Origin of the sequence: Curtobacterium sp. 24E2 (assembly GCF_016925595.1) — a bacterium.
Classification (GTDB): domain Bacteria; phylum Actinomycetota; class Actinomycetes; order Actinomycetales; family Microbacteriaceae; genus Curtobacterium.
In genome coordinates, this window is the sequence record NZ_CP068987.1 from 2097593 (window position 1) to 2212935 (window position 115343).

The following is a 115343-nucleotide window of genomic DNA, read 5'->3' on the forward strand; positions in this document are numbered from 1 at the left end:
ACGCCTGCTCGAGACCGACGAACTCGTGTTCGCCGTCCTCGAGAGCGTCCGCGCCACCGAGCCGTCCCCGGTCCGCCCCGAGCGCGACCTCGAGCCGCTGCCCACCCCGGCGCCCGGCCCGGAGCTCGACGGCCCCCGTCTGAGCGCCGACGCGGTCGGCACGCTCAAGAGCCTCGCCGGACGCCGGTGGAACCCGACGCTCCTCCGCACCGCGGCGGGCCGCGAACTCATCGAAGCGGGCCTCGTCGGCCGACTCGGCACGCTGCCCGAGTCGACCCAGACCCTGCTCGAGCCGTGGCAGGGCGATGCCCAACCGGTCACGCTCGAACAGCACCTCCCCGACGGTGGCGAGTCGCGCCTCCAGGCCTGGTCGCAGACCGTCGTGGACGGGACCGCTGAGGCGGGCGCGGTGGTCGCCTCCGTCACGCCGGACCGCGCGGTCGCGCTGACTGCCGGGAGGCTCGGCATCGGCCCGACGTGGACCTTCCCGTTCCGCACGGGGGTGCTCCCAGGGCACCTGCTCGGCCGCCGGCTGGCCGGCGGCTCCGACGCGCCGGACCTGCCGGAGGCCCTCGTCGAGGCGGACGCGCGGCTCGCGCGCTTCTGGGCCGCGCCGTGGACGGTGTCGTACCTGCGTCGGCCGGGCAAGCCGAAGCCCGTGACGATCGTGCGCGCCGAGGGGATCGGCTTCGCCCGCGTGGGCAAGACGGAAGCCGGGGAGACCGTCTTCCAGACGGACTCCCCGGCCAACGTGTACCGGTCGGTGGTGCGGGCGCTGCTTCCTTCCGCCTAGGCGGCCGGGCCGGCGGTCAGGGTGACGGTGACGGTCTTGGCGGCGCCCGTGCTGTCGGTGTAGCCGACCACGACCTTGTCGCCGACGGAGTGCGACTGCACGGCGGCGGTGAGCTCGTCCGAGGTCGTGACCGTGGTCCCGCCCAGGCTCGTGATCGTGTCGCCCTCGGCCAGACCGGCGCTCGCTGCACCGGAACCCTCGACCGTGCCGGCGACGGCGACGCCGCCCGTGGTGCCCGCGGTGCTGCTGACCTGGACCCCGAGGAACGCGGGCAGGCCGATGGTGATCGTGCTCGAGGACTCGCCGGCCAGGATCTTCTCGGCGATCGCCTTCGCGGTGGTGATCGGGATGGCGTAGCCGGTGACGTCCGCGGTGCCCGAGGACGCCGCGGTCGCCATGCCGACGACCTCGCCCTCGCTGTCGACCACGGGGCCGCCGGAGTCGCCGGAGACGATGTTCGCCGCGATCTCGATCAGACCGGACAGGGACTCGGTCCCGGTGCCGGACTCGCTCTGCACCTGGATGTCCTGGTCGGTGGCCGTGACGGTGCCCTCGGCCGCGACGAGGTTGCCCGTGCCCTCGGCGTTGCCGACGTCGGTGACGGTGTCACCCGTGCTCGGCTCGCCGTCGTCGTCGAGTGTGACGGTGGACAGGCCGGAGGCGTCCTCGAGCTTCCAGGACGGCGACGTCGTTCGTGGCGTCGGTGCCGACCACGTCAGCCTTGTACTCCTTGCCGGTGGTCTCGTCGGTGACGGTGATGCTCGTGGCGCCCTGGATGACGTGGTTGTTCGTCAGGACCGTGCCGTTCGAGCTGAGGATCATGCCGGTGCCGGCCGCCTGCGAGGACTCGTCGTAGTTCAGGACGGTGTTGATCGTCACGACGCCCTTCTTCTGGGCGGCGGTCGCTGCGGTGGCGGCGGACTCGGTGCTCGTGCCGGTGCTGCCGCTGTCGGTCCCGTTGCCGGTGCCGTCGGTGCCGCTGCCGGTGCCGTCTCCGGGGACGGTGAAGCCGTTCGTGCCGCCGCTCGTCCCGCTGTCGGGCAGCGTCGTGGTGCCCTGCGACTGGCTCGACGTCGTGGTCGTGCTCTGCGAGGAGAGACCGAGGGCCGTGCCTCCGGCGGCACCGACGATGGCGAGGGCCGCGATGCCGGAGCCGATCATCAGCCCGAGGCGGCGCGGGCGCTTCGTGCCCGCCCCCGGGTGGTTCGCCGTCGCCGCGGTGTGCGCCCAGGCGTGGTGGGTGCCGGTGAGCGCCGGGCTGCCGATCAGGTACGGGCCGCGGCCGTCGGGGGAGTAGGCGTAGGGGCCGGAGCCGTCCGGTCCGTACAGGTACGGGCCGGAGCCGTCGAAGGCGTAGGCCGGACGGAGGGTGGCGGGGTCGGCATGGGGTGCCTCCCAGCGCATCCCGTACGCCTGCTGCTGGTTCTGCTGCTGCGCGCCGTCGGTCCGGGCGGTGCCCTGCTCGTCGTACTCGCGGTCGGCGTCGGCGGCGGGGTTCGGGGTCTCGTTCATCGGTGCTCTCCGGTCGTCCCTCGACGACCCGGGCGGGTGTCGATGGAGACCAGTACAGACGGCGATCCAATGACGAGCCTATGAACGGACCCAGTGACTGCTCCGGGCTTGCTCGGGGGACGCCGAGTGGGCTGCCGGTTCGGTCGCCCAGGGTCCGTTAGGGTTGCCTTACTTCCCATGCGCTCCTCCACGTCCGCGCCACCGGCGCTCGCCTCCGTCTCCCGCCTGGTCGGGGCGACCGTGCTGGCCGTCGTCGTCCTCGCCGTGGCGTGCGCGCTGTCGATCGCCTACGGATCCCGGCCGATCCCGCTCCACACCGTGCTCGACACCGTCCTGCACCCGGGGCGGAACGACGAGATCGGGCTCATCGTGCTCGGCAACCGCGTCCCGCGCACCGTCGTCGGGCTCCTCGCGGGTGCCGCCCTCGGTGTCGCCGGCGCGGTGATGCAGGGGGTCACCCGCAACCCGCTCGCCGACCCGAGCGTCCTCGGCATCAACTCCGGGGCGGCCCTCGCCGTGGTCGCCGGCATCGCGCTCTTCGGGGTGAGCGGCACGGCCGCCTACCTGCCGTTCGCCTTCGCCGGTGCTGCCCTCGCGGCACTGCTCGTCTACGGGATCGCCGCGGTCGCACGGCGTGGGCTGTCACCGGTCGGCCTCGCGCTGTCCGGTGCCGTCGTCGCCGCCGCGCTGTCGTCGATCACGACGGCGGTGCTCGTCACGAACGCGAGCCTGCTCGACCAGCTGCGGTTCTGGCAGGTGGGCGCCCTCGCCGGCAAGGACCTCGGCACCGCCGGCATCATCACGGCGCCGGTGCTGATCGGTCTCGCGATCGCGTTCGGCCTGGGCCGGTCGCTCAACACCCTGGCCCTCGGCGACGAGCTCGCGGCGTCGCTCGGGCAACGCGTCGTGCTCGTCCGGGCCGTCGGCGGACTCGTGACCGTCCTGCTCGCCGGCTCGGCCGTTGCCGCCGCCGGGCCGATCGCCTTCGTCGGGCTCGCCGTGCCGCACGCCGTCCGCCGGCTGAGCGGCCCCGACCACCGGTGGACCATCCTGCTGTCCGCGATCGTCGCGCCGGCGCTGCTGCTGGTTGCCGACGTCATCGGGCGCGTGGTGGCGTACCCGGGGAGCTGCAGGTCGGCATCGTCACGGCCCTCATCGGTGCGCCGGTGTTCATCGCGCTCGTGCGGTCGAGGGCGGTGCGGGGCCTGTGACGGCGTCGACGTCCCTCCGGGGTGCGCTCGTCGGTGTCCGGCGCGAGCTCGTGGTCCTGGCGGTCGTCGTCGTCGTGCTCGTCGCGCTGGTGCTCGTCGGACTCGGGGTCGGCTCGATCCCGCTCACCCCGGCGCAGGTGGTCGGCGCGCTGTTCGGCCAGGGCGACCGCATCTCGGACTTCGTCATCGGACAGCTGCGCGGCCCCCGGGTGCTCGGTGCGGTCCTGGTCGGCGCCAGCCTGGGGGTCGCGGGCGCCATCGTGCAGAGCGTCGTCCGCAACCCGATCGCGAGCCCGGACGTCATCGGCATCACCTCGGGTGCCAGTGCTGCGGGTCTCACCGCGATCGTGCTGTTCGGGGCTTCCGGCGGCACCCTGTTCTCGGTCGTGCTCGTCGGCGCGGTCGTCGTCTCGGTCGTGATCGCCGGACTGGCCTGGCGGCGCGGGATCACCGGCAACCGGGTCGTGCTCGTCGGGATCGGCGTCTCGGCGATCTGCCTGAGCATCACGGGGTGGATGCTCACCAGCGGCACCGTCACCCAGGCCGGCACCGCGCTGCTGTGGTTGTCCGGCAGCCTGAACGCCGTCGACCGGAACCTGGTCGGCGTGCTCGGCGTCGCGTTCGTCGTGTTGTTCGTGCTGGCCCTGCTGCAGTCGTCGCGCCTGACCGTCCTGACGCTCGGCGACGAGGTCTCGGCGGCCCTCGGGCTCCGGCCGGACCGTGCGAAGGTGCTGCTGCTCCTCACCGCAGTGTGTCTGACCGCCGCTGCGGTCGCCACCGCCGGGCCGGTGTCGTTCGTCGCGCTGATGGCGGCACCGATCGCCCGTCGGCTCGTCGGCGGAGGCCGCGTCGCACTCGGGCCGGCCGCCGCGGTGGGAGCGGCGATCACCCTCGGCAGCGACCTCATCGCCCAGTTCGCGATCCCCGGCAACGCCCTGCCCGTCGGCGTCGTGACGGGTGTCGTCGGCGCCCCGTACCTGCTCTGGTTGCTCGCGCGCGGTCGCTGAACCCGGACCGCGCGTTCGCGCACCGCGGACGATCGTCCACAGGCCCAGTTCGGGGCTGCCGCTGGAGCCCTCCTTTCCGATACGCTGGTGGGCCAAGAGGAGGAGGTCCACCGATGCCAGATCCAGTGGTCCCGCAGCCCGACGGTCAGAAGACCCCGGAGCAGCGGCTGGTCGACACCACGCTGACCTTCAGCATGGACATGGGCGCGGCGCTCACCGCCGAATCCGGTGTCTCAGCCGAAGAGCGCGAGGCGGTCAACGCCCTACCGTCCGGATCGGCGCTGCTCGTCGTACGCCGCGGTCCGAACGTGGGTGCGCGGTTCCTCCTCGACTCCGACGTCACGACGGCCGGTCGACACCCCGACGCCGACATCTTCCTCGACGACGTCACGGTGTCCCGCAAGCACGCGCAGTTCCTGCGGCAGGGCACGGCCTTCACGGTGAAGGACAACGGCTCCCTGAACGGCACGTACTTCGACGGTGCACGCATCGACCAAGCGCCGCTCACCGACGGGGCTGAGGTCCAGGTCGGCAAGTTCCGTCTGACGTTCTACGCGTCCCGGGTCGACCTGGCGCGCCTGGCGAACGCGTAGTGGCCGCACGGTCCGCTGCGGCCCGGGCGGGGTCAGCGGCACCGGACCTGCTCACGATCGGGCAGGTCCTCGCTCGCCTCAAGCCCGAGTTTGCGGACCTCTCGAGTTCCAAGCTGCGCTTCCTCGAAGAGCGTGAGCTCGTCACGCCGATCCGCACGGCCAGCGGGTACCGCAAGTTCTCGGCTGCCGACGTCGACCGCCTCCGGGTGATCCTCGGCCTGCAGCGCGACCACTACCTGCCGCTCAAGGTCATCAAGGACTACCTCGCCGACCTCGACGCAGGGCGAGAGCCCGTGCTGCCTGGTGGTGGGGACGCCCCGCGCCCCTCGATCCTCGGGCGCGAGCGCCGGTACACCCGCGACGAGACGGCCCGAGCGGCCGGCGCGTCCCCGATGCTCCTGGCCGACGCGGTCTCCGCATCACTGCTCCCCGCTTCCGAGACCTACGGCGAGGACAGCGTGTCCGTCCTCAAGGCACTCGTCGAGCTGCAGCGGACCGGCATCGAGCCGCGGCACCTGCGCACGCTCCGCAGCACCGCCGAGCGCGAGGTCGGACTCATCGAATCCGCCCTCATGCCCGTGTCCCGCCGCGGCGATGCGACGTCGCGGGCGAAGGCCACGGAACTCGCACGCGAGATCGCCGTCCAGCTCGAGGTCATCCGCTCGAGCCTCATCCGCGCGGCGATCGGTCGTCTCGACGCATGATCCGTTCCGGTGCTCCGCGGGGGCTTGTGCGTCAGTGGGTGGGGCGTATCCTCGACACGCCGGACGCGCCGAGTCGGATGTCCCGCGCGGGAGCGGTCGGAGTCGCTACCGTTGACCTCGGAACAACTCTCAACCCGTCGTTGAACCTTCGGGTGGGAGCTCGATCGTCGTGGAAGGCAAGCGCATGAGTGGGAACGACACCCCAGGCACCGAGTCGGACACGACGCGGTACGACCTCGGGCTGCTCTTCACCGACGGCCTCCCAGAACACGACGAGCAGAACGGCTACCGCGGAACCGTCGCCGCACGTGCAGCCGGCATCTCGTACCGTCAGCTCGACTACTGGGCACGCACCGAACTCGTGCAGCCCACCATCCGCGGCGCTGCCGGCTCCGGGTCGCAGCGCCTGTACGGCTTCCGCGACATCCTCGTGCTCAAGCTCGTCAAGCGCCTGCTCGACACCGGCATCTCGCTGCAGCAGATCCGCACCGCTGTGAACCAGCTCCGCGAGTCGGGCGTGTCCGACCTCGCCCAGACCACTCTGATGTCCGACGGCGCCTCGGTGTACCTGTGCACCTCGGACGACGAGGTCATCGACCTGGTGTCCCGCGGCCAGGGTGTCTTCGGCATCGCGGTCGGCAAGGTCCTGCGAGAGGTCGAGACCTCCTTGGTCGAGCTCGACGCCACCGCGGCGGCCGACCCGTCCGACGAGCTCGCCGCGCGTCGGGCTTCCCGCGCTTCCTGACCCGCGCTTTCCGCTCGGGTCGTCTCATCGGACTGCGCGGCTCTGATCGGTCGCGAACTGTCGCCTGCGCGACGCCGACTGTCGCAACTTGTCGCCTGCGACGTTGCTGGCCGACGGTTGGTGACCTGTCGCTGGACGTGGGCGGGATGTCGTGGCCGCTGGGCGTGCCGGGGCCGGGCGTGTCGGCGTGCTTGCGCCTCCCGGCGGTCGTGGACTGGTCGCGACTTGTCGCCTGCGCGACGCCGAGTGGTCGCGACTTGTCGCCTGCGACGCTGCTGGGCGACGGTTGCTGACCTCTCGCCGGAACTGAGCGGCATGTCGTGCCCTCCCGCGCCGCAAGTGGATCGTGCGAACTCGGCTGTCAGCGCGGCAGCAGCCCGAGGCTACGCGCCAGCAGCACCCGAGCCGTCGGCGTAGGGCCCGATCTTGCCGGTCCGCATGATGCGCTCGAGCAGCTGGTCGAAGTTGCGCGCCATCTCCTGCGCGGACTCGCCGGGCCACACGTGCAGGGGCTTCGCGGCACCCTGTGCCTGCTGCAGCGACGTGCGCTCGGGCAGCTGCGGCGACAGGACGAGCGGGCCGAACATGTCGCGGAGTTCCTTGATGCGGAACTGGTGTTCGAGCGACTGGACGCGAGCACGGTTCACGATGATGCCGAGCGGCTGCAGGCGGGGAGAGACCGCGGCGGATCTCCTCGATGGCCCGGAGCGCGCGGTCGGCGGCGGCGACGGAGAACAGGCCGGGCTCGGTGACGACCGTGACGCGGTCGGACGCCGCCCACGCGGTGCGCGTGAGCGCGTTCAGCGACGGCGCGCAGTCGATGAGCACGAGCTCGTAGTCCTGCTCGACGTTGGCCAGGGCCTCTTCGAGCTTCCAGATGTCGCGGATGGAGGGTGCGGCCCGTCGAAGTTGATCGCGGACGGCGACCCGACCATGACGTCGATCTTGCCCTGCGAGCCCTTCGTCCACCCGGACGGGGCGATCGCCTGACGGACGATCTTCTCCTTCGGGTTCTCGAGGACGTCGGCCACGTTGAGGTGTCCGGCGAGGTTGATGTCGAGGCCGGTCGAGACGTCGGACTGCGGGTCGAGATCCACCACCAGCGTGCGCAGTCCCTTGGCGAAGGCGGCCGAAGTCAGGCCGAGCGTCACCGTCGTCTTGCCGACACCGCCCTTGAGGGAGCTCACGCTGAGTACATGCACGATCAGCAACGTTACCGCCACTAGGGTTGTCTCACCTCAACCCGGGCTGAAAGGGACGTCGTGTTCAGCAAGATCCTCGTGGCGAACCGTGGTGAGATCGCCATCCGCGCGTTCCGTGCCGCGTACGAACTGGGGGCGCGCACCGTCGCCGTCTACCCCTACGAAGACCGCAACTCCCTGCACCGCCTGAAGGCCGACGAGGCCTACCTGATCGGAGAGCGGGGCCACCCGGTCCGGGCGTACCTGGACGTCTCCGAGATCATCCGCGTGGCGCGCGCGTCGGGCGCCGACGCGATCTACCCGGGGTACGGCTTCCTGTCCGAGAACCCGGAGCTCGCCGCCGCGGCCGCCGCAGCCGGCATCACCTTCATCGGTCCGGGCGAACACGTGCTCGAGATGGCCGGCAACAAGGTGACCGCGAAGGAGCACGCGATCGCGGCCGGCGTCCCGGTGCTCGCGAGCACCCCGGCGAGTCGCGACATCGAGGAGCTCATCGCCGGCTCCGACGCCATCGGGTTCCCGGTGTTCGCCAAGGCCGTCGCCGGTGGTGGCGGTCGTGGCATGCGTCGGGTCGAGACCAAGCCCGAGCTCCGCGCGGCACTCGAGGCAGCGATGCGCGAGGCCGACAGTGCGTTCGGCGACCCGACCATGTTCCTCGAGCAGGCGGTGATCCGGCCGCGGCACATCGAGGTGCAGATCCTCGCCGACGCGACGGGCACCGAGGCGGGCACGATCCACCTGTTCGAGCGGGACTGCTCCGTGCAGCGTCGCAACCAGAAGGTCGTCGAGATCGCCCCGGCGCCGAACCTCGACCCCGCCGTCGCCCGTGCGCTGCACCGCGACGCGGTCGCCTTCGCCCGCTCGATCGGCTACGTCAACGCCGGCACCGTCGAGTTCCTCCTCGACACGGAAGGTGAGAAGAGCGGGCAGCACGTCTTCATCGAGATGAACCCGCGCATCCAGGTCGAGCACACCGTCACCGAAGAGGTCACCGACGTCGACCTGGTGCAGTCGCAGATGCGGATCGCCTCGGGCGAGTCGCTCGCCGACCTCGGCCTGTCACAGGACACCGTCTCCGTGCACGGGGCCGCGCTGCAGACCCGCATCACGACCGAGGACCCGACGCAGGGCTTCCGGCCGGACACCGGCCGCATCACCACGTACCGCAGCCCCGGCGGCGCCGGTGTGCGCCTGGACGGCGGCACGGTCGCCACCGGCGCGCAGATCAGCCCGCACTTCGACTCGATGCTCGCCAAGATGACGTGCCGCGGACGCGACTTCCCGACGGCCGTCGCCCGTGCGAAGCGGGCCCTCGCCGAGTTCCGCATCCGCGGCGTCAGCACGAACATCCCGTTCCTGCAGGCCGTGCTCGAGGACCCGGACTTCGCCCGCGGCGACGTCTCGACGAAGTTCATCGAGGAGCGTCCGCAGCTGTTCAGCGGCCACGTGTCGAAGGACCGCGGCACCAAGGTCCTGAACTGGCTGGCCGACGTCACGGTGAACAAGCCGAATGGTGAGCGGTCTCCGCTGGTCACCGACCCGAGCGCCAAGCTCCCCGCCCTCGACCTCAGCGCCCCGGTGCCCGAGGGCCAGCGCGACCGGCTGCTGGCGCAGGGTCCGGCCGAGTGGGCGAAGGCGCTCCGTGCTCAGACTCGGCTCGCCGTGACGGAGACGACGATGCGGGACGCGCACCAGTCGCTGCTCGCCACCCGCGTCCGCACGAAGGACCTCGTCGCCGTCGCACCGTACGTCGCGCGGCTGACGCCGCAGCTGCTGAGCGTCGAGGCATGGGGCGGTGCGACGTACGACGTCGCCCTCCGGTTCCTCGGCGAGGACCCGTGGGAGCGCCTGGCCTCGCTGCGCGAGGCGATGCCGAACATCCCGATCCAGATGCTGCTGCGCGGCCGCAACACGGTCGGCTACACCCCGTACCCGACCGAGGTGACGGACGCGTTCGTCGCCGAGGCCGCCGCCACGGGCGTCGACGTCTTCCGCGTGTTCGATGCGCTCAACGACGTCAGCCAGTTGCGACCGGCCCTGGAGGCAGTGCTCGCGACCGGCACGGCCGTCGCCGAAGCGGCGCTCTGCTACACCGCCGACCTCCTCGATCCTGCCGAGGACCTGTACACGTTGGACTACTACCTCCGCCTGGCGGAGCAGATGGTCGAGGCCGGCGCGCACGTCATCGGCATCAAGGACATGGCCGGCCTGCTCCGCGCTGGCGCCGCCGAGAAGCTCGTCGGCGCCCTGCGCGAACGCTTCGACCAGCCCGTGCACGTGCACACGCACGACACCGCCGGTGGGCAGCTCGCGACGCTCCTCGCCGCAGCGCGTGCCGGTGCGGACGCGGTGGACGTCGCCTCGGCGCCGATGGCCGGGACGACGAGCCAGCCGAGCATGTCCGCGCTGGTCGCCGCCCTGGCCCACACGGAGCGCGACACCGGACTGTCCCTCGACGCGGTCGGCGACCTCGAGCCCTACTGGGAGGCGGTCCGTCGGGCCTACGCCCCGTTCGAGTCCGGGCTGCCCGGTCCGACGGGTCGGGTCTACAAGCACGAGATCCCCGGTGGTCAGCTGTCGAACCTCCGCCAGCAGGCGATCGCGCTCGGCCTGGGCGACCGGTTCGAGCAGGTCGAGGACTGGTACGCCGAGGCGAACCGGATCCTCGGACGCCCGACCAAGGTCACGCCGTCGTCGAAGGTGGTCGGTGACCTCGCGCTGCAGCTCGCCGCGGTGAACGCCGACCCGGCCGACTTCGAGCAGAACCCGGACAAGTACGACATCCCGGACTCCGTCGTCGGGTTCATGGCCGGCGAGCTCGGTGACCTGCCGGGTGGCTGGCCGGAGCCGTTCCGGACGAAGGTCCTGGCGGGCCGCGACGTCCGCCTCGAGATCACCCCGGTGCCGGACGCCGAGCGCGCGCACCTCGACGCCGCCGGGCCCGAGCGCCAGCAGGCGTTGAACCGGCTGCTGTTCTTGCAGCCCACGGCGCAGTTCGAGCGGGTGCGCGAGCAGTACGGCGACCTGTCCGTGGTACCGACCGTCGACTACCTGTACGGGCTGCGCCCCGGGCAGGAGCACGTCGTGCCGCTCGGCAAGGGCGTCGACCTGTTCGTCGGGCTCGAAGCGATCGGCGAGGTCGACGACAAGGGCATCCGCACGGTCATGGCCACGATGAACGGGCAGCTCCGTCCGGTCTCGGTCCGCGACCGGTCGATCGAGGTCGAGACGAAGGTCGCCGAGCAGGCCGACAAGTCCGACCCGAAGCACGTCGCCGCGCCGTTCTCCGGTGTGGTGACGCTCAAGGTCGCCGTCGGTGACGTCGTCGAGGCCGGAGCGGCCGTGGCGAGCATCGAGGCGATGAAGATGGAAGCGGCCATCACGGCGCCCGTGGCGGGCACCGTCGGCCGTCTCGCGATCCCGGCGACCCAGCAGGTGGACGCCGGCGACCTCCTGGTGGTGCTGCAGTAAATTGACCGTCCGTCCCATCCGCCTGTTCGGCGACCCCGTCCTCCGTTCGCCTGCGGACCCGATCGCTCCGGCGGCACTCGGGTCGAGCGGGGTCCGCGACCTCGTGCAGGACCTGATCGACACCGTCAAGGAGCCCGGCCGCGCCGGTGTGGCCGCGCCGCAGATCGGTGTCGGACTCCGCGCGTTCTCGTACAACGTCGACGGCGAGGTCGGGTACGTCCTGAACCCTGAGATCGTCGAGGTCTCGGGGAGCCCGAACTCATGGAGGAAGGGTGCCTTTCCGTCCCGGGGCTCGGCTACCCGACCCGGCGGCACCCGTACGCCAAGGTCCGCGGCGTCGACGTCGACGGCGCCGAGGTGGTGCTCGAAGGCACCGGGCTGATGGCCGAGGCGCTGCAGCACGAGGTCGACCACCTGGACGGAACCGTCTACGTGATGACGCTCGAACCCGAGGTCCGACGGCAGGCGCTGCGGGACATCCGGGCGCAGGAGTGGTTCCACTGATCCGCTGGTCATGAGTGCCTGCTCATGACACCCCCACGGGGGATTGTCGCTTTGTCCTGACGAAGAGGTACCGTATCGGCGTCGGCCTCCCACCGGCAGCCCATCCCACCCCCAGGACTCCCGCATGACCATCCAGAACGACGAGCTCAGCTCGCACCGCACCCGCACCAACCGTCGCCCGGCCGACACCACCGTCGCCACCGGTTCGACCGCCGTCCTCGACGCCCCCGCGACGGAGCAGTCCCCGGAGGCCTGAGCCCCGCGAGCGCCTGAGCCCCGCGAGCGCCTGCCCCCGCGCGCACCTGCACTCACGCGCACCCGGCGGAATCGGGCCTACCTGGTCGGAAGAAACGACCCGGTACGCCCGAAACGACCCGGTACGCCCGAATCGACGGGGCGCTACGCGCGGCGCCCGCGTCGCTCCTCGATGACGGGCGTCGCGGTCGTCTGCACCTTCGACCCCGAGTAGATGTGGTCGATGTCCGCCGCGAAGTCGCGCAGGATCACCGACCGCTTGATCGTCAGCTTCGGCGTCAGGTGTCCGGAGCCCTCCGTCAGCTCGGTGTCCAGGATCGTGAACGACCGGACCGACTCGGCTCGTGAGACCCGGCCGTTCTCGGTGTCGATCGCCTCTTGCACGGCGGTGAGCACGCGTTCGTCGTACGCGGCCTCGTGCGCGGAGAGCGCCGGGGTGATCCCGCGACTCTCGCACCACCCGGGGAGCATCTCGCGGTCGAGCGTGACGAGGGCGGCGATGAAGGGCTTGCCCTCGCCGACGACCACGACCTGCCCGATGAGCGGGTGCTCGCGAACGCCGTCCTCGAGCGGTGCCGGTGCGACGTTCTTGCCGCTCGCGGTGACGATGAGCTCCTTGGCGCGTCCGGTCACCGTCAGGATGCCGTCGTCGTCGAGCCGTCCGAGGTCGCCGGTGCGGAACCAGCCGTCGTCGGTGAAGGCCTGCTCGGTGGCCTCGTCGTTCCGCCAGTAGCGGTCGAACACGTCGACGCCGCGGATCAGGATCTCCTGGTCGTCGGCGATCCGGATCTCGACCCCGGGCAGTGCCGGTCCGACCGTCCCGATGCGCAGGTCCGCCGCGCGGTTCACGGTGGCGGGCGCGGTCGTCTCGGTGAGCCCGTAGCCCTCGAGGATGAGCACCCCGATCGACCGGAAGAAGTGCGACAGCCGCGGTGAGAGCGGCGCCGAACCACTGACCGCGTACTCGGTGCGGCCACCGAGGGCGTTCCGGAGCTTCGCGTAGACGAGCTTGTCGAACAGCTTGAACTTCAGGCCGAGCACGAGCGGGACCCGACCGGCGGCCAAGGCCTCGGAGTGGGCGACCGCGGTGTCCGCAGCGGCCCGGAAGACCTTCCCCTTGCCACCGAGGTCGGCCTTCTGCTCGGAGGCGTTGTAGATCTTCTCGAACACCCGGGGGACCGCCAGCAGGAAGGACGGCTTGAACGACGACACGGCCTGCATGAGGTCCTTCGTGTCCGGCTCGTGGCCGACCAGGACCCCGGCGGACACGGACATCGCCGCGATGAACCGGGCGAACACGTGGGCCATCGGGATGAAGAGCAGGGTCGAGGCGCCGTCCGCGACGACCTCGGGCATCGCGACGCTGGCGTTCTCGACCGTCGCCGTGAAGTTGTCGTGTCGCAGGACGCACCCCTTCGGGCGTCCGGTCGACCCGGAGGTGTAGATGATCGTCGCGTCGTCGTGGCCGTGGACCGATGCCGTCCGCGCGTCGAGTTCGTCGTCGGTGACGTCCTCGCCGAGCCGGGTCAGGTCGTCGAGCCCGCCGCCGTCGATCGTCCAGTGCTGCCCGAGGTGCGGCAGGTCCGGGGCGATCGAGGCGACCCGACGCGCGTGTTCCTCCTGCTCGACGACGATCGCGACGGCCTCGGAGTCCGAGAGGATCCACCGGACCTGGTCGGGGAGCTCGTCTCGTAGACGGGCACGGAGACCAGGCCTGCCGTCCACACCGCGAAGTCGACGAGGGTCCACTCCAGTCGGGTGCGGGACAGGATCGCGACGTGGGCGCCGGGCTCGAGGCCGGCGGCGACGAAGCCCTTCGCGATGCCGCGGACCCGTGCCAACACCTCGCCGGCGGTGATCGTCGTCCACGTGTCGCCGTGGCGCTGGGCCAGGATCGGACGCGACGGCGTCAGTCGGGCGCGGTCACCGAGCAGCCGCGCTGCCGAGCCGTGGTCAGGAGCGACGGGGCCGCTCGTCGGACGCGAGGCGTGCCTCCCGGTCGGATCGCCGACGCTGTCGGTGACCGCCCCGTCCGGACGTGCGAAGTCGGTGACCGCGCTGTCGGCGAGAGCACCGTCGGTGGTGACGCTGGCGCGTTCGGGTCGCTGATCGTTCACGGTGACTCCCTTGTCTGCCGGTTCGATTCGAGTGCGCCCCATCCTGCGAGGCGACACAGTCAGCATAGGACGCGTCACCGGGCGTTCCGTGAGTTCGCGGTGAACCGGTAGGCTCTTGGACCGTGCACGCCATCGGAATCGACATCGGGGGCACCAAGATCGCGGGAGCGGTTGTGACGGAACTCGGCGAGATTATCGCCGAGGACCGCGTGGCCACCAACGCTGCGGACCCGAACGCCATGCTCGACGACGTCGTCTCGATGGTCGAGCGACTCAGCTCAGGGCACGAGGTCGGCGCGGTCGGCGTCGCGGCCCCGGGCTTCATCGACGCCTCGCAGTCGATCGTCTACTACACGCCGAACATCCGGTGGCGGAACGAGCCCCTGCGCCAGAAGCTGCAGCAGCGCCTCGGCGACCTGCACATCACGGTCGACAACGACGCCAACGCCGCCGGGTGGGCCGAGTTCCGCTTCGGGGCCGGCCGGCTCGTCTCCGACATGACGATGCTCACCATCGGTACCGGTGTGGGCGGCGCCATCGTGACCGAGGACCGCCTGTTCCGCGGCGGGTTCGGCACCGGCGGCGAGATCGGCCACCTGCGCATCGTGCCGAACGGTCTGCCGTGCGGCTGCGGTGCGCGTGGCTGCATCGAGCAGTACGGCTCGGGCCGCGCCCTGCAGCGGATGGCGAACGACGTCGCCGACGCCGGCGGCATCGGGTCTGCGCTGGCCGACGCGCGCGAAGCCAACGGCGGCGAGCTCGACGGACACATCGTGGGCGACCTGATCCTGGCCGACGACCCGGGTGCCCTCGCGGCGCTCCGTCGCCTCGGTCGCCACCTCGGTGAGGCCTGCGCCTCACTGTCCGCGGTGCTCGACCCGCAGCTGTTCGTGTTCGGCGGCGGGGTCGCCAGCGCGGGGGACCGCCTGCTCGACCCGATCAAGCAGGCGTACCTCAACAACCTGCCGGCGCGCGGCTACCACCCCGAGCCGGACTTCGTGATCGCCGAGCTGGTGAACGACGCCGGAGTCGTCGGTGCCGCCGACCTGGCCCGCATCCACGCCCGCACGGCGTGAGCGCGTGCGGGTCCGCACGGCGTAGGGTCACTCGAGCCCGCCCCACCACCTGGAGTCGTCGATGACCTACTGGCTGCTGAAGAACTTCCTGCTCGGCCCGCTCATCCTCACCCTGTTCCGACCGTGGGTGGTCGGTCGTGAGAACGTCCCCGCCAAGGGCCCGGTCATCTTCGCGTCCAACCACATCTCGTTCATCGACTCGGTGATCCTGCCTGCCGTGCTCGACCGGCGGCTGTCCTTCCTGGCGAAGAGCGACTACTTCACCGGGCGGGGACTCAAGGGCTGGGCGACGAAGACGTTCTTCAACGCCATCGGCCAGCTGCCGATCGACCGCTCCGGCGGCAAGGCGTCCGAGGCGTCGCTCCGCACCGGCCTGCAGGTCCTGGCCCGCGGCGAGCAGCTCGGCATCTACCCGGAGGGCACCCGCAGCCCCGACGGCAAGCTGTACCGCGGTCGCACCGGCATCGCGCGGATGATCCTCGAGGGCCGGGTCCTCGTCGTCCCCGTCGCCATGGTCGGCACGCGCGAGGTGCAGCAGATCGGGCAGCGCTTCCCGAAGATCAAGCGCGTCGGGGTGGTGTTCGGCAAGCCGCTCGACTTCTCGCGCTTCCAGGGCTTCGAGACCGACCGGTTCATCCTGCGCAGCGTCACCGACGAGGTCATGCACGAGCTCGCGGGGCTGAGCCGTCAGGAGTACGTCGACGTGTACGCGACGAGCGTCAAGGAACGCGCGAGCTCTGCACGCGAGGCAGTCATGCGGGAACGGAAGTCGTCGCCCGCACGTTAGGCTCTGATGGTCCCGGCACTCCGCCGGGACGCCCGTTCTGCCGTCTTCCGGCGGCCAGGCGGGCCGCCCGCACAGAACACCGAGGTAACGCCCTTGCCCGAGTCGACCGACTTCGTCGCCCTGCAGGATCCGGACGTCATCGAGGGTCTCGACTATTGGCGCACCCTCCCCATCAAGCAGCAGCCCACGTGGCCCGACACGAGCGCGGCCGAAGCCGCCTCGGCCGAGATCGCCACGCTGCCGCCCCTCGTCTTCGCGGGCGAGGTCGACAAGCTTCGCGAGCGACTCGCCGCCGCCGCACAGGGCAAGGCGTTCCTGCTGCAGGGCGGTGACTGCGCCGAGACGTTCGCCGGTGCGACTGCCGACTCCATCCGCGACCGCGTCAAGACGATCCTGCAGATGGCCGTCGTCCTGACCTACGGTGCGTCGATGCCCGTCATCAAGATGGGGCGCATGGCCGGGCAGTTCGCCAAGCCGCGCTCGAGCGACTTCGAGACCCGCGGCGACGTCACGCTGCCCGCCTACCGCGGCGACATCGTGAACGGGTACGACTTCACGCCGGAGAGCCGGACGGCCGACCCGCGCCGCCTCGTGCAGGGGTACCACACGGCCGCGTCGACCCTGAACCTCGTCCGCGCCTTCACCCAGGGTGGCTTCGCCGACCTGCGCCAGGTGCACTCGTGGAACAAGGGCTTCGCGTCGAACCCGGCGAACGCCCGCTACGAGCACCTCGCCAAGGAGATCGACCGCGCGATCCGCTTCATGGACGCCTGCGGTGCCGACTTCGAGGCGCTCAAGCACGTCGAGTTCTACGCCTCGCACGAGGGTCTGCTCATGGACTACGAGCGCCCGATGACCCGCATCGACTCGCGCTCCGGTCTGGCCTACGACACGTCCGGCCACTTCATCTGGATCGGGGAGCGCACGCGTGACCTGGACGGTGCCCACGTGGACTTCCTGTCCCGGGTGCGGAACCCGATCGGCGTGAAGCTCGGCCCGACCACGAGCGTCGACGACATGAAGGCCCTGGTCGACAAGCTCGACCCGAACCGCGAGCCCGGCCGTCTGACCTTCATCACGCGCATGGGTGCCGGCAAGATCCGCGACGAGCTGCCCAAGCTGCTCGAGGCGATCAAGGGCATGGACGCCAACCCGCTGTGGGTCACCGACCCGATGCACGGCAACGGCCTGACCACGCCCACCGGCTACAAGACCCGTCGGTTCGACGACGTCGTGGACGAGGTCCTCGGCTTCTTCGAGGCGCACCGGCAGGTCGGCACCTACCCGGGCGGCATGCACGTCGAGCTCACCGGTGACGACGTCACGGAGTGCCTCGGCGGGTCGGAGCACATCGACGAGGCCACCCTCGCGACCCGCTACGAGTCGCTGTGCGACCCGCGGTTGAACCACATGCAGTCGCTCGAGCTCGCGTTCCTCGTGGCCGAGGAGCTCGGCGCGCACCCGCACGTGCGCGCGTAGCGCGCAGCGGGTCGGGTCAGTCCCGCCAGAGCGACAGAACCCCGCGAACCGTTCGCGGGGTTCTGTCGCTTCCGCATACCGGACGGGAGGCCCGTGGCGGCTCCGTGCCGCGCCTCCCGTCCGCTGTGTCGGTTGCGTCCACTCCGCGCCCCACGAGGCGGCAGCGGCGCCGGTTCGCGAAAGCGACAGTGTGCCGCCGATGTCCGGCGGCACACTGTCGCTTTCGCGCTGCCTTCGGCGAGGCCGTGCGAACAGGTGTCGCTTCGGCGGACCGGACCGGACGGGACCGGACCGGACTGCGCGACCGCTACTGGTCGTAGGAGAGCGTCACCGTGTCGCCGCGGTACACCGTGGCGCCGGCGCCCGGGTCGGTACCGGTCACGGGGAGCTTCGACTTCCAGTCGTAGAACCCGCACAGGATGTTCGTGCAGTCGGGAACGGAGACCTTCAGCCCGAGTCCCTCGAGCGTCGCGGTGGCCTCGTTGATCGTGGCGCCGACGACGCCGTCCTCGGGCACGGTGATCGGTGCCGGGCCCTTCGACACGACGACGTCGATCGCGGTGCCGCGCACGGCGGGGAGTCCTGCACCTTCGCGGAGACGATCTGTCCGGAGGGGACGTCCTCGCTGAACTCCTCGGTGCGGGCGCCGAGGATCAGGCCGACCGCGTCGAGCTCGGCGGAGGCCTGGTCGACGGTCTTCCCGACGACGTCCGGCACGGCGCCGAGGGACACCGTGAGCGTGACCGGGCCGGTCTCGCCGTAGGCCTTGACCGACGTCAGGTCGAGCGCCTTGCCGCCGGACGCGCGGCCGGTCGCCGCGATGACGGTGTCCTTCGCGGCGTCGGCCGAGAACTCGTACTGGTTGTCCTGCAGCTCGAAGTCGTCGTCGAGCGCGGCGGTGACGGTCGAGATCGGCTGCCCGACGATCGCCGGAAGCGCGATCATCCTCGGCCCGTTCGACACGACGAGCTGCACCGACGTGCCCTTCTGCACCTCGAGCTTCGCGGCCGGCTTGGTGATGGACACCTGTCCCTTCGCGACGACGGCGTCGAACCGGGTTCCGGTCTTCGACGCCGCGTGCAGGCCCTGGGCTTCGAGCAGCTGCCGGGCCTGCGAGACCGACTTGCCCGTCACTTCGGGGATGCGCACGTTGCCACCCGGCCCCGGCCCGAAGTACCAGCCGAAGCCCGCGCCGATGAGCAGGAGCACCACGAAGACCGACAGCGCGATCCAGCCGCGCTTGCGACGCTTGGCGGAGAGGTCGGCCAGGCGCTGTCCCGCGGGCGAGAGCACGCCGGGCTGCGCGCCCGTGCGGCGGGGGCCCGGACCGGTGTTGCGGTTGCGTGCGGCGGGACGGCTCCGTTCCGGGGAGTCGATGATGGCCGTGGCGTCGGTGGCGGCCGGCGCGTCGGCGGCAGCAGCACGGGCACCAGCGGCAGCAGCGCCGACACCGGCCGTGGTCCCGCCGCCGGAGGGCAGGATCGCGGTCGCGTTCTCGGGCCGCAGCACGGCGGTCCGGTACTGGCCCGTGGCGCGCTGCTGGTTGCCCGCCATGTGGTCGAGCATCTCGCGGGCGTCGCGTGGGCGGTCCTCGGGGTCGCGGGCGGTCGACCAGGCGACGAGTTCGTCGAGCTCCGGGGGCACACCGGACACCGCGGCGCTCGGGACGGGCACCGTGTCGTTCGCGTGCTGGTAGGCGATCTGCATCGGCTGCTCGCCCTTGTAGGGCTGCTCGCCGGTGAGCATCTCGTAGAGCATGATGCCGAGCGCGTAGATGTCGCTGCGCGAGTCGGCGGCGCCACGGGTGACGAGCTCGGGGGAGAGGTACGCGATCGTGCCGAGCAGGGCGGCCCCGGTCGCGGTGTTCGCCGTCGTCGCCCGCGCCAGGCCGAAGTCGCCGAGCTTGATGCGGCCGTCGTCGGCGAGCAGGACGTTCTCGGGCTTCAGGTCACGGTGCACGATGCCAGCGCGGTGGGCCGAGGCGAGTCCGGCCAGCACCGCGCGCAGGATGTCGGTCGCCTGCTCGGGCGTCAGGGCGTGGTGCTCCTGCAGCAGGTCCCGCAGCGTGATGCCCGGGATGTACTCCATGACGATGTACGCGGTGTCGTCCTCGGCGCCCTGGTCGTAGACGCCGACCAGGTTGGGGTGGGACAGCCGCGCGGCGGACCTCGCCTCTTGGATGAAGCGCTCACGGAAGGCCTGGTCGTCGGCCAGGTGGCCGTGCATGATCTTGATCGCGACGCGTCGCTCGAGGCGGACGTCGGTCGCGAGGTACACGGTCGCCATGCCCCCGCGCGCGATGCGGGAGCGGACGCGGTACCGCTGATCGATCATGCGACCGATCATCGGATCCGTGGCGGCGTTGGTGGTCATCGGCGGCATTCTACGAATCGAGACTGCACGGGACCGCACCGGCGCACCGGTCGTGACCGAATCTCGATCTTCCGGATGAGACTCAGAGGGTGGCCAGCCAGCCCTGGGCGGCGCTCGCCCAGTTGGCGTAGGCCTTGGGGTAGGCCGAGAGCTGCACGGCCTGGGCGGCGTCGGTGATGCTCATCGACGACCACCCGGGCACGTCGAGCAGCCCGCGGGTCTTGCCGACGTTCGGGTTGCTGCGACCGCCGAAGAACAGCTTCGTCGCGTACGCCGGGTCCTGCAGCTTCGCCGCGCTGCCCCAGCCCTGGCTCGGCCGCTGCTGGAACAGGCCGACCGAGTCGCGGTCGCCGTGCGGCAGGTTGCGCAGGCTCGACTCCTGCATCGCGGCGGCCAGGGCCACAACGATGCCGCGGTCGGACACCCCGAGGGAGCGGCCGACGGCGACGATGGTGGCCGCGTTCTGGCGCTGCTCGGCACTCAGGCCGACGGCGGCGCTCACCGCGGCACGCGACGGCGCCGTGGCGGTGGTCGCAGCAGTGCTCGACGACGGGATGACGAGGGTCTTGCCCGCGTAGATCGTGCTCGTGTAGGTCAGGCCGTTCGCCGACAGCAGTGAGGCGACGGAGACGTGGTGGGACGCAGCGATCGAGCCGATCGTGTCGCCCGAGGAGATCTTCACACTGGACTTCGACGAACCCGACGACGCTGCGGCCGTGGACACCGAGCCGCCACCGGACGAGCCGTGCGGCACGCGGAGCGTCTGACCGGGGTAGATCACGCTGCGTTGCGAGAGCTTGTTGGCGCTGAGGAGCGCGGTCGTCGACACGCCGACCCGCGACGCGATGCCGGACACGGTGTCGCCCGACTTCACGTGGTAGCTCGAGGTGCTCGACCCGGAGCCGGACGTCGATCCGGCGTTCGTGGTCGTGCGCGCCGTGGTCACGGCGGGCGTGGACGCCAGGTGCAGCGTCTGCCCGGGGTGGATGATCGTGTTCCAGCCGAGGCCGTTGCGCACCAGGACCTCCTGCGCCGACAGGCCGAACCGGGCGGCGATGCCCGACACCGTGTCGCCCTGACGGACGGTGTAGGTCGTGGGGGTGGCTGCCTTCGTCGTCGCGGCGACCGTCGTGACGACGGTCTGCGACGGACGTGCGACCGCTGTGCCGAAGACCGGACGGTTGCCGACGGTGCGATCCTGGTCGACGTGACGCTTGTGGTTCGAGTCCGCGTCGTCGTGTCGCGGTTCGGCGTGCGCGATGGGGCCGGTCAGGCCGGCGGTCACCGCGATCGTGCCCGCGAGGACGATGGGCATGGTCGCGAACCGGGCGGATCGTGCGCGCCGGGCGGCTTCGTCTGCAGCGTTGTCCACGGTTTCTCCTGATCTCGACTGTCCCGTGCGCGTGCATGCGCGCACTCACAGGTGGCACAACGCTGGCATGGTGTGATTCCCAAGTCAACCAGAGAGCCGGATGTGGTGTGTGTGACGAATGTGACGAACGTTGCGTACTCACTCGGTGCCCCGCTCTGGCACCATGGGCGTGTGAGTGCTGCACCCGTCGACGACCTCTCCCTCTCCGAGCGCTGGCTGACCGTCCCCGAACTGGTGGACCTGTTCAGCACCAGCCCCGGTCGGATCCACCGCCTGTTCGAGGAGAAGACCCTGCTGGCGGCCCGCGTCGGTGGCGTCCTGCGCGTGCCGAGCGAGTTCCTCGAGGACCGCGAGCCCATGCCCGAGCTGCAGGGCACCCTGACCGTGCTCAGCGACAACGGCTTCACCGACGACGAGGCGGTCCGCTGGATGCTCACGGTCGACGACTCGATGGGCGTCTCGCCCATCGCGGCGCTGCGCGCCGGTCGCAAGGCAGAGGTGCGTCGCGTGGCCCAGTCGCTGCTCTAGACGCGTTCCGGACGGACGGGAGGCCCGTGGCGGTGTCGCCACGGGCCTCCCGTCTGTCCTGGTGTCGCGTCTAGGACGACCGGCGGCTGACCGTGTCGGCCAGCGACGCGAGCTGCTCCCGTGCCGACGGTGTGAGCGGCGACGCGTCGAGCGCCGCCTTCGCACGCTGCACGTGCCGGTCGATGGAACGCTCGACCGCGGCGACCGCACCCGACTCGGTGAGGGTGGCGCGGAGCATCTGCACCTGCTCCTCGTCGAGGTCGGGGTCGCCGAGGAGTTCGTCGAGCAGCTGGCGAGGGCCGCTGGCCAGCGCCTTGCGGGCCGAGGCGATGAGCACGGTCCGCTTGCCCTCGCGCAGGTCGTCGCCGGCGGGCTTGCCGGTGACCTCGGGGTCGCCGAAGACGCCGAGCATGTCGTCGCGCAGCTGGTAGGCGACGCCGAGGGGGAGCCCGAAGGCGCGGAGGCCCTCGAGCTGCGAGTCGCTCGCGCCGGCCACCAGCGCGCCGATGACGAGCGGTGCCTCGATCGAGTACTTCGCGGACTTGAAGACGATGACGCGCTGGGCGCGGAGCAGGTGCTCGGACTCGTCGATGACGGGCCAGGCCGTTTCCTCGTGCACGTCGAGGTACTGGCCCGCGGTGACGTCGAGGCGCATCGCGTGGAACTCCTGGCGCACGATGCGGGCGCGCACCGGGTCGAGGAGCGCGAGGCCCTCGTCGAACACCGAGTCGCTGAGGGACAGCAGCAGGTCGCCGAGCAGCAGCGCCGAGTTCGTGCCGTACTGCCCGCGGTCGCCGACGAAGCCGGACTCTTGGTGGAGGGACTCGAACCGCCGGTGCGCTGCGGGACGCCCGCGGCGGGTGTCCGAGCGGTCCATGATGTCGTCGTGCACCAGGGCCGCTGCGTGGAACACCTCGAGCGCTGCGGCAACCGTGACGATCGCCTCGGCCGTGGTCTGGCGGGAGCCCTCGGCGAGAGGGTCGAACGAGCCCGAACGGCCCGCCACCGACTGCCACCCCCAGTAGCAGAACAGCGCCCGGAAGCGCTTGCCGCCGGACAGCAGGTCTCGGGCGTACAGGTCGAACGGGGCGAGATCGGGGCTGATCGCGAGGAGCCGTTCACGCTGCTCGTCGAGTGCCCGGTCGATACGCGCCGATACGAGGTCCACTAATCGCGTACTCTCAGCCACAGTCCCTACCCTAGTGGAGCGGTTGGGACGTAGAATCGGTGCTCTCAACCGAGCGTTGTTCAAGCCCGGTTTTCAACCTCGCGTCGATCCCAGGAACAGAGGGAACCAAGATGCCGCTCTCGGAACAGGAGCAGCGCCTTCTCGAAGAGATGGAGCGCAGCCTCTACCAGAACGATTCCGATTTCGTGGCGCGTGTCACACGTCGACAGGGTCGTCCGACGTACACAGCCATCACGCTCGGAGTGCTCGGTGCACTCGCCGGCGTCGCGATCGTGATCGTCGGTCTCGTGATCAAGGCCCCGCTGCTCGGCATCCTCGGCTTCGTCGTGATGCTCGCTGGTGTCCTCTTCGCGTTGCGCCCGGGCATGCGTGCCCCGAAGGCGAAGCCTGCCCGGCCGGGGGCGTCCGCGTCCGGTGGCTCAGCCCGTCCGGTCAACGGTGGCGGCGGTTCCTTCATGGACCGCATGAACGACCGTTGGGACAAGCGGAACGACCAGGGGCAGTAGCAGCCCTCCACACTCCTCCTCGTGACGGGGCCGGCCTTCGGGTCGGCCCCGTTTCGCGTTCCCGGGGGCGGTGGTCGCGGGCGCGTGTGCGCGATTGGTCACGACATGCCGCGCGGTGGTTGCGGGCGCGTGCGCGCGAGTGGTCACGACATGCCGCGCGGTGGTTGCCCGGGGGTCATGAACTGTCGGTTGGGGTCCGCGTGAGCGACGGTTCGTGATCACTCGGCGGCGGGGCGGCAGCACGTCGTGACCACACGCTGACCGGGGGCCGGGTGTGGTGGAGCGGAACCGTGCACCCGCCGGAGCAACGTGGCGGAGGTGGGGTGGGCCTCCAGAACGGGGGTGGACCGTCGCCGCGTGTCCGCGTGGGGGTCACGACATGCCGCGCGGTGGTTGCCCGGGGGTCATGAACTGTCGCTTGGGGTCCGCGCGAGCGACGGTTCGTGACCACTCGGCGGCGGGGCGGCAGCACGTCGTGACCACACGCTGACCGGGGGCCGGGACTGGTGGGGCGGACCACGAACCCGCGGCGCGCCACGGGACGTCCCACTGGCTGCGAAAGTCCTCCACTTTCCTCCACGCCCGCCACTCCCGTCCAGATCCCCGGCGCGACGGGCATCCACCACGGCCGCCCGGAGCCGAGCGCTGCCGAAACGGCCCCAGAAGGGGTGTCACGGGGCGAAAAGGGAGCGGAATCCTGGGCAAGGGGAGGGAGTGGAGTAAAGTGGGGCTTGCAACGGTCCGGTGGAGCGGAGGGGAGGCCCGACGTGCTGCTCGGTACTCATGCCCCGAAGCTCGACGAGAAGGGTCGCGTGATCCTCCCCGCCAAGTTTCGGGACGAACTGTCCGGGGGACTCGTGATGACCCGCGGCCAGGAGCGCTGCGTCGTGGTCTTCAGCGCCCGGACGTTCGAGGAACTCCACGAACGCATCCGGACCGCACCGATGACGTCGAAGCGCACCAGGGACTACATGCGCCTGTTCCTCTCGGGGGCCAGCGCTGAACAGCCCGACAAGCAGAACCGCGTGACGATCCCGCAGAACCTCCGTGAGTACGCGGGGCTCGAACGGGACCTGACGGTCATCGGTAGCGGTGACCGTGCCGAGATCTGGTCGACCACCGCGTGGGAGGCCTACTACGCCGAAGCCGAAGAGGCGTTCGCCGACAACGACGAGGAGGTGATCCCGGGGATCTTCTGATCCGTGGATCGGGACTCCCAGCCGTGAAGCCCTGACATCACTTCCCCGATGTCAGGTCGCATGGATGGGGATCCGGACCCGCGGCCCGGAAGACGAGGGGCTGCACATGGCCGACAACGACAACGGGACACCACGCTTCCCGCACACGCCGGTGATGCTCGAGCGCATCGTCGACCTGTTCACGCCGACGCTCGACGGCCCGGGCAAGGTCGTCGTCGACGCCACGCTCGGCATGGGCGGACACTCCGAGGGGCTGCTCGAGCGGTTCCCGGACCTGACCCTGATCGGTCTCGACCGTGACACCGACGCCCTCGGCATCGCGGGGGAGCGCCTGGCCCGCTTCGGCGACCGCGTCCGCCTGGTGCACACCGTGTACGACGGCATCGTCGACGCGATCGAGGGCGAGGGCTTCCGTCAGGTCGACGGCGTGCTGTTCGACCTCGGGGTCAGCTCGCTGCAGCTCGACCGGGCCGAACGCGGCTTCGCGTACAGCCAGGACGCCCCGCTCGACATGCGCATGGACCGGACCGAGGGGCAGACCGCCGCCGACGTCCTCGCCACCTACGACGAGGGCGAACTGCGCCGCATCTTCCAGCGCTACGGCGAGGAGAAGCTCGCCGGCCGCTACGCCCGGGCCATCGTCGACCGCCGCGCGAGCGTGCCGTTCGAGATGTCGGGCGACCTGGTGCAGGTGCTCCACGACGCGACCCCGGTCGCGATCCAGCGCCAGGGTCACCCCGCGAAGCGCGTGTTCCAGGCGCTGCGGATCGAGGTCAACGCCGAACTCAGCGTCCTCGAACGCGCGATCCCGGCGGCGCTCGACGCCATCGCGGTCGGCGGTCGGATCGTCGTCGAGTCGTACCAGTCGCTCGAGGACCGCATCGTCAAGCGGGCACTGGTGGAGCGCACGAAGTCGAGCGCCCCCGCCGGGCTACCGGTCGAGCTCCCCGAGCACGCCCCCACCTTCTCCCTGATCGTCAAGGGCGCCGAGCTGGCCGACGAGGCCGAGCGCGCCGCCAACCCCCGAGCAACACCCGTGCGCCTGCGCGCGGCCGAGCGGATCCGGAAGTGACATGAGCACGAACCTCGCACTCGTCGACCCCGCCGTCGTCCCGTCCCGCGCCCCGCGCCCGGACCGCCAGAGTCGACCGGAGCTCGTCGAGGTCACGACGACCGCGGCGCAGCGCCGCGCACGCCCCCGCATCGGCTACGCCGTCACCGCGGTCGTCGCCCTCGGCGTCCTGCTGCTCGCCCAGCTCGGCATCAGCATGGTGCTCAGCCAGGGGGCCTACACGCTGAGCGCGCTCGGCACGGAGCAGACGAACCTGTCCCGCACACAGCAGTCGCTCTCCGAGGAACTCCGGGTGCTCGACTCGCCGCAGAACCTGGCCCGCAACGCGCAGTCCCTCGGGATGATCGCGAACTCCACGCCGGTCTACCTCGACCCCAAGACGGGCCGGGTCTACGGCACGCCGACCCCGGCGGTCGCCGACCAGGCCACGGCGAGCACGGAGAACCAGGTGCCGAACTCCCTGCTGAACGACGTCCCGCTCGCTGCGAAGCGGGGCGACACGTCGACGAGCAAGGAGACGGGCCCGACGACCGGCACCGCCAGCACCGGCACCACCGGTACCGCCACCACCGGCACTGCCACCACCGACAGCACCGGCACCGACAGCACCGGCACCGACAGCACCGGCACCGCCGCGTCTGAGAAGACGAGCGGCGCCAGCGCGTCGGACGGGGGTTCCTCGAAGTCCTCCGTAGAGTCCGACGCGAACCAGCTCCAGGCGCCCTCCACCCGGTGACCTGCGGGTCTGAACCACCCTCAGCACCATCCGGGAAGGACCGCACCGCGTGACGAAGACGATCCGCAACCGCCGACTGCGCTACAGCATCGTGATGATCGCCGTGATCGCCCTGGTGGGTGTCTTCGTGGTCCGCCTCGTCGACATCCAGGTCGTGCAGGCCTCGGCCCTCAACGAGCAGTCGACGCAGAAGCGCAGCATCCCGGTGACGATCTACGGCACCCGCGGGTCGATCGTCGACCGCAACGGCACGGAACTCGCCGACAGCGTCACCCGGTACAACATCACCACCGCCCCGCGCCTGGTCAAGGCTTTCAAGGGGAAGCTCGGCGGGACCCGGGTCAAGGACATCAGCGTGTCGACGGCGCTCACCGCCCTGGCGAAGGCCTCGGGCGGCGACGTCGCGACCATGCGGAAGAACATCGCCGCGAACCCGAAGTCGGACTTCGCCTACCTGGTCAAGGGCCTCGACGTGAAGCACTACGAGGCCGTCACCGACCTCGGCATCCCCTGGATCTACAAGGAGCAGCAGGCGTCGCGGGTCTACCCGACGGGTGCGACCACGGGCAACGTCACCGGCTTCATGGGCACGGACGGTGCACAGGCCGGCCTGGAGTATGCCTACAACAAGTGCCTCGCCGGCACGAACGGCTCGGAGACGTACGAGCGCGGTGAGGACGGCGTCCAGCTGCCCGGCAGCACCGTGACGAAGAAGCAGGCCAAGGACGGCGGCACGCTCGTCACCACGATCGACAGCGATCTGCAGTACATGGCGTTGCAGACCATCGCGTCCGCCGCGAAGTCCCTGCAGGCCGAGTCCGCGACGGCCACGGTCACCAGCGTGAAGACGGGTGAGCTGCTCGCGGTCGCCGACTACCCGACCGTGGACCCGAACGACGTGGACGCCACCACCGACAAGGGTGCGTTCGGCTCCCGGGCCCTCACGGCGAGCTACGAGCCCGGTTCGACGATCAAGGCCGCCATCGCCGCGGCCCTGATCGACCAGGGCAAGTCGAGTCCCACCGACCAGGCGGTCGTGCCGTACTCGCGCACGTTCCCCTGGGGTGGCACGATCCACGACTCGGAGTTCCACGAGACCGAGAACCTGACGCTGACCGGCATCCTGCAGAACTCGTCGAACGTCGGCATCACCGAGCTCGGGGCCCGGCTGACGGCCCAGCAACGGTACGACTACATGCAGAAGTTCGGACTGTTCGAGCCGGAGTCGGCGATCGACTACCCGGGTCAGCCGTCGATGGACTACGGCTCGAGCCCGAACTGGGACCAGCAGACGAACATCAACTCGATGTTCGGCCAGGGCATCTCGACGACCGCGGTCCAGGTCGCCAGCGTGTTCCAGACCATCGCGAACGACGGTGTCCGGATCCCGCTGCACTTCGTCAAGGGGTGCACCACCTCGGACGGCACGACCATCGACGCGCCCGACGTGCAGAAGCAGCGCGTCGTGTCCGCCGCCGCCGCGACCCAGGTCACCGACATGCTCCAGAGCGTGGTCACGGGCGGCACGCTCGTGGGCATGAAGCCGATCTCGGGCTACAACATCGCCGCGAAGACCGGTACCGCCGAGGTGGCCGAGGGCTCGAAGGGCTACGGCGGTCAGCGCATCACCTCGGTGGCCGGAATGGCACCCGCCGAAGACCCCCAGTATGTTGTCACGGTGACGTTCACGAAGCCGCAGACCAACAAGTGGTCGAGCGGAGCGGCTCCGGCGTTCCGCACACTCATGTCCCAGGTGCTCGAGAAGTACCGAGTAGCCCCTCCGCGTCCGAGGCGAAGCTCTACCCGTCCACGTGGTGAGGAAGAAGGAACACTTGTCCGCACGGATCCCCCGGTCCTCCGGCCCGAACACCCGACCCCGAGGGCGGTCGCCGAACTCGCGAACGCGTTCGGCCTCCGCGTCGTCGGCTCCGTCGACGCCGTCGAGACGACCGGTGTCACGCTGAGCGCCGCCGAGGTGCAGCCGGGTGACGTCTTCGTCGGCGTGCACGGTGCGAACCGTCACGGCGCGGAGTTCTCCACCGAGGCCGCCGAGCGCGGTGCCGTCGCCGTCCTGACCGACGACGCGGGCGTGGAGAGCGCACGAGCGGCCGGCCTGCCGGTCCTCGTCGTGGACGACCCCCGTGCTGCCCTGGGCGACGTGTCCGCCTGGGTGTACCGCACCCACCCGGACGAGGCCACCGACCTGCCGCAGCTGTTCGCCGTCACCGGCACGAACGGCAAGACGAGCACGTCGTACATCCTCGAGGGGATCCTCAAGCAGCTCGGCCTGGTCACCGGCCTGAGCTCGACCGCCGAGCGCCACATCGGCACGCTCAGCGTGACGAGCCGCCTCACAACGCCCGAGGCCAGCGAGATGCACGCGCTCCTCGCCCGGATGCGCGAGAGCGAGGTGCGCGCGGTCGCCGTCGAGGTGAGCGCGCAGGCCCTCAGCCGACACCGGGTCGACGGCATCGTCTTCGACGTCGCGGCCTTCACGAACCTGTCGCACGACCACCTCGACGACTACGCCGACATGGAGGAGTACTACCAGGCGAAGCTCCCGCTGTTCCAGCCCGAGCACGCCCGTCGCGGGGTCGTCTCGCTGGACACCGACTGGGGCCACCGTGTGGTGCAGGACTCCCGCATCCCGGTCACGACGATCACGGTGCACCCGGACGTCGATGCCGAGTGGCACGTCGACATCGTCGAGGCGCACGCCGCCTACACCGAGTTCCGCCTGACCGGTCCCGAGGGCCGCGAACTCACCACCCGTGTGCCCCTGATCGGCTGGCACATGGCGGCGAACGCCGCACTGGCGATCGTGATGCTCGTCGAGGGCGGTTTCGAGCTCGGTGCCATCGCGCACGCGCTCGACAACAACCACCGCCGCTACCCGGACGAAGACGGCCGCGACGAGCACGATGCCCGAAGCGACCGCGACCGCGACCGCGACCGCGACGGCGACGTGCGCCGCGTGTCCGCCATCGAGTGCTACCTGCCCGGCCGGACCGAGCGCGTCTCGGGCGAGCACGGCCCGAGCGTCTACGTCGACTTCGGCCACAGCGCCGATGCCTTCGAGAACACCCTCGCGGCCGTCCGGCAGTTCACGTCCGGCAAGGTCCTCATGCTGTTCGGCGCCGACGGCGACCGCGACACCACGAAGCGCGGCGACATGGCCCGCGTCGCAGCGGCCGGCAGCGACATCCTCGTCGTCACCGACCACCACCCCCGCTTCGAGGACGCCGCGTCGATCCGGAAGACCCTGGTCGCCGCCGCGCGCGAGGCGTTCCCGGACCACGAGCTGCACGAGGTGAGCCCGCCCGAGGCCGCCATCCGCCTGGCCGTCGGCCTGCTCGGCGAGGGCGACTCGATCCTCTGGGCCGGCCCCGGCCACCAGGACTACCGTGACATCGCCGGTGTCCGCACCCCTACTCGGCACGCGACGAGGCCCGTCAGGCCCTGCGCGAAGCCGGTTGGGAGCCGAACTCCGGACCGGCCGAGGACCTCCGATGATCGCGCTCACCCTCGCCGAGATCGCCACCGCGGTCGGCGGCGAGCTGATCGGTGGTGCCCAGGCGACCGACGTCCCCGAGCCCGGCGACCTGGTGGTGGAGGGCTCGGTCGAGACCGACTCGCGCCTGGTCCGCCCCGGCAGCGTCTTCTTCGCCCTGCCCGGCGAGGTCACGGACGGGCGCCGCTTCGTGCCCGCCGCGACCGAGGCCGGTGCCGCGCTGGTCATCACGCCCGAGCGCGTCGAGACCACCGCGCCGCAGATCGTCGTCGCGGACGGCTACGCCGCCCTCGCCGCGCTCGCGCACGAGGTCGTCACCCGGGTCCGGATGGCGTCCGCCGACCGCGTCGACGCCGAGGGGCGTCCGGCACCGCTGAAGGTCGTCGGCATCACCGGCTCGAACGGCAAGACGAGCACGAAGAACATGCTCCGGACGATCCTCGAGCAGCACGGCGAGACCGTCGCGCCCCAGGGGTCCTTCAACAACCACGTCGGGGCACCGATCTCGATGCTCCGGGTCACGTACGACACCCGGTTCCTGGTCGTCGAGATGGGAGCGAGCGGCGTCGGCCACATCGCTGCGCTCGTCCGCATCGCCGAGCCGGACGTCGGTGTCGTGCTCAAGGTGGGCCTGGCGCACGCCGGCGAGTTCGGCGGCATCGAGGCGACGCAGCGCGCGAAGTCCGAGATGGTCACCGACCTGCCCGCGTCCGCGACCGCGCTGCTCAACGTCGACGACGATCGGGTCGCGTCGATGCGGGACCTGACGGCCGCCCAGGTGGTCGGCTTCGGCACGTCGTCGGATGCCGACTACCGCATCACCGGCATCGAGACGGACCGCAGCGGCACCCGCTTCACCCTCACCGCGCCTCCCGTCCCCGCAGGCGACCCGTCTGCAGACGGAGGCCGACGGGGAGGCCCGGATCACGTGGACGTGCGCCTCGCGATCCTGGGGAGCACCACGCGATGAACGCGGGCGCCGCCCTGACGGTCGCCCACCGCTGGGGCGTCCCGCTCGCCGACGGCGCCGCGGCGCTCGCGTCGATGACGCGCGCCGAGCGCTGGCGCATGGAGCTGCTGCAGGGCGGCCCCGAGGGCGTCACCGTGATCAACGACGCCTACAACGCGTCGCCGGACTCGACCGCAGCGGCGCTGCGGACCCTGGCGCAGATCGTGCGCCCGGGGAGCGGACCGTCGCCGTGCTCGGCGAGATGGCCGAGCTCGGCGAGTTCTCGACCGAGGAGCACGACCGCATCGGTCGGCTCGTCGTCCGTCTCGGCATCGGACAGCTCGTGGTCGTCGGCCGCGGCGCGATGCCCATCCACCAGGCCGCCACCCTCGAGGGATCGTGGGACGGCGAGTCGGTGTTCATCGAGGACGTCGACGACGCCGTCCGGTCACTCCAGGACATGCTCCGCCCCGGCGACGTGGTCCTGGTCAAGTCCTCGAAGTCGGCCGAACTGCGATTCCTCGGCGACCGCCTCGGAGGTGTCACCGAATGATCGCGCTCCTCATCGCCGGCGCTGTGTCGCTGGTGTTCACGTTGCTGCTCACCCCGTTCTTCATCAAGCTGTTCCACCGTCTCGGGTGGGGGCAGTTCATCCGTGACGACGGTCCGCAGTCGCACCACACCAAGCGCGGCACCGCGACGATGGGCGGCATCGTCCTCATCATCGGTGCCGTGATCGGGTACTTCGTCGGCCACCTGGTCGGACGTGACTCGATCACCCTGTCCGGCCTGCTCGTGCTGTTCCTCATGGTGGGGCTGGGCTTCGTCGGGTTCATCGACGACTTCCTCAAGGTCCGGCGCCAGCGGAGCCTCGGGCTCGGCGGGTGGGCCAAGGTCCTCGGCCAGGTCATCGTCGGCGTCATCTTCGCCACGGTCGCCCTGGTGGTGCCGACGTCGAACGGCAAGCCCCCGGCGTCGACCATGATCTCGGCGATCCGTGACATCCCGTGGCTCGACTTCATGGCGCTCGGCACGGTCATCGGCACCGTGCTGTTCCTGGCCTGGATCGTGCTGCTCACGGTGTCGACGTCGAACGGCGTCAACGTCGCGGACGGCCTCGACGGTCTCGCGACCGGCTCCAGCATCCTGGCGATCGGCTCGTACGTCATCATCGGCTTCTGGCAGTCCAACCAGATCTGCGGCGGCGCCCGGCTCGACTCGAACACCGCACACGCCTGCTACACCGTGAGCAACCCGCTCGACCTGGCGGTCGTCGCGGCCGCGGTCTGCGGTGGGCTCATCGGCTTCCTCTGGTACAACACGTCGCCGGCGCAGATCTTCCTCGGCGACACCGGTTCGCTCGGCCTCGGTGGGGCGCTGGCGGGTCTCGCGATCCTCAGCCGCACCGAGCTCCTGCTCATCCTGATCGGTGGCCTGTTCTTCATCGTCACCGGCTCGGTGATCCTGCAGCGGGCGTACTTCAAGATCACCCACGGCAAGCGGATCTTCCGGATGAGTCCGCTGCACCACCACTTCGAGCTGAAGGGGTGGGCCGAGGTGACGGTGGTCGTCCGGTTCTGGATCATCGCGGGGCTCTTCGTCGCCGCGGGGGTCGGCCTCTTCTACCTCGAATGGATCGCCCGTGTCGGCTGACCGTCTCGTCTCGCTCGACAGCTGGTACTCCGAGGGTGGAAGGGCCTGAACGTCGCCGTCCTCGGGCTCGGCTCGACCGGGTTCTCGGTCGCCGACACCCTGGTCGAGCTCGGCAGTGCGGTGACGGTGTACTCGACCGACGCACCGTCGGACAGCGTCGAGCTGCTCGACGTCATCGGCGCGCGCTTCGTACAGGCGCCGCTCGACACGGTGCCGGCCGCGCTGCAGGAGCAGACACCGGACGTCGTCATCGTGTCGCCCGGCCTGCCGCCGCACAACGCGACCGTCCAGTGGTCCGTCTCGAACAGCACCGTCTGGGGTGACATCGAGCTCGCCTGGCGCGTGCGCGACAAGGTCCTGCGCGGTCCGGTCGCGGCGCCGTGGATCACGATCACCGGCACGAACGGCAAGACCACCACGACGCAGCTGACGACCGCGATGTACGAGGCCGGCGGCCTGCGTGCCGTGGCCTGCGGCAACATCGGCGTACCGGTGCTCGACGTCGTCCGCGACCCGGACGGCTACGACGTGCTCGTCGTCGAGCCTCTCCAGCCACCAGCTGCACTACATGGCGACCGCGGGCGACGGCGCGGTCGTGCCGCTCGCGAGCGCCTGCGTGAACATCGCCGACGACCACCTCGAGTGGCACGGCTCAGCGGCGGCGTACCGCGCCGCGAAGGCCAAGGTCTACGAGCGCACCGTGCTGGCGTGCGTCTACAACACGGCCGACGACGTCACGCGCGACATGGTGCAGGACGCCGACGTCGTCGAGGGCTGCCGTGCCGTCGGCTTCACGCCGGGAGTGCCCGCGCCCGGGGACGTCGGCCTCGTCGAGGACGTCCTGTGCGACCGCGCCTTCACCGAGGACCGTCGGAACAGCGCGCTCGAGCTGTCGACCGTCGCCGACCTCGAGGTCGCCGGGCTCGCCAGCCCGCACATGACCATGAACGTCCTGGCCGCCGCCGCCCTCGCCCGTGCCGGCACCGTCCAGCCGAGTGCGATCCGCTCCGCCGTCCGGGCCTTCCGCGCCGACCACCACCGCACGGAGCTCGTGGCCGAGTCGGCCGGCATCGCGTGGGTCGACGACTCGAAGGCCACGAACCCGCATGCCGCCACCGCCTCGCTCGCCTCGTTCGACACCGTGGTGTGGATCGTCGGCGGCCTGTTCAAGGGCGTCGACGTCGACGGGCTCGTCGCCCGGTTCGGCCCCGAGGTCCGTGCCGTCGTCGTGATCGGCTCCGACCGGACCCCCGTCCTGGAGGCATTCGCGCGACACGCGTCCGGGGTGCCGGTGCTCCAGGTGGAGACGACGGACACTGATCAGGTCATGCCCGAGGCGGTCCGGCATGCCGCATCGGTCGCGAGGCCGGGCGACACGGTCCTCCTCGCCCCGGCGGCTGCGTCGTTCGACCAGTTCGGCTCCTACGCCGACCGGGGGCGTCGTTTCGCGGCGGCGGTCCACGAGCACCTGGGAGGCAACGCCGATGGCGACGACGGATCTTCCGAACAGTCGTAGCACGCCGGCGACGGGCAGCCCGCGTCGCACGAACGGTGCACTCGTCGCCGTCAAGAACGTCTTCGTCGCCGAATCGAGCACCTTCTACACGATCCTCGGCGTCACGCTCTTCCTGGTCGTCTTCGGCGTCGTGATGGTCCTGTCGTCGTCGAGTGTCGAGCAGTACGCCGCGACGCACGACTTCTTCGGTGCAGCGTCCCGCCAGGGGCTGTACGCCGTCCTCGGCGTCCCGCTCATGCTCATCGCGAGTCGTGTGCCGACGCGCCTGTGGCGGAAGTGGGCGATGCGACTGCTCGGCGCTGCGCTCGTCCTGCAGCTGCTCGTCTACACCCCGCTCGGCATCGACGTCCAGGGCAACCGGAACTGGATCGGCATCGGCTCGTTCACCGCGCAGCCGTCCGAGGTGGTCAAGCTCGGCCTGGTGCTCGGCATCGGCGCGATCATGTACGTCAAGCGCGACAAGCTCGACGACTGGAAAGAGGTGTTCATCCCGATCGGGATCGCTTCGCTCCTGTCGCTCGGCCTCGTGATCCTCGGAGGCGACCAGGGCACCGCGATGATCATGCTCATCCTGGTCCTCGGTGCGCTCTACGTCGGCGGGGCCCGCGCCCGGCACCTGCTCGTCGGCCTGGCGGCGATGGCGGTCATGCTGCCGTTCGTCACGATGGCGTCGTCGTCCCGTCAGGTGCGCATCAGCGCGTGGCTGTCCGGCTGCACCGACTCGAACCAGTACGCCGACCTGTGCTGGCAGCCCGTGCACGGCATGTGGGCGCTGGCGTCCGGTGGTGTGTTCGGCGTCGGACTCGGCAACTCCAAGGCGAAGTGGTCGTGGCTGCCCGAGGCGGACAACGACTACATCTTCGCGATCATCGGCGAGGAGCTCGGCCTGATCGGCGCCGTCGTCGTGCTCGCACTGTTCGTCGTGCTCGCCGTCGGCATGATCAAGATCATCCGGCAGTCCCGCGACCCGTTCGTGAAGACCGTCACGGGTGGCATCCTTGCGTGGATCATCGGCCAGGCGCTCGTGAACATCGCCGTGGTGCTCGGCCTGCTGCCGGTCCTCGGCGTCCCACTCCCGCTGATCTCGGCCGGCGGGTCCGCGCTCATCATGACCCTGGTGGCGATCGGCGTCGTGCTGTCGTTCGCCCGCGACCTGCCCCGCAAGAACGACCCGCGCACCACGAACGCGCCCCTCGACAGCACCACCACGAACGGACGACTCCGGTGAGCAAGTACCTCTTCGCCGGCGGGGGCACCGCCGGACACGTCAACCCCTGCTCGCGGTCGCCGACCGGCTGACCGAGCGCGAGCCGGATGCCGAGGTGCTCGTCCTGGGCACCGCCGAGGGCCTCGAGTCCCGCCTGGTGCCGATGCGCGGCTACGAGCTCCTGACGATCCCGCGCCTGCCGTTCCCCGGAAGCTGAACGGCGCAGCCCTCCGATTCCCGCAGCGCTTCGCCGCAGCCGTCAAGCGCACCGAGCAGATCATCCGTGAGCACGGGGTCGAGGTCGTCCTCGGCGTCGGCGGCTACGCGGCGGCACCGGCGTACATCGCGGCCCGGCGCACCGGCACCCCGATCGTCGTGCACGAGCAGAACGCGAAGCCGGGGCTGGCGAACCGCCTCGCCGCGTTCCTCACCGAACACGTCGGCCTGACCTTCTCGAACACTCGACTGCGGCACGGCCGGGTCGTCGGCATGCCGCTCCGGCGCGAGATCGAGTCGCTCGACCGCCGTGCCAGCCGCGCCGAGGCCCTCGCCGAGTTCGGGCTCGACCCCGCTCGCCCCGTGCTCCTCGTCACGGGGGATCCTCGGGCGCCCGCAGCATCAACCGCACGATCAACAAGTCCGCGGCGACCATCGTGGGTGCCGGTTGGCAGATCCTGCACGTCGTCGGAGCGGCGTCGGACATCGGCCCGAGCGACCTCGACGGCTACCACGTGCTCGCCTACTGCGACCGGATGGACCTGGCGTACGCGGCGAGCGACTTCGTGGTGTCGCGTGCCGGCGCCGGCATGGTCTGCGAGCTCACCGCGGTCGGGCTGCCGAGCGTGCTCGTGCCGTACCCTGTCGGCAACGGCGAGCAGCGGCACAACGCCGAGGACGTCGTCGACGCCGGGGAGCTGTGCTCGTGGCGGACGGGGAATTCGACCCCGACTGGGTGACGTTCCAGCTCCTGACCATCCTGCAGGACCGGGCCCGCATCGCGGACATGACGGTCCGGGCAGGGAGCGTCGGGCACCGCGACGGCGCGGACCGGATGACCGACCTCGTCCTGGACGCCGCACGAGGAACCGCACGAGGCAACGCACGAGGAACCGCACGAGGCAACGGCGCCGCCAGCACCACGGAGGAACCATGACCATCAAGCCGGACCTGACGCAGCCGATCCCGGACGACCTCGGCACCGTGCACTTCGTCGGCATCGGCGGCGCCGGCATGAGCGGCATCGCCCGCATGTTCCTCGCCGCCGGTCACCGCGTCACGGGCAGCGACTCCCGCGAGACCGACACGACGGGCATCATGCGTGACCTCGGCGCCGCGGTGCACATCGGCCACGACGCCGCGAACGTGGGCGATGCGGACACGATCGTCGTCACGAGTGCGCTCTGGCCGGACAACCCCGAACTGCTCGAGGCGCAGCGCCGCGGCCTGCCGGTGCTGCACCGGTCCCAGGCCCTCGCCGCCCTCATCGCCGACCACCGCCTCGTCGCGGTCGCCGGCGCGCACGGCAAGACCACCTCGACCGGCATGATCGTCACCGCGATGGTCGAGCTCGGTCTCGACCCGAGCTTCGTCAACGGCGGCGTCATCCAGTCGCTCGGCACGAGCTCGGCGCCGGGCTCGAGCGACCTGTTCGTGGTCGAGGCCGACGAGTCCGACGGCTCGTTCCTGCTCTACGACGTCGCCGTGGCCCTCATCACGAACGTCGACGCCGACCACCTCGACCACTACGGCAGCGAAGCGGCCTTCACCGAGGCGTTCGTGGAGTTCGCCGCGAAGGCGAGCGAGCGCGTCGTGATCTCGAGCGACGACGCCGGCGCGAAGACCGTCACGGCGGGCATCCGCGCGCGTGCCGACGCCCCCGAGGTCGTCACCTTCGGCGAGGCCGTCGACGCCGACGTGCGCATCGAGCGGATCATCGAGTCGGCGGGCGTCGAGGTGGACTTCCGCGCCGGGGGCGAGGCCCACCACCTGACCCTCCGCGTGCCGGGCCGGCACAACGCGATCAACGCCGTCGGCGCCTTCGCGGTCCTGACCGGCCTGGGCGTGAGCGCCGCCGACGCGATCCGGGGGCTCGAGGCCTTCGGCGGCACGCAGCGCCGCTTCGAGCTGCACGGTGTCGAGCGTGGGGTGTCGGTCTACGACGACTACGCGCACCACCCGACCGAGGTCGCGGCGGCGCTCAAGGCCGCCCGCAACGTCGTCGGCGACGGCCGCATCATCGCGATCCACCAGCCGCACCTGTACTCCCGCACCCGTCTGATGGCCGGTGACTTCGCGCGGGTCTACGAGGAGCTCGCCGACCACACCGTCGTCCTCGACGTCTACGGCGCGCGCGAGGACCCGGAGCCCGGCGTCACCGGCGCCCTGGTGCAGGAGCGCTTCGCCGACCAGTCCCGCGTGGAGTTCCTGCCGGACTGGGACGAGGCCGCCGCCCGAGCCGCCGCGGTCGCCCGCGACGGCGACATCATCATGACGCTCAGCTGCGGTGACGTGTACCGGATCATCCCGCAGGTGCTGGGAGCGTTGGGCCGGTGAGACGACCCGAGGGGTTCGACGAGGGGGACGCCCGCAGGGACGCCCCGGTCGAGGGCGCCGACGTGCCCCGGCAGCGTCGTGGCCCCTCGATGCCGCGGCTTGCGTTCCGCGGGCGCACGGCGGACGACCGGGAGGCCCGTCCCACGCCCGACGTGTCGGCTGCGGTCGACGAGGCCCCGGCCTCCACCACCTCGGCCGTCACTCCGGCACCCGGTTCCGCCGGAACGCGCCCCCAGCGGTCGGTGCGCCCCCGAGCGTCGGGGCGCGACGACCGTCCGCGGGCGCGGATCCGACCACCGATGGCGCCGACTCGACGCGCGACCGCGTCGGCACCCTCGCGGGCGCGGCCGGCCGCCGCGTCGGCGCCGGCTTCGGTGCCGTCGCCGAACGCCTGCGGGAGTACACACCGGACGAGGACCACCGCGACCCGCGCCCCGACGCGGGCAACGCGCCCCGAGGAGACGGGGCGCAACGACCCTCCGGGGGCGCGGCGGGCAGTGCACGCGACTACGACGCGACCGTGACCGACGTGCTCGACGCGGGCAGTGCCTCCCGGCCGGTCCAGCACGACGACGCACCCATCGGTGCCGGCGTGCGCGCTGCCGAGACCGCGCGTGAGGCGCGCATCGCGAAGCGTCGCCGTCGCCTGCTCGAGCGGGCCGAGGTGCGGCGGTTCACCCGGCGCAGCCGCCACCGTCGCGCCGCCTGGATCACCGCGGCCGGCATCGTGCTCGTGCTCGGCGTCTCGATCCTGGTGGCCGTGTTCTCGCCGCTCATGGCGCTGCAGACGATCGAGGTCAAGGGCACCAACCGCGTCGACGAGACCGCCCTGCGGCAGGCCCTGTCCGACCAGATCGGCACCCCGCTCGCACGACTCGACTTCGACGAGATCAAGCAGGACATCGCGGGCTTCCCGCTCATCGAGAGCTACGTGACCGAAGAAGCGCCGCCGCACACCCTCGTGGTGACGGTGACCGAGCGCACGCCCGTCGTCGCCGTGCAGTCCGGCAGCTCGTTCGACCTCGTCGACCCGGCCGGCATCGTCGTCCAGTCGTCCCCGAAGCGTCCGGACACCATGCCGCTCGCCGACATCGCCCGTGCGCGCCTCGGGTCCTCGAGCTTCCGCACGATGACCGAGGTCGTGCTGGCGCTGCCGTCGACCGTGCGGTCGCAGGTCACGCGGGTCGCAGGGTCCACCGCCGACGACGTGACCCTGACGCTCGAGGACGGCTCGACCGTTGTGTGGGGAGCCCCGACGACTCCGAGGCGAAGGCCGCGCTGCTCGCCGCCCTGGTGAAGGACCACGCGGCGCGGAACCCGGGCGTCGTGGTCGAGTACGACGTGTCGGCACCGGACAACGGCGTGATCCGCGCGAAGGACTGAATTGCCGACCTGATCGGCGACACGCGGCGTGGCGGGGCGACAGTGCGCGGAACCCACCCGTAGCGTCGAAGCCAGCACCACATCTACCAGCATTGCCCCTGAACTTCAAGTAGAGGTTGAGGGTTCAACCGGAGGCCTGACTGACGTGACCACGAACCACAACTACCTCGCCGTCATCAAGGTCGTCGGTGTCGGCGGCGGCGGCGTCAACGCCGTCAACCGGATGATCGAACTCGGCCTCCGTGGCGTCGAGTTCATCGCCATCAACACCGACGCGCAGGCGCTGCTGCTCAGCGACGCCGACGTCAAGCTCGACGTCGGCCGCGAGATCACCCGCGGCCTCGGCGCCGGTGCGGACCCCGAGGTCGGCCGTCGTGCCGCCGAGGACCACGCCGAGGAGATCGAAGAGGCACTCGCGGGTGCCGACATGGTCTTCGTCACCGCCGGTGAAGGCGGTGGGACCGGCACGGGTGGTGCGCCCGTCGTCGCCCGCATCGCCAAGTCGATCGGCGCGCTCACCATCGGTGTCGTCACGAAGCCGTTCAGCTTCGAGGGCAAGCGTCGCCAGTCCCAGGCCGAGAACGGCGTCGCTGGCCTCAAGGACGAGGTCGACACGCTCATCGTCGTCCCGAACGACCGCCTGCTCGAGATCAGCGACCGCGGCATCTCGATGGTCGAGGCCTTCGCCACGGCCGACCAGGTGCTCCTCGCCGGCGTGCAGGGCATCACCGACCTCATCACCACCCCGGGGCTCATCAACCTCGACTTCGCCGACGTCAAGTCCGTCATGCAGGGTGCGGGTTCCGCGCTCATGGGCATCGGCTCGTCGCGCGGTGCCGACCGTGCCATCAAGGCCGCCGAGCTCGCGGTCGCATCCCTCTGCTCGAGGCCTCGATCGACGGAGCGCACGGTGTGCTGCTCTCGATCCAGGGTGGCTCGAACCTCGGCATCTTCGAGATCAACGACGCCGCGCGTCTGGTGCAGGAAGCCGTGCACCCCGAGGCGAACATCATCTTCGGTGCGGTCATCGACGACACCCTCGGCGACGAGGTCCGCGTGACCGTCATCGCCGCGGGCTTCGACGGCGGCGAGCCGGCGCAGCAGCAGAAGGAGCGTCGCTCGAGCTATGTCGACCCCGAGGCGAGCGCGACGGCCCTCGTCGCCGCCTCGACCGGTGCGATCGAGGACTCCAGCACGTCGAGCCCCTCCTGGGCTTCGCAGGAACACCAGCCGCCGGTGCAGCGCGCCGCCGACCCGGCGTTCGACGACGACGACGAGCTCGACGTCCCCGACTTCCTGAAGTAAGCGTTCCATGGCAGGTGATCCGCGCCTCCCGTCCACCTCGTCACCAGACGAGGGATCGTCACCTCGTGACGACGGACTGGAGGCGCGTCTCGCGTCCGTCAGGAGTGGCATCGCCGACGCGGCGCGCGCCGCAGGGCGCTCGGCCGACGACCTCACGCTGATCGTCGTCACGAAGTACCACCCGGCCTCGCTCGTCCGTGCGCTGGCGTCCCTCGGCGTCACCGACGTGGGGGAGAACCGCCACCAAGAGGCACAGGCCAAGGCCGCGGAACTCGCCGACCTCGACCTGACCTGGCACTTCGTCGGGCAGCTGCAGTCGAAGAAGGCCCGGCAGGTCCGTCGCTACGCGCACGTCGTGCAGTCCCTCGACCGCACATCGGTGGTGGACGCCTTCGCGCCGACCGAAGCCGAGCCGGAGCCACCGGTCATCGACGGGTTCGTGCAGGTCAACCTGACCGACGACCCCGGACGCGGCGGTGTGCAACCGGACGACGTCGAGGCGATGGCTGCACGCGTGCTCGAGACTGGCACCCTCCGGCTGCGCGGGGTCATGGCCGTCGCGCCGCTGGACGAGGAGCCCCGAGCGGCGTTCGCGCGACTCCGGGCGATCTCGGAGCGGGTCGTGGCGCTCGAGCCCGGCGCCACCGACATCTCGGCCGGCATGAGCGGCGACTACGCCGACGCCGTGCTCGAGGGCGCGACACACCTGCGGATCGGCACCGCAATCACGGGAAATCGGCCGGCGGCACCCTAGCCTCGTTGCAGGGCATCCACGTGCACTTACCTCCGGAGGAACCATGGCCAACCCGCTGAAGAAGACGATGGTCTACCTCGGCCTCGCCGACGAGGAACTCGACTACGAGGACGAGCAGCCGCAGCAGGCTGCGCCAGCGCGTCAGCAGGCCCCGGCCGCTCCAGCCGCTGCGCCGGAGAGTCCCGCACCGGCGGCTGCCCCGGTCGCCACGGCTGCTCCGGCCGCAGCTCCTGCAGCCGCACCGGCTGCCACGAAGACGCACACCCACCAGCGCGGCGCTCAGGTGACTCCGCTCCGCCGCTCGCACACGACCGCACAGAAGGCGACCCCGGTCCAGGAAATGAACGAGATCCTCACCGTCCACCCGCGCGAGTACAAGGACGCCCAGTCCATCGCCGAGAGCTTCCGCGACGGGATCCCCGTCATCATCAACCTCTCGCAGATGACCGAGAACGACGCGCGTCGCATGATCGACTTCGCATCCGGTCTCTCGCTCGGCCTGTACGGCAAGATCGAGCGCGTCACGAACAAGGTCTTCCTGCTGTCGCCCGCACACGTCGCAGTGAGCGGTGAGCCGGCTGAGGTAGAGTCCGACATCGAGGCGAACTTCTTCGCCCAGTCCTGAGCCGTCCCCGGCCACCCGCCCGTGAGCGTCGTCACCTGACGGCACTCGCCCGAGACGAGCGAGCCCCATCGTGTCCGTGATCCTAGGGATCATCTCCCTCGCCCTCCTGCTGTACTTCTTCGTCATGTGGGGGCGGTTCGCGCTCGACCTCGTGCAGAACTTCAACCGGTCCTGGCGGCCGCGCGGAGGACTGCTCGTGGTCTCCGAGTTCGTCTACACGATCACCGATCCGCCGATCCGCGCGGTTCGGCGGGTCCTGCCGCCGCTCCGCATGGGGCCGGTGGCACTCGACTTCGGCTGGACGATCGTCATGCTCGTCGTGATCATCGCCCGGGTCGTCGTCAACGGCATCGCCGTCGCGGTCTGATCCGATCGCGGTCCGAACCCGGCTCGATCCAGGTCCGGTTCCGGGTCGATCCAGGTCCGCAACACGCGCCGCGCCGACGCGGCGGTCATCGTTCCTCCCCATCGTCGGTGTACGGTGGTCGGGATCGATGCTCGCCTCCGGCGCGGCATCCGCACCACACGTGGTGACTGGTACGTTCGGTCACGACGCAAGTGGTTCCACACGTTCAGCAGTTCTATTGAGGTGACGGCAATGGCTTTGACGCCGGAAGACGTAGTCAACAAGCGGTTCCAGCCGACGAAGTTCCGCGAGGGCTACGACCAGGACGAGGTCGACGACTTCCTCGACGAGGTCGTGGTCGAGCTGCGACGCCTGACCGCGGAGAACGACGAGCTCCGCCAGCGCCTGCAGGCGGCCGAGTCGGCCCCGCAGTCGGCGCAGACCGAGCAGCCCGCTCCGGCGGTCGAGACCGAGCCGGAGCCCGTGCCGGCCCCGGTCGAGGCGGCTCCCGAGCCCGCTCCGGTCGCAGCGGCCGCCCCGGCGACCACCGTCCCGGCGGACGAGGACACCGAGGGCACCACGAACCTCCTGACGCTCGCGCGTCGTCTCCACGAGGAGCACGTCCGCGAAGGCGTCGAGAAGCGTGACGCGCTCATCGCCGAGGGCACCGCCCAGGCAGCGCGCCTCGTCTCCGAGGCCGAGGCCAAGCAGCGCCAGATCATCGCCGACACCGAGAACACGAACCGTCAGCGTGTCCAGGTGCTCGAGCAGGAGCAGCGCCAGCTCGAGGGCAAGATCGACGAGCTCCGGACGTTCGAGCGCGACTACCGCGCCCAGCTCAAGAGCTACATCCAGGGGCAGCTCTCCGAGCTCGACTCCTCGAACGAGCAGTCCGGTCTCACCCCGGCGCCGGCATCGGCGCAGGGCTTCGGCAACTGACGTTGTCGCGACCAGCATCACGAGCGAAGGTCAGTGTCCGCGCGATCGCGGCACTGGCCTTCGCCGCTGTCGTGGTGGTGGCGTTCGACCAGGTCGCGAAGGCGCTGGTCGTCGCGAACCTGCCGTACGGCACCCCCGTCCCGATCCTGGGTGGGGCGCTCCAGTTCCTGTACGTGCGGAACCCGGGTGCGGCGTTCTCCTTCGCGGTGAACATGACGTGGGTGTTCTCGATCATCTCGGCGGCGGTCGTCGTCGCGATCATCGTGTACTCGCGTCGGATCCGGTCGATGTGGTGGGCCGTCGTGCTCGGCATGCTGCTGGGCGGCGCGCTCGGCAACCTGATCGACCGACTCTTCCGTGAGCCCGGCTTCGGCCGCGGCCACGTGGTCGACTTCATCTCGACGCCGTGGATGATGCCGGCGATCTACAACGTCGCCGACTCGTTCATCTGCATCAGCATGGTGGTCTTCGTGCTGCTGGTGATCCTCGGGGTGAACCTCGACGGGTCCCGCACGGTCTCCGCCAAGCGCGCTGCGCAGGCGGACACGACGGAGCCGCTCGACGGTGGGGCCGCGTTCTCGGCGCCCGCAGCCGACGCTGCATCGTCCGCAGGCGGCCTGCCGGAGCCGGAGCGGGCCTCCCGTCCGGAACAGCACGACCGGCGCGACCCGCTGGGGCACGACGCCACGTGACCGAATCGCGTGCTCTTCCCGTCCCCGACGGGCTCGCCGGCGAGCGTGTCGACGCCGCCATCGCGAAGCTCCTCGGGTTCAGCCGGTCGTTCGCGGCCGACGTCGTCGCCGCCGGTGGGGTCCGGGTCGACGGCGCCCCCGTCGACAAGTCCGACCGCCTGCACGCCGACTCCTGGCTCGAGGTGGAGTGGTCCCCGAAGGAGCCGCCGCGCATCGTGCCGGCGGTCGTCCCGGGGATGACGATCGTGCACGACGACGAGGACATCGTCGTCGTCGACAAGCCCGTCGGCGTCGCCGCACACCCTCGCCCGGCTGGGACGGCCCGACCGTGCCCGGGGGCCTCGCCGCAGCGGGCTTCACGATCGCGACCTCGGGTGCCGCAGAGCGCGCGGGCATCGTGCACCGCCTCGACGTCGGCACGTCGGGGCTCATGGTCGTGGCGAAGACCGAACTCGCGTACACCCACCTCAAGCGGGCCTTCAAGGAGCGCACGGTCGAGAAGGTCTACCACGCGCTCGCGCAGGGCCACCCGGACCCGACCTCCGGCACCGTGGACGCCCCGATCGGCCGGCACCCGTCGAGCGACTGGAAGTTCGCGGTCACCGCCGACGGCAAGCCGAGCGTCACCCACTACGAGACCCTCGAGGCGTTCCGCTCGGCGACCCTGCTCGAGGTGCACCTCGAGACCGGTCGCACCCACCAGATCCGCGTGCACATGGCCGCGACCCGCCACCCGCTGGTCGGCGACACGATGTACGGCGCCGACCCGGTCCTGGCGCAGGAGCTCGGGCTGACCCGCCAGTGGCTCGATGCCGTGCGACTCGGGTTCGACCACCCGCGCACGGGTTCGTGGGTGGAGTTCCATGCGGAGTACCCGGACGACCTGCGTCTCGCGCTCGACCGCATCCGAGCCGCCTCGTCCTGACGGGCGCTCTCGTCGCATCGTCGTGCCGGTCGCGTGATCCAGTCGTGCCGCCGAGGTTTCGAGATCTCGGCATCTCGGCGCGCTGTTCGTCTGTCTGTGGAACCTCGGCTGAGCGCACGCGGCGTGTTGTGGAACCTCGACGGGGAGCGACGGGCGTGTCGGTGCGACAGCCCAGACCCCGGCCGGGAGGCCCGTGGCGACGCCGCCCCGCGCCTCCCGTCCGCCACGAGCGGGCTCCACCGCCGAGAGGACACGATCTGCGTGCCTCCAGCCCGCCAAGCGACGGTACCTGCACCCTCGTCGGACTGCGCGCGGCATGTCGTGCGACCTCGGCGTCGGAGCGATCGGACACGCGCGGGTTTGTCCGCGGTCGCGGTTAGGCTGTTCGCGTCCCGCAAGCAGCTCGTTCGACCGGAGGTTCCGTGGCGGATTCCGACTCCTTCGTCCACCTGCACGTGCACAGCGAGTACTCGATGCTCGACGGTGCGGCCAGGCTCGGCGACCTCGTGCAGGAGACCGCTGCGCAGGGCATGCCGGCCGTGGCGGTGACCGACCACGGCAACATGTTCGGCGCCTTCGAGTTCTGGAAGGCCGCCAAGGCCGGCGGCGTCAAGCCGATCATCGGGACCGAGGCGTACATCACGCCCCGGACGCACCGCACGGACAAGACCCGCGTGCGGTGGGGCGACGGCGGTGGGGACGACGTCTCCGGTGCCGGCTCCTACACGCACATGACGATGTTCGCCGAGAACACGACGGGCATGCACAACCTGTTCCGGCTGTCGTCGAAGGCGTCGCTCGAGGGCTACTACTTCAAGCCGCGCATGGACATCGAGCTGCTCGAGGAGTACCACGAGGGCATCATCGCCACGACGGGGTGCCCGTCGGGCGAGGTCCAGACGCGCCTGCGCCTCGGTCAGTACGACGAAGCCGTCAAGGCCGCCGCCGACTACCGCGACATCTTCGGCAAGGAGAACTACTTCGCCGAGGTCATGGACCACGGGCTCGAGATCGAGCGTCGGATCATGAGCGACCTGATCCGGCTGGCGAAGGACCTCGACATCCCGCTGGTCGGCACGAACGACCTCCACTACACGCACTCGCACGACGCCAAGTCGCACGCCGCGCTGCTGTGCGTGCAGTCGGGTTCGACGCTGAACGACCCGAACCGGTTCAAGTTCGATGCTGACGAGTTCTACCTGAAGTCCCCGCAGCAGATGCGGCACGTCTTCCGCGACAACCCCGAAGCCTGCGACAACACGCTGCTCATCGCCGAGCGGTGCAACGTCGAGTTCGACACCTCGGCGAACTACATGCCGAAGTTCCCGGTGCCGGCGGGCGAGACCGAGCACTCCTGGTTCGAGAAAGAGGTCGCCAAGGGGCTGGACTACCGGTACCCGGACGGCATCCCGGCCGAGGTGCAGGAGCGTGCCGACTACGAGGTCGGCATCATCAACCAGATGGGGTTCCCGGGGTACTTCCTGGTGGTCTCCGACTTCATCCTGTGGTCGAAGAACAACGGCATCCGGGTCGGCCCCGGCCGTGGTTCCGGTGCCGGCTCGATGGTCGCGTACGCGATGCGCATCACCGACCTCGACCCGATCCGGCACGGCCTGATCTTCGAGCGGTTCCTCAACCCGGACCGCGTCTCGATGCCCGACTTCGACGTCGACTTCGACGACCGGCGCCGCGGTGAGGCGATCAAGTACGTCACCGAGAAGTACGGGTCGGAGCGCGTCGCACAGATCGTCACGTACGGCACGATCAAGGCGAAGCAGGCGCTGAAGGACTCCTCGCGCGTCCTCGGGTTCCCGTTCGGCATGGGCGAGAAGCTCACGAAGGCGATGCCGCCGCCCGTGATGGGCAAGGACATCCCGCTCACCGGGATCTTCGACAAGGACCACCCGCGCTACAAGGAAGCCGTCGACGTCCGCACCGTGGTCGAGAACGACCCCGAGGCGAAGACCGTCTTCGACACCGCGCTCGGGCTCGAGGGGCTGAAGCGCCAGTGGGGCGTGCACGCGGCCGGCGTCATCATGTCGAGCGATCCGCTCATCGACATCATCCCGATCATGAAGCGGGAGCAGGACGGCCAGGTCGTCACGCAGTTCGACTACCCGGCAGCGGAGTCGCTCGGCCTGATCAAGATGGACTTCCTGGGGCTCCGCAACCTCACGATCATCAGTGACGCCCTCGACAACATCAAGAACAACCGTGGCATCGAGCTCGACCTCGAGACCATGGGACTCGAGGACCCCGAGGCGTACGCGCTCCTGCAGCGCGGTGACACACTCGGCGTCTTCCAGCTCGACGGCGGCCCGATGCGTGGCCTGCTCCGCCTGATGAAGCCCGACAACTTCGAGGACATCTCCGCGCTCATCGCCCTGTACCGTCCGGGCCCCATGGGTGCGAACTCGCACACGAACTACGCGCTCCGCAAGAACGGCGAGCAGGCGATCACGCCGATCCACCCGGAGCTCGAAGAGCCCCTGGCAGAGATCCTCGGCGGCACCTACGGCCTGATCATCTACCAGGAGCAGGTCATGGCCATCGCGCAGAAGGTCGCGGGGTTCTCCCTCGGCCAGGCGGACATCCTCCGCCGCGCGATGGGCAAGAAGAAGAAGTCCGAGCTCGACAAGCAGTACGCGGGCTTCGAGAAGGGCATGCTGGACAACGGCTACTCGCCCGCGGCGATCAAGATGCTGTGGGACATCCTGCTGCCGTTCTCCGACTACGCGTTCAACAAGGCGCACTCCGCCGCGTACGGCGTGGTCTCGTTCTGGACCGCGTACCTGAAGGCGCACTACCCGGCCGAGTACATGGCGGCGCTGCTCACCTCGGTGGGCGACGCCCGCGACAAGCTCGCGCTGTACCTGAACGAGTGCCGACGCATGGGCATCAAGGTCATGCCACCGGACGTCAACGAGTCGATCGGCTTCTTCGCCGCCGTCGGTGAGGACATCCGATTCGGCATGGGCGCCATCCGCAACGTCGGGTTCAACGTCGTCGACGACATCGTGAAGGCCCGCACCGACAAGGGCGCGTTCGAGTCGTTCCACGACTTCCTGCGCAAGATCCCGATCTCGTCGGCGAACAAGCGGACCGTCGAGTCGCTCATCAAGGCGGGTGCCTTCGACGAGTTCGGCGACTCCCGCCGTGCCCTGGTCGAGATCCACGAGGGCGCGGTCGAAGGCGCCGTCAAGGTCAAGCGCGACGAGGCCCACGGCAACGTCGGGTTCGACTTCGACTCGCTGTTCGCCGAGGTCGCCGAGGAGTCGCCGGCCACCGGTCCGGTGTCGCAGGTGCCCGACCGTCCGGAGTGGTCCAAGCGCGACAAGCTCGCGTTCGAGCGCGACATGCTCGGTCTCTACGTGTCGGACCACCCGCTCGCGGGGCTCGAGATCGAGCTCGCGAAGCACCAGTCGATCACCATCGCCGACCTCATCGCGGCCGACGACTCGGTCGAGGGCGAGACCGTCACGGTCGCGGGGCTGCTGACGAGCGTGCAGCACCGGGTGGCGAAGACGAGCGGCAACCCGTACGGCATCGTCGACATCGAGGACTTCGGCGGGCAGATCGGCGTGATGTTCCTCGGCAAGACCTACCAGGAGTTCGGTCCGTCGCTCGTGGCCGACTCGATCGTGGTCCTGCGCGGTCGCGTGAACGTCCGCGACGACGGCAAGGCGCTGCACGCGGTGAGCATGTTCCAGCCGGCGATCGGCGACGCGATGGGCTCCGGCCCGCTCACGTTGTCGCTGCCGGAGCGGCAGGCCACCACGTCCACGGTGACGGAGCTCGCGGCTGTGCTCGGACGGCACCAGGGTGAGACCGAGGTCCGTCTGAAGCTGCTGAAGGACGACGTCGCGCGCACGTTCGAGTTGCCGTTCCCGGTGAACCTGACACCCGACCTGTTCGGCGAGCTCAAGAGCCTGCTCGGGCCGCGCTGCCTGGTGTGACAGGGATGTGACCGTGGCCGGACACCGGATCTTCGGGACGCCCTTCGCGGCGGTCTACCCGCACTACCTGGCGAAGGTGGAGCGGAAGGGCCACACGAAGGGTGATCTCGACGCCGTCATCACGTGGCTGACCGGGTTCGACGACGCAGTGCTCGCACGGCACCTGGCGGACGAGACCACGTTCGAGGACTTCTTCGCCGCCGCGCAGTTGCACCCGAACGCGCCGCTCATCACCGGCGTGATCTGCGGCGTCCGGATCGAGGAGATCGACGACCCGCTCATGCGACGGATCCGGTACCTCGACAAGCTCGTCGACGAGGTCGCGAAGGGCCGTCCGATGGCGAAGGTGTTGCGGACCGCGTGACCGGAGCGGACCGGAGCGTTCCCGACGCTGGGGTGCTGCGTGCCTTCGGGGCCGCGGGGTCCACGCCCGTGCCGCTCGCGGGTGGGCGCGGGCTGACCTGGCGTGCCGAGAACATCGTCCTCCGGCCCCACGACGGTCCGGCGGTGACCGACTGGCGTGCCGGCGTCCTGGCGGAACTCGGACACGCAGCGGAGACCGAGCACCCAGCCGAGTTCCGCACACCCCGGCCCGTGGCCACCCGCGACGGCAGCTGGCGGTCGGGGGACTGGGAGGCGTGGGGATTCGTGGCCGGTGCGGCGGACGAGTCCCGCGTCGAGGACGTGGTGCGGGCGGGGCGTGCCTTCCACCGCGCGATCGCCGGTGTGGAGCGGCCGGCGTTCCTCGACACGGAGTCCGGTGCCGTCAGAGCCGCCACCGACCCGTGGGCCCGCGCCGACCGGATGGCGTGGGGTGAGGAGCCCCTGCCGACGGATCCGACACTCGGCCGGCTCGCCGCGGCGTTCCGTCCCGTGCGAGCGCCGTCGCAGCTCGTCCACGGTGACCTGCTCGGCAACGTGCTGTTCGCCGACGGGCAGCCGCCGACGATCATCGACTGGCCGCCGTACTGGCGTCCGGCGGAGTTCGGCGCAGCGATCGCCGCCGTCGACGCCGTCTGCTGGCACGGCTTCCCGGTCGGGCGACTGGCATCCCTCGGCAGGACCGCGCACGGGGCTGCGGCCGAGGCAGACGAGCCGGAATGGACGTCGCTGCTGACCCGGGCGCTCGTGTTCCGCATCGCCACACTGCACGTGCTCGGTGCCTGGGACGCCGCGGCCGTGGCACACCACCGGCCCGTCGTCGATGCACTGGTCGGACGGCGGACGCCCACGTCACCTCGGTAGGCTTGTCCCCTGATGATGCAGCGAATCGACCTCCGTGGCGGGCTGCCCGCCCGTGCCGACCTCCTCCGACTCATGCCGCGCGCCGTTGGCGACGTCGCGCACGCGGTCGACGCCGCCCGCGAGCTCGTCGAGGACGTCCGACACCGCGGAGCGGACGCACTGCACGACCAGGCCGAACGCTTCGACGGCGGCGCCCCGGCGAACGTGCGGGTGCCGGTCGCCGAGATCGCGGCGGCCGTCGCCGGGCTGACCCCGAACTGCGGGAAGCGCTCGACGAAGCCATTCGCCGCGTCCGCGCCGCCAGCGCCGCTCAGGTGCCGGCCGGCTCCGTCACCACGCTCACCGACGGCGCCGAGGTGCACCAGCGCTGGCAGCCGATGCGCCGCGTCGGCCTCTACGTGCCCGGCGGCAAGGCCGTCTACCCGTCGAGCGTCGTCATGAACGTCGTCCCCGCCCAGGTCGCCGGGGTCCGGTCGATCGCGCTGGTGTCCCCGCCGCAGCGCGACCACGGCGGCGCGGTCCACCCGACGATCCTGGCCGCGGCCGGACTGCTCGGAATCGACGAGGTCTACGCGATGGGCGGTGCCGGGGCGATCGGCGCGCTGGCGTACGGCGTCCCCGCGATCGACCTCGAGCCCGTCGACCTGGTCACCGGTCCTGGCAACAACTACGTGGCCGCGGCGAAGCGCCTGGTGCGCGGTGTCGTCGGAATCGACGCCGAGGCCGGCGCGACCGAGATCCTCGTGATCGCCGACGAGACCGCCGACCCCGGGTTCGTCGCCGCCGACCTCATCAGCCAGGCCGAGCACGACGAGCAGGCCGGCAGTGTGCTGGTGACGACGTCGGCGACGTTCGCCGATGCGGTCGAAGCCGCCATCCCGGAACGCACGGCCGTGCTCGGGACGGCTGCGCGCCTCCAGACCGCCCTGGACGGACCGCAGTCCGCGATCGTGCTGGTGGACTCCCTCGCCGACGCCGCGACCGTGAGCAACGCGTACGGGCCGGAGCACCTCGAGATCCAGACGGCGGACGACGACGCGGTGCTCGCCGACATCGACGCCGCCGGAGCGGTGTTCGTCGGGCCGAGCACGCCCGTCAGCCTGGGCGACTACCTGGCCGGGTCGAACCACGTGCTGCCCACCGGCGGCCAGGCGCGCTTCGGCTCCGGGCTGTCCGCGTCAACGTTCCTGCGGCCGCAGCAGGTCATCCGGTACTCGGCGTCGGCGCTCGACGAGGTCGCCGCGCACATCGTCGCGCTGTCGACCGAGGAGCAGCTCCCGCGCACGGCGCCGCCGTGACGGAGCGCACGAACCGATAGCCTGGGCGACGACATGTTCTGCCCCTTCTGCCGCCACCCGGACTCCCGCGTCGTCGACTCACGGACGAGCGACGACGGAACCTCCATCCGCCGCCGTCGACAGTGCCCGAACTGCGGACGACGCTTCTCGACCACCGAGACCGCGTCTCTCAACGTCGTCAAGCGCAACGGCGTCACCGAACCCTTCAGCCGCGACAAGATCGTCTCCGGCGTGCGCAAGGCCTGCCAGGGGCGCCCGGTCACCGACGGGGACCTGGCCGTGCTCGCGCAGCGCGTCGAGGAGACCGTCCGATCGTCCGGATCGAGCCAGATCGACGCGAACGACATCGGCCTCGCGATCCTCGCGCCGCTCCGTGAGCTCGACGAGGTCGCCTACCTGCGGTTCGCCAGCGTCTACCAGGCCTTCGACTCGCTCGAGGACTTCGAGGACGCCATCGGCCAGCTCCGCCGTGACCACCGCGGCGTGGACGGCGGTGCTGCGGCCGCCGGTGCTGCGGCCGCTGGGGTTGCGGGCGCCGGATCGCATTCGGGTGCTGCCGGCTCGCCGGCGGGTGCCGGCGCGTGAGCGGCGTCGCGGAAGGCCTGGTCCGCTCCGGGTACGCCGTCGTCTTCCGGTCGGTCTTCGCCAAGATGGACCCCGAACGGGCGCACCACCTGGCGTTCGCCGTCATCAAGGCGCTCCCGCACGTGCCGTTCGTGGGCGGTCTGGTCGAGCGGTACTCCCGCCCGGCAGCGGCCGACGGGGTCACGACGATGGGCATCCACTTCCCGTCGCGCTTCGGCCTCGCCGCCGGGTTCGACAAGGACGCCCGCGGCATCGGCGGCCTCGGCCTGCTCGGTTTCGGCCACGTCGAGGTCGGCACGATCACGGCGAAGCCCCAGCCCGGCAACGAGCGCCCGCGCCTGTTCCGCCTCGTCGAGGACCGCGCGCTCATCAACCGGATGGGCTTCAACAACCACGGCGCCGGTGCCGCTGCCCGCCGGCTCGAGCGTGCCCGACGCAACCCGGGTCGTCCGGTCATCGGCGTGAACATCGGCAAGAGCCGGGTCGTCGCGGTCGAGGACGCCATCGACGACTACCTGGAGTCGACGCGGCGCCTCGCGCCGTTCGCCGACTACCTGGCGGTCAACGTCAGCTCCCCGAACACGCCCGGACTGCGGGGCCTGCAGGAACTCGACCAGCTCCGGCCGCTGCTGTCCGCCGTCCGCGACGCCGCGGGCGAGACGCCCGTGCTGGTGAAGATCGCGCCGGACCTGACCGACGAGCAGGTGGACGCCATCGCCGGCCTCGCGGTGTCGCTCGGGCTGTCGGGCATCATCGCCAACAACACGACGATCTCCCGTGAGGGGCTCAGGGCGGACCCGGCCGACGTCGAGGCCATGGGTGCCGGGGGACTCTCCGGCGCTCCCGTCGCCGCGCGCTCGTTCGAGGTACTGCGTCGCGTCCGTGCCGCGGTGCCCGCCGAGTTCTGCGTCATCGCCGTCGGCGGGGTGACGACCGAGCAGGACGTGCAGGACCGCATCGACGCCGGGGCCACCCTCGTGCAGGGCTACACGGCGTTCCTCTACGAGGGGCCGAGCTGGGCCACGCGCATCAACCGCTTGCGTCGCAAGCGGCTGCGCCGCGCCGCGCGCTGAGCTCGCGCGGACGCGTCCGGGATCGTCCGGCGTTCCCGGCGTTCCGGGCGGTCTCCAGGTTCCGAGATCTCGGCATCTCGTGGCGCTCAGCGGCCATCTCTGGATCTTCGGCGGCATGCATGCGGCGAGTCGTGGAACTTCGCCGACCACCCCTGGGACGGGAGGCCCGGTGCGGTCCCGCCACGGGCCTCCCGTCCGTCGGTGCGTGGCCACGCCCGGCCGCGGCCGCCGACAGTCCGAGATCTCGGAACCTCGGCGGCGCGCACGCGGCGAGTCGTGGAACCCCGCCGCGCCGCGCAGCGCGCGCACGCCGGAACGACGAAGCGCCGCCCGGCGAGGCCGGGCGGCGCTTCGAGACAGCGACGCTGGGGTCAGAGGGCGGGGTACTGCCCGCGCTTGACCTGCGGCTTCGGCAGGCGCAGGAACCGCAGCTGCCACGCCCGCGTCAGGATGTAGAGGAACGTGCCGCGCTGCATCTCGCCGAACTTGGTGGTGAGCTTGCGACGCATCGACAGCCAGAGGACCACGCAGTCGATCACGAACAGAGCGACGAACGCCCACACGAGCAGGAGCGAGTACGAGGCGATCGCGGTCTGCGAGGCGGCGAACCCGACGATCAGGAACAGCACGAGCACCGGCATCATGATCTCGCCGACGTTCCAGCGCGCGTCGATCCAGTTGCGGAGGAAGCGACGCTGCTCACCGCGGTCCTTCGCCGGCAGGTAGCGCTCCTCGCCGTTGGCCATGCCGACCCGGGCACGCTCGCGGTCGGAGTTGAGACGCGCGCGGGCGGCCTTCTTGTCGACCGGCGTGTTGCCGACGAGCGGACGGCGGTTCGCTGCCTCGCGCTCACGGCGGGACGGCGTCGGGCGGCCCTTGCCCTGCTCGAGGAGTTCTTCCTCGGTGGGGTTCACGGTCGTGTTGGTCTTGGGGGCTGCCTTCGCCACGGTGCATTCCTAACGGCGTTGTGCGTGCGGGATCGTCCTCTAGATTACCGGGCATGACCGACACCGCACAGCCCGGCTCCGCGACCGACCCCGCGCTCCTCGACGCCCTGCGCGAACAGGTGCACGGTGCACTGCCCACGACGATCGCCGATCTGTCCGCGCTGGTGCGGATCCCGTCGGTGTCGTGGTCGGCGTTCGACGAGTCGAACGTGCTCGCGAGCGCGCGTGCGGTGGCGGACCTGGCGCTGAGCACCGGGGTCTTCGCCGAGGACCAGGTGGAGATCATCCGATCGGCGATCAGCGACGACGAGCCGCTCGAGCTCGGCCAGCCCGCCGTGCTCGCCGTCCGCCCGGCCCGGAACGGCAAGCCGACCGTGATGCTCTACGCCCACCACGACGTGCAGCCGCAGGGCGACGACGCCTTGTGGGAGACGCCGCCGTTCGAGCCGACACTCCGCGGAGACCGGCTGTACGGTCGCGGCGCCTCGGACGACAAGGCCGGCGTGATGACCCACATCGCGTCGCTCCGGGCGATCCACGCGCAGTTCGGCGACGATCTCGACCTCGGTGTCGTCCTGTTCGTCGAGGGTGAGGAGGAGTTCGGCTCCCGGTCCTTCCGCACCTTCCTCGCCGACCAGAAGGAGCGCCTGGCCGCCGACGTCATCGTGGTCGCCGACAGCGACAACTGGTCGGTCGACGTGCCGTCGATCACCGTTTCGCTCCGCGGCAACGTCACGTTCAAGCTCACCCTGACGACCCTCGAGCACGCCAGCCACAGCGGCATGTTCGGGGGAGCGGCCCCGGACGCGATGATCCCGATGGTCAAGCTGCTCGCGTCGCTGCACGACGACGCCGGCTCCGTCGCGGTCGAGGGGCTCACCTCGTACGAGGCCGACGTCCCGGCGCGCACCGACGACGAGCTCGCCGCCGATGCTGCCCTGGTGGCGGGCGTCCGACCGATCGGCACCGGCGAGGTCCTGTCCCGCATGTGGTTCCAGCCGTCGATCACCGTGACCGGCATGGACGTGCCGAGCGTCGCCAACGCGTCCAACACGCTGCTGCCGACCGTCTCCGCCCGCGTGTCGGTGCGGGTCGCACCCGGCCAGCCCGCCACGGAGGCGTACGCGGCCGTCGAGCGGCACCTGCGGGCACACGTGCCCTTCGGTGCCCGCATGGAGATCTTCGAGCCGGACAGCGGCGACGGCTTCCTCGTCGACACGGACGGCTGGGCCGTCCAGGAGGCCCGCACGGCCATGCGCGAGGGCTGGGGTGCCGAGGCGGTCGAGCAGGGCATCGGCGGCTCGATCCCGTTCGTCTCGGACCTCGCGGCCGAGTTCCCGGAGGCCCAGATCCTGGTCACCGGCGTGGAGGACCCGGACACCCGTGCCCACAGCCCGAACGAGTCGCAGCACCTCGGCGTCCTGCACCGGGCCATCGCGTCCGAGGCGATCCTGCTCGCCAGGCTCGCGACGCGCAGCTGACGGTGCTTACAATCGACGCCAGGCGCGGTGAACCGCACCGCCCGGAGGGAGACGCGCGATGAGCGACACCATCACCACCGACGCACCGGTGACCGAGGCGGCCTCGCACGGCGTCCTCCTGAGCGACGCCGCGGCCGGCAAGGTGGCGAGTCTCCTCGAGCAGGAGGGTCGCGACGACCTGCGCCTGCGCCTCGCCGTCCAGCCCGGGGGATGCTCGGGTCTGATCTACCAGCTGTACTTCGACGAGCGCCTGCTCGACGGTGACGTCACCGCCGAGTTCGACGGGGTCGAGGTCGTCGTCGACAAGATGAGCGTCCCGTACCTCGACGGCGCGACGATCGACTTCGAGGACACCATCCAGAAGCAGGGATTCACGATCGACAACCCGAACGCGCAGGGCAGCTGCGCGTGCGGTGACAGCTTCCACTGATCACCAGCCGATCCGACACGCGAGCGGGGAGCGACCGACACGGTCGCTCCCCGCTCGCGTTCGTCGGGGATGCGGTCGCAGTGTGACCGGGGAAAACGGCCGGTCAGGAGTGCGGATCGCGGCGATGAGCGTGTCGGGTGTGCGCGAGCGGTACCGAGCTGCGAGTAAGCTAGGAGTGTTCCAATCAAGCTGGGAGCCAGCCAAGTGTCGCCTTCGTGCGACTCGGCGGGTTCGGCTCCGGGCTCACGTCTTTTGCGAGAGGTAACAGTGCGTTCGAATCGCCGTATACGTTGGGCGGCCGTCCCGGTGGCCGTCGGTCTGGTCATCGCACTGGCTGGCTGCACGCAGCAGCAGATGAACGGATGGCTCCCCGGCACGGAGGAGACGAAGGACGTCACCAACCACACGAGCCGCATCGTCGGCCTGTGGACCACCAGCTGGGTGGTGCTCCTCGCCGTCGGTCTCATCGTCTGGGGCCTGATCATCTGGGCCGCCATCGTGTACCGCCGCCGGAAGGGCCAGACCGGCCTGCCCGTGCAGATGCGCTACAACATGCCGCTCGAGATCTTCTACACGATCGTGCCGCTCATCCTCGTGCTGGGCTTCTTCGCCTTCACCGCGAAGGACCAGGCCGCGATCGAGAAGCCGTTCGACGACCCCGATGCCACCGTGCACGTGTACGGCAAGCGCTGGGCGTGGGACTTCAACTACATCAACAAGGACAACCCCGAGGACAGCGTCTACTACCAGGGCATCCAGGCCCAGGAAGAAGAGAACGCCAAGGGCGCCATCGACGAGTCGCAGCTGCCGACCCTCTACCTGCCGCAGGGCAAGAAGGTCGCGATCGAGCTCTCCTCGCGCGACGTCGACCACTCCTTCTGGATCATCGACTTCCTGTACAAGAAGGACATGCTCCCCGGCAAGACCAACTGGGAGTACTTCATCCCGGAGAAGCTCGGGACGTACCAGGGCAAGTGCGCGGAGCTCTGCGGTGAGTACCACTCGCTGATGCTCTTCCAGGTGAAGGTCGTCACGCCGACGCAGTACCAGGACTACCTCGACACCCTGAAGGACCAGGGCAAGGTCGGGCTCCTCGGCGACGAGTACAACACCAACACGAACGAACCGAACAACAAGGCGCCGGTCGAGGCGTCCAGCGAGAACAAGTAGGGGCTCGTCAGATGACAACGTCTTTCGTCGGCCAACCGACCCAGACTGCTTCGCCGGACTTCCAGGCGTCGAAGGTGGGCCGGAAGGGCAACATCATCGTCCGGTGGATCACCTCCACCGACCACAAGACCATCGGGTACATGTACCTGATCGCGTCCTTCGTCTTCTTCCTGCTCGCGGGTGTGATGGCCCTGGTCATCCGTGCCCAGCTGTTCGAGCCCGGCCTGCACGTGGTCGCGACGAAGGAGCAGTACAACCAGCTCTTCACGATGCACGGCACGATCATGCTGCTGATGTTCGCGACGCCGCTCTTCTCGGGCTTCGCGAACGCGATCATGCCGCTCCAGATCGGTGCTCCCGACGTCGCCTTCCCGCGACTCAACGGCTTCGCGTTCTGGCTCTACCTGTTCGGCTCCCTCATCGCGGTCGGCGGCTTCCTCACCCCGCAGGGTGCGGCCTCGTTCGGCTGGTTCGCCTACGCGCCACTGAGTGACACGACGTTCACACCAGGGCTCGGCGGCACACTCTGGGTCTTCGGACTCGGCATGACCGGCTTCTCGACGATCCTCGGCGCGGTGAACTTCATCACCACCATCATCACGATGCGTGCCCCGGGTCTGACGATGTTCCGCATGTCGATCTTCACGTGGAACACCCTCGTGACGGCGCTGCTCGTCCTGATGGCCTTCCCGGTGCTCGCCACCGCGCTGTTCGGCCTCGGGCTCGACCGGGTGTTCGACGCGCAGATCTTCAACCCGGCCAACGGCGGTGCGCTGCTCTGGCAGCACCTGTTCTGGTTCTTCGGGCACCCCGAGGTGTACATCATCGCGCTGCCGTTCTTCGGCATCGTGTCCGAGGTCTTCCCGGTCTTCAGCCGCAAGCCGATCTTCGGGTACAAGACCCTCGTCTACGCGACCATCGCGATCGCGGCCCTGTCGGTCACGGTCTGGGCGCACCACATGTACGTCACCGGTGGCGTCCTGCTGCCCTGGTTCTCGCTCATGACGATGCTCATCGCGGTCCCGACCGGCGTGAAGATCTTCAACTGGGTCGGCACCATGTGGCGCGGCTCGGTGACCTTCGAGACCCCGCTGCTGTGGGCCGTCGGCTTCCTCATCACGTTCACGTTCGGTGGTCTCACCGGTGTGATCCTGGCGTCGCCGCCGCTCGACTTCCACGTGTCCGACTCGTACTTCGTCGTCGCGCACTTCCACTACGTGGTCTTCGGCACCGTCGTCTTCGCGATGTTCTCCGGCTTCTACTTCTGGTGGCCGAAGTGGACGGGCAAGATGCTCAACGAGCGTCTCGGCAAGATCCACTTCTGGCTCCTGTTCATCGGGTTCCACACCACGTTCCTCATCCAGCACTGGCTGGGCGTCATCGGCATGCCGCGTCGCTACGCGACCTACCTGCCGAACGACGGCTTCACCTGGATGAACCAGCTGTCGACGATCGGCTCGATGATCCTCGCGATCTCGTTCCTGCCCTTCATCTTCAACGTCTACGTGACGGCCCGGAACGCACCGAAGGTCGCCGTGAACGACCCGTGGGGCTACGGCCGCTCGCTCGAGTGGGCCACCAGCTGCCCGCCGCCCCGCCACAACTTCACGTCGATCCCGCGGATCCGTTCCGAGTCCCCGGCCTTCGACCTGAACCACCCCGAGGCAGGTGTGCCGATCGGTGTCGGCCCCGCGAAGGACGCCCCGGATGCCCCGACCTACGACGCCGCGAAGGGCGAGGTGAAGTAAGCCGATGCGCGCGAACACCAACCTGTTCTGGATCCTCTTCGGGTTCTTCATCCTCGCGGACGCCGCGTACACGATCTGGGCGCTGCTCTACTACGGCCGCCCGGAGTGGGTCGGCACCGTGGCGATCGGCCTGACCGGCATCATGTCCGCGTTCATCGCCTTCTACCTCGGCAAGGTCATGGCGTCCCAGGGTGGCGTGCTGCCCGAGGACCGCCCCGACGCCAACATCGAGGACGGCGACGCCGAGCTCGGGCACTTCAGCCCGTGGTCGTGGTGGCCCATCCTGCTGGCAGCAGCGGTCGCCGTCTGCTTCCTCGGCGTCGCAGCCGGCCTGTGGATCGTCCCGATCGGACTCGCCCTGGTGGCGATCACCCTGGTCGGCTGGGTCTACGAGTACTACCGCGGCAACTTCGGGCACTGACCTGACGCTGCAACGCACCTGACACTTCGGGCGGCACCACATCCGGTGCCGCCCGAAGTGCGTCCAGGCGCAACAGGACACAGCGCAACAGGACACAGCGCAACAGGACACAGCGCAACAGGACACGGCGCTGCACACCACAGTGCCCCACGATCTCCGGTCCCCGATCCGGAACAAACGGGCCCGCCCGCGGCTTGACTGGAGCGGACCTCCCACCACAGCGAAAGGAGTCACCTCAGGTGACCGACAAGCGCACCCTCATCATCTTCGGCGCGACGGGCGACCTCGCCTCCCGCCTGCTGCTGCCGGGCCTCGGCACGTTCCTGCAGAGCGGTCGAGCGGTTCCCGTCCAGCTCATCGGCACGGGCCGCAGCGCCCGCAGCGAGGAGCAGTGGAAGGACATCGTCACGAAGTCCTTCGCGTCGCAGGACGTCAAGGGCCCCGAGGTCGACGCCACGCTCGCGTCGACCCAGTTCATCCAGGGCGACCCCACCGACCCGGAGCACCTCAAGACCCTGCTCGACGCGGCCGAGGCCGAGCCGATCCTCTACTTCGCCCTGCCGCCGCAGATCGCCTCGGACATCTGCGAGGCACTGCAGCAGGTTGAGCTCCCGCTGGCACCACCCTGGCCTTCGAGAAGCCCTTCGGCACCGACGTCGCGAGCGCCCAGGCCCTCAACGAGACCGTGCTGAAGCTGGTCCCGGAAGAGCGCGTGCACCGCACCGACCACTTCCTCGGACGCACCACGGTCCTGAACATCATCGGTCTGCGCTTCGCGAACCGCCTGTTCGAGCCGATCTGGAACGCGGACAACATCGAGAAGGTCGACATCTTCTACGACGAGACCCTCGGTCTCGAGAACCGCGCCCAGTACTACGACGAGGCCGGCGCGATGGTCGACATGATCCAGTCGCACCTGCTGCAGATCCTCGGCATCGTGACGATGGACGCCCCGGCTGACATCGATGCGGTCGAGTTCCGCTCGTCCCTGGCCCGGGTGCTCCGTTCGACCGAACTCAAGGGCGGCGACCCGAAGATCGCGTCGCGTCGTGCCGTCTACACGGCCGGCACGATCGACGGCAAGGAGCTGCCGTCGTACCAGGACGAGGACGGCGTCGACAAGTCGCGCGGCACCGAGACGCTCGCTGAGATCTCGGTCGAGGTCGACACCGCGCGCTGGAAGGGCGTCCCCTTCACGCTGCGCTCGGGCAAGGCCCTCGGTGCCAGCCGCAAGGAGGTCCTGATCACCTTCAAGCCGGTCACGCGGCTGCCCTCCGGCCTGAGCGGTCGCCCGAAGACCGACACGCTCCGCATCGTCCTGAACCCGGACGAGATCGAGCTGACCGTGTCGGCCAACGGCGGTGGCAACCCGTTCGAGATGGGCCAGGTCACCCTGTCGTCGTCCTTCGCGGACGGCGAGCTGACCCCCTACGGCGAGGTCCTGAACGGCATCTTCCACGACGACCCGCTGCTCTCGATCCGCGGCGACGTGGCCGAGCGCTGCTGGGAGATCGTCGAGCCGGTCGTCACCGCCTGGAAGGCCGACGAGGTCCCGCTCGAGGAGTACCGCGCGGGTTCGCGCGGCCCGGCGGACTGGGAGTCGTCGTCCTGACGGACGTGACCGTCGCGCCCTGAACGGGCGGAACTGCGGACGGGAGGCACGGTGCCAGCTGGCACCGTGCCTCCCGTCCGTTTCGTGGTCAGGACCACCGCATCAGGCGGGGGTGCCGGCGCGCTCGCCCTCCCCGGTCCACGAGCGGGTGCCACCGTCGTGCACGGGCAGCCGCGTGCGGTGGCCGGTCGACGCGCCCCGCGCCCGCGCGATGGCGTCCGACGCGGACACGAGCGTCAGGTGCGACAGCACCTGCGGCGTGTTGCCGACGTGGTGCCCGGTGGCGACGTCGATCTCCTCGGAGAGCATGCCGACGTCGTTGGCGTACCCGACGAGGACGTCCATCAGGCGCTCGGCGTCTTCGATCCGGCCGGATGCCGCGTACTGCTCGACCAGCCAGAACGAGCACGCCAAGAACGGGTGCTCCGCGCCCGTGAGGCCGTCGAACCCCGACGACGTCCGGTAGCGCAGCACGAGGCCGTCGGAGCCGGTCGACAGGTCCTGCTCGATGGCGGCGACGGTGCCGGTCATGCGGGCGTCGTGGGCGGAGACGTACCCGATCTGCGGCAGGACGAGCAGGCTCGCGTCGACCTCGTCGGTGTCGTAGTGCTGCCGGTAGCTGCCGCGTGCGGCGTTCCAGCCGTGCTCCTCGATCTCGGCCCGGACCTGGTCGCGCAGGGTGCGCCAGCGGTCGACGGGCCCTTCGAGACCGAACTCCTCGACCGCGGCGACCCCACGGTCGAACGCGGCCCAGATCATCGCGCGCGAGTGCGTGAAGTGCCGTCGCGGACCGCGCATCTCCCAGATGCCGTTGTCGGGCTCCTGCCAGTGCTCCTCGACGTAGCCGAGCAGGGCGCGTTGCAGGGCCCACGAGTCGGCGTTCTCCTCGACCCCGAGCTCGCGGGCGTCGTGCAGGGCGGCCAGGACCTCGCCGAACACGTCGCCCTGGTACTGCGTGTACGCGCCGTTGCCGACCCGGACGGGCGTCGAGCCGGCGTACCCGGGCAGGTGCGTGAGCTCCCGTTCCGGCAGTTCGCGCTCCCCGGCGATGCCGTACATGATCTGCACGTCGGCCGGGTCACCCGCGATGGCGCGGAGCAGCCAGCCGCGCCAGTGCGCCGCCTCGTCGCGGTAGCCGTGCGCGATGAGCGAGGCGAGGGCGAGGGAGGCGTCGCGGAGCCACACGTAGCGGTAGTCCCAGTTGCGTTCGCCGCCCGGGTCCTCCGGCAGGCTCGTGGTCACGGCGGCCACCACGCCGCCGGTCTCGCCGTGCGTCATCGCGCGGAGCAGCAGGAGGGAGCGGCGGGCGGCGTCGGCGTAGCGACCCTCGGTGCGCGCCGTCGCCATCCAGTCCGTCCACCACGTCACGGTGCGGTGGAGTTCGGAGTCGACGTCGACGGGCTCCGGGGTTCGCGGTGCGAGGGGTACCAGGTGAGCACGGTGTCGAGCACGTCGCCGTCGTGGATGATCGCGGTGGCCGTGTGCCGGTGGTCGGAGGCCCGGAAGCGCGGGCCGCGCACGATGACCGACCCGGGGCCGGCGGTGGCGAGCAGTGCCGGGTCCTCGTCGCCGCCGATCTGTCGTACCCACGGCAGCGCGAGGGCGTAGTCGAACCGGATCCGCAGGGTCTGCTGCACCTCGACCGTGCCGCTCAGTCCGCGGACACGGCGGACGATGGACGGCCGGTGCGCGCCGACGGGCATGAACTCGGTCACCTCGACGACCCCGTCCGCCGTGGTCCACACCGTCGACAGGACGAGCGTGTCGCCGTGGTACTTCCGGTGCGCCGTCGCCGAGGGGTCGCTCGGTCGGAGCGTCCAGTGCCCGTGGTCCTCGGTGCCGAGCAGCGAGGCGAACGTGGCGGCGCTGTCGAAGCGCGGCAGGCACGCCCAGTCGATCGTGCCGTCGCGGCCGACGAGTGCGGCGGTCGAGGTGTCGCCGATGACGGCGTGGTCCTCGATCAGGTTCGGGGGAGTCGCGGGAGGCGCGGGTGCTCGCTCGGTGCTCATGCCCCGATCGAACACCCGGAGGCCGAGCGTCGTGGCCGCGCGGACGGGCTGCCGGCCGTCTGGCGGCCACGTGCCGTCGGCGTGCCTGAAGCCTCGCTCAGGCCGGGTCGGAGGCGTCCGCCTCGGCGAGGCCGACGCGCGCGAGCTCGGACCAGAGCCCGGCGCCGTCCGGCGCGTAGACCCACGGCGCCGAGGTGTCGCGGGAGCGTTCCTGCGCCCGGGAGCGTCCGCCGGCCAGGACCGCCTCGCTCGTGGACAGCTGCCGGATGGCGACGCCCGCGACGTTCTCCGGGTGTTCGCGGGCGAACTCGCCGTACAGCGACTCGTCGTGCTGGCCGTCGTCGCCGACGAGCAGCCACTGCACGTCCGGGAAGTCCTTCGCCAGACGCCGCAGGTTCTGCTGCTTGTGCAGCTGCCCGCTCCGGAAGAACCGGTCGTGCGTGGGGCCCCAGTCGGTGAGCAGGAGCGTGCCGGACGGGTACATGTTGCGGGTCAGGAAGCGCTGCAGGGTCGGCGCGACGTTCCAGGCCCCGGTGGACAGGTACACGGTCGGGGAACCGGGGTGCTGCGCCTGCACGCGTTCGTACAGCACGGACATGCCCGGCACGGGGCGGCGGGCGTGCTCGGTGAGGACGAACGAGTTCCACGCGGCCAGCATCGGACGGGGGAGCGAGGTCACCATGACGGTGTCGTCGATGTCGGACAGCAGCCCGAAGCGGGTGTCGGGGTGCACGACGAACACGTCCGCCTCGACGTCGCGCCCGCCGCCGGCCGACAGGCGGACGGTGCGCCATCCCGGCTCGAGGTCGATCGGCACGATGGTGTCGACGACCCCGCCGCGGTCGGTCTCGACGACGTGCGAGACGCCGCCGGCGGTGACGGTGACCTCGGCGTGGTCGACCGCGACGCTCGTGAAGCTCTTCCACCCGCGGACGCCGGCGTACGAGACGTCGGAGGCGAGGCCACGGCGGGTCAGCAGCACGCGGCAGAGGATGCGGACCCATCCGGGAGCGCCGTAGCCGGTGTAGGGGACGACGGTCGGGACCAGGCCACGGCTTCGGGCGCGGTGCTCGCGGAACTCCTGGACGGCGTCCTCGATGCGGGCCGCGCGGTGCAGGAGGGGCTCGGCCAACGACGGCTCGTGGGGCGTCGGGTCGGGCATCGCCCCATCATCCCATGCAGGACCTGGAAGTCCACGTCCCGCGGCACCTGTGGTGAGTCGCAGCCATGTTCCAGCCGGTCTCTGCGAAAATCGTCCTCGTCACACCAACGAACCGCGCTGGAGCGCAAGAGGAGAACACGTGCTCGTCACCGAGGTAACGAACGCTCTGCCGGGGGATCATCACTGCTCAGGAACGAGCCGGTCCAAGCCCGCAGTTCGGCGCGCCTCGCGGGTCTGCTCGACGCTGCTGCGGCGGTGATCGACGAGATCGGGTTCGAGCGACTCACGACCGCGATGGTCGCCGAACGGGCCGGGGCCTCCATCGGCACCGTCTACCGCTACTTCCCGGACCGCATCGCCGTGGTCGACGCCCTCGCCATCCGGTGCACGCAGCGGCTCGCCGCGCGCTTCGTCGCAGCGCTCGACGCGAGCGGCGCGGAGACCTGGCAGCAGGCCTGCGACGTGCTGATCGACGAGACCGCGGAGCTGTACCGCACCGAGCCCGGCTTCCGCGCGATCCGCTTCGGCGACACCGCGGACACCGGCACCGGTGACGCCGAGGACCGCATGGGCGCGCTCGGCGCCGCCGTCGGGCAGATCATGCGCGACCGGTTCGGGCTGCCCGAGAACGAGCGCATCGCACGGGCCTGGGTGGTGCTGGCCGAGTCCGGCCACGCTGTGCTGGCGCGGGCGCACCGCGACCGCGAGCACCCCGACACGGCGCTCATCGCCGAGTACCGCACGATGAGCCGCGCCCACCTGGAGTCCGTGGTCGCCGCCGGCTGAGCGCCGCGGGGTCCCGCACCCACCCGACGACGCCCGCGCCCTCCGAACAGGAGGCGCGGGCGTCGTCGTCCGCGCGGGTTCCGTCGTGCGCTCGGTCCGGTCCACGGCGGTGCGCACCTGTCCGGGACGCGCCGCGTGCCGGAACAGGTGAACCGCTGTCGGACCCGACGGGTACTCTCATCCGGAGTCGGGCTACCTCCGAACAGAAGGGCACCCATGATCGAGTTCCGCTCGGTACGAAAGACCTACCCGGACGGCACCACCGCGGTCGACGACTTCGACCTCGTGATCCCGTCCCGGACCACCACCGTCTTCGTCGGCTCCAGCGGCTGCGGCAAGACGACGCTGCTCCGGATGATCAACCGCATGGTCGACCCCACCTCGGGTTCCGTGCAGATCGACGGATCCGACGTCTCCGGCGTCGACCCCGTGAAGCTCCGGCGGAGCATCGGGTACGTCATGCAGAACTCCGGTCTGCTGCCGCACCGCAAGGTCGTCGACAACATCGCGACCGTGCCCCTGCTCACCGGGGTGTCGAAGGCCGATGCCCGTACCCGTGCGCTCGAGCTCATGGACACCGTGGGACTCGACCGGGCGTTCGCCGACCGGTACCCGTCCCAGCTGTCCGGTGGGCAGCAGCAGCGCGTCGGTGTGGCCCGCGGCCTGGCCGTCGACCCGAACATCCTGCTCATGGACGAGCCCTTCGGTGCCGTCGACCCGCTGGTCCGAAACGACCTGCAGGACGAGCTCATCCGCCTGCAGCGCGAACTCGGCAAGACCGTCGTGTTCGTCACGCACGACATCGACGAGGCGTTCAAGCTCGGCGACCAGGTCGTCATCTTGAAGAAGGGCGGCGAGATCGCCCAGCAGGGCACGCCGTCCGAGATCCTGGCCGAGCCGGCGGACGACTTCGTCGCGAACTTCATCGGCGTGGGCCGCGGCCGTCGGTCGCTGCGCGTCGAGCACACCCCCACGGGCCCCATCGTCGTGGACGGTGACGGTCGCGCCGCCGGGGTCCTCACCGGACCGGTCAACGTCGTCGACGCCGCCGCCGCGGTGCCCGCCGACTCCGCAGCGAACCAGGCCGGAGCGTCGCAGCACGCTCCGGGTGCTCCGGCGCAGGGTGGGGGCACCCGGTGAAGTGGGTGCTGGCGAACCTCGACACGATCCGTGACGCCACGGTCGCGCACCTGGCCATCGCCATCCCGCCGATCGTCATCGCGTTCCTGCTCTCCATCCCCGTCGGCTGGCTCGTCGTCCGACTCCAGCGACCCGGGGATCACGGTTCGCCTCGGGCGTCGGCAGCGGCATCGTGACGTTCGCGGGGCTGCTCTACGCGATCCCGTCCCTGGCGCTCTTCGTCGCGCTGCCGAGCATCATCGGCACCGGCCTGCAGAGCCCGGTCAACGTCGTGATCGGTCTGACCCTCTACGGGCTCGCGCTCATGGTGCGGTCGACCGTCGACGGCCTCACCTCGGTGGACTCGGGGACGAAGTCGGCCTCGACCGCGATGGGCTACTCGTCGGCGCAGCGGTTCTTCCGCGTCGAACTGCCGCTCGCCGGGCCCGTGCTGCTCGCCGGGCTGCGGGTGGTCTCGGTGTCCACCATCTCGCTGACCACCGTGGGTGCGGTCCTCGGCATCCAGAGCCTCGGGTCGCTGTTCACGGACGGCCTCGGCCGTGGGATCTACGAAGAGATCATCTCCGGCATCGTCATGGTCCTCGTGCTGGCGTTCGTGCTCGACGGACTCCTGGTACTGCTCGGCCGGATCGTCATGCCGTGGACCCGGACGACCTCGGCGTCGCGCCGGCGGACCCGCCGTGTCCTGCAGGCAGCGGAGGTCTCCTCGTGATCATCGGACAGGCCTTCGCCTGGGTCTTCGACCCCACCAACTACTCCGGCTACAACGCGATCCCCGGGCGCCTCTGGGAGCACATCTGGATCACCCTGCTCGCCGTGGTGATCGCCTCGGTGATCGCCGTGCCGATCGGGTACGCCATCGGCCACACGCGTCGCGCACGGGGCTTCTCGATCGCGGTGTCCGGGGGATCCGCGCGCTGCCGACGCTCGGCGTGCTGTCCCTGTTCGGTCTCCTGCTCGGCATCGGTCTGCAGGCTCCGCTCCTGGCGCTCGTCGTGCTCGCCATCCCCTCGGTGCTGGCCGGTGCGTACTCGGGCATCGAGTCGGTCGAACCCGTGACCGTCGACGCTGCCAAGGCGCAGGGCATGACGGGGTGGCAGATCCTGTGGAAGGTCGAGGTGCCGCTCGGCCTGCCCCTGCTGATCGGCGGGTTCCGCGCAGCCGTGCTGCAGGTCGTCGCCACGGCGACGCTCGCCGCCTACGTCGGTGCCGGTGGCCTCGGCGGCTACTTCTTCCTCGGTCTGAAGACCCAGGACTACGCCGAGATGCTCGGCGCTTCAATCCTCGTGATCGCGCTCGCGATCGCGTTCGAGATCGTGTTCGCCGTGCTCCAGCGTGCGTCGGTGCCGAAGGGCACCGCCGACCCGTCTGCCCGGCAGCGCCAGGGATCGCGCGAGCGAGCCCGCAATCCCATCCCGGAAGGAAATCCATCGTGATCACAGCAAAGATCCGTGCGGGCGTCGCAGCAGCGCTCGCACTGGGCGTCGCCGCCGCCCTGACCGGCTGCGCGTCGAGCGACCCGCTCGACAGCGGCTCCAGCGCGTCGTCCGACTCCAAGACGATCGTCGTCGGCTCCCAGCAGTACTACTCGAACGAGATCATCGCCGAGCTGTACGCCCAGGTCCTCGAGAAGAACGGCTTCGAGGTCAAGCGCAACTTCAACATCGGGCAGCGCGAGGTCTACATCCCGCAGCTCGAGAAGGGCGCGATCGACGTCATGCCCGAGTACAGCGGCAACCTGCTGCAGTACTTCGACAAGGACTCGAAGGCGAAGACCGCCGACCAGATCGACGACGGCCTCGAGACGGCCCTGCCGAAGGGCCTCCGCGTCCTCGACGAGGCCGAGGCGACCGACCAGGACAACTACACCGTCACGAAGAAGTTCTCCGAGGACAACGACGTGACGAGCCTGGCCGACCTGAAGAACGTCACGTCGAAGCTCACCGTCGGTGCGAACTCCGAGTTCCAGACCCGTCCGTACGGTCCGAAGGGCCTGAAGTCGGTCTACGGCGTCGACGTCGACTTCAAGGCGGTCGAGGACTCCGGCGGAGCCCTGACGGTCAAGGCACTGAAGGACGGCACCGTCCAGCTTGCCGACATCTACAGCGCCGACCCGAGCATCAAGGCGAACGACTTCGTCACGCTCGAGGACCCGGAGAACCTGATCCTGCCGCAGAACGTCATCCCCGTCGTCTCCGACAAGGTGAACGACAAGGCCGCTGACGCGATCGACTCGGTCAACGAGAAGCTGACCCCCGAGGCCCTGATCGAGGCTCAACACCAAGAGCACGGCGGACAAGGAGAAGGCTTCCACCATCGCCAAGGAGTTCCTGACGGACGAGGGCCTGCTGTAACAGCAGTCCTCGTGCGTTAGACGACAGGCGTCGGGCAACTGCCCGGCGCCTGTCGTCGTTCCCAGGAGCGGCGATCGGCACATCCGTGCCGCACGGTTGTGCCGTGCAACGCACCTGCACGTTCGTGCACGGAACATTTCTACAAGTTGTCGAACTCGGTGGTGACGCGGTACCGTTGAAGAGTCCCAACGGCTGTGACATCTGATGTATCCGTTCCACAGGAAGACACTGACGTGCACCGACTGCGCGCGGCGACCCGACTGGGAAGTGCCGCATGACCGACCTCCTCGATCCGCTCATCCTGTCGCGGTGGCAGTTCGGTCTGACGACCATCTACCACTTCCTCTTCGTCCCGCTGACGATCGGCATGGCCGCCGTGGTGGCCGTGTTCCAGACCGCGTGGTACCGGACCGGTCGCGCGCACTACCTGCAGTTGACCCGGTTCTTCGGACGCATCTTCCTGATCAACTTCGCGATGGGCGTCGTGACGGGCATCGTGCAGGAGTTCCAGTTCGGCATGAACTGGTCGAACTACTCGCGCTTCGTCGGTGACGTCTTCGGTGCACCCCTCGCGCTCGAGGGGATCCTGGCCTTCTTCTTCGAAGCGGCGTTCATCGGCGTCTGGATCTTCGGCTGGGACCGCTTGCCGAAGGGGCTGCACCTGGCGAGCATCTGGTGCGTCAGCGCCGGCACGATCATGTCGGCGTACTTCATCATCGCCGCGAACGCGTTCATGCAGCACCCGGTCGGCTTCTCGATGAACGAGGCCAAGGGGCGCGCGGAGCTCACCGACATCTGGGCGGTCCTCGGCAACAAGGTCGCCCTGGCAGCCTTCCCGCACACGTTGTTCGCCTGCTTCATGGTCGCCGCGGCAGTGATCATCTCGGTCGCCGCCTACCACCTGGCGCGGAACCAGAACCTCGAGACGATGATGCCGGCGCTCAAGTTCGGCATGTGGACCATGGTGGCGGCGGGCGCCCTGACGGTGCTCACCGGCGACCAGCTCGGCCTGACCATGGTCGACACCCAGCCGATGAAGATGGCCGCCGCCGAAGCGCTGTACAACACGGCGACCGGCAAGGACGCCTCGTTCTCGGTCTTCACGCTCGGCACCCCCGACGGCGTGCACGAACTGTTCTCGATCCGGGTGCCCTACCTGCTGTCGTTCCTGTCCACGCACACCTTCAACGGCACGGTCGAGGGCATCAACGACCTGCAGGCGCAGTACACCCAGGTGTACGGGCCCGGCGACTACAAGCCGATCATCTGGGTGACCTACTGGTCGTTCCGCTGGATGATCGCGCTCGGCGTCGGTGCCGTCATGGTGTCGCTCGTCGGCCTCTGGCTGACCCGCAAGGGCCGCTTCCCGACGAAGCGCTGGATCTGGCGCGTCGCCACCTGGACCGTCCCGCTCCCGATGGCCGCGATGATCGTCGGCTGGATCTTCACCGAGATGGGTCGCCAGCCGTGGCTCGTGTTCGGGTTGCTCAAGACCGGCGACGGCGTCTCGCCGAACGTGACCGGGCTCGAGGTCCTCATCTCGCTCGTCGTGTTCACCGTGATCTACGGCTCACTGGCGGTGGTCGAGTTCAAGCTCATCAAGAAGGTCGCGCAAGAGGGCCCTGCCGCACCGGCAGCGGTCGACGAGGAGACCGGCGAGGTCAAGCACGAAGTGACGGTGTACTGAGATGGATCTGCCTGTCCTCTGGTTCGCGATCGTCGGCGTGTTCTTCGTCGGCTACTTCGTCCTCGACGGCTTCGACTTCGGTGTCGGCATGTCCCTGCCCTTCCTGGGCAAGGACGACACCGACCGTCGGGTGCTCATCAACACGATCGGCCCGGTCTGGGACCTCAACGAGACGTGGGTCATCGTCGCCGGCGCCTGCCTGTTCGCGGCGTTCCCCGAGTGGTACGCCACGATGTTCTCCGGCTTCTACCTGGCGCTGCTGCTCATCCTCGCGGCGCTGATCCTGCGCGGTGTCTCGTTCGAGTACCGCCACCAGAACAAGCACCTCGAGTGGAAGCGCAGGTTCGACCTGATGATCATCGTCGGGTCCGCCCTGCCGTCCTTCCTCTGGGGCGTCGCGTTCGGCAACGTCGTCCGCGGGATCCCGATGGACTCCGGGCACAACTACACGGGCACGCTCTTCGACCTGCTCAACCCGTTCGCACTCCTGACCGGCGTGGCGACGCTGCTGGTGTTCTTCACGCACGGCGTCGTGTTCGTCGCGCTGAAGACCGAGGGCGAGATCCGCGAGCGCGCGAAGCGCCTGGCGACCCGGGCCGGCATCCTGACGATCGTCGTCGGCGCCGCGTTCCTGGTCTGGATGGCGTTCGTCCGGGCGACCCCGGCCTCGCTCGTGCTCTCGGTGGTCGCGGCACTCGCACTCGTCCTGGCCGTGCTCTGCAACGCCTGGGGCAAGGAGGGCCGGGCGTTCACGCTCATGGCCGTCACCATCGCCGCGATCGTGCTCGCCATGTTCACGGCGATCTTCCCGGACGTCATGCCCGCCACCAACGACCCGGCGAACAGCCTGAACGTGTACAACGCGTCGAGCGGCTCGTACACGCTGACGGTGATGAGCTGGGTGGCGCTGATCTTCGTGCCCCTCGTGTTCGCGTACCAGGCCTGGACGTACTGGGTGTTCCGCAAGCGTGTCTCGCGGGCCCAGGTCACCCAGGCCGCGCACTAGGCAGGCGACGGTGAAGCCGCTCGACCCGCGACTCCTGCGCCTGTCGCGGACGGCGCGCGGCTTCATCGTCGCGGCCGCCGGCACCGGTGTCCTCCGCACGGTCGCGACCATCGCGATCGCGTGGGGGATCGCCGCCGCCGTGACCCTCGGCATCGACACGGTCCAGGACGGCCGTGTCCCGGGCACCTTCGGGCAGGCGCTCGCGGTGCTGGGCGGCGCGTTCGTGCTCCGTGCCGTGGCGGCCTGGGCGACCGACGACCTGGCGGCCCGCGCCGCGGCGAAGGTGAAGAGCGAGATGCGCACCACGGTGCTCGCCCGCGCCGCCGAGCGCGGTCCGTCCTGGCTGGCGGGCCGGTCGAGTGCGGGGTTCGCCACCACCCTCGGGCCCGGCCTCGACGCGCTCGACGCCTACTTCGGTCGCTACCTGCCGCAGCTCGCACTCACCGCGATCGCCACACCGCTGCTGCTGGTCGCGATCGGCCTCGGTGACCTGACGAGCGGGTTGATCATCCTGTTCGCCCTGCCGGTCATCCCGGTGTTCATGATCCTGATCGGACTCGCGACCCAGTCGTTGCAGCGGAAGCAGTCCGACGCCCTCGCCAAGCTCGGCGGCGCCTTCCTCGAGGCCGTCGAAGGCCTTGCCACCCTCAAGGTGTTCGGTCGGGCCCGGCGCCAGGTCGGCCGCATCGGCGCCGTCACGGACGAGTACCGTCGCGGCACGCTCGGGGTGCTCCGGCTGTCGTTCGTCAGCGGGTTCGCGCTCGAGCTCGCCGCGAGCCTGTCCGTCGCCCTGGTCGCGGTGTCGATCGGCATCCGGCTGGTGGACGGCTCGCTCGGGCTCGGCGCCGCGATGTTCGTCCTGGTCCTCGCCCCCGAGGCGTTCGCCCCCATCCGCCAGGTCGGCGCGGACTTCCATGCCGCCCAGGACGGCGTCGAGGCATCGGCAGCGGTCCTCGACGTCCTCGACGAGGACACGGAGCCCGCGCCGCACCACGACACGGACCCTGCGGCGACCGCTCCGGCTGCCACGGCGTTGGCCGTGCACGGTCTGACCGTCCGCCGGCCCGACGTGGTGATCGGCCCGCTCGACCTGCACGCCGACCCCGGCACCGTCGTCGTGCTCGCCGGTCCGAGCGGCTCGGGCAAGTCGAGCCTGATCGCCGCGCTCCGCGGCGTCCTGCCGCACGACGGCACCGTCGTCGTCCCGGGCGCCGCGGGCACGACCACCGCCGGCCGCACCACCTGGGCCGACCAGCGCCCCCGCCTCGTGCGCGGGACCGTCGCCGAGAACGTCGCGCTCAGCGCGACCCCCGACGCCGTGGACGTCCAGACCGCGTTGCGCGACGCGGGGCTGGGAGTCGACCCGGGCCTCCCGGTCGGCGCCGGCGGCAGCGGACTGTCCGGCGGCCAGGCGCAGCGCGTCGCCGTCGCGCGGGCGCTGTACCGCGCGCGCCGTGTCGGCACACCGTTGGTCCTGCTCGACGAACCGACGTCGGCGCTCGACGCCGAGGCCGAGGCCCACGTCGTCGCCGCGATCCGCGGCCTGGCAGCCGACGGCGCGGTCGTCGTGGTCGCCAGCCACCGACCGGCGGTCGTGGCCGCGGCCGACGTCCGGGTCGACATCGGCACCGGTGGATCGGTCACCGTCCGGACGGGGGTGCGCGCATGAGCCAGGAGGCCCGTGGAGCTTCCGTCCTGCGCCTCGCGATGCCGCGCGGGTCGGGCTGGGCGAAGGCGGTCGCCGCCGGTGCGCTCAGCGCGGTCTGCGCCGTGGCGCTCCTCGCCGCGAGCGGCTACCTGATCACCCGTGCCGCGGAGCACCCGCCGATCCTCTACCTGACCCTCGTGATGGTCGGCGTGCGGGCGTTCGCACTCGGGCGTGCGGCGCTGCGCTACGTCGACCGGCTCGCCGGACACGACGCGTCCTTCCGGCAGCTCGCGGTGGTGCGCACGGAGATGTACCGGCGGCTCGCCTCGGTCGCACCGGCTGGACTCGGCAGCACCGGCCGTGGCGACCTGATGACCCGCCTGGTCACCGACACCGACCGGCTGCAGGACCTGCCCATCCGCGTCGTCGGGCCGCTGGTGTCCGCCGGCGTCGTCGCCGTGTCGTCCGTCGTCGCCGTGGCGATCGTGTCGGTGCCGGCCGCTCTCGTGCTCCTGCTCGGACTGGCGGTCGCGGCACTGCTCGGGTCGGTCGTGACGCGCGCGATCGCCGAGCGCTCCGACCGTGTGACCGCGGCGGACCGTGGTCGGGTGGCCGACCTCGTGCTCGACACCGTGCGGACGCTCGACGTGTTCGCGGCCTACGGCACCCTCGACGAGCGCCTGGCCCACATCGCCCGTCTGGACGCCGGTGTCACCCGTGCGGTCCGCCGCCGTGGCACGGTCGAGGCGCTCGTCGGTGCCCTGGTCGGGCTGGTCGGCGGCGGCGCGGTCATCGGGATCCTGGCCGTCGGTGCACCCGCCGTGGTGTCCGGGGCGCTCGACGGACCGCTCTGGGCGCTGACCGTGTTCGTGCCGCTCGCGCTGTTCGAGGTCGTCGGCGGGGTTCCGCTCGCCGTCCTCACGCTGCGCCGGGTGCGCGCCGCCGCCGAGCGGGTCGAGCAGGTCGTCCCGGCACGGGTGCCCGCAGGCATCGTGCCCGAACCCGAGCAGGACGCCGACCCGGCCGAACTGACGGTGTCCGGGCCGGTCACCGTGGCGGTGCGCGACCTGACCGTGCAGTGGCCCGGAGCCACGACGCCCGCGGTCGACGGGGTCTCGCTCGACCTGCACCCCGGCGAGGTCGTCGTGCTCGAAGGGCCGAGCGGCGCGGGGAAGTCCACCCTCGTCGATGCGCTCGTCCGGTTCGTCGACCACCAGGGCTCGTACACGATCGACGGGGTCTCGGCGAAGGACATGCACCCCGACGTCGTCCGTGCCCGCATCGGGCTCATCGAGCAGGACCCGTTCGTGTTCGACCAGTCCGTCCGACAGAACCTGCTGTTCGCCCGCGAGACCGCCACCGACGACGAGCTGCTCGCCGTGCTCGACCGGGTCGGCCTCGGCGAGTGGGTCGGGCGTCGTGGCGGGCTCGATGCGTCGGTGGGGGAGCGCGGGGGCCTCGTCTCCGGCGGGCAGGCGCACCGGCTCGCCCTGGCACGCGCGCTCCTGCACGCGTTCCCCGTGCTCGTGCTCGACGAACCCACGGCCGACATCGACCCGGACCTCGGCGACGCCGTCCTGCACGACCTCGTCACGACGGCCCGTGCAGCGGGCCGGACGGTCGTGATCGTGTCGCACGTGCCGGTCCGGGCCGACCTCGTCGACCGCACCCTGCGGATGGCCGCCGGCCGCCTGCTCGTCGGGTGACCCGACGGGCGGACGCTGGACGGGCCTCCCGGCTTGTATCGTTGACGTCCGTGACCACCGAGCAGCACGCCGAGGACCCGAACGCCTACGACTTCCGTCGTATCCAGGAGAAGTGGCAGCCCCGCTGGGAAGAGCTCGGGCTCTTCACCACCGACCTGGACGACACGCGTCCGCGCAAGTACATCCTCGAGATGTTCCCGTACCCGTCCGGCGACCTCCACATGGGGCACGCCGAGAACTGGGCCCTCGGCGACTTCGTGGCGCGCTACTGGCGCCAGCAGGGCTTCAACGTCCTGCACCCCATCGGCTGGGACTCCTTCGGCCTGCCCGCCGAGAACGCCGCGATCAAGCGCGGGGTGGACCCGAAGGACTGGACCTACGCGAACATCGCGCAGCAGAAGGCATCCTTCAAGCGCTACGCGCCGTCGTTCGACTGGAGCACCGAGATCCACACCTCGGACCCCGAGTACTACAAGTGGAACCAGTGGCTGTTCCTGAAGATGTACGAGAAGGGCCTGGCGTACCGCAAGGACAGCTGGGTCAACTGGGACCCGGTGGACCAGACCGTGCTCGCGAACGAGCAGGTCCTGCCCGACGGCACCTCGGACCGCTCCGGCGCCGTCGTCGTCAAGAAGAAGCTCACGCAGTGGTACTTCAAGATCACGGAGTACGCCGACCGCCTGCTCGACGACCTCAACCAGCTCGAGGGACGGTGGCCCGCCAAGGTCATCGCGCAGCAGCGCAACTGGATCGGCCGGTCGGTCGGCGCCGACGTCGACTTCGTCATCGAGGGCCGTGACGAGCCCGTCACGGTGTTCACGACGCGTCCCGACACGATCCACGGCGTGACGTTCCTGGTCGTCGCACCGGACTCGGACCTGGCGGCGTCGCTCGTCTCGTCCGCTCCGGACGACATCCGTGCTGCGTTCGACTCGTACCTGGTCGCCACCCAGAAGACGTCGGAGATCGACCGGCAGAACGCGGACCGCCCGAAGACCGGCGTGCCGCTCGGCCGCTTCGCGATCCACCCGCTCACGGGGGAGCGTCTGCCGATCTGGGCCGCCGACTACGTGCTGGCCGACTACGGCCACGGCGCGGTCATGGCCGTGCCGGCGCACGACCAGCGCGACCTCGACTTCGCCCGGGCGTTCGACCTGCCGGTGAAGGTCGTCGTGGACACGATGGCCGCCGTGACCGGGGCGATCCCGGTCATCGACCCTTCGGCTCCGCCGGTGGACCTGCCGTCGCTCGATCCCGTCGCCACGGGTGAGGCGCTGACGGGGCAGGGCCGGATGATCAACTCCGGCTCGCTCGACGGCATGTCGAAGCAGCACGCCATCACCGCCGCGATCTCCCTGCTCGAGGAGCGCGGGACCGGTCGTGCCGCCAAGACCTACCGCCTGCGCGACTGGCTCATCTCGCGCCAGCGTTTCTGGGGCACCCCGATCCCGATCATCCACGGCGCCGACGGCAGCGAGCACCCCGTGCCGCTCGACCAGCTGCCGGTGCGGCTGCCCGACACCGAGGGGCTCGACCTCAAGCCCAAGGGCACCTCGCCCCTCGGCGGTGCGACGGACTGGGTCAACGTCACGAACCCCGTCGACGGCACGCCGGCGCTCCGTGACACCGACACGATGGACACCTTCGTCGACTCGTCGTGGTACTTCCTGCGCTTCCTGGCCGCCAACGACGACACGCAGGCGTTCGACCCCGCCATCGCCCGCAAGTGGGCCCCGGTCGACCAGTACATCGGCGGGATCGAGCACGCGATCCTGCACCTGCTGTACGCGCGGTTCGTCACCAAGGTGCTCTTCGACCTCGGCTACCTCGACTTCACCGAGCCGTTCTCGGCACTGCTCAACCAGGGCATGGTGCTGTCCGGTGGCTCGAAGATGTCGAAGTCGAAGGGCGGTGTCTCGCTCGGCGACGAGCTCGACGCGAACGGCGTCGACGCGATCCGCCTGGTGATGGGCTTCGCCGGCCCGCCCGAGGACGACATCAACTGGGAGGACGTCTCGCCGTCCGCCTCGGCACGCTTCCTGGCCCGCGCCTACCGCCTGGCGGCCGACGTCACGTCGACCCCCGACGTGGTCTGGGCCGAGGGCGACCGTGCCCTGCGCCAGGTGACGCACCGGTTCCTGGCCGATGCACCGGGCCTGATGGAGTCGTTCAAGTTCAACGTCGTGATCGCGCGGCTCATGGACCTGGTCAACGTGACCCGCAAGGCCATCGACAGCGGCCCCGGTGCCGCCGACCCCGCCGTGCGCGAAGCCGTCGAGACCGTCACGCTCGGCCTCGCCGTGTTCGCGCCGTACACCGGCGAGGAGATGTGGGAGCAGCTCGGGTACGAGGCCACCGTCGCGCTGCACGGCTGGCGGAAGGCCGACCCGACGCTGCTGGTGCAGGAGACCCTCACCGCCGTCGTGCAGGTGAACGGCAAGGTGCGTGACTCGTTCGAGGTGTCGAAGTCGATCGAGCCGTCCGAGCTCGAGGCACTCGCGCGGGACTCGGCGAACGTGCAGCGGTACATCGGTGACCGCGAGATCGTCAAGGTCATCGTGCGAGCGCCGAAGCTCGTGAACATCGCCATCAAGGGGTAGTCAGGGGACGGCGCGGGCCGACCACGGGATGGGCGTTTTGCCGTCCACAGGGTGGGCGGTCGGCGTGCCTCTCCACAGCCCTGGACTCCGGAGCCCGGCCGATCGGCCGGGCTCCGTAGCGTTCGGGGCATGTCGTCGCCCTCGTCACCGGACCCTCGGTCGGTGGACGGCGCGGCCGCATCGGGACGCGTGCTCTGGTCGCGCCTGGTGCTCTCGCCGAGGGCTGCGGTGGTGCTGGCCGGGGTCGTCGTGGTGGTCGCGCTCGTGGTGGTCATGGTCGGGTCGCTGACGGGGCGTGGTGGTGCAGGGGCGGGTGGGGTCGTCGTCAGTGGAGCGCCGACTGCCGCCGCGCCGACTGCCGGCTCGTCCACCGCCGGGATGCCGACCGCTGGTTCGTCGACCGCTGGTCCTGCACCTGGTGCGGCGTTCGTGGTGGTGCACGTGCTCGGGGCGGTCGAGCGCCACGGTGTGGTCCGCCTGCCGCTGTCGAGCCGGGTGACCGACGCGATCGAGCGGGCCGGCGGCGCGACGGCGGACGCGGACCTGGACCGACTGAACCTGGCGCGGGTCCTGACCGACGGGGAACGGCTGTACGTGCCGCGCGTGGGCGAGGACGAGGTGCCGGCGGCGCTGGATCCGGTCGACGGCGGTGCGGCGGCGGGCGGCGGCGACGGTGCGGGCGCCACGGGTGCCACGGCTGCCGCGGGGACCGGTGCTGACTCCGTCGTCGACCTGAACAACGCCGACCAGACTGCGCTCGAGACCCTGCCCGGCATCGGTCCAGGGCTGGCCGGCCGGATCCTCGCCTGGCGTGACGAGCACGGCCGTTTCACCGCGGTCGAGGACCTGCTCGACGTCAGCGGCATCGGCGACGTCCGGTTCGCGGAGCTCCGCGACCGCGTGCGGGTCTGAGCCGTGCCCGTGCAGCTGCGGCCCAGCGCGACGGACCTGCGGGTGGCGGTGCCGGTGGCGATCGCCTGGATCGTGACGGCCGTGCTCGTCGGGGGCCGGCGGCAGCGCCCGTCGTCGGGACCGTGGGTGCCGTGCTCGCCGGCGGGAGTGCGATCGTCACAAGTCGTCGTCGATCGGGCCGTCATCGCCGGATCGCGACGGCCTGCGCCGGCCCGGTGCTCGTCGCGGCGGCGCTGACCGCGTTGCTCGCGGTGTCGGTCACCGTGGGGAGACCCGACGAGCGCCGGAGGTGCTCCGGCTCCTCGCCTCCGGGTCGGACACCGTCTCCTTCGAGGCGGCCCTGTCGCGCGACCTGGGCCCGGGTGACCGCTCCGTGCTCGCGACGCTCGAACGTGCCGACGCGGTACGTGCGCTGCGCGTACCGGTCCGGCTCGTGCCGCCGGGCGACCGTGCGCTCGTGCCGCCGGGCGACGATCCCGACCGGGTGCTCGCCGCGGGCACGCGGGTGACCGGCACCGGGACGATCGAGGCCGACGTCCCGGGTTCCGCGACCGCGTTCGTGCTGTTCCTCCGGGGTGTGCCCGCCACCGAGCCACCCGGAGCGCTGCTCGGGGCCACCGACACCGCCCGCCGGGCCTTCGTCCGTGCGACGGCCGACCTGCCCGAGCCCGGAGCTGCACTCCTGCGCGGACTGGCGATCGGCGACCGGTCCGGTCTCGACGCAGCGACCGAGGCGGCGATGGAGACCTCGGCGCTGACCCACCTGACCGCGGTGTCCGGGGCGAACTGCGCGGTGCTCGTCGGCCTCGTCGTGGTGATCGGGCGACTCTGCGGGATGCCTCGGGGGCTCCGGGCGGCGTCGGCCGTCGCCGTGCTGCTCGCGTTCGTGGTGCTCGTGCGCCCCGACCCGTCGATCGTCCGGGCCACGGTGATGGCGGTCGTCGTGTTGGTCGTGCACCTGTCCGGCCGCCCGGTGCGCGGTGTGCCGCTCATCGCCGTGGCCACGATCGGCATGCTGGTCGTCGACCCCTGGTTCGCGCGGTCGTTCGGGTTCGCGCTGTCGGTGCTCGCCACGACCGGCATCGTGGTGCTCGGGCCACCGCTCACAGCGCTGTTCGCGCGACGGCTGTGGACCCCGGTCGCCGCTGCCCTCGCGGTGCCGGTGGCGGCGCAGGTCGCCTGCTGGCCCGTGACGATCCCGCTGTCCGCGGCGCTTCCGACCTACGCGGTGCCGGCGAACCTGCTGGCCGAGCCCCTGGCACCGATCGTCACCGTCGTCGGCCTCGGTGCGTGTCTGCTCGCGCCGGTCTGGCCGTGGGGCGGGTCGGTGCTCGCAGCCGTCGCCTGGGCCCCCGCGTCGGCGGTCGGTGGCATCGCCCAGGGCGCAGCGCTGCTGCCGTACGCGTCGGCGCCGTGGCCGGGTGGCACCGCCGGGGTGGTCGGCGCCGTGGTCGTCAGCGCGTGCCTCGCGGTCGCCGTGCTGAGCACTCCGACGGTGCGGAGCCGCCTGCTGCTCGCCGCGGGAGTCGTGGTCGTGGTCGGTGTCGCGGCCGTCGCGGTTCCCGTGCTGGTCGTCCGCGGTACCGTCCCGCGTGACTGGGCGGTCGCGGCGTGCACATGGTTCTGTAGTCAAACGTAGATGTTGTGTGAGCTACTGTTGGCACGATCAGGGCGGGCGTTACATGGGGAGGCGGGTTGGTCTTGGCCTCTTGGAAGTCGCACCGTGTGACGCTCACGCCTTCGCTGGATGCTGCGGGCTTGTGGGGAGTAGATGAGTTGCTCCGTCGCGAGCAGGCGGCGGGAATAGCTGAGGGCAGCTATTTCATGACATCGCCGGATGGTGGCAGCGATCCACACCTGACGGCCTACTTCAACGCTGCTCAATTCCGTCGGCTTGCCGAGACAACCCGCCTCTCGTACGTCACGGCTTGCCGTCTATTCTTCGACTTCCTCTGGTTGCGCGGGAAGCGATGGAATGAAGCTACCGTCGACGACTTGGATGACTGGGAAGATTGGCGTCGCCGTGCGCCCGCGAACCCGAAGCCAATTGGGGGAAGTGCTTGGATCCGAGAGCGTGCGGCCCTCAAGGGCCTGTACGACTGGGGGTTGTCAGTAGGAATCATCGATACCCACCCGGTCCGCATGGTGACCGTGCGGGCTCGGGACGGTGCGATGATCGAAGTCGCTGAGGCGGCCGCTCACGACGTGCGTTCAACCAACGTGAAGTGGCTCACCCCGAGAGCTTCTCGGCGCTGGCGCGACATCGGCCTGGCAGGGAGGGGACTTGAAGGATTGCATGATCCGACTTTCCGGGGTCGAAATGGCGATCGGAACGTGGTCTTTGCGGACCTTCTTTTTGATTCCGGCCTAAGGCGCACCGAAGGAGCGTCACTTCTTACGGTCGAGCTACCTGTGATGGATGGAGGCTCACGCTATCTTTGGGGGCGAGTCGCTTCGGCGGCTGCGAAGTACAACAGCGGACGGAGGTTTCCCGTTTCTGTCGCCACTCTTCGGCTCATCAGAGCGTATCTAGATACGACCCGGTCCGAGGCCGTGAGTAGGGCGCAGGAGGTCGATCGTTACGGTGCCGTACCCAACAAGTGGGTGGTGTTCGACGTGACAACGAAGGCTCGCGGGACCACCTTGGAATGGTCGGAGGAAGACAGCGGTCGGACCCGGCAGATGCCCGTCGATCGACTCGGGGTGAGTGAGCGGATGCGCCTCTTTCGGGACGGTCCGGGAGGGCTCGAGCCGATGTGGCTTTGGCTGAGTGAGGACGGTCTTCCGTTTCAAAGTCACTCCTGGGAACGAGTGTTCGCCGCTGCGAACGACCGTTGCGCCCGAGTGCTAGGCGATGGCGCCCCATATTGCACCCCCACATGGCGAGGCACTCGTTCGCGTTGACGATGCTCATCGCGATGCGACATGCGCTCGACACCCGATTCGAGCTTGATCCGCAGCAGCGCCGGGACTACGAGCTCCTCTACGGCAACCCGTACCGAATGGTGAAGGACCTGCTCGGGCACAAGTCAGAAGAGACAACCAGAGAGGTGTACCTCGATCCAATTCGAGACGTGCACATTCAGTCACTTCTCGAAGGTAATTTGGGCGAAGGAGCGGAATTTCTGCAGGCCGTGGCCGCCGCAAGCGGACGAGTGCAGGACGTGTCCTTTGCCTAGGGGAAGAACGGCCGCGTTACCGAGCGGAGGACTTCATCACAGCCCCAGCACCCTCAAAGGGCTAGTGGTCACGCACGTCAACGAGAAGGGTACAGCCTCCGCTGAGTATGACTTTTCGCGATTGCCGCTGAGCAGTACCCTCCAGCAGGAACTCGCTGAGGTCTTCGCGCGGCGAGCCACACCGACCGGGAAGTGGCGAAATCTACCCTCAAGCAAGCAAGCGTTCTGGGCGGTTGAATATTTCGGGCGATGGCTCGCGGACCTGGAGGCCGTGCCTACCAGCGTAAGCTCCATCGGGTCTGCGACCTGGTCAAGCTGGCGGCTTGCCCAGCAGGGCAGCGGAGGGGTCGTCGAGCATTCCGCATCATACGAATGCTGCTGCTGGAGACCGAGCTACTCCCGCCCGACACCCGCAGAGCCGTTTCTCGCCGAATTCCGAGAGAGCGGGCGACCGAAGCGTCGTACTCGGACGAAGAGTTGCGCGCCATAGCGGTAGCTGCACGTCGCGTCTGGCGTCAAGCGCGCGACCGAATCCGTCAGAACTTGCGTCAGCTGCATCGGTACCGTGCCGGGGAGTTCTCGCCCTCCAGTACCGACCACGCGATTGGTGAAGTGCTTCAGTATATCGCCGCCAGCGGTGATGTCCCTCGTACCGAATGGCATGATCGAGCCCCTCAGCCTTGGGTCACTCGCGCACTCGGCGGCAGTCACCGTGATCAGACCTGGAAGCGCTTGTTCCTCGATGATGCCGAGATCATGGCAGCGTTGGTTCTCCTGGCCGTCAAGGAAGGCTGGAATCAGACAACGATTCAAGAGCTGGAAGCTCCCAAGCCGAGTCGACGACGGCTCGGGGACTCCGATCTACCGCGTCGAATTGGAGAAGCGTCGTCGCCGTCCGCCCCACCGTTACGAGTCACGAAACCTCACGGACTCAGCGGCCGACTCAACCGCACGTCTCCTCGGACAGGTCATAGAAATCACCCAACCAGCCCGGGACGCACTCGCCGCCCTCGGACAGCCCACTGACCGGCTTCTCGTCGGTCGACGCACGCGGGTCGGGGACGGTCGAGATGCGGACCTCTTTCGACTCGGCCTCGGCGCTCATGCCCTCGATAACCTGGCTCGGGCGACCGGGCTGTCAATCAACACTCGCCGCATTCGCAAGGCAGTCAACAACCGTTATCGGCGTGAACCCAACCAGAACTCCCGCATCACGCACGACAGCGTCTATCTCCTCTCGGATCCGCAGACTCGCGTCGACTCGGAGCCCCTTATCGCTCGCGGCATCGAGCGAGCGGTGCGTCACGCAGAGATGGTCGTCGCAGCCGTGCGAAGGGAAAATGATTCAGTCGGAGACGAGACTGCGCTGTCGGACTGTGTTGACATCGACAAAAGCCCTTTCTCGCCATGGGGGGCACCGTGCGCAGCATCTTTCCTGCTGTGCCTGGCATGCCACAACGCGGTGGTGATGCCAAAACATCTCGGGCGACTCGCGTACCTCCATGAAGCTCTCACGAATCGCAGGGGTGCCATGGCGCCGGACGTCTGGGCAGCTGACTGGGGAGCCCACTTCGCGCGACTGCACTCACTGCGTACGGAGCACTACACCGACGCGCAATGGCAGCAGGCTCTCGCCGACCTCACCGATGTCGACCGCACGACGGTCGACCGCCTGTTGAACGGAGACTTGGACGCATGACCGCACTCTCGTGGGCAACGGTCTTGCCCACAATGGCGTTGCCGGCGCGGACGGATCCTATTTATCCGCCGGAACGCGCGCCTTCGAAATCCGACCTCATTCCACTCTACGGCGATGACATCTGGCCAGTCCGCTTCTTCAGTAACAATCCCTCCATGGAAGACGCCCGGATACTTTGGACAACGTTCCCGCCGCAATATGTTGACCACTTCCGACTCGCAATCTGGTCCCTGTTCAACATTGCCGTACCAGACGAGTTTCTCGCAGAGAGCGCCGCGCCCATGGTGTCCACGTTGAGCGCGCTTCGGATCTACCACAACGCGATCGACTACAGGATGCTCGGGCGGTGGCTGAACGATCGCGGCGTGCCGTCGATCAGCCAGTTCACGGCTACGCTCATGGCGGACTATGCCGAGTACCTGCGCACGGAGCGTCGAGTTGCGCGCGGAACGGCGGTGAACCACCTCACCGCAATCACTCGGCTGTGGGTCATCGGGTTGCAGCTCCCGACGCTCTCTTTACCTGATGTCCCACCGTGGGTCGGTGGACGACTCAGTGATTATCTCCCGCCGCGTGTCGGAAATTCAGGCGAAAACGACACCGAACCCATCGCCACCTCGACGATGTCACCGCTTCTGACTGCAGCTCTCCGATTCATCGACGTTGGCACGGAACCGATCCTCGCCGCTGCCACGCTCAACCAAGACATCTACAATCACAGTAGGGCGAAGAGCCTCAGTCGCAATCGCGAAGGCGCAGGTAAGCTACGTGATTACCTGAACGACCTCTCCAATGCGAGCGCTCGATTCCCGACCAAACTGCACAATGGCAAGGTTGCACTCGACTGTGCGTACATCGCCCATACGGTCGGTGTCTCGGTGTCAGTCGTCTACAACTGGAGCAAGGGTACGGCGGTGCGCGCATATGCCGCCGCGCACGGAGCGCCAATCACCGTTCCGCTCGCTAGTAGCGAACTCATGCCCGAGCGCATCGCCCGCACCGAGATCGACACGTACGTCAACTACCTTCGGGCAGCATGCTTTATCATTATCGCCTACCTCACCGGTATGCGTCCGGGGAAGCCCTCGCGCTCGAAGCAGGATCGCTCAGCGCCGCCTCAGCCAGCGGGGGTGGATGCTAATCAGTTCCCGAACCTTCAAGACAGTGCGAGACGCGGACGGCAACCACGACTCGAACGGACGCATCCGCGATGCCCCCTGGGTCGCAGTCACTCCCGTAGTGAAGGCCATCCGGGCGTTGGAGCGCCTTCAACCTCGGGGTCTCCTGTTCCCATCCGTGCAGCACGTCAAGAGCAGCGGCCGCTCAGTTGGTATCACCACCATCGCCGACGTCGTCAACCGCTTTATTGACCACATCAACCGATTCGCTCCGGGAACCATCCCGCCTGACCCCCGTGGACGCGTTACCCCGATCCGCTTTCGCAGGACGCTCGCGTGGCACATCGCCAACCAGCCTGGCGGCCTTGTCGCACTCGCGGTTCAGTACGGCCATCTGCGCACTGCGATATCGGAGGGGTACGCGAGTCGAGTGCGTGACGGTATCCAGGACCTCGTCGATTTCGAGACCGCACGGAGCATCGCATACCGGTTGAGTGACGCGGCCGAATCATTCGACAACGGGGTGGGCGTATCCGGACCATCGGCCCTCAGATTCGTCGAAGCTCTCCGTGAACAAACGGCACAGTTTGGTGGCATCGTCGCGAGCCAGCGGCAGGCTCGGAGCTTGCTCAACAACACCAAGCTCACGGTGTTCCAAAACGCAGACGCTTTCCTCTGGTGCAACTTCAAGAACGACACGGCGCTGTGCCTTATTGACAGGGATGATGCTGATCGCGCGACCACGCCACGGCTCGATCGGTGTAAGGCAAACTGCTCGAACGTCGCACGCACTGATAGCGATGCGTCCGCGCTCCGCCTGACCGCAGCGAGCTTCCGGCAACAGGCGACTCACATGCCTCGTCCAGCGGCCGACCGGCTCAACGCACGAGCGGATGACCTCGTCGACCAAGCAGACATGCATGATCGGGACCGATTCACGATTGAGCAAATAGATGCCAACTTCTGACGAGCGGCAGGTCATCCGCGACGCCATGGCCAGACTACTGGAAGGCAGGCCAATTCGCTCGAACGGCGCGTTGACGATCGTCAGTCTCGCCGAAGAAGCGAACGTCAAGCGCCACTTGCTGACGCACCGGCATACCGACCTTCGTGACGAGTTCTACGCGCGCGTGAGGAATCAGGGCGCAGTGCCGCAGAGTGAGATTTCGCTCCGAAAGCGTGTCACCGCGCTCGAAGCAAGGGTGGGTCGACTGGCGCACGAGCGGGACGCGCTGGAAGCCCAGGTCGAGGCGCTCCAGCGTATGAACAACGTCCTCGCCGTCGAGAAGGCTCGCGCGGACGAGGCGCTTCGGGGGTCACCACGGGGAAGATACAGCCCATCTTCAGACAGAGTAGGCCCGGGTCTCCGTAAACGTCGTTATCAATCGGGAGCTGATCTGTCTTCCCCGTTTCGGCTGCCATGCGCCGACTCGTGACCCGAAAGACGATCGTCGATTGAGATGACAGGAAGTCCAGTATTAAGGCATTTTTTCGGATTTCAAGAGTGCCGGTCGTGCTACTCGCGGTTGTAGATGGGGGAGTCGCTGGAGCCGTCAGTCCACGCGAATCAGCTGGGTGTGAGCGGACAGCACCAGCGCTGGCGCAGTCGCCTCGCCGGCGCGGACCGAGCCATCGGTTCGGGTGCTACGAGTTCGTGGTCAGCGACGCGGGCGTTCTAGGTCGCGCAACGGCGTGAGGACGGCTTGTGGATCTCGTCGAAGCCGTAGCCACTCTCGCGGAGAGAGCGCTTCCCCGCACACGGCGAGATCGGTCCGCTTGGTGGTCATGAACTCGGCGAGCGTCCGAGTTCCAAGTTCTTCCGCCGCATCGAGGACGCTCGAGAGGTGCGGGATTTGGGAATGGTCGGTGCACTGCCATGCCGGGTACAGCCAGCTCCGGTCGACCTTGAACCGATGTAACTCATGACGAGATCGATCGCATCCCGCGCCTGTTGATCAACTTCGAGGCGCGCACAGACCTCGTCGCGGTCGCACGGGTGGTCGATGAGATCGGTCATATCGAGCTTGACCGCGTTCGATCGTCGCGCCGAAGAAACCGCGTCGCGGCTATCAGCCTGGGAGTCGCGTGCGGCGCCGAATCCCGCTCAGAGGCACGAGCGCGTCGACTCACCTTCGGCACGTACGTCAAGCTGCTTTCGTCACTCACAGCTGTCCCCCCGGTACTCGTCCCACCAGCTGACTGGTGAATCGTCTAGGAGCCAGGTCGGATGCTCGCGTCGTACGCGTTGCAGGTGCGCAGCGTGCGACCACCATGCCGTCCAGAAGGGCGAGCCGGGCTGCGTTGGCCATCCACCCGCACGAGCGATGAGGTCGCTGTAAATGGTCGCTGCGTTCCACTCCTGGTCAACCCAGCCGTTTCGCTCCGCGACTTCCTGAAGGTGATACGCCAGCAGCTCAGGTCGAAGCGGATGCAGACGCCACATCGCCTCTCCCAGCGCAGCTGCCGTCTCCGCGACGTCGACGGTCGCCTCAAATCCACGGGCGATTGTCGCTTCGGGTCGTAGGTAGGGGAACTGATCCACCCACACCACGTCGATGGGATCGATCTGCTCGACGACCACGTCGACGACGTCGTCTGACTTCACCGTGGATTGTTGGAAGGGGACGGCGATCTGCGGCCGCCAGTTGCTTGGACCGAGAGCCCAGTGTTGCCAGGCGGCGCCACCGGCGATCACGGGCATGACCTCGTCGCGTCCTCTCCGCTCCGTGCGCTCGCGCAGGAGCAGCGCCGGCGCGAGCGCGAGCCACCTAGCTTGTGCTTCTAGGGCGAGGTCGCCGACTGGCAGGCGCGCCGTCGCCACATGTACCCACACGTTCAGTATGACCTCTTCGATTTCTCCTCGGTCGTCGAGCCATCGGAGCCCGAGGTGGGCGGCTTGCCTGCCATGCCGACGTGCGAGCTGCGCACGCGTGATCAGCCCGCCTTGTGCCGCGCAGATTGTGATCACATCGGACCGCACCCGGTCGGCCGCCCGACGCCCATGCACGGTCGTGATCGTGTCAGCGGCCGCACGCGGAACCTGCCGCCGCCGCAGGGCAGACTGCCCCTCAGTCGAAGTCTCCTCGGCCGGTCCGTTCGCTTGTGCATGGCAGGCAGAATAATCACTTGCAACGTGCTTAGTGAAGACGCGGACCGAACTTCGATACATGCATTGCGACATTCCCGTACTTTGATCGCGCTCGCGTATTCAGTTCGCTAACGTGTGGCGCTCTCGTGGATTCTGCGTACTTTTCTCGCGATCGAAGTGATCTCTCCGGAAAAGCTTGCCTTTCCGTGGAGAGGTGCTTATTGTCGTCCTCCTTCGGGTCGAGAGGAGAGAACATGTGCGGACGCGGCGCGCACTCATCGGAGCGCCAACGCTTAGGGTCCACCGCCGAGCGCGAACGCGTGCGCGAGTTTGACGCCGACTCGTCGGAGGAGCTGATCGTCGTGGCAGGCGACTGGCACTCCGATCTCGTGCATCTCACGCATAACGTGCCGCGCCTTCTCAATGCGAACTTCCCCGACCCGAAGCGCCAGCCGACCACGCTGCTGCACGCGGGAGACTTCAACATCACAAACGGCTCACGTGCGAACAAACGGTTCGTCCAACGCGCAGCGCAGCTAGCGTCGGAGCGGGAGATGCGAATCCTGATCACGCCCGGCAATCACGACAGCTGGTCGCGACTCGAAGCCCGCGCGGAGTTCGCTGCTGGCCAACCGGTACGCCTGGCAGGGGAGGTGTGGGCGCTTCCTCGCGGATACCGCTTCCGAATGGGCGGTCGGCAAGTGCTCTCGTTCGGCGGCGCCGGTTCATTTGCGCGACCTCCCGTACGTGAGGGAAATACCTGGTGGCGCAGCGAGATGCCGTCTGCAGATGAGGTCGTCACCTGCATCCGCCTCGGCGGCGCTGACATCGTCATCTCACACGAGGTACCGGCGGGCGGCAGCACCCGCGTGGACAATCTGATCGATCGGTCGCCACTCCAGAATCTGGTGGACCGGGAATACACCGAACTCGGCCGCCGGCGACTCTGTGAAGTGTGGGACGGCGTCCGCCCACGCCTCCTCTTCCACGGCCATCACCACATACGAGCCGAACAGCACCACCCCGACGGTCGACGCGTCTACTCGCTTAATAAGAACGGTGAGAAAGGCAACCTAGCTGCCGTCGACCTCGCGACGATGCACGTCCGCTGGCTAGATAGTAGATTGACGTGATTTCAGCAACCGAACCATAGGCGCAGGATCGCTAATCAGGAAGAGGCGCCGGGCTTCGCCTTAGCAGACCATGCCGTCAACAGGATTGATTGCAAGTCTGGTCTCCAGCGTTTGCAGGTTTGACCCAATAGCAGAGCCCCCGGTTTCGGCCGGGGGCTCTGCTGGGTGACGGGTTTCGCGCTCGCCGCGAGCCTCGGAGCTGTCTGCGCTCTTCCCGCGATGCGTTCCGCTTGCTTCCGGGCGCGCCGAAGCCCCAGCGCTTGACAGCCGCAGCGCGAGACGAAGTGCGGGCGAACGTCGCCCCGAACACCTCGAGCGACGAACGCGGCCGAGTCTCGTCGGAACGGGAGCCGAAGCTGCGCAGCAGCGTGATAGTACCCAGTGGCAGATTCGACTACCTGTCTACTTCCCTCGTCGTCCGTACGGATTCTGGCCTCGCACGCCCGTCGCAGACGCCATGCCCATAGCGGTAACGCAGCGTTACCAGGCGAGGTCGACGTCCACACCACGGGTGAGTTCCGAAATCTCCGACTCGGTGTGGAGACCGATCTGAACGGCTTGCTCGCATCGCTGTCGGTAGCCTTGCTCCTCGTCGCGGTACTCAGCGGGGCCTCGGCGATGTACCTGTCGATCCAGAGTCCCGTACTCAAGAACTGGCGTTGAGTCATGCAACTCGGAACTGGGGAGCTGGGAGTCGCCGCAGTCTTCCTCTGGGAAGGCGCCATGGTCGGGTTGGCCGGAGCCCTTGCAGGACTCGCGGGCAGCCTGTGCGTCACCGTCGCAGTAGGCGTCTCACCCCGTTGTCAGCACGACGACTTGTGCACAGACCAGTCTGTCGATAGCGTCGGTTCCGGTCGTGCCGTCGCGACCGTGAGCCAGGAGTGGGGACAATGGCATGAGCGTCAGCGATCGTGATCCATCGAACGAGAAGTCGATCGATGAAGTGGAACAGGTATGGTTCGAGGTCCTCGGCGCGAGAGCTGATGCGACGCGAGGGTTCGTCGCCAACGGCGGTGATTCGCTCAAAGCAGTGGCCTTCACGCAGATGGTTTACGACCGAACCGGCACGTCGTTCGACCTCTTCGACGTCTTGACGGCTCTCAGCCTCGACGATTTGCAGGCCCAGCCGTTGGAAGGCAGCCGGTGAGTGGTCAGACGGTTCCGTTGAACGCAGATCAGATCGAATTGCTCACAGCGGCCGAGCTGGCCGGGTCTCGACACCTCTACAACTCACTCATCCGGTACGACCTCGAAGGTGAAATCGACGAGGCGCTCCTCCGCGAAAGGTGGTCGGCCCTCCAAGATCACGTCCCTACCCTGACGATGCGGGTCGTCGACGGAGCTGCGGGACCGGAACTGGCTCCCAGCCTCCAGCAGGCGCCCTTCATCTTCTCCGATCGATCCGGACAACCGTCCTCGGACCTCGACAGGAGGCTGGCCGTCGAGGCCGCACGCCCGCTCGACCTTCGTCGTGGACCCTTGGCGAGGCTCGTTCTGATCATGGAGTCCGCGAGACGGGCCCGGCTCTTGATCGTCGTGAGCCATGTGATCGCCGATGAGGTCTCTGGCCTCTTGATGGCACGCGCCCTCTTAGAGGGGTGATGCCCGCAGACGCTCCTGCTGAGACCGCTGTCGCTGAGGGTGCCTCCGGGCCGACAGAACCCCGTCGAGACGAGCGTGACACGGCGACAGTCCGCTTCTTCACGGACAGCGGAAGAAGCGACGGGGACGTCGAGGCGGCGGAAGCATCCGCCGATGAGGACATCGTCCTGGCCGACGCCTCGGCGCTCCTTGCCGACGTGGCGCTCATGGGTGTCACGGTGAGCAGCGCCACCATCGCTGCCCTCGGTTGGGTCCTCTCGAGGAAAACCGGCGAGCAGCGGGTCGGCATGGCGACTTCCGTCTCGCTTCGCGGCAGCGCGCAGTGTGAACTCGTCACCTACCTCAGCCGGACCGTCGAGGTACGCGCTCACGTCGACGAAGCAGGAACAGCGAGGGACTACCTCCGGGGCGTGCATGCCTCGGCCATCGCGACCTACCGGGCCGAGCGCAGAGCGGTGGCACGTGTCGTGCCCGTCGGCTCCGAGCCACTACAGGTCGCCGTAGTCCAGCGGGACGCTTTTCCTGCCCATGTCACCGACGAGTTCCGGGCGATCCCACGCGATGAACCGGATCCTGGAGTGGCGCAGTTCGGCGTCGTCGTCTACTTTCAGCGTCTCGGCGGCGACCTACTGGTCAAGGTTCGATACCGAAGACGGTTGCTGGCACGACGCGAGGCTCGGCATCTGGCAGAACATCTCGTGCAGGCTCTCCGCGTGCTCACCGAAAATCCTGATGCGACGCTCGAGACCCTTTCCTTCCTCCACCCAGACGAGGAGCACGAGCTAATCGAGCTCGGACGGGGAGCTCCTGCTGAACGCCCCCGCCAGTCGATCCCCGAACTCGTGCACGGCTGGGTGCAGCGGCGGCCGGGTGAACTGGCGGTGGCAGCGGGCGATCGGCGACTCACATACGCCGATCTGTGGCGGGACGCGACGACCATCGTCGCCGCACTCTCATCCGCCGGCGTCTCTGCGGGAAACAGGGTGGGGGTCTGCACCCGGAGATCGACGGAGGCGGTGAGCGCCATGCTCGCGGCGCTCATCGTGGGAGCCGTCTACGTACCGATAGACCCCGACTATCCGGACGAGCGCGTGTCGTTCATCGTCCGGGATGCAGGCCTGTCGGTCGTGCTGACAGATTCGGACCGGTTGCGCGATCAGCAGGGATTGATCCTCGTGAACATCGCGGATGCCACGGTCGGGTTGTCCACGCCTCCGCGCGAGCCCGTGATCGTTCCCATGCCTGCTGATCTGGCGTACATCATCTACACGTCCGGCTCGACCGGAACTCCCAAGGGCGTGCAGGTCACTCACGCCAACGTGGCAGCGTTGGCGCAGGCAACCCAGGGCCTGTTCGCCCTTCGCTGCGACGACCGCTGGTCGGTCCTGCACAGCTTCGCCTTCGACTACGCCGTGTGGGAGATCTGGGGTGCACTCCTCACCGGTGCCGCTGCGATCATCGCCGACCGGGCAACGGTCCGGTCTCCCGACGACCTCCTGCGCTTCCTCCAGCAATCCCGCATCACGATCCTCAGTGAGACACCGTCCGGCTCGACCTTGCTGGCGCAGGCACGGGGCTTCGCGACCGCTGACCTCGCGCTCCGACTCGTGGTCTTCGGCGGGGAGGCCTTGACCCCCACGGTCCTCCGCCCTTGGCATGAGAGGGCCGGGGCGGACGCGACTCAGCTCGTGAATATGTACGGGATCACAGAGACCACCGTTCACTGCACCTGGAACGCTCTCAGCCGGGGTGCTGAAGCATCGACGATCGGCATCGGCCGTCCCCTCCCGGGGTGGGAGGTCCACGTCCTGGACGAGAGGCGACGCCCCTCACCCGAGGGCGACATAGGCGAGATCTGGGTCGGAGGCAACGGCGTCAGTGCCGGTTACTTCGGGCGGCCGGATTTGACCGCCGAACGTTTTCAGCTCGTCACGCTCGGGTCGCGCGAGGTGCTCTTGTACCGATCCGGAGACCTCGCGCGGCGCTCGACCGAACACGACGTGGAGTACCTGGGCCGCACCGACGACCAGCTCGAAATCGGTGGTCATCGCATCGAACCGGGTGAGGTCGTGCACAGCATCGAGGAGCACGAAGGCGTCTCCCTCGCCGCGGTCGTCCCGCGAGTGGTCGCCGGCGCCGTCATCGGGCTGTCGGCGTTTTTCACCGGTCGAGCCGAGGAAGCGAGCGTGCGGGACCATGTCCGCACGCGACTGCCGGCGTACATGGTTCCCCTCAGCTTCCGGCGCTTGGACAGCATCCCGAGGACCGCCAACGGCAAGACTGACTTCCGTGCTCTCGAAGCGCTCGGGTCCACACGTGTGACGAGAACCCAGGGCGGACCTCCTGCCTCGACCGGGCCGGAGATTTCCCTCCGGCGTCCTTCCGAGCCCTTCTTGTCGGTCTGGACGGACGTCCTCGGGTCCGTCGTCGAGGTGGACGACAACTTCTTCGACCTCGGCGGCAACTCGCTCCTGGCCGTTCGGCTCGCGACGGCCCTCACCGCGGGAGGCTTTCCGACGCGCGCGAGGGACGTCCTGCGCCTCGGGTCGCCCGGTGCCTTGTGGAGCGCATCCGCACATTTGGGTGGCCGCCCATGACATCCGTGGCCGCTTCGGCCGCTCATCAACGGTTCTACCTCCTCGACGGGCGAGATGGCGGAGCCGCACGCACGCTCGTCCACTCCGTGCTCGTCTCAGGCGGCATCGACGGCGAGACGCTCGTCGCAGCGGTCCGGCGAACTCTGCAGCGCCACCCACAACTGCGTTCGTCGCTTCGCGTGACCGACGACGGTCTCGAGCAGAACCGTCACGAGCCTGAGGCCGTGACCGTCTCGTCGACGAAGTCCATGGACGTTCCGTCAGACACGAAGGAGGTGCGGAGGCGGCGACGCAAGCACGTCTTCGCCCACGGTCAGGGCCCGCTGACCCTGGTGGACGTCATCTCCGGTCGTGAGGCGTCGAGTGTGACCTTCACGGTCCATCACGGGGTCTTCGACGCGGTCAGCGCCTCGCTCCTCGTCGAGGAGTTGATGCGTGCTCACCAGGACGAGACACGAGCCGGCGGCGTGCAGAACGGCCAGGACGACGAACTCCCACCGACAGGCGGAGGCATCGGCGATGGAGACGTGGACGTGGACTTCTGGACGGAGGCCCTTCGCGACGCGCACGAAGCCCTGCCTCCACAGATCCGACGTGCGGCTGGTGCACGAGGTCGACGTCGCACGCACAGCTTCCCGATACCAACGGGCCTGTGGAGTCAAATGGCCGATGTCCAGCGCAAGACAGGAGCGTCACGTTTCGTGCAGGTCCTCGCTGCCACGGGTGACGTGCTCTGCCGTTATGGCAACGAACGAGCTGTCTGTTGTTCGGTGGTCGTGGACTCGCGCGGTCCTCTGACGGCGCGTTCCATCGGTAATTGGCAGAACGTGCTGCCACTCGCGCTCCGGGCTCACGACAGCTTCGAGACCAGTGTCTCCGAGGCTTTCGAAGCGCTGTGGGACGCGATGGAGCACGTCGGCGAGAGCTTCGAGGGCATCGCGTCGTCCGTGAGGACGGAGGAACTCCGTTCGCCCGCGGCCTTCGCCCGAGTTCTCGTGGCGGAACGATCAGCATCAGCCGCAGTCTCGGACGAGGACGGCCGATCGTGGTCCCTGCTGCCCGCGGAAGCCCCCGATGCAGGCGAATTCGAACTGGCGATCTCGCTGGTGGTGGACGACCTGTCACCACGCATCGAACTCGACGTGCTCGCTGGAGATTCAGATCCCCGCGACATTGATGAGATCGGTGCGCAGATCGTGCTGCAGCTCGGGGGCGATGCCCCGTTTAGGGCGGCCGAGGGCTCCGAGTTCGTCCGGCCCGGGGCCACGGTCCCGACGCCGACCCACCTCCTCCGCCGTGTGGCCGAGGCGGTCGAGCGGCGGCCGGACCACGTCTTCGTCCGAGACGAGGCCCGGCACGTCACGGGCGTCGAGATCGCCTCGACGGTCGACTTCAGGGCCCGTTCACTGGTTGCCGGAGGTGTGCAACCCGGAGATCGTGTCGTGGTCCGGCTGCCCCGCACGGTCGAGCTCGTGCTCACCATGCTCGCCGTGTGGCGTGCGGGTGCCGTGCTCGTTCCCCTTGAGGAAGCGACTCCCGTGGGGCGGATCAGGGACATCGAGGAGGACTGCGAGCCGGCCCTGATCCTCGACCGTGATTGGCTGGCGCACTTGCCCGTACCGGAAGGCGACGCAGCCCTGCCCGATCTGCGAGACGACGCCCTCGCCTACATCTTGTACACGTCGGGGACGACGGGTAATCCCAAGGGCGTCATGGTGGGTCACGACAATCTCAGTGTCTTGTTGGATGCGCTGGACGAGCACTTGGCGAGCACCGCCGACACCTTCATCGCTGCGACGAGCGTCGGCTTCGACATCAGTCTTGTAGAACTCGTCTGGCCACTGACGACGGGGCGCACGGTACGCCTCACGTCCCAGCGCGACATCCTCGCCGGAGAGGTCGGCGGGCAGGGGAGTTCGTACCAGTGCACCCCTACGACCGCGCAGCTGCTCCTTGCATCCCCCGGGGAACAGCCTTCCTCAACAGTGTCTCGACCATCATCGTGGCCGGGGAGTTCCTGCCGGCAGGCCTGGCAAAGACCCTTCGCGAGCGCATTCCGCGCGTGATCAACGGGTACGGTCCCACCGAGTGCACCGTCTTCGCGACGTTCTGGGACGTCCCTGAAGGCTTCGACGGGGATGTCACGTCCATCGGCTCGCTTCTGCCGAACTACGAGGGCGCTGTCCTTAACCACGACGGACGCCCCTCACCGACAGGGACACCGGGCGCTCTCGTCCTCGGCGGACCTGCCGTCGCTCGCGGATACTGGCGCCGGCCGGAAGAGACGCGGCGCCACTTCACCGACGATCACCGAGGCCGGACGTACGACACCGGGGACTTCGTGTGCCGCACCCGAGAGGGCACCCTCCTCTACCTAGGACGGAGAGACCTCCAGGTCAAGGTCATGGGGCAGCGGATCGAGTTGGCGGCGGTCGAGGAGACCTTGAGGGCGGTTCCCGGAGTCGCAGGCGTCGCCGTGTCACCGACCAGCGGTGGGGAAGGGCTGGTCTGTCTCGTCCGGACCGAGGACGCGACCGAGGACGAGAGGGCGGACGCGAGCACGGACGAGGACACTCTCGTCCTCCGCCTCAAGCAGCACGCCTTGGAGTACCTCTCCGCCAACGAACGACCCGTTAGATACGGTTTCTTTCGGGAGCTGCCCCAGACGGCGTCGGGCAAGCTGAACCGTCGAGAGATCTCTGCCTGGGCAGCGGCCCTCGACGAACGACCTGCGTCTGCCGAGTCCGCCGAGCCTGCCGCGCACGCCCGCGGCAGTGTCGGGGGTGCCGTCACGGCAGCGTGGAGTGCCGTCCTGGGCGAACCCGTCATCGAGGACGATGTGTCGTTCTTCGAGAGGGGCGGCAGCTCGGTACAACTCCTCCGAGTCCTCACGCTCCTCCGCGCCGACTTCCCCTTCGTGACGCTCGCGGACCTGTTCGAGGGCTCGACTCCCCGTCGCCTGTCGGCGATCCTCCGCGACCGAGCACGGGAAGAAGCCGATCGACCACTCAAGCCCGACCGTCCGGTCGATGCACGAGCGCTGAAATTCGCCGCTTCTCGGAAGCGATTCGGTTCTGGAAGGAGCAGAAATGGTTGAGACAAGGCCTGAAGTGGCCGTTCTGGGAATGTCGGCTCGCGCCTCAGGAGCCGAGGACGTCGAGGCGTTCTGGGGTAACCTTCTCGGCGGGATCGTCGCGCTCCAGCCCCGCGAGCGATCGTCTGGTGGCACCTTCAAGAGCGGTCCAGCCGTGCGGCGGCGGGAATTCGACCGGCACCTCTTCGGCCTGGGCAGTGCAGAAGCGCTGATACTCGACCCCCAGGTGCGGGCACTGCTCGAACTCTCGTGGTCGGCGTGTGAGGATGCGGCCCTGACGTCCCTCCTCGACAAAGACTCGACGGTGGGGGTCTACGTCGGAGCCGGGCCGGAGGAGTACCTGCAGAAGCAGCTCCTGCCCCACGGCGCCGGCCTGGCGGGTTACTCGGAGCAAGAGCTCGTGTTCGCGAACTCACGCGACTTCCTGGCCACGAGGCTCTCCCACAGCCTCGATTTCACCGGCCCGAGCCTCACGGTCCAGACGGCCTGTTCCACATCGCTGGTGGCGGTTCACCAAGCCGTGCGGGCGCTCCTGACCTACGAATGCGACTTCGCCATCGCCGGCGGTGCGACCGTCCACGTTGACGACGCGTTCCGTCACAGTGAGGGCGGGGTGCTCAGCGAGGACGGAGCATGCCGATCCTTCGACCGAGCGGCGTCTGGAGCCGTCCCGTCCAGCGGCGGCGGCATTGTCGTCTTGTGTCGCGTCGAGGATCTTTCGTCACACGCGTCCCCGCGGGCATTCATCCTCGGCTCAGCCGTGAACAACGACGGTGCCGACCGCCAGAACTTCGCCGCCCCCAGCCCCAGAGGCCAGGCCGCCGTCATCACGGAGGCATTGAGCGTCGCTGAGGTCGATGCTTCGGACGTCGACTTCATCGAGACGCATGGGACGGGCACCCGACTCGGCGATCAGATCGAGCTGGAGACGCTTCAGCGGATCTACGGTTCTGCTCCACGTTCGCGCCCGGCCTCGCTCGGCGCGCTGAAGGTCAGCATCGGACACACCGACGCCGGTGCAGGAGTCCTTGGACTCGTCAAGGCCGTTCTCGCCGTCGAGTCCGGTGTCATCCCCGGAACACCCGCCCAAGATGGTGACGAAGGAGTCATCCTGCAACCAGACTCTGGTCTCGTCCTGCCCCGCGAGTCGTCGGCGTGGCCGGGAACGCGCCGCACGGCGGCGGTCAGCTCATTCGGTCTCGGGGGAACGAACGCGCACGTCATTCTCTCGGACGTGGGGCAGTCCGACGCGGAAACACCTCCGAGCGTGGGTGGTGACTCGCAGGCGGCGGGTCCAAGACTCGTTGCCCTCTCGGGAGCGGACGCGACCGCTCCGGCACGGGTCGCTCGACAACTGTTGCGCAGGTCGCAACAGACGGGCGGGGCGAGCCTCTCGGACATGGTTGATTCGCTTCAGACCGGTCGGTCCCAGTTGCGCTGGAGGACCGCGACGGTCGCGACAGGTTCGAATGAGGCGGAGATTGCAGCGGCTCTGGAAGCCCTCGTGGATGAACCGGCGACCGATTCTCGAGGTCGTGGCGCTCCTTCGGCAGTCGCATTGGTCCTTCCCGGCCAGGGAGGCGACCTGGACGACGTCGGCCGTGCCCTCATGCAGACGTCGCCGTCGTTCTGCGCGCACTTCGACGAGTGTGCGGCCGCGATCGTGGCGGCCGGCGGCCAGGATCCGAGGCGTGGATGGTCGGAGGGCGCGTCCGCTGACTCCGGCCCGGAAGCCGTCCAGCCTCTCGTCTTCGCGCTCGGAGTCGCGCTCGGTCGGACCCTGACGGGGATGGGGGTCGGTTTCGCCGCCTTGATCGGACACTCCATGGGAGAGTTCGCGGCAGCCGTCCTGGCGGACGTCATGCCACTGGACGTCGGGGCGGAGGCCGTCGTGCGGAGGGCGCGCGCGACGCTGGACGCGACACCAGGCGGCATGACGGCGGTAGCCGCGTCGTTGCCCGTCGTCGACGGGCTCGCGAAGGAGTTCGGCGTTACAGTCTGTGCTCACAATGGGCCGGACGCTTTCGTGTTGGGAGGTCCGAGGGACCGTCTCGATGCGCTCGACGCCGAGTTGACGGCCCGTGGACTCCGATACAAGCGGTTGAACGCGTCGCACGCGTTCCACACCGAGTCCCTGGTGGAGGCGCGTGATGCGGTGTTCCGTTACCTCGGCACAGTGACGCTGCAGGAGCCGTCCCTGCCCGTCTACTCGACTGTCACCGGGGCGCGCTTGACCGGTGCCGACGCCACCAGCGCGATGCATTGGGCGACTCAGATCGTCCGCCCCATCCAGTTCGAGGGGGCCGTGACGGCCGCCCTGGACGACTGCGGTCTCGAGACACTCGTCGTCGCTTTTCGTGCGGGACTGCTCGGCGGGCCGCTCCACGGCATCGTCCAGAGCCGTTCTCGCGACGTCGCGATCCACGAAGTCCTGGGGCGGACGGCCGGGGAGGAACACCACGAGCTGCTGCGAACCGTAGGCAGTATCTGGGCACGAGGGCAGGGAGAGCTGACCTCCGTCGACGGTACGAGCAGGTCATCGACGCGGATGCCGGCCTATCCGTTCATCGACGAAGAACATTGGGTGGAGGGAGCCGAGACGTCACCTGCAGCGGGCGAGGTGGTCGTCACCTCGTCGGGTTCGGATGCGCAACGAGCCGGTGCCCACAATACGAACGACGTGCCGAAGCGATCACTCCGTGAGATCTGGCTCGGAGTGCTCGACGGCGAGGCCGCGAGTCCCGGCAACTTCTTCCTCGACGGCGGGACGTCCCTCCAGGCCGCGCAGCTCATCGCGCAGGTCAACTCTGAGTTCCTCGTCGACAGTCGACTCTCACACCTTTACGAGTCGCCGGACTTCGCCGAATTCAGTTCCGTGATCGACCGGCTGTCCGTCGAAAGGGACGAAGACCTCCTCTTGGCGCTCCTCGACGAGATCGAGGGAGCGGGAGGCGCATCGTGAGCATGTCGAGCGACGACATCGGCCGTCTCACCGCGTCCCAGCGGGCGGCGCTCCGGGACCAGTTGATGGCACAACGGGAGGCGCGGGCCGCGGAGTCCGCGGAGCCCGCGGAGTCCGTGGCGCTCCCAAGGACGAGTCTCTACTTCTTTGCCAACGCGGCGGAGGAGTCGGCCCCTGACTACTTCGACTTTGTCCTGGAAGCCTCACGACGCGCTGACGCGGCCGGTCTCCATGCCGTCTGGATTCCCGAGCGCCACTTCGTCGATTTCGGAGGGCTCTCGCCGAACCCGGCAATCCTGGCCTCGGCCATCGCGTCCGTGACGACGTCGATCCAGGTGCGTGCAGGCAGCGTCGCCGCTCCGCTGTCCCATCCGGCGCGGATCGCCGAGGACTGGGCCATGGTCGATAACATCTCAAGGGGACGCGCGGGCATCAGCTTTGCGAGCGGGTGGCATCCGAACGACTTCGTCCTGTCGCGCCACCCGTTCGAGGAGAGACGCGACGTCACGGCCCGGACCATCACCGAGGTCCGACATCTCCTCTCGGGGGTGAGCTGCCCTATCGGCGCTCACCGGACACGCCGCCCGTCGACGTCCGCACCCGACCTTCGGCGGTTCAAGGAAGCAACTTTCCGGTGTGGATCACGGCGACGGGCACCCGAGCCACCTTCGAGACCGCAGGCCGGCAGGGCATTGGCATCATGACGGCCCTTTTGGGGCAGAGCCTGCACCAGTTGCGCGACAACGTGAGGGCCTATCGCGAGGCCTGGTCGCAGGCTGGTCACCCGGGCTCGGGAGACGTCGTCGTCATGCTCCACACCTTCGTTAGCACGTCTCGGAACGTCGCGACTGAGCTGCGGCCGGCCATGCACTCCTACCTCCGAGCCTTCCGTGCCCAGACCGCGACCGAGACGGGCGACGAGACTGTCCTCCTCGAGGCGGCCTTCCAGGACTATCTCAAGGGCCCTTCACTCCTGGGAAGCCCGGAGAAGGCGGCCGGGGTCCTCCGCGACGTCGCACATGCCGGCGCTGACGAAGTGGGCTACCTCATCGATTTCGGCATGCCTCACGCCGACGTGCTCGACGCCCTCGACGCGGCCATGGCCCTCACCTCGAACGGAACCGTGGTCGCATGACTGACTCCCTCACGACCCGCCTGGGTCGGCTCACTCCCGAGCAGAGGGCAGTTCTCCTGTCCAAGCTCGCCAGCTCACGCGCGACCCCGAAGCTGACGGACCACGTCGATCCGGCACGCCGCCGGTCACGGCTCGGACTCGACCAAGAACGTCTCTGGTTGCTCAACCAGCAGAATCCGTCGTCCTCGGAGTACGTCTTGACCTTCGGGCTCCGCTTGACGGGCCGCTTCGACAGGGATTCGTTCGTCGCTGCCCTGGAACGGGCAGTCCAGCGGCACGCCATCCTTCGCAGCAGCGTCAGGGTGGAGGACGGAGTGCCCGAACTCTGGATCAACGACGACGCAGCCATCGACCTGGTGGAGATCGACCTCCGGTCCGTTCCCGACGAGGAACGCGCGGGCGCGGCCCGCGAGCGGATGATCCAGCACGTCCATCGGCCCTTCGACCTTGCTGCCGGACCCGTACTCAGAGTCGTCTTGGTCCGGCTGGGGGACGACGACCACCAGATCGCCCAGGCCATGCACCACTCGACGACCGATCAGTGGTCGTACGCGCTGATGAACCGCGAGGTGCTGGCGGACTACGACGATCTCGTCAACGGCCGGGCGCTCGGGGAGGTGCACACGCCAGGCGTCCAGTTCGGCGACTTCGCCGAGTGGCAGCGCGCCTACTTCGCCTCGGACGCCGGAAGACGTCATCTCGAGTTCTGGTCGAGCTACCTCGAGGGTGCACCGGGGCAGACCCAGTTGCCCTACGACCGTACGCCGGAGGACGCGGACAGATCGGGCGAGCACTTCACCTTCGTCCTCGACGCCGACGTCGGGCGGGCATTTCTCGAAGCGGTCAGGTCGTTGGGGATGACCGTCTCCTCGGGCCTGGTCGCGGCGTACGCAGGGCTCCTCTACGAGGAGACCGGACAGCGCGACGTCATCGTCGGCCTGCCGAGTGTGACTCGAGGCGAGCCAGGTTCTGCCGACATCTTCGGTTTCCTCCTCTCGACGCTCCCCTTCCGAATTCAAATGCCGTCCGAGCCGACCCTCAGGGACGTCCTGACGGCGGTACGGACGTCGGCTACGCGAGTGGCAGATCATCGAGAGACTCCCTTCGCGCTCATCGTCGAGGCGGCCGCCCCGGCTCGCGCCCTCTCGCAGTACCCCTCGTGCAGACCGCGCACGTCCACCTCGACTTCGACGACACCCGGTTCGCCGACGACGAAGCGACCCGGGTGTACGCGAATGCCGTCCCCGAGGACGTGTCTCCCATGGATATCACCGTCGCATGGTGGCAGGCGGGCGACCAGTTCTACGGACGTTTCGAGTACCGGCGCAGTCTCTTCGACCGGGAGACGATCGCCCGTCTCGCTCGCCGCCTCCTCGAACTCGTCGCGTCCATTGCAACCAACGTAGACTCCCCCTGAGGCGACCGCATGAACGGCTCCCTCGGGTCGATAACGTCCTCAGCCACACGGTTCACGGACAGGACCTCGGGCACGCAGCAGACGACGCCGCCCTGATCGAAGCTGTTCGTGGTACCTGGGCCGAGTTGACCGGGGACGAGGCCTTCGACGCCGACAGCTCGTTCTTCGACGGCGCGGGAGCATCCCTCCTGAGCGTCCAGCTCGTACAGCTGCTCGAGCACGACGGCATCGTCTGCTCGATAGCGGACGTCTTCGAATCGGGTACTCCCCGCGCGCTCGCCAGGCACCTGGCACGCTCGGGAGTGCGGGTGGACCTGGTCGAGGGGAACGCTTCGGTGATCAGCCGACATGTATTGTCCCCGCAGCAGGAAGCCCTGCTCGACTGGGGTTTCTCCCGCGTCGAGCAGTTCGCCCATTCCGTGGTGCTGTCGCTGCCGACCGGGGTCGACCAGGTGCGTCTCAGAGACGCGCTACGCCACGTCGTGGACGCGCATCCGACACTGCGCACGACCATCGTCGGTGACGAGGCGGTGGTCTCGCCCCCTCTGCTGAGCCCCTCTGCTGGGTCGACGGGGTCGACGCCTCCGACGCGACCGGCGTCGCCCGTGCTCACAGAGCACTGCTCGACCTGCGCGACGGGCCGTTGTTCGTGGCTTCCGTACACGCCGCGACGAACCAGCTCGTGCTCACTGCCCATCACCTCGTGATCGACGGATACTCGTGGAACGTCGTGATCGACGACATCCGGGCCGCTTACGACGGTGACGAGGTCGGCAGGGAGCGCGTGACCTACGGGGACCACGTCGCGGCCTTCAGGGAGTGCGACGCCCGACCGCAGTCCTCCTACTGGCTGCGGCAGATGCAGGCCGACGCTGCGTCGACTTGGGCTCTCGAGGGCGTCAACGACTACTCCGACGAGATCACGCTCGTCAGAGAGGTACAGGGAGCCCGAGGCCGATCGCTCGACGACCTGGCCCTGGCTTCCCTCCTGACGGCGCTGGTGCGAGGGGGCGGGCGCCGGCCGTGTCGAGGATCGTTCTCGGACGCGAGCCCCTGCACGGGCTCGCGGGCTGGAAAGCCCACCGTGCCGTGGGTTATTACTCGAGCTTCCACCCTTTCTGTCCCGACGTCGACGGACACGATGCCGGCGAGGACCTCCTCGAGGTCAAGCGTGCTCGGAGACAGGTCCCGGACGGAGGGAAGAGCTTCCTCCTAGCGCGATCACAGGACAGCCGGATCGCGACGGCGTTCGCCGACGGGCGCTACCCCGACGTGACGTTCAACCATCTCGGCGCGATGGCACGAGCCCGCGCCGGCGAATGGAGCCGCGTAGACGAGATCGCCGGCGGGGACCTCTCGACGTCCCTGCGTTCGTCCCTCGTCGACGTGTCGGTTTCGGTCGACGACGATCGGGCCGTCATGAGATGGGCCTTCAACCCGCGTGCGGCCGACACCGATGCCATCGAGCGATGCGCCGACGAGATGCAGGCAGTCCTCGCGGGGCATCTGTCCGCCCGTGACGTTGATGCTCCCTCACCGGGGCTCCTCGACGTGAGCGAGCGCGACCTCGACGCACTCTTTTCCGACCTGACCCAGGGGGAGCAGTCATGACACGGACGAAGACCCAGCGGAGAGCCCTGGTCGGGCTCTCGTCACTTATCGTCGCGCACTACGTCTCGTGGTTTGGCAACGTCATCACCACCGTCACCGTGCCTCTCTATGTCCTCGGCATGACGGAGTCCGGGGTGCAGACAGGCCTCGCGGGCTTCGCCAACACCCTTCCGCTGGTCGTGGCGGGCGCGCTGGCGGGCGTGTTCATCGACAGACTCGGCGGCCGAGCCGTCAGCGTGGCGGCCGACCTCGCGGCCGGGGCCCTCACGTTGGTGCTGCCGTTCCTCATCGAGGGCACGGATTCGCCGTTCGTGTTCCTCTTGGTCGTGCTCTTCGTGCGCAGCCTGATCGCGGCACCAGCCGCCAGCGCGCGCCTTAGCCTGATCGAGCGCATGTCTTCCGATGCGGGCGTGCGTCTCGAGTCGTCGAACACGTTGTTCCAGTCCGCCCAAAGAGTGGCACTCATCGTGGGAGCACCGTTGGCTGGGGTGTTGTTCGTCGTCTGGGGCGGCCCCACCGCGCTCTTCATCGACGCCGGCACGTTCTTCGTCGCGGCGATCATCCTCTGGTTCGGTGTCCCCAAGCCACGCGAGGACCGAGCACCGAGCAGCGACGGTGACGCCGAATCGCGCTCGTACTTCGGCATGCTGGCCGACGGCTTCACGTACGTCCGATCGTCGCCGCTGATCGTGGCGATCCTCGCAGTTATCATCGTGAGCAACTTCCTGGACGACGCCTTCGCGCCACTGCTCCTCCCGGCCTATAGCGTCGAGGTCTTGGGGTCCGCGGGGCTCCTGGGGGTGCTCCTGGCAGGCGCAGGCATCGGGTCGGTCATCGGCATGTTCTTGTACATACCGGCCAGCGGACGTGTGCTGCGCAACAGGTACTGGACCTTCGTCGCGAGCCTCCTCGTCGTCGGTCTGCTGCGGCTCGTCCTCGTCGCTTACCCGAGCCTCCCCTCGCCGTGGTCGTGGTCTTCCTGGTCGGGCTCGCCGGGGCTCCGCTGAATCCCCTTCTCGTGACCGTCATGCAGATCCTGGTGCCGACCCACCTCCAGGGTCGTGTGTTCAGCCTGGTCTCGGGGCTCGCCATGGCGGCCGTCCCCCTAGGAGTGCTGGCAGCCGGCGTGGCGCTCGATCTCGTCGGGCTCAGGGCGTCGCTCGCGATTTTCGCGGGGGCTACGTCCTCCTCGTTGCGGTCTGCCTATGCATCCCGGCGCTCCGGGGACTGAACGTCAAGGCCAAGGAGACCGACGAGGTGGCGGCCGTATGAGCGACGTGTCCTGGTCAGGACGGGTAGTCGCCATTACCGGTGCCGGCCGGGGGTCGGGCGGGCGACCGCGATCGAGTTCTCCCGGCTCGGAGCGGACCTCTTCCTGCTCGACTGGCCGGCTGAGAACGGCGTCACCAATTACCCCCGTTCGTCCCGGGCCCAGTTGGAGACCACGGCTTCTCTCTGCCGCCAGCAAGGCAGCGAGGCCGTCACCTTCGAGGCCGACGTCCGATCGATCGAACAGCTCGAGGCAGGGGCCGCGGTGCTGTCGGCCCGGTTTGGCGGCCTCGACGTGCTCGTGAACGGCGCCGGTGTGGTCCGACCGTCGGGGGTGCTCACCCATGACGTGACTCCGGCGGACTGGTCGGAGGTGCTGGACATCAACTTGACCGGCGTCTACCAGTCCATGCGCGCCTTCATGCCGATGATGTGGGAGGCGCGCCAGGGCAGCGTCGTCAACGTCGCGTCGACCGCCGGGCTCGTCGGCTACGCACGATTCAGTGCGTACGTGGCGTCCAAACACGGCGTCATCGGCCTCACGAAGGCGGCTGCCCTGGACTATGCCCGGTCGGGCATCCGGGTTAACGCCGTGTGCCCAGGCAACATATTGGACGATCCGGCCGTGGACGGCATCATGCTCTCCGAGGTCGGGACCGCTCTCGGGATACCCAAGGACGAGTACGAGGACCTGTTCTCACAGTCAGAACCCTCCGGTTCGTTCGTACGACCGGTCGCGGTGGCCAAAGCCATCACGTATCTTTCGTCCCCGGATAGCGACGGCGTGACGGGCACTGCTCTCACCGTGGACGGCGGCTATGTCGCCCGGTGAGCACGCGGCCAGGCTCGCTACCCAGGCCGAACGAGAGATGTGGGTCCTCTCTCGCGGCGTCGGCCCAGGACGCGGCCTCGTTGCCTTCGCACACCTGCGTCTCCGGGGATCCATCGACAGCGGCCGCCTCGTTGACGCGGTGGCCCGGCTCGTGACGGCGCGCCACGAATTCACCTCGCGGTTCGCGTTCCGCCCGGACGGACTGGTCGTCGAGCAGGGAGGCTCCGGGGCGGCGACGGTGACGACCTTCTCGGCGACGACGCCGATCCGCGATGTGCAAGAGGCCGTCGGCTCGAAGCGGTTTGATCTCGCAGAGGGGCCCGTGTGTCACGCCGGGGTTCGCGTCGACGAGGCCGACGGCACCGCTGACGTCGTCATCGCTGCCCACCACGCCCTCTTCGACGGGGCTTCGGACGAGGTCGTCCTCAAGGCTTTGATCGCGTGCTACGAGTCAAGGAGCCCGAACGACCTGGTGGCGGCCGAAGCGGCCACCGGGAGCAGGGGCGATGGCGGCTCGGTCGCGGCGCGTGCGAGGGACCTGGCGGACGTGCCCGACCTCCCGGCCCTCGAGCAGCTGAGTTTCCGAGATCTCCTCCACCGTCCCGGAGCCTGGACGTCCGGCGATCTCGCGACCATCACTCACGAGGACGTCGTCGCCTGCGCTCGGACACGGCGAGTCACGCCCTATGCCGTGTACCTCGCCGCCTTCGGTGCAGCGGTGGGACGGGTCACCGGCTCTCGGCGCTTCGCGATCGGCATCGCACTTGCCCGGCGGACCGAGGCGGAACGGAACATCATCGGCTGTTTCGTCCGATTGGTCCCCGTCCGCATCGACCTCGATGCCCCGTCTCTGCTCCCCGCCGTCTGGGACGACCTCGGTCGGGCCATGGCCTCGCCCAGCATCGGTTTCTCGGATTGGGGAGGCACGAGGCGCTCCCGGACCCCTCGCGCATGCCGCTCTTCCAAGCGTGCTTTTCTTACCAAGGCTGGAAGCGCGAAACCATCGTCGCTTCTGGTGTCACCTTCACCACCCGACACATCCGGGAGCTGGGCTGTCACGCCGAGTACTTCGGCGAGGTCGTCCTCGAGGGTCAAGACCTGCAGGCGGGCTTCTCAACTCCCGAGGGCAACGCGTGGCATGCTCAGCGCGGCGAACTCGCCGTCGGCTACGCGGAATCGCTCGCCGCACTGATCGGGGGCCGTCTGTGACGCATCGCCTCGTCTGCTTCCCCTTCGCCGGGGCAGGCGCCTCCGTGTACCGGCGGGCCTGGAGGTCGGACTCCACTTTCGAGGTCAGCCCGGTGCGGTTGCCCCACCGCGAGGACCGGTTGTCCGAGCCGCCCTACACCGACCTAGCATCGGCCACGGAGGACCTGGTGCGACAGGTGCGAGACATGGAACCGCTCGATGGCTACGTCTTCTTCGGACACAGCATGGGCGCCTTTCTGGCCGCAGAGACCGCCATTGCGCTGCAGCGCCTCGGGATGCCGAGTCCGGTGCTCGTCGTCGTCAGTGGATCTCTACCTCCGATGCACCGAACGACCGAAAGCCCACTCGGTGTCGAGGACGATGTCTTCATCCGAGCCATCGAAAGGGACACCGGCTACCGGAGCCCAGCGCTGCAGATGCCGGAACTCCGTCCCATCCTGGTTCCCACCCTCCGGGCCGACGTCGATTTCTTAAGCCGAGTGGAACCGACGGTCCCAACGGCCATCGCAGCACCGCTCCTTGTCTTGAGGGGAGCAGCGGACGAGGGCGTCCCGAAGGACGAGTGGTCGAGCTGGAGCCGATGCACCGTGGCGGGAGCCACATTCACCGAATTCGAAGGGGGACACATGTTCTTGTTGGACCAGTGGGACAACGTGCGGCGTGCGATCGCGGGGAAGCTGTCGTGATGAGGGGTACGACAGCAGACGAAGGCATCGTCCAGAGCTCGGACACCGAGTTGACCGCCCTGCTCGACAGGACGGCCAGCGCTCAGGGAGAACGACTCGCGATGGTGGCTTCCGCCAGCGCCGCCCACCCGGCTGTGCTCGAAGCTGGTCGGTCGTCGATCACAAACATCACCGCCGAGGGTTATCCGGGTCGTCGCTTCCATCCGGGCACCCAAGAGCTAGACGCGGTGGAGTCCCTTGCCATCGATCGAGCACGAATGATGTTCGGTGCGCAGTACGCCAACGTCCAGCCACATTCATGCACCAACGCGAACCTGGCAGTCCTCGCGTCCCTGGCTCCCAAGAAGGGGCGCGTTCTCAGCTTGAGCCTGGACGAAGGCGGGCACCTGTCTCATGGAGCCGCCGCGTCCGTGACGAGTTCAATGTTCGACGTCCACCATTACGGTCTCTCCGAGGACGGGTGGCTCGACCTTGAGGCGGTGCGACGACGAGCTGAGGAGGTTGGCCCGGCGGTGATCATTGCCGGAGCTAGTGCCTATCCTCGACGGGTGGACTTCGAGGCGTTCCGCCGCATCGCCGACGACGTCGGGGCTTACCTGCTAGCCGACATCTCCCACATCGCGGGCCTCGTGGCCGGGGGCGTCCACGTCAGTCCCGTCGATCACGCCCATGCGACGACGTTTGGAACGTACAAACAACTCATGGGGCCGCACGGCGGCGTCATCCTGAGTGGAGCGGCCTACGAGGACGTCGGTCCCGACGGGAGGGTCCCGCTCCGTCGCGTCTTCGACCGTGGTGTCTTCCCGAAACTCCAGGGCACGCCCGACCCTGCCGCCATCGCAGGCAAGGCGGCAGCCTTCGGGCTCGGTTCGTCCCCGCATTTCCGAGACTACGCCGAGAGGATTGTTCTTCTGGCCCAGACACTCGCGTCGGGGCTACGTGACGCAGGTTGGTCCGTCTTGACGGGCGGAACGGACAACCACATGGTGATCCTCGATCTCCGGAGCAGCGGAGTATCGGGTCTGGTAGCCGAGCGAAGCCTCGAAGAGTGCGGGATTCTGGCAAATCGCAACCGCATTCCAGGCGACACTCTGCCGCCGATGATCGGGAGTGGGTTGAGGTTTGGGACGAACATCATGGCTCAACGTCGGCTGCCGGTAGAGGTCATGCAGCGCCTGTGCCTTCTCATTGACCGCGTCCTGTCCTCCGTGCGCACCGATTCCCCCTCGGAGTACGCCCTGGCTGACGGCGTCCGCCGGGAAGTAGGCCGCGAGGTAGCCGACATAGCGTCGGACTTCCCAATTCACGCTTGGAGCGCATGATGACGCACAGCAGCCGGCCTTTCCCAAGCGCACAACGAATAGTAGACGCGAGCAATTTCTACTCCGACGACGACGTCCGACTCGTCCCGAACTCGCGTGCTCTCGTTGCGAGTCTTGACCTGATCTCCGCTGACGTCGGGGATGTGGTCTCGGCTTGCGCTGCGGTGCTAGCCCGGTACGTCGCGGTCGCGGACAGCGCCACGGTGGCTTTTGACGTCACAACCACGACCGGGCAGATCCAGCGTCGATCGTTCGTCATCAAACCCGATGCGGTTGTGAGTGACATCGCCGAGGGGTATCTGCTCGGGTCTCGAACTCCCGGGACGCACGCCCGGAGAAGCTCGTGTCACTTTTTCCTCTTCTCGTCAGTAACCGAGGTGGCTCCGGCCAGGATCAGGGCAGCCGCGGTGCTTGGGCGGTGGAGGTCGTGACGTCGGTGTCGGGCACCGCGGTCTACGGCGACGCGCGCCAAGTCGACCTCGACTCGGTGCGCGCCTTCGCTCACCATGTCGAGGCCATGCTGGCAGCGGCCGTGTCGGACCCCCTCGCCGTTGTCGCCGATGTTGATCTACTGAGTGAAACCGAACGCGACTTCCTCCTCAGGCAAGTCAACGCGACCTGTCAGGACCTCCCGTCACAGGGCACGATCTTCGCCGAGTTTGCCTCGCGTGCTAGCCGTCAGCCAAATGACGTCCTCTGCATTCAAGGAGACGCGTCCTACACGTTCCGCGACATGCTCGACATGACTGAGGTCCTCGCCAGCCGGCTGCAGAGTCACGGCGTCCAAAGAGGAGACGGCATCGCCATCCGCATGGACCGGACACCCAGAGCACTTGCGGCGATACTGGCCGTCCTGCGCGTCGGCGCCTACTACGTGCCTCTCGGCAAGAACCTGCCCCACTCCGAGGTGCTCCGCATCACCGAGGTCGCGGGTCCCCGATTGGTGTGCGTCGATGAGGCGTTTGCCCTCGGAGACCTACTCGTCATCGACGTCGAGGCGGCGCTAGACGGGTCGGACGACGGCACGCAGCCCGTGACAGCAGACCAGGACACCGGACAGCCGCTGAGCGAGGATCTTTGCTACGTGCTGTTCTCCTCAGGGTCCACAGGGGCTCCCAAGGGCATCCGGCTTCGGAACCGAGGCGTGTTGAATAACTTGCTCGACCTGAAGACGCGTTTCGCGATCGGCCCAGGCGACGCAGTCCTCTCGGTGTCCAACCTTTCGTTCGACATGTCCGTGTTCGAGCTCATTGGCAGCGCGCTGAGCGGGGCCACGATCATCTTCCCCGACGGTGACTTGGCGAACAACCCCAGGCATTGGCAGGAGCTGATGGTCGAGCACTCGGTGACCATCTGGAACTCAGCCCCAGCGCTGCTGACACTCCTTCTCGCGGAGCCAGAGGCCGGAGCCGCGGCGGCCCAGGTGCGTTTGGTCCTCTGCGGAGGAGATTGGATGCCTCCTGAGCTCCCGGCGCAGCTGTGGCGCGTCGCGCCTGGCTGCCGGGTCATCAACCTCGGCGGCGCTACTGAGGTCTCCATTCACAGCACCATCCACGAGGTGACCGCCGTCGATGTGGAGAGGGCGAGCATCCCTTACGGGGCGCCGATGGCTAACCAGCGCATATATGTACTGGGGACAAATGACCGCCCCGTTCCAGTCGGGGTCCCCGGTGACTTGCTCATAGCCGGAATAGGAGTTGGGGCGGGGTACGTCGGCGTCGACGAATCCGCATCCGCGCGGTTCCAGCCTTGGTCGTACGAGGACATTGTAGAAGAACAGGCCTACCGGACAGGCGACATTGTTCGCATGATGCCCGGTGGCGAACTCCAACTCTTGGGAAGGTCCGATTTCCAGGTGAAGATCAACGGGGTACGACTCGACACGAGGAACGTTGAAGACAGCATTCGGGCACTGTCCCGTGTCGCGGAGTGCCTAGTGGTCAGCGGGTCAATTGGTGAGCGCGCTCAACTGCAAGCGCTGATAGTTACCCACGACGGCAGCGACATCGATCTTAGGAACGCCCTTCAGGATGCGGTTCCTTCTTGGGCTGTCCCCAGCTCATACCTCGTCGTTGAGTCTCTGCCACGATCATCGAACGGGAAGATCGATCGACGTGCGGCAAGCGCAATGTTTCTCGACTCAACGGGAAGCCAGGCTGGCTTGTTAGACGACCAGGCTCGTCTAGTTGCGGAGGCGTGGGGAGCTGCTCTTTCCCTCGACGGAAGTGTTCTTGGCGAGGATGACGATTTCTTCGCCCTAGGCGGCGATTCATTTGCAGCGATGCGAGTCGTGCAGCTGCTGAACAACAGGATCGATCTAGGGGATGTCTTCGCCGCTTCCAGGCTGGGCGACCTTGGGAAACGACTGGCGGAAGAGGTAGCGCGTTGACGATCTCAGACATCGCGTCGGCTGACATTGTCAGCATGTTCGCCGCAGTGGCGGCGAACTCCCCGGAGTCGATAGCTCTGGAGGTCGACGGGAGCGCGACGTCCTATGGCACGCTTGACCAAATGGCGGGCCGCGTGGCCAACCGTCTACAGGAGGCCGGTTGCGTCGCGGGGGATCGGGTCCTGCTCGTAGCAGAACGATCACGCCTGACCTACGCCGCTTACCTCGGAATACTGCGCGCAGGCGCGGCGGTGCTTCCGGTGGGCCCACGCGAAGCAACGAGCAGATTATCGCTCATCGCCGCCGAAAGCGGGTCGAGGTTCATCATCCACTCCTCGGTTCATGAGGCGGCTTCGCTCGAGGGAATTGAGGCGTTTGTTTGGCCCTCTGCCGGACCGGATATTGAGGATCCATCCGATGAGGTGGAGTCTCAATATTGGGCACCCCGAGGAGACGCCGGCGCATACGTTTTGTACACGTCGGGTTCGACGGGGACGCCCAAGGGCGTACCAATCTCACACGAGAACGTCATGGCGTGGCTCCCCGTCCTGGCCGACCAATTCGGTCTCACGGCAAGCAGCAGGGTCTCGTCAGGCATCGAGCTGACATTCGACCCCAGCATTATTACGCTCCTAGGAGCATGGTATGTCGGGGCGACCGCAGTGATTCCGAACCGTAGTGAGGCACTGAGGCCCGCGACTTTCATTCGGGATCACGGGATCACGCACTGGACAGGGGTGCCCTCCTCGATTGATGTGGCCTACGCGTTGAGCGACCTCGAGCCAGATGCCATGCCGTCCCTAGTGACGGCGATCTTCGGAGGGGAGTCTATGTCGGGGCTTCAGGCGCGGCGTTGGCTGCATGCCGCACGCGGCAGTCGTTTGCTCCATGTCTACGGGCCTACCGAGCTGACGGTCTACTGCTCCGCAAACGTCAGCGGCCTCGACGCCCTGGCGCACGTCTCGGATTCAGACATTCTCCCCGTGGGTCTGCCTCTGCCGGGCGTCGAGCACGTCCTGCTCGATGCGAACCTGGCCCCAAGTCGTGAGGGGCAACTGGCCATCCGTGGCCCCCAGCGTTTCGCCGGCTACGTCGACGCCGGCATGAACGAGGGCAGGTTCGCCATGTGGGAGCGGGGGCGCCCTACCGCGGACCTCGTGCGCGGAGTTGGTCCAACGGCACAAGACTGGTTCCTCACGGGGGACGTCATGGAGGAAGCGAACGGGCAACTTCTCTTCCGAGGGCGCGGAGACCAGCAAATCAAGCTTACGTGGGTTCCGGGTCGAACTCGGAGAGGTAGAGGCAAAGGTGGCAGTACTCGAGGGCATCGAGGCTGCCGCGGCAGTTGTCCTCGGCGAGGGGAGCGCCGCTCGTCTCGTCGTGTTCATCGTCGCGCCCGTAGCAGTGTTGAGACGCGACATCGTACGACGCCTTGATGTTTCATTGCCCCACTACATGCTCCCGTCAGACGTCATTCAAATCTCGTCTATTCCCCGGACCGGGAACGGCAAGATTGACAGGCGTGCGTTAGCGCTCCTGGCTGAACAACCAAAGAAAGAAGCAGGGCTATGAAGATTCTTATTCTTGGAGGAAGTGTATTCCTAGGGCGGGCCGTCGCTGAGGCAGCCCTTCGGTCAGGTCACGACGTCTTCGTGCTGAACCGCGGAATCAGCCAACCCAACGTACCCGGCGTTGTAGCCATTGTTGGAGACCGCGACGAAGCAGAGACCTTCGCCCAGGCGCGCGCGGTCGGTCCCTTCGACCTCGTGGTCGACACATCCGGTTTCGAGCCCGAGACCGTCGCCCTCTCGGGGAAGATGCTCGTCGACATTTGCAGCCACTACATATTCATCTCGACCGTGAGTGCGTTCTCTGGCTGGCCGGCGGAACCCGTTACAGAGAGCTCGCCCCTCCTCGCGTTCAGCGAGGAGGAGCGCAGCTACGGTCCCTCGAAGGCGGAATGCGAACGTGTGCTCAAGGCTCAGTTCGGAGACCGTCTCTCCGTGCTGTATCCAGGTGTCCTCATAGGTCCGCATGAGAACGTCGGACGCCTGCCCTGGTGGCTCGCTCGTCATGCTCAGGCAGGGGACATCCTCTATCCCGAGCTGGACGTATCGATCTCACCCGTCGACGTGCGCGATGTTGCAGACTTCGTGCTTGTCCTGGCCAACAAGCCCGCCGTCGGCTCCTATGTCGTCTCAGGGGCGAGCGGCGAAGAGACCCTCGGCCGTCTCCTGCAGATCTGCGCGACCGTCACTGGGGCCGATGTGAAGCCAGTTCGCGTGGCAGACGAGGCGCTTCTTGCAAATGCGGTCGAGCCTTGGACCGACCTACCGTTCTGGGCTCCGCACGGTGTAGGGGCAGACGCCATTTGGTCTACTGACTGTTCCGCCGCGCTCGACGCCGGGTTGCGCCTTCGGCCGCTTCTTGACACTGTCGCGGACACTTGGGCCTGGATGCAGGCGATCGGAGCAGCGTCTGATGTCAGCCAGCTCCCTGCCTTCAAAGAAGGACTGGGACTTTCGACGTATAAGGAACAGCAGCTTCTTGAAGCGCTCCGAGCTTAACTGGCTAGGAGGGTCGGGGGTGATGGCTCTCGTGAACATGGACGAGCATCTTGATCCATCCGCTTTCACCCTCACTTGTGCGGAGGTAGCGCGAAGGTCCGCATTTCGGAGACCAGTTGATGCGCATCGGTTCATTCAACTACGAATCGCTGCCCGGTTGTTCGCAGCGCGAGAGCTCGATCTCGAGGCCCGGAGCCTGACGATTGAGCAGTCCCCGTGTCCCGCCTGCGACAGCCATTATCATGGCCCTCCTCGCCTCGTGTCGAGCGGGCAGACAGTCCCAGTATCTTTCAGTCTGTCTCGAAGTCGGCATTGTGGAGTCGTCTTGCTGAGCAACACTTCGCAGAGTGCGATTGATATCGAGCATGTCCGCTCAGAAGGCGTCAGTGCAATTGAATCTGTTTTGTCCGGCCACGAACGCCGTTCAGTGCGTGACCTCGACGAACGTTCTCGTACGGAGAACCTCTATCGACTGTGGACTGCAAAAGAGGCTGTTCTCAAAGCTATAGGTGTTGGCCTGATCATCGACCCGGCTCTAGTTTCCGCCGTCACACACAGCAGCAACGTGCTTCAGGTGGAGATGCTGGCCGAGGAGTACAGATCTAATTGGGTGGTTCACAGTGAGATTCTACAGGGCAACCTTGCCTTGGCCGTGGCGAGTCCTGCGTAACGTCGCCCGCAGGCACACTCGTGATTCCAAGTCCAGCTCAGCGCGTTGCTGAAACTGGTCATGGGGGCTCGAGACCGAGCGCTCGCGCTGAGGCTCCCCGGGGCTGGTGACGTGCTCGGTTAGCATCGAGGTCGTCAGCTGCTGTCGCGGCTCGCGGACCCTTTGTAGGCAGCGTGCTTGCGGCCGAAGGTTGCTCGGTACGAGTTAGTCGTTGTCAATGGCACGGTCATCTGTCCGTGCCTGGTCAAGCGAACAAGAGGGCGTCTCGGCGATGTGCGGCTGAAGCCGACACGGGTTGGTTGTGCTCTAAGCGCGTTGGACCGGTATGCGGAACCCGGTCAGACGCTGGACTTGTCGAACCTCGAGTACGACGAGGATGAGCAGGGAGCTGTCGCCGCTGCGGCTGCGCAGGCTGCCTGCGGTTTGGGAGTTCCGGGCGCTGCCACCGCAGCGGCGGGGCGGCTTGCGGGCGAAGATGGCCGCAGTCCAGAGAAAGCTTCCGCCGAAGAAGCAAGCACGAAAGCGCCGGACCACGGCATAGCCGAAGCGAATGAGCCACGCGACTAGTGGCCAGGTGTGGGGCGGCGAGGTCCTCCACGTAGCGGCATCCATGGGCCCGTGGCAACCGCAGCATGTTCAGCCGACGGCTGCAGCTTGCAGTGAACCGAGCTGCAAGGGCCAGGACGTTCGAGCCTGACGACCGCCCCTCTTCATTTGGGTTTTTCGCGGAAGGGGGAAAATCAAAGGGATTTCAGGGAAAGCTCAGATGCGAGGGTCGCCGCCGGAGTCGCGGATCCGCACCACCGCGCGGACGAGCGAGACTTGCAAATGACCCTCAACAGTGTGGGAATGCTCAAGGCGAGGCGACAGGTTCATGTCGAGGCGTCCACTCGAGGCCCTAGGTGTCGTTCTCGCTCTTCGATCTACAATGCTCGGCGCGTGTTAGGGTCTCGCGCTGATTGGACATTGTGCACCAAACGTAGGAGCGATGACTAGGAGGGGTCCGTCGGGTCATCGAGGCGCTTACTCAGATCCGAAAGCGGGGTTTCCACCGCTCGCGCGATCGCCCACCAAGCGCTGATCGAACCCCGAACCTCCCCATTGGCGAGTCGGAGAACATCCCTACGGTCGATGCCGCTGCGGCTGGCGACCTCATCGATGGTGATCCCCAGCTGGGCGCGGCGCTCACGGAACGCCGCCTGCATGGCGGCGAGGTTCGGCTGAGGGTGCTGCGTGCCGTTAGCGCTGTCGTTTGCCACGCCAGATTTTGGCGAGAACTACGGTACCCCGTCAGTGACAAAAATGTCACTGGGCGTGTCTTGCGAGGTTCCAGCGAGCAGGGGCTGCTGCTTCGCCGATCGACGAGTGCTGATTGTGAGCGCTATGCTGCTAGCGCTGGTGACATTTGTGCCACTGCGAGTCCAGGGCGGAACGAGGTGTTTATGGGGCCGCGGGAGATCTCACGCCAGAACCTTGCACGCCAACGTCTCGATGCTGCAATTAGCAACTTTGGACTCAGCGCGACAGAGGCGATCGAAGACCTAGCCGCCCTCGTAGAGAACATGCATCTGCCTTCCTCCATGGACGCGGCGACTCGACATCTCATTCTTGAGTGGCTCGGGGCTCAGGATGGGGTTGTGGAGTCTTCGGGGAGGCTTACCCATCGCGATCTGATGCGCGTCATGGTCCGCTCGACAGCGATTGATGCGCTCAACGCTTTGCCGGTTGAACGGGCTGCCAAGGCTCTCCACGTTCCAGCATCGGTCTGTCAGCAGATGATCGACTCGGGACACCTATGGTCCTATAATCTCGGGTCCGGGCCGCGCATTCCGACATGGCAGCTCACCAGGCGTAGCTCGGGTGCCCCAGCCATTCCGATTAGCGAGGCGTTGCCGATCGTGGTTGCCGCGATTCCTGCAGGAGAGTCACCCGCATTCATACGCCATCTTATGAATGTCGAGCACGGCGCACTGCTCGACGGCGACAACCAGCCTGTTAC

At 68.7% G+C, this 115343-nt stretch carries 88 protein-coding genes and 16 pseudogenes (2 of these 104 running past the window's edge); 90 read left to right on the forward strand and 14 right to left on the reverse strand.

The features are described from left to right. Window positions 1-793, forward strand: the 3' portion of a protein-coding gene (locus tag JN350_RS10450; protein WP_205462157.1) for a hypothetical protein. 371 nt of this gene lie to the left of the window's left edge; the window shows 793 of its 1164 coding nt (coding positions 372-1164); its start codon lies off the left edge, out of view; its stop codon occupies window positions 791-793. On the opposite strand, the gene JN350_RS20195 is transcribed toward JN350_RS10450, so the two are convergent. Further along, window positions 790-1512 (reverse strand): S1C family serine protease, encoded by a 723-nt coding sequence (locus JN350_RS20195; RefSeq protein ID WP_461964408.1) that lies wholly within the window; start codon window positions 1510-1512, stop codon window positions 790-792. The genes JN350_RS10450 and JN350_RS20195 overlap by 4 nt on opposite strands. Continuing rightward, window positions 1400-2305 carry a trypsin-like peptidase domain-containing protein gene (locus tag JN350_RS20200; protein WP_275897977.1) on the reverse strand — a complete coding sequence of 302 codons (906 nt, stop codon included), beginning with the start codon at window positions 2303-2305 and terminating at the stop codon, window positions 1400-1402. Before JN350_RS20200 ends, JN350_RS20195 begins: the two co-directional genes overlap by 113 nt. Before the next feature lie 177 nt (window positions 2306-2482). Here JN350_RS20200 and JN350_RS10460 point away from each other — a divergent pair. The 5 genes and pseudogenes from JN350_RS10460 to JN350_RS10480 all read left to right on the forward strand — a co-directional run. Continuing rightward, a pseudogene (locus JN350_RS10460) lies at window positions 2483-3367 on the forward strand (FecCD family ABC transporter permease); the annotation flags it as partial. Window positions 3368-3512: 145 nt separating this feature from the next. Further along, window positions 3513-4523, forward strand: coding sequence for a FecCD family ABC transporter permease (locus JN350_RS10465; RefSeq protein ID WP_205462158.1), 1011 nt, complete (start codon window positions 3513-3515; stop codon window positions 4521-4523). A 113-nt stretch (window positions 4524-4636) separates the two neighbouring features. Continuing rightward, entirely contained in the window at window positions 4637-5116 is a 480-nt protein-coding gene (locus tag JN350_RS10470; RefSeq protein WP_205462159.1) for an FHA domain-containing protein, read from the forward strand. Then, window positions 5116-5820 carry a transcriptional regulator FtsR gene (gene ftsR / locus JN350_RS10475; RefSeq protein ID WP_205462160.1) on the forward strand — a complete coding sequence of 235 codons (705 nt, stop codon included), beginning with the start codon at window positions 5116-5118 and terminating at the stop codon, window positions 5818-5820. The genes JN350_RS10470 and ftsR overlap by 1 nt, the downstream gene beginning before the upstream one ends. Window positions 5821-6004: 184 nt before the next feature. Further along, the gene (locus JN350_RS10480; protein WP_123312967.1) at window positions 6005-6565 is read left to right on the forward strand and encodes a MerR family transcriptional regulator; all 561 of its coding nucleotides are present in this window, start codon (window positions 6005-6007) and stop codon (window positions 6563-6565) included. Between the two features lie 383 nt (window positions 6566-6948). On the opposite strand, the pseudogene JN350_RS10485 reads toward JN350_RS10480, so the two are convergent. Beyond that, window positions 6949-7767 (reverse strand): annotated as a pseudogene (locus tag JN350_RS10485) (ParA family protein). A 60-nt stretch (window positions 7768-7827) separates the two neighbouring features. Between JN350_RS10485 and JN350_RS10490 the strand changes: the two are divergent. From JN350_RS10490 to JN350_RS20205, 3 genes and pseudogenes are all read left to right on the forward strand, one after another. Beyond that, entirely contained in the window at window positions 7828-11238 is a 3411-nt protein-coding gene (locus JN350_RS10490) for a pyruvate carboxylase (protein WP_205462161.1), read from the forward strand. A gap of 1 nt (window position 11239) precedes the next feature. Beyond that, window positions 11240-11742 (forward strand): annotated as a pseudogene (locus JN350_RS10495) (peptide deformylase). A 124-nt stretch (window positions 11743-11866) separates the two neighbouring features. Continuing rightward, on the forward strand, window positions 11867-11998 hold the full coding sequence (locus JN350_RS20205; protein WP_275897978.1) for a hypothetical protein: 132 nt from the start codon (window positions 11867-11869) through the stop codon (window positions 11996-11998). Window positions 11999-12141: 143 nt separating this feature from the next. On the opposite strand, the pseudogene JN350_RS10500 reads toward JN350_RS20205, so the two are convergent. Beyond that, window positions 12142-14156, reverse strand: a pseudogene (locus JN350_RS10500) (AMP-dependent synthetase/ligase). Between the two features lie 80 nt (window positions 14157-14236). Here JN350_RS10500 and JN350_RS10505 point away from each other — a divergent pair. The 3 genes from JN350_RS10505 (at window position 14237) to JN350_RS10515 (ending at window position 17456) form a co-directional block, all read left to right on the forward strand. Next, window positions 14237-15190, forward strand: coding sequence for an ROK family glucokinase (locus tag JN350_RS10505; protein WP_111085799.1), 954 nt, complete (start codon window positions 14237-14239; stop codon window positions 15188-15190). Between the two features lie 61 nt (window positions 15191-15251). After that, a complete protein-coding gene (locus tag JN350_RS10510) occupies window positions 15252-15977 on the forward strand; it encodes a lysophospholipid acyltransferase family protein (protein ID WP_123292455.1) in 726 nt (241 codons plus the stop codon). Window positions 15978-16070: 93 nt separating this feature from the next. Further along, the gene (locus tag JN350_RS10515; protein WP_205462162.1) at window positions 16071-17456 is read left to right on the forward strand and encodes a class II 3-deoxy-7-phosphoheptulonate synthase; all 1386 of its coding nucleotides are present in this window, start codon (window positions 16071-16073) and stop codon (window positions 17454-17456) included. A gap of 307 nt (window positions 17457-17763) precedes the next feature. Here the strand turns inward: JN350_RS10515 and JN350_RS10520 are convergent, their stop codons facing one another. From JN350_RS10520 to JN350_RS10530, 3 genes are all read right to left on the reverse strand, one after another. After that, on the reverse strand, window positions 17764-17973 hold the full coding sequence (locus JN350_RS10520) for a PASTA domain-containing protein (RefSeq protein ID WP_205462163.1): 210 nt from the start codon (window positions 17971-17973) through the stop codon (window positions 17764-17766). Next, a complete protein-coding gene (gene pknB / locus JN350_RS10525) occupies window positions 17904-19829 on the reverse strand; it encodes a Stk1 family PASTA domain-containing Ser/Thr kinase (RefSeq protein ID WP_205462164.1) in 1926 nt (641 codons plus the stop codon). Before pknB ends, JN350_RS10520 begins: the two co-directional genes overlap by 70 nt. An 82-nt stretch (window positions 19830-19911) precedes the next feature. Next, window positions 19912-21201, reverse strand: coding sequence for a LysM peptidoglycan-binding domain-containing protein (locus tag JN350_RS10530; RefSeq protein ID WP_240347266.1), 1290 nt, complete (start codon window positions 21199-21201; stop codon window positions 19912-19914). Window positions 21202-21372: 171 nt separating this feature from the next. On the opposite strand from JN350_RS10530, the gene JN350_RS10535 reads away from it, so the two are divergent. Next, complete coding sequence (locus JN350_RS10535) at window positions 21373-21729, forward strand: Rv2175c family DNA-binding protein (protein WP_205462165.1); 357 nt, start codon at window positions 21373-21375, stop codon at window positions 21727-21729. Window positions 21730-21799: 70 nt separating this feature from the next. On the opposite strand, the gene JN350_RS10540 is transcribed toward JN350_RS10535, so the two are convergent. Continuing rightward, window positions 21800-22918 (reverse strand): polyprenyl synthetase family protein, encoded by a 1119-nt coding sequence (locus JN350_RS10540; RefSeq protein WP_111085795.1) that lies wholly within the window; start codon window positions 22916-22918, stop codon window positions 21800-21802. Window positions 22919-23028: 110 nt separating this feature from the next. Here JN350_RS10540 and JN350_RS10545 point away from each other — a divergent pair, with 110 nt between their 5' ends. The 27 genes and pseudogenes from JN350_RS10545 to JN350_RS10675 all read left to right on the forward strand — a co-directional run bounded on the left by JN350_RS10545 (window position 23029) and on the right by JN350_RS10675 (window position 52946). Beyond that, window positions 23029-23424 carry a DUF3040 domain-containing protein gene (locus JN350_RS10545; protein WP_205462166.1) on the forward strand — a complete coding sequence of 132 codons (396 nt, stop codon included), beginning with the start codon at window positions 23029-23031 and terminating at the stop codon, window positions 23422-23424. A 767-nt stretch (window positions 23425-24191) separates the two neighbouring features. After that, the gene (mraZ, locus tag JN350_RS10550) at window positions 24192-24623 is read left to right on the forward strand and encodes a division/cell wall cluster transcriptional repressor MraZ (RefSeq protein WP_071254530.1); all 432 of its coding nucleotides are present in this window, start codon (window positions 24192-24194) and stop codon (window positions 24621-24623) included. 106 nt (window positions 24624-24729) lie between these two features. Further along, the gene (gene rsmH, locus JN350_RS10555; RefSeq protein ID WP_205464432.1) at window positions 24730-25695 is read left to right on the forward strand and encodes a 16S rRNA (cytosine(1402)-N(4))-methyltransferase RsmH; all 966 of its coding nucleotides are present in this window, start codon (window positions 24730-24732) and stop codon (window positions 25693-25695) included. Between the two features lies 1 nt (window position 25696). Continuing rightward, window positions 25697-26431, forward strand: a complete 735-nt coding sequence (locus JN350_RS10560; protein WP_205462167.1) for a cell division protein FtsL — start codon at window positions 25697-25699, stop codon at window positions 26429-26431. A gap of 94 nt (window positions 26432-26525) precedes the next feature. Then, a pseudogene (locus JN350_RS10565) lies at window positions 26526-28166 on the forward strand (peptidoglycan D,D-transpeptidase FtsI family protein); the annotation flags it as partial. Between the two features lie 111 nt (window positions 28167-28277). After that, a pseudogene (locus JN350_RS10570) lies at window positions 28278-29944 on the forward strand (Mur ligase family protein); the annotation flags it as partial. Further along, a pseudogene (locus JN350_RS10575) lies at window positions 29941-31444 on the forward strand (UDP-N-acetylmuramoyl-tripeptide--D-alanyl-D-alanine ligase). The pseudogenes JN350_RS10570 and JN350_RS10575, both read left to right, overlap by 4 nt. After that, complete coding sequence (gene mraY, locus JN350_RS10580) at window positions 31441-32544, forward strand: phospho-N-acetylmuramoyl-pentapeptide-transferase (RefSeq protein ID WP_205462168.1); 1104 nt, start codon at window positions 31441-31443, stop codon at window positions 32542-32544. Before JN350_RS10575 ends, mraY begins: the two are co-directional and overlap by 4 nt. Further along, window positions 32534-34060 (forward strand): annotated as a pseudogene (gene murD / locus JN350_RS10585) (UDP-N-acetylmuramoyl-L-alanine--D-glutamate ligase). Before mraY ends, murD begins: the two are co-directional and overlap by 11 nt. Next, window positions 34029-35288, forward strand: coding sequence for a putative lipid II flippase FtsW (gene ftsW, locus JN350_RS10590; protein WP_205462169.1), 1260 nt, complete (start codon window positions 34029-34031; stop codon window positions 35286-35288). Before murD ends, ftsW begins: the two are co-directional and overlap by 32 nt. Beyond that, window positions 35285-36420 (forward strand): annotated as a pseudogene (locus JN350_RS10595) (UDP-N-acetylglucosamine--N-acetylmuramyl-(pentapeptide) pyrophosphoryl-undecaprenol N-acetylglucosamine transferase). Before ftsW ends, JN350_RS10595 begins: the two are co-directional and overlap by 4 nt. Then, the gene (gene murC / locus JN350_RS10600; RefSeq protein ID WP_205462170.1) at window positions 36417-37820 is read left to right on the forward strand and encodes a UDP-N-acetylmuramate--L-alanine ligase; all 1404 of its coding nucleotides are present in this window, start codon (window positions 36417-36419) and stop codon (window positions 37818-37820) included. Before JN350_RS10595 ends, murC begins: the two are co-directional and overlap by 4 nt. Before the next feature lie 520 nt (window positions 37821-38340). Continuing rightward, the gene (locus JN350_RS10605) at window positions 38341-39117 is read left to right on the forward strand and encodes a cell division protein FtsQ/DivIB (protein ID WP_205462171.1); all 777 of its coding nucleotides are present in this window, start codon (window positions 38341-38343) and stop codon (window positions 39115-39117) included. Continuing rightward, the gene (locus JN350_RS10610) at window positions 39063-39203 is read left to right on the forward strand and encodes a hypothetical protein (protein ID WP_205462172.1); all 141 of its coding nucleotides are present in this window, start codon (window positions 39063-39065) and stop codon (window positions 39201-39203) included. The genes JN350_RS10605 and JN350_RS10610 overlap by 55 nt, the downstream gene beginning before the upstream one ends. A 145-nt stretch (window positions 39204-39348) precedes the next feature. Continuing rightward, a pseudogene (gene ftsZ / locus JN350_RS10615) lies at window positions 39349-40508 on the forward strand (cell division protein FtsZ). Window positions 40509-40515: 7 nt separating this feature from the next. Next, on the forward strand, window positions 40516-41262 hold the full coding sequence (locus tag JN350_RS10620; RefSeq protein ID WP_205462173.1) for a YggS family pyridoxal phosphate-dependent enzyme: 747 nt from the start codon (window positions 40516-40518) through the stop codon (window positions 41260-41262). Window positions 41263-41305: 43 nt separating this feature from the next. Next, window positions 41306-41887: a cell division protein SepF gene (locus JN350_RS10625; protein WP_205462174.1), complete on the forward strand. Its 582-nt coding sequence runs from the start codon at window positions 41306-41308 to the stop codon at window positions 41885-41887. A 70-nt stretch (window positions 41888-41957) separates the two neighbouring features. Next, on the forward strand, window positions 41958-42254 hold the full coding sequence (locus JN350_RS10630) for a YggT family protein (RefSeq protein WP_111085780.1): 297 nt from the start codon (window positions 41958-41960) through the stop codon (window positions 42252-42254). A gap of 231 nt (window positions 42255-42485) precedes the next feature. Continuing rightward, the gene (locus tag JN350_RS10635; protein ID WP_205462175.1) at window positions 42486-43172 is read left to right on the forward strand and encodes a DivIVA domain-containing protein; all 687 of its coding nucleotides are present in this window, start codon (window positions 42486-42488) and stop codon (window positions 43170-43172) included. Between the two features lie 2 nt (window positions 43173-43174). Beyond that, window positions 43175-43864: a signal peptidase II gene (gene lspA, locus JN350_RS10640; protein WP_240347267.1), complete on the forward strand. Its 690-nt coding sequence runs from the start codon at window positions 43175-43177 to the stop codon at window positions 43862-43864. After that, window positions 43861-44789 (forward strand): annotated as a pseudogene (locus JN350_RS10645) (RluA family pseudouridine synthase). The gene lspA and the pseudogene JN350_RS10645 overlap by 4 nt, the downstream one beginning before the upstream one ends. Window positions 44790-45262: 473 nt before the next feature. Beyond that, complete coding sequence (gene dnaE, locus JN350_RS10650) at window positions 45263-48745, forward strand: DNA polymerase III subunit alpha (RefSeq protein WP_461964411.1); 3483 nt, start codon at window positions 45263-45265, stop codon at window positions 48743-48745. A gap of 13 nt (window positions 48746-48758) precedes the next feature. Next, window positions 48759-49109: a DUF2200 domain-containing protein gene (locus tag JN350_RS10655; RefSeq protein WP_205462177.1), complete on the forward strand. Its 351-nt coding sequence runs from the start codon at window positions 48759-48761 to the stop codon at window positions 49107-49109. Continuing rightward, entirely contained in the window at window positions 49106-49990 is an 885-nt protein-coding gene (locus JN350_RS10660; RefSeq protein WP_205462178.1) for a hypothetical protein, read from the forward strand. The genes JN350_RS10655 and JN350_RS10660 overlap by 4 nt, the downstream gene beginning before the upstream one ends. A gap of 12 nt (window positions 49991-50002) precedes the next feature. Beyond that, window positions 50003-51308, forward strand: a pseudogene (gene hisD, locus JN350_RS10665) (histidinol dehydrogenase). A gap of 13 nt (window positions 51309-51321) precedes the next feature. Further along, window positions 51322-51873, forward strand: a complete 552-nt coding sequence (gene nrdR / locus JN350_RS10670) for a transcriptional regulator NrdR (protein ID WP_205462179.1) — start codon at window positions 51322-51324, stop codon at window positions 51871-51873. Continuing rightward, complete coding sequence (locus tag JN350_RS10675) at window positions 51870-52946, forward strand: quinone-dependent dihydroorotate dehydrogenase (RefSeq protein ID WP_205462180.1); 1077 nt, start codon at window positions 51870-51872, stop codon at window positions 52944-52946. Before nrdR ends, JN350_RS10675 begins: the two co-directional genes overlap by 4 nt. A 371-nt stretch (window positions 52947-53317) precedes the next feature. Here JN350_RS10675 and JN350_RS10680 read toward each other — a convergent pair whose 3' ends face one another. Continuing rightward, window positions 53318-53893 carry a DUF3043 domain-containing protein gene (locus tag JN350_RS10680; protein ID WP_240347268.1) on the reverse strand — a complete coding sequence of 192 codons (576 nt, stop codon included), beginning with the start codon at window positions 53891-53893 and terminating at the stop codon, window positions 53318-53320. Between the two features lie 53 nt (window positions 53894-53946). Here JN350_RS10680 and JN350_RS10685 point away from each other — a divergent pair, with 53 nt between their 5' ends. The 7 genes from JN350_RS10685 (at window position 53947) to JN350_RS10710 (ending at window position 60755) form a co-directional block, all read left to right on the forward strand. Continuing rightward, window positions 53947-55374 carry a dipeptidase gene (locus JN350_RS10685; protein ID WP_205462181.1) on the forward strand — a complete coding sequence of 476 codons (1428 nt, stop codon included), beginning with the start codon at window positions 53947-53949 and terminating at the stop codon, window positions 55372-55374. A 58-nt stretch (window positions 55375-55432) separates the two neighbouring features. Continuing rightward, window positions 55433-55804, forward strand: coding sequence for a HesB/IscA family protein (locus tag JN350_RS10690; protein ID WP_111085771.1), 372 nt, complete (start codon window positions 55433-55435; stop codon window positions 55802-55804). A gap of 267 nt (window positions 55805-56071) precedes the next feature. Then, on the forward strand, window positions 56072-56974 hold the full coding sequence (ctaC, locus tag JN350_RS10695; protein ID WP_205462182.1) for an aa3-type cytochrome oxidase subunit II: 903 nt from the start codon (window positions 56072-56074) through the stop codon (window positions 56972-56974). Window positions 56975-56985: 11 nt separating this feature from the next. Further along, complete coding sequence (gene ctaD / locus JN350_RS10700) at window positions 56986-58722, forward strand: aa3-type cytochrome oxidase subunit I (RefSeq protein WP_173168381.1); 1737 nt, start codon at window positions 56986-56988, stop codon at window positions 58720-58722. A 4-nt stretch (window positions 58723-58726) separates the two neighbouring features. Continuing rightward, a complete protein-coding gene (locus JN350_RS10705; protein WP_205462183.1) occupies window positions 58727-59143 on the forward strand; it encodes a cytochrome c oxidase subunit 4 in 417 nt (138 codons plus the stop codon). Window positions 59144-59382: 239 nt separating this feature from the next. Continuing rightward, window positions 59383-59835 (forward strand): hypothetical protein, encoded by a 453-nt coding sequence (locus JN350_RS20850; protein ID WP_461962877.1) that lies wholly within the window; start codon window positions 59383-59385, stop codon window positions 59833-59835. Next, window positions 59769-60755: a glucose-6-phosphate dehydrogenase gene (locus tag JN350_RS10710; protein WP_461964413.1), complete on the forward strand. Its 987-nt coding sequence runs from the start codon at window positions 59769-59771 to the stop codon at window positions 60753-60755. The genes JN350_RS20850 and JN350_RS10710 overlap by 67 nt, the downstream gene beginning before the upstream one ends. 102 nt (window positions 60756-60857) lie before the next feature. Here JN350_RS10710 and JN350_RS10715 read toward each other — a convergent pair. Both JN350_RS10715 and JN350_RS10720 read right to left on the reverse strand, forming a co-directional pair. Beyond that, window positions 60858-62764 (reverse strand): annotated as a pseudogene (locus tag JN350_RS10715) (glycoside hydrolase family 15 protein). Between the two features lie 97 nt (window positions 62765-62861). After that, the gene (locus tag JN350_RS10720; RefSeq protein WP_111085765.1) at window positions 62862-63926 is read right to left on the reverse strand and encodes an App1 family protein; all 1065 of its coding nucleotides are present in this window, start codon (window positions 63924-63926) and stop codon (window positions 62862-62864) included. Between the two features lie 255 nt (window positions 63927-64181). Between JN350_RS10720 and JN350_RS10725 the strand changes: the two genes are divergently transcribed. The 15 genes and pseudogenes from JN350_RS10725 to JN350_RS10790 all read left to right on the forward strand — a co-directional run bounded on the left by JN350_RS10725 (window position 64182) and on the right by JN350_RS10790 (window position 80944). Further along, complete coding sequence (locus JN350_RS10725) at window positions 64182-64712, forward strand: TetR/AcrR family transcriptional regulator (protein ID WP_240347269.1); 531 nt, start codon at window positions 64182-64184, stop codon at window positions 64710-64712. 216 nt (window positions 64713-64928) lie between these two features. After that, window positions 64929-65852 carry an ABC transporter ATP-binding protein gene (locus tag JN350_RS10730; RefSeq protein WP_205462185.1) on the forward strand — a complete coding sequence of 308 codons (924 nt, stop codon included), beginning with the start codon at window positions 64929-64931 and terminating at the stop codon, window positions 65850-65852. Further along, window positions 65849-66028: a hypothetical protein gene (locus tag JN350_RS20855; protein ID WP_461962879.1), complete on the forward strand. Its 180-nt coding sequence runs from the start codon at window positions 65849-65851 to the stop codon at window positions 66026-66028. Before JN350_RS10730 ends, JN350_RS20855 begins: the two co-directional genes overlap by 4 nt. Further along, complete coding sequence (locus JN350_RS10735; protein ID WP_461962881.1) at window positions 66025-66564, forward strand: ABC transporter permease; 540 nt, start codon at window positions 66025-66027, stop codon at window positions 66562-66564. Before JN350_RS20855 ends, JN350_RS10735 begins: the two co-directional genes overlap by 4 nt. Continuing rightward, window positions 66561-67288: pseudogene (locus JN350_RS10740) on the forward strand (ABC transporter permease). The gene JN350_RS10735 and the pseudogene JN350_RS10740 overlap by 4 nt, the downstream one beginning before the upstream one ends. Next, entirely contained in the window at window positions 67285-68226 is a 942-nt protein-coding gene (locus tag JN350_RS10745) for an ABC transporter substrate-binding protein (protein WP_461962883.1), read from the forward strand. The pseudogene JN350_RS10740 and the gene JN350_RS10745 overlap by 4 nt, the downstream one beginning before the upstream one ends. 254 nt (window positions 68227-68480) lie before the next feature. Continuing rightward, window positions 68481-69893: a cytochrome ubiquinol oxidase subunit I gene (locus JN350_RS10750; RefSeq protein WP_205462186.1), complete on the forward strand. Its 1413-nt coding sequence runs from the start codon at window positions 68481-68483 to the stop codon at window positions 69891-69893. Between the two features lies 1 nt (window position 69894). After that, window positions 69895-70899: a cytochrome d ubiquinol oxidase subunit II gene (gene cydB / locus JN350_RS10755; protein ID WP_123340389.1), complete on the forward strand. Its 1005-nt coding sequence runs from the start codon at window positions 69895-69897 to the stop codon at window positions 70897-70899. Window positions 70900-70909: 10 nt separating this feature from the next. Then, complete coding sequence (gene cydD, locus JN350_RS10760) at window positions 70910-72568, forward strand: thiol reductant ABC exporter subunit CydD (RefSeq protein WP_205462187.1); 1659 nt, start codon at window positions 70910-70912, stop codon at window positions 72566-72568. Beyond that, a complete protein-coding gene (gene cydC / locus JN350_RS10765; RefSeq protein ID WP_205462188.1) occupies window positions 72565-74253 on the forward strand; it encodes a thiol reductant ABC exporter subunit CydC in 1689 nt (562 codons plus the stop codon). The genes cydD and cydC overlap by 4 nt, the downstream gene beginning before the upstream one ends. 50 nt (window positions 74254-74303) lie before the next feature. Continuing rightward, window positions 74304-76853: a leucine--tRNA ligase gene (leuS, locus tag JN350_RS10770; RefSeq protein WP_205462189.1), complete on the forward strand. Its 2550-nt coding sequence runs from the start codon at window positions 74304-74306 to the stop codon at window positions 76851-76853. A gap of 162 nt (window positions 76854-77015) precedes the next feature. Beyond that, the gene (locus JN350_RS10775) at window positions 77016-77765 is read left to right on the forward strand and encodes a helix-hairpin-helix domain-containing protein (protein WP_240347270.1); all 750 of its coding nucleotides are present in this window, start codon (window positions 77016-77018) and stop codon (window positions 77763-77765) included. Window positions 77766-78054: 289 nt separating this feature from the next. Next, window positions 78055-79404 carry a ComEC/Rec2 family competence protein gene (locus JN350_RS10780; RefSeq protein WP_205462190.1) on the forward strand — a complete coding sequence of 450 codons (1350 nt, stop codon included), beginning with the start codon at window positions 78055-78057 and terminating at the stop codon, window positions 79402-79404. A gap of 185 nt (window positions 79405-79589) precedes the next feature. Continuing rightward, window positions 79590-80669: a site-specific integrase gene (locus JN350_RS20860; RefSeq protein WP_461964415.1), complete on the forward strand. Its 1080-nt coding sequence runs from the start codon at window positions 79590-79592 to the stop codon at window positions 80667-80669. Further along, window positions 80666-80944: a hypothetical protein gene (locus tag JN350_RS10790; protein ID WP_205462192.1), complete on the forward strand. Its 279-nt coding sequence runs from the start codon at window positions 80666-80668 to the stop codon at window positions 80942-80944. Before JN350_RS20860 ends, JN350_RS10790 begins: the two co-directional genes overlap by 4 nt. A 943-nt stretch (window positions 80945-81887) precedes the next feature. Here the strand turns inward: JN350_RS10790 and JN350_RS10795 are convergent. Continuing rightward, a complete protein-coding gene (locus JN350_RS10795; protein WP_205462193.1) occupies window positions 81888-82049 on the reverse strand; it encodes a hypothetical protein in 162 nt (53 codons plus the stop codon). A gap of 590 nt (window positions 82050-82639) precedes the next feature. Between JN350_RS10795 and JN350_RS10800 the strand changes: the two genes are divergently transcribed. Genes JN350_RS10800 through JN350_RS10810 form a run of 3 tightly spaced genes read left to right on the forward strand, consistent with a single transcriptional unit; the run spans window position 82640 to window position 85197 of the window. Then, the gene (locus JN350_RS10800; protein WP_205462194.1) at window positions 82640-84013 is read left to right on the forward strand and encodes a hypothetical protein; all 1374 of its coding nucleotides are present in this window, start codon (window positions 82640-82642) and stop codon (window positions 84011-84013) included. Further along, window positions 83940-84728 carry a hypothetical protein gene (locus JN350_RS10805; RefSeq protein ID WP_205462195.1) on the forward strand — a complete coding sequence of 263 codons (789 nt, stop codon included), beginning with the start codon at window positions 83940-83942 and terminating at the stop codon, window positions 84726-84728. The genes JN350_RS10800 and JN350_RS10805 overlap by 74 nt, the downstream gene beginning before the upstream one ends. Then, complete coding sequence (locus JN350_RS10810) at window positions 84715-85197, forward strand: hypothetical protein (protein ID WP_205462196.1); 483 nt, start codon at window positions 84715-84717, stop codon at window positions 85195-85197. The genes JN350_RS10805 and JN350_RS10810 overlap by 14 nt, the downstream gene beginning before the upstream one ends. A 722-nt stretch (window positions 85198-85919) precedes the next feature. On the opposite strand, the gene JN350_RS10815 is transcribed toward JN350_RS10810, so the two are convergent. Beyond that, on the reverse strand, window positions 85920-86768 hold the full coding sequence (locus tag JN350_RS10815; protein ID WP_205462197.1) for a hypothetical protein: 849 nt from the start codon (window positions 86766-86768) through the stop codon (window positions 85920-85922). A gap of 401 nt (window positions 86769-87169) precedes the next feature. Here JN350_RS10815 and JN350_RS10820 point away from each other — a divergent pair, with 401 nt between their 5' ends. The 24 genes and pseudogenes from JN350_RS10820 (at window position 87170) to JN350_RS10930 (ending at window position 113344) form a co-directional block, all read left to right on the forward strand. Next, entirely contained in the window at window positions 87170-87982 is an 813-nt protein-coding gene (locus JN350_RS10820; RefSeq protein WP_205462198.1) for a metallophosphoesterase family protein, read from the forward strand. Between the two features lie 895 nt (window positions 87983-88877). Next, entirely contained in the window at window positions 88878-89129 is a 252-nt protein-coding gene (locus tag JN350_RS10825; RefSeq protein WP_205462199.1) for a phosphopantetheine-binding protein, read from the forward strand. Next, window positions 89126-89584: a condensation domain-containing protein gene (locus JN350_RS10830; protein ID WP_205462200.1), complete on the forward strand. Its 459-nt coding sequence runs from the start codon at window positions 89126-89128 to the stop codon at window positions 89582-89584. The genes JN350_RS10825 and JN350_RS10830 overlap by 4 nt, the downstream gene beginning before the upstream one ends. Further along, entirely contained in the window at window positions 89584-92181 is a 2598-nt protein-coding gene (locus JN350_RS10835) for an amino acid adenylation domain-containing protein (RefSeq protein WP_205462201.1), read from the forward strand. Before JN350_RS10830 ends, JN350_RS10835 begins: the two co-directional genes overlap by 1 nt. Continuing rightward, on the forward strand, window positions 92178-94247 hold the full coding sequence (locus JN350_RS10840; RefSeq protein WP_205462202.1) for an AMP-binding protein: 2070 nt from the start codon (window positions 92178-92180) through the stop codon (window positions 94245-94247). The genes JN350_RS10835 and JN350_RS10840 overlap by 4 nt, the downstream gene beginning before the upstream one ends. Then, a complete protein-coding gene (locus JN350_RS20210; RefSeq protein ID WP_205462203.1) occupies window positions 94184-95278 on the forward strand; it encodes an AMP-binding protein in 1095 nt (364 codons plus the stop codon). The genes JN350_RS10840 and JN350_RS20210 overlap by 64 nt, the downstream gene beginning before the upstream one ends. After that, entirely contained in the window at window positions 95271-98237 is a 2967-nt protein-coding gene (locus tag JN350_RS10850; RefSeq protein WP_205462204.1) for a beta-ketoacyl synthase N-terminal-like domain-containing protein, read from the forward strand. Before JN350_RS20210 ends, JN350_RS10850 begins: the two co-directional genes overlap by 8 nt. Window positions 98238-98239: 2 nt before the next feature. Beyond that, window positions 98240-98941, forward strand: coding sequence for an LLM class flavin-dependent oxidoreductase (locus JN350_RS10855; RefSeq protein WP_205462205.1), 702 nt, complete (start codon window positions 98240-98242; stop codon window positions 98939-98941). Between the two features lie 104 nt (window positions 98942-99045). Continuing rightward, on the forward strand, window positions 99046-99372 hold the full coding sequence (locus tag JN350_RS10860; RefSeq protein ID WP_205464526.1) for a hypothetical protein: 327 nt from the start codon (window positions 99046-99048) through the stop codon (window positions 99370-99372). Next, window positions 99369-100778, forward strand: coding sequence for a condensation domain-containing protein (locus JN350_RS10865; protein WP_205462206.1), 1410 nt, complete (start codon window positions 99369-99371; stop codon window positions 100776-100778). The genes JN350_RS10860 and JN350_RS10865 overlap by 4 nt, the downstream gene beginning before the upstream one ends. A 106-nt stretch (window positions 100779-100884) precedes the next feature. After that, window positions 100885-101496, forward strand: a complete 612-nt coding sequence (locus tag JN350_RS10870) for a phosphopantetheine-binding protein (protein ID WP_275898036.1) — start codon at window positions 100885-100887, stop codon at window positions 101494-101496. Next, window positions 101439-101606: pseudogene (locus tag JN350_RS20865) on the forward strand (condensation domain-containing protein); the annotation flags it as partial. The gene JN350_RS10870 and the pseudogene JN350_RS20865, both read left to right, overlap by 58 nt. 206 nt (window positions 101607-101812) lie before the next feature. Further along, a complete protein-coding gene (locus JN350_RS19430; RefSeq protein ID WP_240347271.1) occupies window positions 101813-102400 on the forward strand; it encodes a hypothetical protein in 588 nt (195 codons plus the stop codon). Further along, complete coding sequence (locus JN350_RS10885; protein ID WP_205462210.1) at window positions 102397-103407, forward strand: MFS transporter; 1011 nt, start codon at window positions 102397-102399, stop codon at window positions 103405-103407. The genes JN350_RS19430 and JN350_RS10885 overlap by 4 nt, the downstream gene beginning before the upstream one ends. A gap of 275 nt (window positions 103408-103682) precedes the next feature. Then, window positions 103683-104501, forward strand: a complete 819-nt coding sequence (locus JN350_RS10890) for an SDR family oxidoreductase (RefSeq protein WP_205464436.1) — start codon at window positions 103683-103685, stop codon at window positions 104499-104501. A gap of 37 nt (window positions 104502-104538) precedes the next feature. Beyond that, on the forward strand, window positions 104539-105693 hold the full coding sequence (locus JN350_RS10895) for a condensation domain-containing protein (protein ID WP_205462211.1): 1155 nt from the start codon (window positions 104539-104541) through the stop codon (window positions 105691-105693). A 13-nt stretch (window positions 105694-105706) separates the two neighbouring features. Continuing rightward, window positions 105707-106396 (forward strand): thioesterase II family protein, encoded by a 690-nt coding sequence (locus tag JN350_RS10900; RefSeq protein WP_205462212.1) that lies wholly within the window; start codon window positions 105707-105709, stop codon window positions 106394-106396. Beyond that, the gene (locus tag JN350_RS10905; protein WP_205462213.1) at window positions 106396-107718 is read left to right on the forward strand and encodes a serine hydroxymethyltransferase; all 1323 of its coding nucleotides are present in this window, start codon (window positions 106396-106398) and stop codon (window positions 107716-107718) included. The genes JN350_RS10900 and JN350_RS10905 overlap by 1 nt, the downstream gene beginning before the upstream one ends. Beyond that, window positions 107715-108149 carry a hypothetical protein gene (locus JN350_RS10910; protein WP_205462214.1) on the forward strand — a complete coding sequence of 145 codons (435 nt, stop codon included), beginning with the start codon at window positions 107715-107717 and terminating at the stop codon, window positions 108147-108149. The genes JN350_RS10905 and JN350_RS10910 overlap by 4 nt, the downstream gene beginning before the upstream one ends. Continuing rightward, window positions 108137-110107, forward strand: coding sequence for a non-ribosomal peptide synthetase (locus JN350_RS10915; RefSeq protein WP_205462215.1), 1971 nt, complete (start codon window positions 108137-108139; stop codon window positions 110105-110107). Before JN350_RS10910 ends, JN350_RS10915 begins: the two co-directional genes overlap by 13 nt. Window positions 110108-110142: 35 nt before the next feature. Then, a pseudogene (locus JN350_RS20870) lies at window positions 110143-111186 on the forward strand (AMP-binding protein); the annotation flags it as partial. An 88-nt stretch (window positions 111187-111274) separates the two neighbouring features. Then, the gene (locus tag JN350_RS20875; RefSeq protein WP_461962894.1) at window positions 111275-111679 is read left to right on the forward strand and encodes an AMP-binding enzyme; all 405 of its coding nucleotides are present in this window, start codon (window positions 111275-111277) and stop codon (window positions 111677-111679) included. After that, entirely contained in the window at window positions 111676-112674 is a 999-nt protein-coding gene (locus JN350_RS10925) for an NAD-dependent epimerase/dehydratase family protein (RefSeq protein WP_205462217.1), read from the forward strand. The genes JN350_RS20875 and JN350_RS10925 overlap by 4 nt, the downstream gene beginning before the upstream one ends. A gap of 325 nt (window positions 112675-112999) precedes the next feature. Next, window positions 113000-113344, forward strand: a complete 345-nt coding sequence (locus tag JN350_RS10930; RefSeq protein WP_205462218.1) for a 4'-phosphopantetheinyl transferase family protein — start codon at window positions 113000-113002, stop codon at window positions 113342-113344. A gap of 992 nt (window positions 113345-114336) precedes the next feature. On the opposite strand, the gene JN350_RS10935 is transcribed toward JN350_RS10930, so the two are convergent. Then, window positions 114337-114603 (reverse strand): helix-turn-helix transcriptional regulator, encoded by a 267-nt coding sequence (locus JN350_RS10935; RefSeq protein WP_205462219.1) that lies wholly within the window; start codon window positions 114601-114603, stop codon window positions 114337-114339. Between the two features lie 321 nt (window positions 114604-114924). Between JN350_RS10935 and JN350_RS10940 the strand changes: the two genes are divergently transcribed. Beyond that, on the forward strand, window positions 114925-115343 hold the 5' portion of the coding sequence (locus tag JN350_RS10940; protein ID WP_205462220.1) for a hypothetical protein. It continues 112 nt past the right edge of the window; 419 of the gene's 531 nt are visible here — the first part of the coding sequence; the start codon lies at window positions 114925-114927; its stop codon lies beyond the right edge, outside the window.

Excerpts from the sequence above, each read along its gene's own strand:
- JN350_RS20200 (WP_275897977.1), bottom strand. The coding sequence starts at position 2,305 with ATGAACGAGACCCCGAACCCCGCCGCCGACGCCGACCGCGAGTACGAC.
- JN350_RS10470 (WP_205462159.1), top strand. The coding sequence starts at position 4,637 with ATGCCAGATCCAGTGGTCCCGCAGCCCGACGGTCAGAAGACCCCGGAG.
- JN350_RS10480 (WP_123312967.1), top strand. The coding sequence starts at position 6,005 with ATGAGTGGGAACGACACCCCAGGCACCGAGTCGGACACGACGCGGTAC.
- JN350_RS20205 (WP_275897978.1), top strand. The coding sequence starts at position 11,867 with ATGACCATCCAGAACGACGAGCTCAGCTCGCACCGCACCCGCACCAAC.
- JN350_RS10510 (WP_123292455.1), top strand. The coding sequence starts at position 15,252 with ATGACCTACTGGCTGCTGAAGAACTTCCTGCTCGGCCCGCTCATCCTC.
- pknB (WP_205462164.1), bottom strand. The coding sequence starts at position 19,829 with ATGACCACCAACGCCGCCACGGATCCGATGATCGGTCGCATGATCGAT.
- JN350_RS10545 (WP_205462166.1), top strand. The coding sequence starts at position 23,029 with ATGCCGCTCTCGGAACAGGAGCAGCGCCTTCTCGAAGAGATGGAGCGC.
- rsmH (WP_205464432.1), top strand. The coding sequence starts at position 24,730 with ATGGCCGACAACGACAACGGGACACCACGCTTCCCGCACACGCCGGTG.
- JN350_RS10560 (WP_205462167.1), top strand. The coding sequence starts at position 25,697 with ATGAGCACGAACCTCGCACTCGTCGACCCCGCCGTCGTCCCGTCCCGC.
- mraY (WP_205462168.1), top strand. The coding sequence starts at position 31,441 with ATGATCGCGCTCCTCATCGCCGGCGCTGTGTCGCTGGTGTTCACGTTG.
- ftsW (WP_205462169.1), top strand. The coding sequence starts at position 34,029 with ATGGCGACGACGGATCTTCCGAACAGTCGTAGCACGCCGGCGACGGGC.
- murC (WP_205462170.1), top strand. The coding sequence starts at position 36,417 with ATGACCATCAAGCCGGACCTGACGCAGCCGATCCCGGACGACCTCGGC.
- JN350_RS10620 (WP_205462173.1), top strand. The coding sequence starts at position 40,516 with ATGGCAGGTGATCCGCGCCTCCCGTCCACCTCGTCACCAGACGAGGGA.
- JN350_RS10625 (WP_205462174.1), top strand. The coding sequence starts at position 41,306 with ATGGCCAACCCGCTGAAGAAGACGATGGTCTACCTCGGCCTCGCCGAC.
- JN350_RS10635 (WP_205462175.1), top strand. The coding sequence starts at position 42,486 with ATGGCTTTGACGCCGGAAGACGTAGTCAACAAGCGGTTCCAGCCGACG.
- dnaE (WP_461964411.1), top strand. The coding sequence starts at position 45,263 with ATGCTCGACGGTGCGGCCAGGCTCGGCGACCTCGTGCAGGAGACCGCT.
- nrdR (WP_205462179.1), top strand. The coding sequence starts at position 51,322 with ATGTTCTGCCCCTTCTGCCGCCACCCGGACTCCCGCGTCGTCGACTCA.
- JN350_RS10685 (WP_205462181.1), top strand. The coding sequence starts at position 53,947 with ATGACCGACACCGCACAGCCCGGCTCCGCGACCGACCCCGCGCTCCTC.
- JN350_RS10690 (WP_111085771.1), top strand. The coding sequence starts at position 55,433 with ATGAGCGACACCATCACCACCGACGCACCGGTGACCGAGGCGGCCTCG.
- ctaD (WP_173168381.1), top strand. The coding sequence starts at position 56,986 with ATGACAACGTCTTTCGTCGGCCAACCGACCCAGACTGCTTCGCCGGAC.
- JN350_RS10705 (WP_205462183.1), top strand. The coding sequence starts at position 58,727 with ATGCGCGCGAACACCAACCTGTTCTGGATCCTCTTCGGGTTCTTCATC.
- JN350_RS10720 (WP_111085765.1), bottom strand. The coding sequence starts at position 63,926 with ATGCCCGACCCGACGCCCCACGAGCCGTCGTTGGCCGAGCCCCTCCTG.
- JN350_RS10730 (WP_205462185.1), top strand. The coding sequence starts at position 64,929 with ATGATCGAGTTCCGCTCGGTACGAAAGACCTACCCGGACGGCACCACC.
- JN350_RS10750 (WP_205462186.1), top strand. The coding sequence starts at position 68,481 with ATGACCGACCTCCTCGATCCGCTCATCCTGTCGCGGTGGCAGTTCGGT.
- cydB (WP_123340389.1), top strand. The coding sequence starts at position 69,895 with ATGGATCTGCCTGTCCTCTGGTTCGCGATCGTCGGCGTGTTCTTCGTC.
- cydC (WP_205462188.1), top strand. The coding sequence starts at position 72,565 with ATGAGCCAGGAGGCCCGTGGAGCTTCCGTCCTGCGCCTCGCGATGCCG.
- JN350_RS20860 (WP_461964415.1), top strand. The coding sequence starts at position 79,590 with ATGACATCGCCGGATGGTGGCAGCGATCCACACCTGACGGCCTACTTC.
- JN350_RS10795 (WP_205462193.1), bottom strand. The coding sequence starts at position 82,049 with ATGAGCGCCGAGGCCGAGTCGAAAGAGGTCCGCATCTCGACCGTCCCC.
- JN350_RS10800 (WP_205462194.1), top strand. The coding sequence starts at position 82,640 with ATGACCGCACTCTCGTGGGCAACGGTCTTGCCCACAATGGCGTTGCCG.
- JN350_RS10810 (WP_205462196.1), top strand. The coding sequence starts at position 84,715 with ATGCCAACTTCTGACGAGCGGCAGGTCATCCGCGACGCCATGGCCAGA.
- JN350_RS10825 (WP_205462199.1), top strand. The coding sequence starts at position 88,878 with ATGAGCGTCAGCGATCGTGATCCATCGAACGAGAAGTCGATCGATGAA.
- JN350_RS10835 (WP_205462201.1), top strand. The coding sequence starts at position 89,584 with ATGCCCGCAGACGCTCCTGCTGAGACCGCTGTCGCTGAGGGTGCCTCC.
- JN350_RS10840 (WP_205462202.1), top strand. The coding sequence starts at position 92,178 with ATGACATCCGTGGCCGCTTCGGCCGCTCATCAACGGTTCTACCTCCTC.
- JN350_RS10850 (WP_205462204.1), top strand. The coding sequence starts at position 95,271 with ATGGTTGAGACAAGGCCTGAAGTGGCCGTTCTGGGAATGTCGGCTCGC.
- JN350_RS10855 (WP_205462205.1), top strand. The coding sequence starts at position 98,240 with ATGTCGAGCGACGACATCGGCCGTCTCACCGCGTCCCAGCGGGCGGCG.
- JN350_RS10860 (WP_205464526.1), top strand. The coding sequence starts at position 99,046 with ATGCTCCACACCTTCGTTAGCACGTCTCGGAACGTCGCGACTGAGCTG.
- JN350_RS10865 (WP_205462206.1), top strand. The coding sequence starts at position 99,369 with ATGACTGACTCCCTCACGACCCGCCTGGGTCGGCTCACTCCCGAGCAG.
- JN350_RS10885 (WP_205462210.1), top strand. The coding sequence starts at position 102,397 with ATGACACGGACGAAGACCCAGCGGAGAGCCCTGGTCGGGCTCTCGTCA.
- JN350_RS10895 (WP_205462211.1), top strand. The coding sequence starts at position 104,539 with ATGTGGGTCCTCTCTCGCGGCGTCGGCCCAGGACGCGGCCTCGTTGCC.
- JN350_RS10905 (WP_205462213.1), top strand. The coding sequence starts at position 106,396 with ATGAGGGGTACGACAGCAGACGAAGGCATCGTCCAGAGCTCGGACACC.
- JN350_RS10910 (WP_205462214.1), top strand. The coding sequence starts at position 107,715 with ATGATGACGCACAGCAGCCGGCCTTTCCCAAGCGCACAACGAATAGTA.
- JN350_RS10925 (WP_205462217.1), top strand. The coding sequence starts at position 111,676 with ATGAAGATTCTTATTCTTGGAGGAAGTGTATTCCTAGGGCGGGCCGTC.